Raw genomic sequence first — 85499 nt, 5'->3', positions numbered from 1 at the left:
CGCAAACCGCAAACCGCAAACCGCAAACCGCAAACCGCAAACCGCAAACCGCAAACCGCAAACCGCAAACCGCAAACGACGAGGGGCGAATGCGTTCGCCCCTCGTCGTTCATGGATTGCGCGCGGCGGTTGAATCGCGTTTTCCCAGATGGGTTTCCCACAAACCCGCGATTTCCGCGATGTGCGGCCATCCCGCAATCTGCGCGGCGCCGCGAATTCGGTGAATCGCGTAGCGCACGCCCTCGGGGTCGTCATCGCGCAACGCATGGCGAAGCCGATCCAGATCCTCATCCAGTGCCAATGCGTTGAATCGTTCGAGCGATTCGGGACGCACGTCCCGCGCCGCGCCGGCCGGCGCGGGCTCATCCTGTACGGCCGCGATCCGCAGGCCGGGGCACCATTCCGCGATCAGGCCGCGCAGCGCGCCGAGCCGTAGCGGCTTCGTCAATATGCCGTCCATCCCGCTCGTCACGCAGCGCAGCCGATGTTCGTCGTCGGTCGCGGCGGAGATGGCGATCACCGGCGTGTGCCGGCCCATCGCGGCATCCCGTTCGCGGATGCGTTCGGCGACCGTGTAACCGTCGAGGTCGGGCAGATTGCAGTCGAGCAGCACCATGTCGTAGCGCTGATGCTCGAACGCGGCCAGCGCGGCGGAGCCCGTTCCGGCGATGAACGATGCGCAGTCGAGCGCATCGAGTTGGCTGCGGATCGCCAGTTGCACGGCCTCGTGGTCGTCGACGACGAGCAAGTGCGGGCGGGGCGGACGCGCCATGTCCGACGGCGCGGGCTCCGATACCGGCAGCGGCTGAGGCGGCGGCGCGGCCGGCAGATCGGACACGCGCGGCGGTGCGACCGGCGGCGCGACGTCCTGCCCCGGCGCGTCGATCCCCTCCAACAGCGTCGGAACAGAGACCGTGAATGTCGTCAGCTCGCCCGGGGCGCTGCGGACCTCGATCCGCCCGCCCATCAATTCGCACAGTTCCTTGCAGATCGCGAGACCCAGTCCCGCGCCGCCGTTGCCGCGCGCGGTCGACTGCCTGGCCTGCCAGTACGCGTCGAACAGATGCTGCTGTTGCTCGGGCCGGATGCCGATGCCGCTGTCGAATACTTCGAGCGTCAGCATGCCCGACCATTCGGCGCGCGACGCCTGCGCATAGTGGACGCGCAAGCCCACCCAGCCGCTGTCGGTGAACTTGATCGCGTTGGTCAGCAGGTTGGACGCGATCTGGCGCAGGCGCATCGGATCGATCAGCAGATTGAGCCGGGGGTTGCAGTCGATTTCCAGCGACAGCGCGAGCCCTTTCTGCTCGGCCCGGCCGCGCACCATGTCGAGCGTGTCTTGCGCCCATGCGCCGATCGGGGTGGCGCGCCGCTCCAGCCGTACGCCGCGAGAGCCGAGCCGCGAGTATTCGAGCACCTGGTCGAGCAGCGCGAGCAGGGTTTCGGACGCGACGATCGCCGCGTTCGTGCGGTCCGCGAGGCGGACGTCCAGCGGCGCATCGCGCAGCAGATCGAGCGAAGACAGCACGGTATGCATCGGCGTGCGGACCTCGTGGCTCATGAACGCGAGGAAGGCCGTCTTGTCGCGCTCGCTGCGCATCGCGCGTGCGCGGGCTTTCAGGGAGATCGCCGCGAGCACGGCGAACGCGAGCACCGCGGCGGCCGTCGCCAGCGCCTGCTTCCAGTGGTAGCGCATGATCGAGGCGAGCGTGGGCCGGCCGTAGTCCGCCCGGTCGAGCCACGTGTCGAGGATCGCTTCCGTCTGCCGGGACGACATCGCGGCGAGCGATTTGTCGATGATCGACGCGAGCAGCGACAGATCGCTGCGCGTCACCATCGACACCGAGACCGAACGATTCGCGACCATGCCCGACAGAAACAGCTGGTTCGTGAACTGACGCCGCACGCTGGGCAGCAGTGACGCATCGACGCCGAGCGCGGCGTCGGCGCGGCCGTCGCGGACCGCTTCGAGCGCCGCCGTCTCGTCGGGAAACGGGATGATCCGGATGTCCGGGTAGGTGTTGCGCAGAAAATATTCGATGCCGCCGTCGCGCTTGAGCGCGACGCGCTGGCCGGAGAGCCGCTGCAGGTCGAGGATCATCGTGCTGTCCTGCGCGGTGACGATCGCGAGGCGGCACACCAGGTAGGGCGCGGTGCTGACGGCGTGCTCGCCGAACCGCGCGCGCGCCGTTTCGCTCCAGATGCCGGGCAGCAGATCGACGCGGCCGTCGTCGAGCATCGCCTGGGACCGCCCCCATTGCGTGTGCGGCATGGGCTCGAATCGAAGCCCCGACGCGCGCGAGATCGCGTCGAGATAGGACGGGATGATACCCACGCGCTTGCCGCCGTCGAGATATTCGAACGGCCGCCAGCCGGGGTCCGATGCGACGCGCACGACCGGATGATCGTGGATCCACGCGCGCTCCTCGTCGGTGAACGCCGGGTGCGCGTCGGCGGCGAACACGGTGGGGAGCCAGAGCGCGAGCACGCATGCCGCCGCGAACCGGCGCAGGAGCGCGCGCAGCGCGCTCGGTGCGCTCGGTGCGCGAATCGACCGCCGGGAAAGCGGCCGCCGCCATGCGGCGCCGAGAGGGCGCGGCAACGCGAGTGTCGACGGGAAACGCCGTGTTTTCAAGGTTCTGCGGCAGAGTTTTTACGAAACGGAAATGGTATCGCTTCGTTCTTGCACGACCGCAAGGATCCCCTTCGTTTAGAACAATTACTATTTATCTCTAATTTAAATTTTTACTAGTACGATTTTCGTCGACGGTTTGACGCGACAGATTTCGCGCAGGGCGTGACGCAACGGCAGTTTTTGCCGCGTGGTGCCGGCGGATGGGGCAGCCTGGCGGCCTGGGCTAACGCCCGGTCGGGTGACGCGTCCGGCGAACGGGTTCAGGATGCCTGGCCTTCCCGTTCGAGCAGCTTGCGCTTGCGCTCGACACCCCACCGGTAGCCGGACAGATTGCCGTCGCTGCGGATCACGCGATGACACGGAATCGCCACGGCCAGCCGATTGGCGCCGCACGCCTGCGCCACCGCGCGCACCGCTTTCGGCGCGCCGATCTTCGCGGCGATGTCCGAGTAGGTCGCGGTCGTGCCCACCGGAATCGTGCGCAGTGCCTGCCAGACGCGTTGCTGGAACGCGGTGCCGCGTACGTCGAGCGGCAGGTCCAGTCCGATGCCGGGCGCTTCGATGAAGCCGACGACCCGCGCGACCCGGTCTTCGTAGGCCGCATCGCTGCCGATCAGGTTCGCCCGTGGAAACTGGTCCTGCAAGTCGCGCAGCAGCGCGTCGGGATCGTCGCCGATCAGGATCGCGCACACGCCGCGTTCGCTTTGCGCGACGAGGATCGCGCCGAGCGAGCATTCGCCGATCGCGAAATGGATGTCGGTATTGACGCCGCCCGCGCGATATTCGGACGGCGTCATGCCGAGCACGCCGTCGGCCGCTTCGTAGAAGCGGCTGTTCGAATTGAAGCCCGCGTCGTAGATCGCCTCGGTGACGGAGGTCGGCCGCGCGAGCCGTTCCCGCAGCCGCTTCGCGCGGTGCGCGACCGCGTAGGCCTTGGGCGTCACGCCGGTCACGGCCTTGAAGACGCGATGGAAATGGTAGGGACTCATGTCGGCACGCTGCGCCAGCGCGGCCAGGCCGGGTTCGGCATCCGCGGTCTCGATCTGCCGGCAGGCGTCGGCGACGAGCGCGGCGTGCAGCTCGGCGATGCGTGTCTGGTCGGCGGCGACCCGCCGGGTGGGGCGGTAGCCGGCCGCCTCGGCGGCTTGCGCGGTCGCGAAGAATTCGACGTTTTCCGGGCGCGGGATGCGCGACGTGCTGCTGGGACGGCAATAGACGCCCGTGGTCCGGACCGCATACACGAACTGGTCGTCGGCGGCCGGATCGCGCGCGAGCACGGCGGCCCAGCGCGGGTCGCCGGTGACGGCGGCGGGATCCGGTTTCGGGGACGAAAGCGCTTTGACCTTCTTCATGGCGATCTCACTTCGTTCGATTCATCGATCATGACTGTACACAGATGGCGCCGGATCGGCGTTCCGGCGCTTGCAGTTCGATTCGCGGCGGCCGGGGAGGGGCAGGCGCGCCGCCGCGCGGCGGGCCACGTCCGGTGCGGGCGAGCGCTCAAATCAGCGCCCGCTGCGCGTATTGCCCGGCTTCGCGCTTCAACAGTTCCCGCTTGCGCTTGAAGCCCCATCGGTAGCCGGCCAGCGAGCCGTCCTTGCGGATTACGCGGTGGCACGGCACGGCGATCGCCAGCGGATTGGCCGCGCAGGCTTCGGCAACGTCGCGGGCCGCGCGCGGATCGCCGAGCGCGCGGGCGATGTCGCCGTACGTCGCGGTGGCGCCGGGCGCGATCGTTCGCAGCGCGTCCCACACGCGCCGCTCGAAGGCGCTGCCGTGCGGATCGAGCGGGAAGCCGGGCGCATCGCCCGGATGGTCGGCCAGATGCGCGGCGCGCGCCACGCGTTGCGACAGCGCCGCGCCGGGATCGGGCGCCGGAGCGGGAAAACGCGTTCCCAGATCGGCGATGAGTGCGCGGTCGGTGTCGCCGAGCAGGATCGCGCAGACGCCGCGCGCGGTTTCCGCCACGAGGATGCGTCCGAGCGAACAGGCCCCGGTTGCGTAGCGGATCGGCTCCGTTGGACGGCTGACTGGATCGTTCATGATCGAGTGCTCCTGGGCAGGGTGGGTCGTGTCGCGGTGTCGTGCGCTTCCGGTGCGGCGGGCGGGTAACCTCGAACGTCCGGGGTCACCCGCCTGACGCGCGGCACGCCGTTGCAAGGCAGTCTGAGGCGTCCGGCGCCGCGCCGCACTCCGGGGCTGGCGGTCGAATTGCCGCGCGAGTCGGACGCGGCCAGGCGTTGCGGGCCGACGACGGCATGGCACCGCGACCCGGAGACGGCGGAGCGGCGCCGGTGTGCGATCTGTCGGCACGCGTTCGAGTCGCGGCGCATGCAGGTCGCGGGACGGCGCGGCGCCGAACCCGCGCGGAAGTCACGCCCCGGATGCGCGGCACATCGCGCTACTGCGCATCGTGAAAGATGATGCCGACCGTGTGCCGGATGCCCGAGGTCAGGCGGCTCACGCCATGCCGCATGTTCACGCGATAGGGGCCGCGGGCGCCGTTGACGGGACGCTGATTGACCGTGAACACGACCGCGTCGCCGCGCGTGAGCGGAACGACCTCGACCCGCGATTGCATGCGCGGCCGCTGCTCAGTCATCACGAATTCGCCGCCGCCGAAATCCCGGCCGGGCGCCGACAGCAGGATCGCGACCTGCAGCGGAAAGACGTGTTCGCCGTACAGATCCTGATGCAGGCAGTTGTAGTCGCCGGCCTCGTAGCGGAGGATCAGCGGCGTGGGGCGCAGTTGCCCCGCGTCGTGGCAGCGCTTCAGGAAATCCGCGTGCTGGGCCGGATAGCGAACGTCGACGCGCATCACCTCGTTCCAGCGGTTCGCGATCGGCGCGAGCGGCGGGTAGAGCGCGGTGCGCAAGGTATCGACCAGTTCGGGAAGCGGATACGCGAAATACTTGTACTCGCCGAGGCCGAAACCGTGGCGCGCCATCACGACGCGCGAGCGATACGGCTTGTCGAGCGGATAGTCGCGCGCGAGCGCCGCGCATTCGTCGGGCGTGACGAGTTGCGGCAGTATCGCGCAGCCGTGTTGGTCGAGGTCCAGCGCGACGCGGGGCCAGTCCTGCGCGTCGACGCGCCGGGCGGCCGAGGCGGTGGCGAGGACGGTGCTCATGCCGATGCGTCCGTCCGGCGCGGCGCCGGCCGGTGCGCGATGCTTGCGCGGGCGTGCGGCGGGGTACGGTCGTCGCGCCTCTCTCGGGGGCGCGGAATCGCGGCGGCCGGTTGGCCGGTGGAGGCGCAGGCTGCCCAACGCACCGTGCGAGGGCGGCGGCTGCGTGTGCCGGCCGGAACGGCTGAAATGGCGATCATGACGGGCTCCTTCGGAGGGATCGATGGAGCCAGTGTAGGGGCGGCCGGCGTGGCGGACACTCCGGGTCTTGCGGTCAAATTCCCGGGAACGGTGGCCGGGTGCCGGGGCGGCGAGCGCGCGGGGGGCGGCGCGGCAAGGAGGAGGTGGGCGGAGGCGATCCCGGGGCGCCGTGCGAGCGCGCCGCCGTCGGTTACATCACCGGAAACAGCGAGTCTTGCCGGGCCTCCAGCGAGAGCAGCAGGTGCTTGGCCTTCAGGCCGCCGCCGAATCCCGTCAGATCCCCGGATGCGCCGATCACGCGATGGCACGGCGTGATGATCGAGATCGGATTCTTGCCGTTCGCCGCGCCGACGGCGCGCACGGCCTTCGCATTGCCGATCTGCTCGGCGATCTGCAGGTAGCTGCGCGTTTCGCCGAACGGGATCGTCAGCAAGGCCGCCCAGACCTTTTTCTGGAATTCGGTGCCCGCGAATTCCAGCTCGATGTCGAAACGGGTCCGCTTTCCCGCGAAATATTCGTCGAGCTGACGCGCCGTTTCGTCGAGCACCGGATGCGCGTCCACTTCGGCCATCTCGCCGAGCGGCACGCGGCCCAGCCGCTCGTGCTCCCACAGCACGGCGGCCAGGCGTGTGTCGTTCGCGACGAGCTTCAGCTTGCCGACCGGGGAATCGATCGTCTTGTACACGTACATTCGGTTGCTCCGCTGATGGGTCGTCCGCGGTGCGTGGCCCGATGCCCGAGGGGGCCGGGTGCGCGGACCGGGGTGTGCGACCCGGGTCCGCGGACAGTCATGGCGGAATTATGCAGACAACGGCACCGGTCCGTCCATTCGCCGGCGGACAGGACGATGGATTCGAGCGGGCGCGCCCGCGCGCGCGTCAGGCCGCCTTGCGCAGGCCGATCCAGCGTCCCAGCTTCGCGAACAGGCCGTGCCGGGCGATCCATTCCGCGTAGGCGCGGTAGTCGGGATCGCGCATCAGGTGCCGCTCCTCGGTCTTCGCGCGCATGAAGTACAGCAGATTCACGGCGATCAGCGCGGCCGTGTGCGCGATCGCGATCTGCCAGCCGAGCGGCTCGATGAACGGAATCGACACCATCCAGTACGACAGGTTCTTGGTGATGTAGGCGGGATGCTTCGTGAACCGGTAAGGCCCGGACGTGATGATTCCGCGATTGGTCAGGTTCGAGAACCGCAGGCCGAACGAGATCGTCGAGAGCGCGTAAGTGATCAGCAGCGCGATGATCACCGTGCCCCACAGCACCCGGAGCACGGGCACCGAGATCAGCCAGTTGTCCCAGAACATCGAGCCTTCGTAATGGATGTACTGATTCGCGATCAGCGACCAGAACGGCTGGTAGCAGACCAGCGCGACGAGCCAGCCGAGCGTCGTTGGTTCGACGCTGCGCACGTGGCTGTCGAGAATCCGGAACGTGCACAGATAGCCGACCGTGCCGAACATCAGGTCCATCGTGAACGACAGGTCGTACAGGAACCGGAAGGTGGCGAGCGACATCGGCGCGCCGAGCGCGGTGTTGAGCGATGCGCCGAGATGGTCGGCGTCCGTCGACAGGTAGACCACCATCAGCGGCAGGAAGAACGCCTTCACCATCCAGCCCGCGAGCATCTCGCGGATCGGCCGCCAGTTCGCCGGCCGTTCGCCGCGCAGCAGCAGCCGGCCCCATGACAGGTACGCATCGTCGACGTCGCGCTGGCGCGTGTCCATCCACATGAAATAGAACGGCGCGCCGATCGCGATGTAGGGAGCGAGCGCGCGGGTCAGTGCCCAGAACGGCGTGTAGAACGCGCCGTGGTACTCGGGCAGCAGCCAGTACAGCAGCGCGATGGCCGCATAGATCGACGCGAGCGCGGCGAGCCGCACCGCGACTCGCGCGATGCCGAGCGCGCGCACCGCGCCGCTCGCCAGGCCGGCGCTCGGACGCAGGTAGACGCGCGCGACGAACAGCTCGTACGCGCCGATCGTCGCGATGATCGCGAGGCAGGCGGCCGTGCCGCGGAATGCGCTGTTCAGCGCGGGGATGTCGCGCAGGATCCAGAGCGTGATGAGGCCCGCGACGATTCCCGCCAGGCCGACGGAGAACGGAGTCGCGGAACGCGGTGGCCGGTCTTGCATGCCCGCAACGCTTTCGTAGGTGGAGTTCATGTCATCCTCGTTTTATGACATTGGAGGCGGCCGGGACGTTTTGATTTTTGGGCCCGGCCGCATGCGCGTCGGGACGCGCTATTTACCGGGGGTGCCGCCGAGCAGCCCTCCCAGCAGGTTCGTCAGCGGGCTCAGCAGCGTTGCGCCGCCCGCTGCGCCGGCACCCGCGCCGGCGCCGACTGCCGCGCCGCCGGTCAGGCCGGGGACGAGGCCGGTCACCGGCGCGCCCGTGCCGGGTGCGACCGGAAGCAGCGGTCCGAGCAGGGTCGTCACGGGCGCCAGCAGGCCGCCTGCACCGCCCGCGCCGCCCGGCGCGGCGGGTTTGCCGAGCAGATTCGTCAGCGGCGCCAGCAGGCCGCCGACGACAGGCACGCTGCCGGGCGAACCGAGGTTGCCGATGATGCCGGTCAGCGGCGGCAGCGTGCCCGAGGTGCCGCCGGCGCCGCCGCCGATACCGCCGCCGATGCCGCCGACGCCACCGATACCGCCGCCGATGCCGCCGACGCCACCGATACCGCCGCCGAAGCCGACGCCGCCGACGATACCGCCGCCGCCGCCGCCCCCGATCCCGCCGCCGAGGCCGCCGCCGCCACCGATACCGCCGCCGAAGCCGACGCCGCCGACGATACCGCCGCCGCCGCCGCCCCCGATCCCGCCGCCGAGGCCGCCGCCGCCACCGATACCGCCGCCGATGCCGCCGACGCCACCGATACCGCCGCCGATGCCGCCGACGCCACCGATACCGCCGACGATGCCGCCGACGCCACCGATACCGCCGATGCCACCGATGCCACCGATGCCACCGATGCCACCGATGCCACCGATGCCACCGATGCCACCGGCACCGCCGCCGATGCCGACGCCTGCCCCGAGACCCAGGCCGAGGCCGAGATCGCCGCCCAGCGTGACCGGCAGGCCGGTGATCGGTCCGAGCGGATTGCCGGTGCCGCCGGTGAACAGTCCGCCTGTCGACGTGACGGTCTTGCCGAGCTGGGTGACGACGCCGCCGATATCCTTGCCGACCTGATCGCTAGTCGAGCCCGTTACCTTCGCGCCGAGCGCGCTGATGCCGTTGCCGATCGTGCTGAGCAGGTTGTTGAGCGGCGCGCCGAGGCCGGTGGCGTTGCCGATGGTCTGGGTCGTGCCCGACACGGCCAGCGTGATCGGATTGATCACCGAGCTGATCTGCGTTTCCACCTGCTGCACGGGGGGGCTGGTCAGGACGTGATTCAGTCCGCCCGCAACCTGGCCGACCACGCCGCCGACACCGCCGACGACCGTGGTGCCCACCAGTGCCGTCACGGGTGCGAGCGGGGCGAGGGGACCGCTGCCGAGGCTCGTTACGACGCCGCCGACCTTGGTGACCGCCGAGCCGACGTTCGAGACGACGCCGCTCGTGGAGGTCAGCGTCGGTCCGAGCGGATTGACCGAGGTGCCGAGCGTGCCGAGGCCGGCGGCGGTACCGTTGCCCAGTACCTTGACGCCGTTGCCGAGATCGGTGATCGCGTTGCCGAGATCGGTGGTGGTGGCGCCGTTGACGCCCGGGACAGCCGAGCTGGAAACCTTGGTGCCCGTATCCGCGACGACCGTGCCGACGTCGGTGATCAGGTTGCCGCCTTGGGTGACGATTGCGCCGAGGGGGGCGGACGAGGTGCCCGAAGTGCCTGAGGTGCCCGAAGTACCGGAAGTACCCGACGTACCGGAGGTGCCCGACGTACCGGAAGTGCCCGAGGTACCGGAAGTGCCCGAGGTACCGGAGGTGCCGGAGGTGCCGGAAGTGCCGGAAGTGCCGGAAGTGCCGGAAGTGCCGGAAGTGCCGGAAGTGCCGGAAGTGCCGGAAGTGCCGGAAGTGCCGGAAGTGCCCGACGTACCGGAGGTGCCCGACGTACCGGAGGTGCCCGACGTACCGGAGGTGCCCGACGTACCGGAGGTGCCCGACGTACCGGAAGTTCCCGAGGTACCGGAAGTGCCCGAGGTACCGGAAGTTCCCGAGGTACCGGAAGTGCCCGAGGTACCGGAAGTGCCCGAGGTACCGGAGGTGCCCGAGGTGCCGGAGGTGCCCGAGGTGCCGGAAGTGCCCGACGTACCGGAGGTGCCCGAGGTACCGGAAGTGCCCGACGTACCGGAGGTGCCCGAGGTACCGGAGGTGCCCGAGGTGCCGGAGGTGCCCGAGGTGCCGGAGGTGCCCGAGGTGCCGGAGGTGCCCGAGGTGCCGGAGGTGCCCGAGGTGCCGGAGGTGCCCGAGGTGCCGGAGGTGCCCGAGGTGCCGGAGGTGCCCGAGGTGCCGGAAGTGCCCGACGTACCGGAGGTGCCCGAGGTACCGGAAGTGCCCGACGTACCGGAGGTGCCCGAGGTACCGGAGGTACCCGAGGTACCGGAAGTGCCCGAGGTACCGGAGGTACCCGAGGTACCGGACGTGCCTGAGGTGCCGGAGGTGCCTGAGGTACCGGAGGTGCCCGAGGTGCCGGAGGTGCCCGAGGTACCGGACGTGCCCGAGGTACCGGACGTGCCCGAGGTACCGGACGTGCCCGAGGTACCGGACGTGCCCGAGGTACCGGAGGTGCCGGAGGTACCGGACGTGCCCGAGGTGCCCGAGGTACCGGAAGTCCCCGAGGTACCGGAGGTACCTGACGTACCGTGAGTGCCCGAAGTCCCCGACGACCCTGAGCTCCCCGACGAGCCCGAGCTCCCCGAGCTACCGGAACTCCCCGAACTGCCGGAGGTGCCCGAACTGCCGGAGGTCCCGGAGACGCCCGACGTGCCGGAAGTCCCGGAGGTCGTCGGCTTGATCGTGCCCGTGATCGGTGGGGTATTGATCGATCCGCAACCATGGAGGGCGAGCAGGGTTGAAACGCCGATCGCGATGGTTGTTTTGTTGAACAAGGTTCGCATGTGAGCCCCCAGAAGTCATTCTGTGCGACCTTATCCAGCAAAATCCGGACCATTAAATAAATATCGAATCGAATCGGGATAAGCATGTGAAAAAAACGAACCCGGCACCCAGGACACAAATAAAATTCGCGGAACCGGGATAAGGGACGAGCAGCCTGTCGCGATGTTCCGGCCGTGCTACGTAACGTTCCACGTGACGTAACGGCCTGTGCCGCGCGGGTACTTTCAGCCGGTGTGCGAACCGGGCGGCGCGATAGGCGCCTAGGGAATCTTTGCACCGCACCATCGGCTCTTTACGCGATCTTTTTACCGCGCTCGCTACCATCGATGCGTGTTCAACAGACGGGCTCCCACCGCATGCCGGGCGGCAGCCTTCCGCATATGACACTGCGCAAAACCGAAGGCGGCGCGAACGCCGGCCGTCGTGGGCGGACCGCCGACCGGCGCGAATCGCGCGACCGTCGCGACGTCGCGGACGAGACCCTGCTGATTTCCCTGCTGATCGACACCCGGCATCTGAAGACGGCGCGGCAGGTTCTGCATCGCGCGCTCGGCGACGACATGGCGATCTATGTCGCGACCATCGACAATCGCGGCGGCCGCGCATCGCTGCAGATCGAACTGGCGGCCGAACGCGTGCCCCGCATCATGTCGCTCGTGATGAGCGCGCTGCCCGAAGCGGAATTCGGTGCGATCCGGCCCTCGCGACGCAGCCGGCCGCACTGAGCATCCATGCTCGCCGCCGTCCCTGCTTGCCGCGGGAATGCCGGCGGCGAGGCCGCCGGGATCGGATCCGGCGGCGCCCGCCGCCGCGTCACGGCCGCCGCATCATGCGGAAACCGGCTTCGCGGCATGCGCCCGTTCCGGCGCCGCCTCCTCGAGCGCACCGAGGAAACTGGCGCTCCACCAGTGCACGTCCTGCGCGCGGATGCGCGCGAGCAACGCCGCGTTCCGGCGGATGCGTTCGTCGAGCGACATCGTCAGCGCGCGCTGGATCGCCCGCGCGGTGCCCTGCACGTCGTACGGATTGACGAGGAGCGCATCGGTCAGCTGTTCGGCCGCGCCGGCGAAACGCGATAGCACGAGCACGCCCGGATCCGCCGGATCCTGCGCGGCGACGAACTCCTTGGCGACCAGATTCATGCCGTCGCGCAGCGGCGTGACGAGCGCCACCCGGCTCGCACGGTACAGGCCCGGCAGATCCGTGCGCTCGACATTGCGGTGGATGTAGCGGACCGGCATCCAGTCGAACTCGCCGTAATCGCCGTTGAGCGCGCCGCACAGGCCGTCCATCTGCTGGCGCAGGTCGTCGTATGCGTCGACGTCCTCGCGGCTCGGCGCCGCGATCTGGATCAGGGTCGCGCTCTTGCGGCTTTCCGGATGCTGCGCGAGCCATTCTCGAAACGCCTGCACGCGCTGCGGCAGCCCCTTCGAATAGTCGAGCCGGTCGACGCCGACGAGCAGCTTGCGCCGTGCGTATTCGTCGCGCATCTGCGTGAACATGTCGAGTCCGTCCGGCGCGCGCGCGAGACTCGCGAATTCGTCCGCGTCGATCCCGATCGGAAACGCGCCGACCCGCAAGGTGCGATCGAAGGCGCGCAGCCGTTCCGGATCCAGCTGCTGCGCGCCGGCCTCGGCTTCGACGTAGCGGACGAAATGCGTGACGTCCGAGTGCGTCTGGAGGCCGACGAGATCGTAGTCGAACAGCGCGCGCATCAGCGATTCGTGCTCGGGGATCGCCGCCATCATCAGCGGCGGCGGCATCGGAATGTGCAGGAAGAAGCCGATCCGGTTGCGGCAGCCGAGCGCGCGCAATTCGGTGGCGAGCGGGATCAGGTGATAGTCGTGCACCCAGATCAGATCGTCCGGCCGCAACAACGGCAGCAATTGCTGCGCGAACAGCCGGTTGACGCGCAGGTAGCCGGCGGCGAAGCGCGCATCGAAATTCGCGAGATCGAGCCGGTAGTGGAACACGGGCCACAGCACGTTGTTCGAGTAGCCGAGGTAGTACGCGTCGTAATCGTCCTGGCTCAGGTCGATCGTGGCGAGCTGGACGGAGCCGATCTGCTGGGTCTGCACCTCCGGCGCGTAGCGCGTGCCGGGCGGTGCGTCGATCAGCTTGCCGCTCCAGCCGAACCACAGGCCGCCGCGCCGCTGCAGGCTGTCCCTGACCGCGACGGCGAGGCCGCCGGCGGTGGCGCTGGACGGATCGGCGGTGCGATTGGAAACGACGACTAGACGGCTCATGGCGGGCTCCGTGTGAAGGCGGGCCGGTACGGCGCGGCCTGCGCCGCGCGGCATCGGGGTGATTGCATCAGGAAGGGCCGCTCGCGGCGCCGCGATCCTTGCGAGTGGCCCTTCCTGATGCAATCCGGGTGACGCGAATGGATGCCAGGCGGCAAGGACGGGTCGCCGGCGCCGAAGCGCCGGCGACGCGGCGAAAGCGGTCGATCAGTGTACGGTGCGGACGAATTCCGCGCGCACGTCCTGCAGGTGTTCGCGCGCCTTGCGCAACCGTTCGATCAGCTCGGGCGAAGCGGCGCCGATCGGCATGCGCGTCTCGCAGGAAACCGGATGATCGAGCGACAGCATGGCCTTGATCGCGGACGGATTCGGTGCCGAAAACAGTAACCTCAGCAGCGGGATCAGGCAAGCAAACAATTTACGCGCGTCCGCCCGGGCGCCCGTTTCGACCAGATGCCGCGCGTCGGCGAGCAGATCCGCGCAGACATGCGCGCTCGCCAGGATGCCGCCCGATCCGCCCGCGCTCAGGCAGTCGACGAAGGCTTCGTCGGTGCCGCACAGCAGGCTGAGCGGCAGGGTGCCGAGCCGCGCGAAGTGTTCCTTCACGCATTCCTTGATCGCGACCACGTTGCCGTGCTCGACGATCCGGGCGACCGTATCGGGCTCGATCGTCACGCCGGTGCGGTGCGGAACGTTGTAGAGCACGATCGCGCGTTCGGTTGCGCGCGCAACTTGTTCGAAATGCCAGCGCACGCCGGCCTGGTCGGGGCAGATATACGACGGCGGCGAAACGAGATAGCCCGCGCACGCCCAGCGCTCGTAGCGCCCGATCTCGCGCAGCACCTCGCGCGTGTCGGGGCCGCCGACGCCGATCACGATCGGCGCACGGCCGCCGACGACGCTGACGAGCGCTTGCACGACCGCCGCGCGCTCGACGTCGGACAGCAGCGCCGCTTCGGCCGTCGTGCCCAGCGCGACGAAGCCGTCGACGCCTTGCCGCAGGTAGTGATCCGCGAGGTACTGCAGCGCGTCGATGTCGACGCTGCCGCGCCGGAACGGCGTGACGAGCGGAATCCAGATGCCTGAGATCATGAGCGGCGCGCCTCCTCGCGGGTTTGTCCGTGCCCGATGCGCCCGACAGTCGCGGCGGGCAGTGTCGCGATCAGCGTGTGCAGCGCGAAGCCCAGATCGCCGCGTGCCAGATCGAACTGGACGCGAAGCGTGTCGTCGCGGGGTTCGATGCCGACGACATACGCGCCGAGCGGCGAGTGCAGCAGTGTCTGCAGCGTCGCGCGGAGCCGATCGGGCGAAGGATCGGCGATCGTGACCGGCAGCAGCAGCCGTCGGGCGGGAAGCGGAATGACGTTGTCGCGGGTCAGCGGCCGTCGGTTGACCGGCCGGGGGTCGTGATGAAGCAGCAGAGCTTGCGTGAGTGCCATGATGAGCGGGCGAGCCGCGATGCCTGGACGAGATGACTCAACGGTACAGGGTCCGGCGTAAACACTTTGAAAAAATACGGTGGTCGCGCGATAAAAAGTGCCGATACGCGAGGGCGGCGCGAGCCGTCGGGGACCGATCACGCACGCGATGCCGAAAAAAAGCCCCTCCGGAGAGGGGCATGCAATTGAGAGGAGATCCCTGGTGCTACGCCGCGCATGCCCGCGAACGGGCATGCGCGTGACGACATCGTGCTTATTTCGCGGAGCTGGCGCTGACCTTCGCGAAATCGAGGCTGCCGAAGCCCGTGTCGTAGTCCCAGCCGGCGGCGGCGGTGTAGCCGTGGTTGCTGTAGCCGTTGTTGCCGGACGTCACGTCGTGCACGAGCGCTGTATTGCTCGGGATCGACTGATAGAAGTTCTGCGTCGGCAGACCGAGGCTGTTGCTGTTGGCCGATTCGACGCGCGCCCAGCCGCCGACGAAGATCGGCGACGCGAGACTCGTGCCGCCCACCAACTGGTTCGTCTGGCCGTTGATGACGATGTACGCGCCCGTCGACTGCGCCGCGTCGAAGGCGACGTCCGGCAGCACGCGCTTGGTCACGCTGCTGCCGAGCGCGGCCGTCTGCCAGCTCGGCGCGGTTTCGTACTTGCTGACGCCGCCGCCCGTTGCCCAGATCCGCACGGCGTTGTCGACCGGGTTGCCGTTGCTGTCGACGTCCGCATACGCCACGCCTTCGTTCCACACCGTTTCGCCGGCCCACGTCGTCGTACCGGTGGTCGACAGGGTCGTGCCGCCGACGGCGACGACATACGGCGAGCTGGCCGGCGTCGATACGCTGTACTTCGTGAGGCTGATCGTCGTCTTGACGCTGCTGCCATTGTAGGTGCCGATGTAGCCGGGCGCACCCTGCGGCGAGGTGGACCACTGGTACACGCCCGCATCGCCGGCGGATACCGAGAAGACCTGCCCTTGCGCGGCGGCCTGCTTGAACACCGCGTCGTCGGCCGACAGCGAGCCGTCCGAATTGGCGGCGGTCTCGTCCTCGCCGAGCGACACGTTGATGACCGTCGCCTTGTTGTCGGTGACCGCCTTGTTGTAGGCGGCGGTCAACGTCGCGTCGGTGAGGCCGTCGTCGTTGCTGTCGCCGTTGATGGCCGCGTAGAAGATCAGCTGCTTCACGCCGCCCGAGGTACCGATGATGTCCTGGCTGTCCAGGTCCCACTCGCTCGGATCGCCGTCGTTGGCAAGCGTGCCCGAGCCGCCCGCGACGACCGCGGTATTGACGGTCGCGAGGCCGGCGTTCGACGTGAACGTGTTCAGGTCGGCGATCGTCTGGGTCATGTCGCCCCAGGTGATGATGCCGACCGTCGTGTTGGTCGCCGCGGGCAGGCCGCTCGCGTCGTAGATTTTCGCGAAGTCGGTCGGCTGGTGGCCGACCTGCGAGCCGGCGGCGGCGTTCTTCGTGGTCGAGTTCGGTTCGATGACGGCGTTGGGCGACACGCGATGGATCAGGCGATGCGGCACGACGGCATTCTGGAGGCCGAGCACCGATTCGACGACGGTGCCGAGCGACGACGGCACCAGCGCGGCCGAATCGTTCGCGTAGACAGTCTTGCCGCGATAGTTGAAGCGCTTGATGCTGGCATGGAAGCCGTTCTGCGCGTTGGTCGCGTTGCCGTCGGCCGAGATCAGCTTGTTGTTGTCCGTCACGTGGATGTTGCTGAAGCCGTTGGCCTTCAGGTGCGCGACCACGGCCTGGACCTGTGCGTCGGTCGGCGCGAAGCGCGCCTTGAACTGCTCGGGCGTCAGGTACTTGTGATAACTCGCGTTGCCCGGCTGGTTGACGGCTTGCAGGAATGCGTCGAGCTGATCGTCGTTGCGGCTTTTCAGAACGACCGTCACGTGCAGCGGCTGGCTCAGTTCGAGCGGCGTGACCACCGTGTCGGTGAGCGCCGGCGTCCCGATGCTGTTGAGCGAGTAGCTGGGCGTGGCGGCGGCGGCCGTTGCGCCTTGCGCCTGCGATTGCGCGGCGGGCGCGGCAGCGGGCGTGCTGGACAGGAGGAAGGCGTCGGTGCGCGTGCCGACCCAACTGGTGGCCGCATGGGCGGACAGCGGGGCGAGCGTGGCGGCTACCGCGAGCGGCAGCAGGGACAGCGCGAAGCGTTTGGACGACAGGCGATTGACTTGCCGAGTTCTCTGCATTGTGAGCTCCAGGATGATAACGAAGAACTGTTGCAGCATCCGCCGCCGCGGGTAGCGGCGCGGCCGGATGCAAACTGACGCATAGCCAAAGCAACGGATCCGATTTACGGCGACATGGATTTCCCTCCTCCTTCCAGCACGTTGATCGGGCCGGTTGGAGGGGCGACGCCCGTCTCCGACGGGCGTCGCTCCGACGCACGGCCCCCCCTGTTGCTCCCATCCTGCAACCCGCTCGCGACAACGCGGCCGGCTGCTAGTTGTGTGGCCGGATCCCGTTTCGCCGGTCCGGCTTTTTTCTGCGTTAAGAACTTAGGATTCCAATCTATCAAGCGTGAACCGGTCGATCCTCGAGGGGATTGTGACGCGATAGCCGCGGAATCGAATCGCCGGCAGCACGACGCCCTCGCGCGGCTGACCGGAATCGTCAGGCACGATGCGCTGCAGGTGGTTCAGTCAATCCGCCGGCGTCCCGTGAACCGGTCCGGCCGTGAAACGGGTTGCGCCGCCGGCCTCGGCCCGGCCGGACAGATGTCGTCCGGCTCGTGTGCCGTTGCCGTCCACCGCCGTTCCCGGCCGGATCGCACGCTGCCGCGCGAACCGGCGCGTCGATCGCCGTCGGGCCGAATCAATCCATCACGGAAATCCATCTTTATGCAGATCGATTTCAATGATTCCGATTCAAACTCAATGGGATTCGATTGCCGGTTAATCGAGAATTAATCGATGACCGGGAATATTTCGCGGTTTTGCGAACCGGATGCCGCCCTCGCAATAACGTAATTAAAATGGAAGAATTTTGTCAGCTTGTTGATTTTTTGGTACTTGTTCCCAATGTTTCCGCTGCGTTATGTGCGAGAAACAATATCAAGGAAAAAAATCGGACGTCAAACTTTTTTTGATTAAGGTTAAAACTTTTAGAGATATACGGATTTGATTTTGTAAGTAAAAATAATGAATTCGTAATTGGTGCAATGCGTAATAAAAACGGTTTTATTTGCAATGCGTCAGGGGAAAAAAGGCGGTGCGGCGGTGCGCTGCGCTAAGCGTGCTCGCCGCCGGTTTTGCGGGAGAGGAACGCGCCGATCAGATCGATCGCCTGGCGGCATTGCTGCGCGTCGAAGGTATGGAGCGTGCTGGATGCCACGTCCGCGCCGACTTGCGCGGCAAGCCAGCGAATGCCCTTGGCGCGCGCTTCGAATGCGTTGCAGCCGTCGCGGCGCATCTTCGCCGCGACCAGCGGCTCGAGTGCCGCATGGAGGTCGGACTTCGCCTGCCGCAGTTCGGCGTTCGCGAGCCGGCCGAGCGGCACGTTGCGCTTGCTGCGCGGATAGATGCCGATCCACGCCTCGCACGGCGGGCAGATCCACAGCGCGCCATGTTCGTCGCGGTAGGGATAGGCCGCATCGCCGTGACGGACGAGCATCGCCCTGGCGCCGCAATACTCGCAGACGGGTTGGGGCAACGCAGCAACGGGACGACCGACTCGCATGATTCAGGATGGCAAACTGACAAAAAATGGGCGGACGGACACCCGGGCGGGGACGCGCCGTGTCGTCGACGACACGGTACGGCAACGCACGGATGCCAGGGCGGCACCGTGTGCGACTAACGGCTACCAACTCGTAGTTTACCTCGTCGCGTTTTCCGGACGCGGCGCGAGGTGTTCCGAACGAATGTGCACGAATCGGTCGATACGGCACCGTTTCATCGCATATGTGCTGCCGAACGCACCGACGCCATGGAGGAAAGTGTCAACAATTATCACTTCGTGCAATCTTTTTATCGAGCTAGGAGGATATTCTCTACGCCATATTGGCTCAGTTTCTCATTATTTATGCGAGAAATCGCATTTTGCGAGAATATGAAGATGACGATTTGCATTTAAAGCATGCTTGTCATATGAATAATTTCGCTGAATGAGAGAATTTGAAGCAGGTACAAGGAGCACGTGCGCAAGACGGTACTGTGCGCGCCGCGGGCGGCCCTCTAGAATCCCTGCGTGCGCCGCGCTGAGAAGCTGTCAGCCCGGCGCGCGCCGCCCCCCGCGGCGCGGCGCCGCCGGCATGCCGGTTGCCGTTGCGTCGTGCAAGACGTCCGCTTCCCAGGATCACGAGGACATTGGCTGAATATGCAGAACATGCAGGACAACGCGCTGATCGCCAGTCGCGTCGCGCAGTTGATGGAGCGGCACGGTGTGCCGAAACAGAAGCAGACGCGCGCGCTTTCCGACATTTTGCTGCTGAGTTTCGCGCAGGCGCACCGGAAGATGCGCGGGCAAAGCACCTGGACCTTCAGCGAGATACGCGGGGTGGCCGACGCGTTCGGCGAACCGGTGTTCGCGCTCGTCGATCCGCGCGAGGAAACCCGCGGTGAGCCGACCGTTGCGCTGCTCGATGCCGGCACCCGGCTCCTCACCTGCCTCGCGTGGATCGGCGACGAACTGAAGGGCGGCAAGCCGCCCGAGTACGTCGCGCTGAGGATGGGCGATCTCTGGCGCATCTACCCGCACGACGAGGCGCCGCTCGGCCAGCGTTTCGCCGTCGACCTGATCGAGATCCGGCCGAAGCAGGCCGAGAGCGGCAAGCCGACGGTTGCGATCGTCGACGACGATCTCGGCGACGGCGACGGCGATCTGAAAACCGCCGACACGATCTGCCTGTATCTGAACGAGCGCGGCTTCAACGCGATGCCGTTCTACGACGCGGCCAGCTTCCGCCACGCGATGCAGCACACGGCGTTCGACGCGTACGTGGTCGACTGGCTGCTGGGCAACGAGACGGCGGAGGCCGCGATCAAGGATATCCGCGCGTCCGACAAGCCGCGCGCGCCGATCTTTCTGCTCACGGGCCAGCTCGATACGGGCAATGTCGACGAATCCGACATCGCGCGGGTGATGACGGTGTTCGACGTGAACGTGTTGGAGAAGCCCGCCCGGCTACCGCTGCTCGCGGCCGAACTGAACAAGCGGCTCAACGCGCTCTGACGCGGCGTGCGCGGCGGTCAGCGGCCGCCGCGCGCGAACAGCGCTTCCAGGCCGCGCTTCAGGTCGTCGCTGCGGATCGGTTTCATCAGGTATTGCTCGAACAGGTCGCGCTGCGGGCAGGACAACGCCTCCGGCCCGATCGCGCTTAGCGCGACGATCGGAATGTGCCGGTTCGGGCCGTCCGTCGCCGTGAGCGTCTGCGCGACCGCGATCCCGTCCTTGTCCGGCATGTTGATGTCGAGCAGCAGCGCGTCGAAGCGGCCGTAGGCGAGGCGCAGCAGCGCTTCGTCGGCGCTCGCCGCCAGCTCGAAGCGCACGCCGATCGCGGCCAGCATCGTCCGCAACGACTCCCGCACGGTTTCCTGATCGTCGACGACCAGCACCGTCTTGTCGTCGAGCCGGCGCGGCCGGTCCGGCTCGTCGTCCGCGGCGGCCGTGCTCGGCGCCGCGCGCTCGAGCGGCAGCACGACGTTGAAGGTGGCGCCGGCGCCCACCGTGCTCGCGACCGTGATCGATCCGCCCAGCAGGTTCAGCAGGCCGCGCACGATCGCGAGCCCCATGCCGACCCCGTCGTGGCGCCGCGTGCTCGACGAATCCAACTGCGTGAACGGCTGGAAGATCCTGGCCGCCTGCTCCTGCGGAAAGCCGGGTCCGGTGTCCTCGATCTCGACCGCCAACTGGTCGCGCTGGTCGCCGCGCAGCAGCGTCGCGCGCAGCGACACGCTGCCGCGCTCCGTGTATTTGATCGCGTTGGTCAGCAGGTTGGTGACGATCTGCTGGATCCGGTAGGGATCGGACACGTACACCGCTTCGTCGTCCGGAACGGTGTGGACGAAACTCAGCCCCTTGCGCTTCGCGCGGTCGGCGACGCTCTCGATCGCCGCCAGCAGCACGTCGCGCGGCGTGAACGGCTGGCGGCGCAGCGCGAGCTTGCCGGCGTCCAGCCGCGAGAGGTCGGTCAGGTCCTTCATCTGCGCATCGAGCTGGTCCGCCGCGCGCGAGAGGCGGTTGATGATCAACTGGTCCTGCGGCTCGAAGGTGCGTTCGGCAAGCACGTCGATGGCCGCCGTGATGCTTTGCAGCGGCGTGCGCAACTCGTGACCGACCATGCCGAGGAAGGCGTTGCGCGCGTTGACCGCCTCGGTCGCCGCATGCGCGGCCTCCTGTTCGCGGACCAGCGCGGCGCGCTGCTGCAGCATCAGCGCGCGCAGCCGCCGTGCGTTGAGCACCAGGCCGCTGACGAGCCCGATGAATACCAGCAGCACGCCGATACTGACGCTCATCAGCGCCCGGCGGCGATGCGAGTAATCGCTGTACATCCGGTCGCGCAGCAAGCCCTCCGCGTTGCCGACATTCATCTCGAGATCGCTGAGCGGCTCGCTCATCCTGCGGAACTGCCCGGCGAGCGCGTACGCGGCGGCGGGGTCGCGCCGCGCGGCGGCGAGGCCGTTTTCCAGCGTGGCGGTGATGTCGCCGAGCCGCGTGACGGTCGACGCATAGCCGCGCGTCTGCAGCAGCAGAAAGGTGGAATCGGACGGCACGCTCAGCCGCGCGAGCTTGGCCTTCAGGATCTGGAACTTGATGTCGACGTCGTCGAAGCCGCCGCGGCCGACGCTGTACAGCAGCATCGCGGTCTCGGCCTTGAGCGCGGCCTGTTCGAACTGCGAGACCGGGATGTAGTAGTTCTCCTGCTGCTCCATCCGTCCGGTCAGGCTCGGCGGCGCGAGGCTGACGAGCGCGTAGCCGAAGTAGAGCCACAGCACGGTGATGGCCGCGAGCACGATGCCGACGAACGCCAGCATCCTGTCGTCGGCGGGTTGTCCGAAGATCTTCATGGCTTGACGTCGATCCTGCGCACGTGGAACACGAAGCGCCGCTGGCTGGTCACGCCGCTCAGCTCGCCCGGATACTGGTCGCGCGGAAAGACGATGAACAGCGGGCCGAAGTTGGTCAGATCGAGCCGCTTGCCGTCGCCGCTGTACGCGAGGATCGGGTGGTAGCGCTGGATCAGCGCCATCGGGATTTCCTCGCGATAGTCGTCGTACGCATAGACCTTGATCGCGCTGCCGTGCGCGCCGGCCCGGGCGAGCACGTCCTCGAGCCGGGCGCCCCGCCAGGTTTTCCTGGGTGTCCAGTTGGTCGACGTCGTGATCGTTTGCGGCGGCAGCGCGAGCAGCTCCGCCTCGTCGAAGCGGTAGACGTGCTGCTGCGGATCGTTGGCGTGGTCGATGCTGCCGCCGATCTCGAGCGTCAGCGTGCCGGCCAGCGCGCGGGTGCCCGCGAGCAGCAGCACGGCGCATGTCAGGCGGCGCGAGAGGTCCGCCAGCCGCGCGGCGCGGCGGATCGGGAGAGCGGAGGCGGGCGGAGCGTCGAGCGGCGGATTCATCGTCATCCTGGGCAGGGTGGGCGGCCTCGGGCCGCCGGATGACGCCTATTGTGCCTCGCCCGGCGCGCGGGATGGCGGGAACGCGCGGGCAGGCGCCGCTCAGCTGTCCTGCGCTTCCCACACCCGGTTGCGGCCGGCCGACTTGGCCTGATAGAGCGCGGCATCCGCCATTCTCACGAGCGCGGCGTCGGTGTGCGTGACGTTTTCCTGCGACGTCACGAGCCCGATGCTGGCCGTGATCCGCCCGTAAGGGCTCTTGACGTGCTTGATGTCGAGTTCGTAGATCGCGCGGCGGATGTTTTCCGCGATCACCGACGCGCCGTGCGCATCGGTGTCCGGCAGCGTGACGACGAACTCCTCGCCGCCGTAGCGGGCGACGTCGTCGGCGGGACGGTGCACGCACAGCGCGAGGCATCGCCCGACCGCCTTGAGCACGTCGTCGCCCGCCTGATGCCCGTAGTAGTCGTTGTACGGCTTGAACTGGTCGATGTCGACGAACAGCAGCGACAGCGGTTGGCCGGTGCGATGCGCGCGCGCCCATTCCGCGCGCAGCGTTTCGTCGAAGGCGCCGCGGTTGCTGAGGCCCGTCAGCGCATCGGTGCGCGCGAGCCGCCGCAGCCGCGCCTCGGCCTGCTGGCGCCACTGCAGCTCGCGCGACAGGATCATCGAGCCGGCCACGATGACGATGCTGAAGAATCCCATCAGCAGCGCGAGCCGTTCGAGCCGCCGGCGCCATTCCGCGTAGATGTAGCTTTCGGCCGGCGCGACGTCGACGATGATCGGCAGCCCGGCCAGATGCTTGTAGACGTACAGGCGGCGGGTGCCGTCGATCGATGCGGTGCCGGTGAACGAACCTTCGGTGCGCGCCATCGCCTGCGCGAACAGCGGCGAATCGGCGACGCTGCGCCCGACCATCGCGGCGTCGTACGGCAGGCGGGTGATCAGCAGGCCGTTGGTTTCGATCACGGCCGCCGTGCCCTGCGCGCCGACCGTCAGGCCGTCGAGCAGCGCGCGGAAATAGTCGATGCTGAGCGTGCCGATCACGACGCCGCCGAACGAACCGTCGGGCCGCGAGATGCGCCGGCTGAGCGCGATCGTCAGCGCGCCGTTGCGCATCCGGGACGCATAGGGCGCGCTGATGAACAGCCCGCCGCCGGGGTGGTCGCGATGGTAGGCGAAATAGTCGCGGTCGGCGAAATTGCCGGTGCGCGCGGGGATGAAGCGGGAGTCGAGCACGATGTCGCCTTGCTCGCTCATCACGTAGATCGTGCCGAGATACTTGCCCGAGGCGGCGCGGTCGAACAGCACCTGGCTGCGCATCCGCGCGGACAGCGACATCACGTTCGGATCGGCGACGCCGTCGACCACCGCCTGCAGCGACAAGTCGTACAACTCGATGCTGCGGGCGATGTCGCGCTCGAGCAGCAGCACCAGATTGCGCGCGTTCTCCTGCGCGCGCTGGTAGGCATCGATGCGCGATTCGTACAGCACGCGCGCGCACAGCGCCCAGACGAACACGAGCAGCAGGATGCCGCCGACGACGACACCCGTCGGGGTCAGCAAGCGGGTCGCGGAATATCGCAGATAGCGATTCGCGGCGGAGAGCGATGGCGTGCGCATGAAACCGGCAAGTATCAAATTGACCGTGCGAGTAACGGCCGGGTATTTATCGCCCGACTGACGGGCCACTATAACGCGAAAAGGGGAGTTAATCGTATCGATGATTTTCCGATAACCCGGCCGGATATCCGGGAGTCGTCGGAATGTGAAACGGGGGAGGGCTTTCCGAGCGGCAAAGCCAATCCGGTAAAGGGTGAGCGGGTTTTAAAGCTGTCCGGAAAGGTGCGATCTCACTGCATGCTGCCGAACCGGAGAATGTTAATTTATTACCAAGTTTTACAGAATGAGTTCGTGCCGGCGGGAAAATCCGAATCAACATACTTTCAATCGGAATTAAACCTTGAATAAATGTTGAGCGGAATAGCGCCGCCGCCGCGGCGGCGCGGCAGGCGAAATGTCAGCTTGGGTGGGGACGCGGCCGCGCGTCAGACGCGCAGCTCCGACAGGATCTGATCGGCCAGGAAATCGCACGGCGGGCGGTTCGAACGCGCGCTGCGGGCCAGCACGATATCGAGGTCCGGCAGCGGCGGCAGGCCGTGCGCCGGGCCTTGCTGCGAGAAATGCGCGGGCACCGCGCAGCGCGCGAGCGGCGCGATCGCGAGGCCCGCCTCGACCATGCTGAACAGCCCCATCAGGCTCGGGCTTTCATACGATGTGCGGTAGGCGATCTCGGCGCGTTCCAGCGCGCGGATCGCATTCGCGCGCGCGACGCTGCCGGTGCTGAACAGCGCGACGGGCAGCGGCCGCTCGGTCCAGATCTCCCTGCCGCCCGCGGGCGGTCCCGCCCAGACCATCGGCTCGGCGCGGATGAACGTGCCGCTCAGGCCACGCATGCGGGTGGCGCAGGCGAGGTCGATCTTGTTGTCCTTGAGCAGCGGGGCGAGCGTGCTGCTCGGCAGGCCGACCACCTGGATCTCGACCTTCGGATAGCTGGCCGAGAACTTGCGCAGCACCGGCGGCAGCAGCGACGACGCGTAATCGTCCGGCACGCCGATCGTCACGCGCCCCTTCACTTCCGGATGGACGAGCGACGCCCATGCCTCGTCGCGCAGCGCCAGCATCCGGCGCGCGTAGGCGAGCAGCGTCTGGCCGTCGGGCGTCGGGGTGACGCTGCGCGGTCCGCGCACGAACAGCGGCTTGCCGAGCGCGGTTTCGAGCGTCTTGATCTGCATGCTCAGTGCGGATTGCGAGCGATGCACGAGTGTCGCGCCGCGCACGAAACTCCCCGCATCGGCAACCGCGACGACCATGGCCAGCACATCGAGATCGAGTGTTTTCATGGCAATCAGAAAATCTGATGGAGGCGATCAATATAACGCGTTTGTCTGAACGGAGCGCGGTGGGCATACTGGCCCGCATCCCAGTACAACGCCGCGCCGGCGGCCGGAGATCCCTTGCAATGCCGATGACTTACGACACCTTCAAGCAGCGGGGCATGCGCCTCGACATGTCGCGCGGCAAGCCCGCGGCCGAGCAGCTCGACCTCGCGACCGCGCTTTTCGACGCAGCGGGCCCGGTCGGCCATCTGTCGCGCGGCGGCGTCGACTGCCGCAACTACGGGCACGTGCTCGGCCTGCCGGAGGCGCGCGAGTTCGGCGCGGCGCTGCTCGACGTCGAGCCGTCGCAGATCGCGGCGATGGGCAATTCGAGTCTCGAACTGATGCACGATGCGCTTGCCTTCGCGGTATTGTTCGGCGTGCCCGACGGCGCCGCGTGGCGCACGCAGCGCGACGTCGCGTTCCTGTGCCCGGTGCCGGGCTATGACCGGCATTTCGCGATCTGCGAAGCGCTCGGCATCCGGATGATCAGCGTGCCGATGCGCGACGACGGACCGGACATGGATTTCGTCGAGGCGCAGGTGCGCGACGATGCGTCGATCAAGGGCATCTGGTGCGTGCCGCTGTACAGCAATCCGAGCGGTGCGATCTATTCGGCCGACACGGTCCGGCGGCTCGCGTCGATGCCGGCCGCCGCCGCGGATTTCCGGCTGTTCTGGGACGATGCCTATCGCTTCCATCACCTCACCGAGACCCGGCACGGCACGCCGAACGTCATCGACGCGTGCGCGGCGGCCGGTCATTCGGATCGCGCGCTGGTGTTCGCGTCGCTGTCGAAGGCGACGTTCGGCGGCGGCGCCGTGGCGTTTCTCGCGTCGTCGACACGCAATCTCGACTGGTGGCAGCGGCACGTGTCGATCCGCACCATCGGTCCCGACAAGCTGAACCAGCTGCGGCACGTGCGCGTGCTGCGCGATCGCGCCGGGCTCGATGCATTGATGGCAGGACATCGCGCGCTGTTGCGGCCGAAGTTCGAGGCCGTGGACGCGGCATTCGCCGAGTATCTGGCCGGGGTGCCGGACGTCGCCTGGAACCGGCCCGAGGGCGGCTATTTCATCAGCCTGTACGCGCCGCGCGGCTTCGCGAAGCGTACGGTCGCCTTGGCGGCCGAAGCGGGCCTCGTGCTGACGCCGGCGGGCGCCGCCTATCCGTACCGGCGCGATCCCGACGACCGGCACTTGCGTATCGCGCCGTCGTTCCCGAGCCTCGACGAAGTGCGGTTGGCGGCGCAGGGTATTGCGCTGTCGCTGCGGCGCGCGCTCGAGGCGGGCTGAGCGCGGCGCTGTCCGCGCGTGCGGCGGTTCATGCGAAACGGGCCGCGTTGCGGCCCGTTTCCTCATCCGGTCGGTCGCGGCGCGGCGTGCGCGCCGGTCCCGCTCAGCCGGGTTCGCCGGCCGGTGCCGGCTCCTTCGCGAGCGTCGCCGCGGCGATCCCGCGCAGCCAGTCGGTCGTCGCGTTCGGCTGCGTGACCGGCAGCATGTGTCCGCCCTCGACCACGTTCAGGTTGACGCTGCCGAGTTTCTGCTTGAGCGCCTCGCCGTGGCGCTGCCAGTTGAGGATCACGTCGCCGCGTCCGTACAGCACATCCACCGGCACGCCGAGCGACGCATAGCGGCGCTCCATGTCCGGCAGGTCTTCCGGCGCCGCCACCAGATCGGACGATGCCGCGTAGAACGCGGCCGGGCGCAGGCCCATCAGGCCGCCGCCCTTCACCGCGAAATCCTTCGGCACCGCTTCCGGCGCGAAGATCATGTCGATCGCCTTGCGCGCCTGCAGGATCGAGACCGGGATGCCGAGCGTGTACGACACCACGCGGCGCACCAGCGCGGACTGGAGCGCGAGCCCGCGGAACGGGCCGGGCGGCTCGGTTTCCGTATGCGTGAGCGGCGCGATCAGCGCGAGCCGGCTGACCTGCTGCGGATGGTTCAGGCCGATCGCCAGCGCGATCGCGCCGCCGAGCGAATGGCCGACGACGATCGGCCGCTGCAGGCCGAGCGCATCGATGAACATCGCGATCGTGCGGGCCTGCGCGTAGACGTTGGCCGTCGAGCGCGCGCCGCGCGTCGAGCGTCCCGAGCCGGGCCGGTCGACGACGATCACGCGATGCGACTGCGCGAGCCGCTGCAGATCCAGATAGGCGAAATTGCGCAGCTGACCGCACAGGCCGTGCACGAGCACGATCGGCGGACCGCTGCCGTAGTCGACGTAATGCAGGCGGTCCGCGCCGATGTCGATGAACTTGCCTTCGGGCGGGAACAGCCGCGTGATGCGCCGGGCGGTATGGAACGTGAACGCGACGAGCGCCGCGAACACGATGACGACAGCATAGAGCAGGGTTGTTATCACGAGATCACCTTCCGTCGTAGGCGGGTTGCGGCGCGCTGTCGTTGGCGGCGAGCGGGGGCCGGCGCCGCTCGAACTGCATCGCGCGGTCGGCGAGGCCGCCGAAGCGCAGCGCGGCGAGGTCGCGCGCGTAGTTCTGGTAGGACTTCCACGGCTGCTTCGCGCCTTGTCTGGGCAGCACGCCGGCCGCGCGCTGGATGTAGCCGGAGGTCAGGTCGACCGCGGGTTCGAGCGCCATGTCGGCGGCGTCGAGGCGCGGCACGCAGCTGTCGTAGCCGTGCGCTTGCATGTGGTTCAGCAGCCGGCACACGTATTGCGCGATCAGTTCCGCCTTGAGCGTCCACGACGCGTTCGTGTAGCCGAACGACGACGCGAGATTCGGCACCCCGCTGTACATCATGCCCTTGTACGAGACCGTGTCGGACAGCTCGACCGGCCGGCCGTCGATGCTGATCGTCGCGCCGCCGAGCAGTTGCACCTTGAGGCCGGTGGCGGTCACGATCACGTCGGCGTCGAGGCGCTGGCCGCTCTTGAGCCGCAGCCCGGTGGGCGTGAAGCGCTCGATTTCGTCGGTGACGATCGACGCGTTGCCCGCGCGGATCGCCTTGAACAGGTCGCCGTTCGGCACCAGGCACAGGCGCTGGTCCCACGGCTTGTAGCGCGGCGTCAGGTGCTTGTTGACGTCGAACTGCGGGCCGAGCTGCTTGCCCGCCGCGCGGATGATGTACTTCTTCGTCGCGTCCGGCTTGCGGCGCGCGAGGTTGTAGAAGTACATCGTCAGCAGCACGTTCTTGGTGCGTACGAGCCGGTGCGCGAGCCCCGAAGGCAGCCAGCGGCGCAGCGCGTTCGCGATCTTGTCGCGCGCGGGCAGCGACACGATGTAGGTGGGCGAACGCTGCAGCATCGTCACGTGGCGCGCGGTGCCGGCCATCGACGGCACCAGCGTCACGGCGGTCGCGCCGCTGCCGATCACCACGACGCGCTTGTCCGTGTAGTCGAGATCCGCGGGCCAGTGCTGCGGATGCACGACGCGCCCCGCGTACTGCTCCATCTCGGGCCACGTCGGCGCGTGGCCGGCCGCGTAGTCGTAGTAGCCGCTGCACATGTACAGGAAGCGGCACGTGTATTGCAGTTCCTCGTGCTGCGCGCCGTCGCTGCGCACCACCCGGACGGTCCAGCGCGCCGTCGTCGAATCCCAGTTCGCGCCCGCCACCTTGTGGCTGAAGCGGATCGTCCGATCGATGCCGAAGCGGCGTGCGGTGTCCTTGATGTAGTCGAGGATCGTTTCGCCGTCGGAGATCGCCTTGTCGCTGTGCCACGGATGGAAGCTGTAGCCGAGCGTGAACATGTCGGAGTCCGAACGCACGCCCGGGTAGCGGAACAGATCCCAGGTGCCGCCCATCGTCGCGCGGCTTTCGAGAATCGTGAAGGTCGCGGACGGGCAGCGCTCGCGCAGGTGATAGGCCGCGCCGACGCCGGACAGACCGGCGCCGACGATCAGCACATCGTAATCCGTCGCCGTGCGGGTCGTGCCGCCGGCCGCCGGTTGCCGGTCGGTCGGTGCGCGGGTGCGCCAGTCGGTCGTCGTGCTCATGCGTGATCCTTGCTGATGGAGGCGGCGACGTCACGCGGCTGGCCGGCCGTGCCACGCTGGAAGTTGCGCGCGCGGGACTTGCGCACGAAGCGCAGGACGAACACCTGGTAGGCGGAGCCCAGCAGACGCGAGAGCTTGTCGAGACGGCGCGCATCCGCGCCGACCAGCACGCGCCGCGCGTTGCGCTCGACGCCGGCGAGTATCTGCAGCGCCGCCGAATCGGCCGTGGTCGCGTTGATCAGCCGGTTGGCCGCGCGGCGATGCGCGTCGACATCCTGACCGGTCAGTTCATGGATGCTCGCGTCGATGCGGGACGCGCTCGCGATGTTGGTCGCGACGCCGCCCGGATGCACGCAGGTGGCGCTGACCGGCGCGCCTTCGAGTTCCAGTTCCATCCGCAGCGCTTCGGTGAAGCCGCGCACCGCGAACTTGCTGGCGTTGTAGGTGCTCTGGGTGGGCATCGCGATCAGGCCGAACAGACTCGACGTGTTGATCACGTGGCCTTCGCCGGATTCGCGCAGATAGGGCAGGAAGGCCTGCGTGCCGTGCACGACGCCCCAGAAGTTGATCCCCATGATCCACTCGAAATCCTCGATCCGCGCATGCTCGGCGGGCACCGCGAGCGACACGCCCGCGTTGTTGAAGACCAGGTTGATCCGGCCGTGCGCGGCATGCGTGGCGCGCGCCCACTCGAACACCGCGTCGCGCGACGCGACGTCGAGCCGTTGCGACGTGACGCGCACGCCGTGCGCCGCGCAGGCGGCGACCGTCTGCGCGAGGCTGCTCTCATTGATGTCGCTGAGCGCGAGATGACAGCCGCGGCGCGCCAGCTCGACGGCGAGGCTGCGCCCCATGCCCGATCCGGCGCCGGTAATCGCGGCGACCTTGCCTGAGAAACGTCTCATCCGACTTCCCTCCCTGGGGGCTTGTCTTGTTGGCTGTGAAGGTCTTAAATGTGGTGTGAGCCGTCACCACTTTAATTTTGAGGATTCCTGTTGTCAAATAGCGGAATGGAGAAAACACTCGAAATGGACAAGAAGGGCCGGCCGTACGGCGGCGTGGCTCCCGAGGCGCGGGCCGCCGAGCGGCGCGAGGCGCTGATCCGCGCCGGTACGCGGCTGTTCGGCTCGGTCGGCTTTCGCAAGACCACCGTGCGCGCGATTTGCCAGGAAGCGAAACTGAACGACCGTTATTTCTACGCGGCGTTCGACAGCACCGAGGATTTGCTGCGCTGCACCTACCAGCATCATGCGGAGCAGCTGCGCGCGTCGGTGTGGCGGGCGATCGAAGGGCTGGACGGCGGCCTCGACGCGCGCGTCGACGCCGGGTTGCATGCATTCTTCGCATTCCTGCGCGATACCTGCGCGGCGCGCGTGCTGCTGCTGGAGGTGATGGGCGTGAGCCCGGACACGGACCTCACCTATCAGCGCAACCTGCTCGATTTCGGCAAGATGGTGGTGTCGATCGCGCAGCCGCTGAACACCGAGGACGCCGATGCGCGCGCGGACCAGCGGATCATCGGCCTCGCGCTCGTCGGCGCGATGACCAATGTCGGCGCGGCGTGGCTGCTCACGGACTACCGCGATCCCGAAGAGAAGATGGTGCGCAATTGCCGGCATGTGCTGCTGGGCACGCTCCATCACATGATCATGCGATAGCGGGGCGCGCCGCGCGTTACGCAGACGCGCCGGTCCGCGCAAGGCGGCCGTCCGCGCGATGCTGCGGGCGTTGAGCGACTCGCGCGGCGTGCCGGCGGGTGAGGCGAGTGGCGAGTGGCGAGTGGCGCGATCCGAGCGCCTCGCGATGGCGTCAGGTCGCCAGCCGCGTCTTCAACGTGTCGATCAGCGCGTGGACCTTCGCCGAAGGATGGCTCGTCGACGGAAACACCGCGTGGATTTCGCCGGGCGGAAACGACCAGTCCGGCAGCAGATGCACGAGCCGCCCGGCGGCGATGTCGTCGGCCGTCGAGAAGCTGGTCGCGACCGTGAATCCGCCGCCCGCCAGCACCGCCGCGCGGCACGCGGTGGCCGTGTTCGACGCGAACGCGCGCTTGCAGCGCACGCTGACCCGCTCGCTCTGCGCGTTGCCGAGTTCGAGCGTCATGCGCTGCGCCGTCGACAGCATCACGTAGGGCAGCGCGGCGAGCGCCGCCGGATGAGCGGGCCGGCCCCAGCGTTCGACGAACGCGGGGCTGGCGACCAGCCAGCGCTCGAAGCCGCCGATCCTCACGGCCCGGTAATTCGAATCGGCCAGCCGGCCCAGCCGGATCGCGACGTCGATGTTGCCGGCGACCAGATCGACCTGCCGGTCGTCGCACTGCAGGTCGATGTCGAGCGCCGGATGCGCGTCGCGCAGCGCGACCAGCGCGGGCGCGACGACGAGCGACCCGTAGTCGACGGCGGCGCTGACGCGCAGCGCGCCGCGCAACGCTCCGGTGTCGCCCGACACGGCGGCGAGGGCGTCCTCGGCCGCGCGCAGGATGTCGCGGCTCGCCTCGTAGAACGCGCGGCCGGCTTCCGTCACGTTGAGCCGCCGCGTGGTCCGCACCAGCAGGTTCGCGCGGACCTCCGCCTCGAGCCGCTGCATGTGGGTGCTCACCATCGTCTTCGCCAGCCCGAGCCGGGCCGCCGCCGCGGTCAGCGAGCCGGATTCCACCACCGCCACGAAAATCGCCAGCCGGTTCAGGTTCACGTCGCGTACGTCCGTCATCTGGATTGTCCATTCATGAAGGATTGTGTTTCGCCGATTATCCATCTTCTGCGGAAGATGGGCACACGCTACGCTGCGGATGTCCGCTGCCCGAGGGCGGCGGCCCGAGCATCTTCCGCCGTTTCCTTCCCTGCTGGAGCCGTCATGTCCGCCCATACCCCGTCCGCGCCGATCCGCCTGCATACGAGCCCGCTGTCCGGGCACGGGCATCGGGTCCGGTTGTTCCTGTCGCTGCTCGGCCTGCCGGTCGAGGTGGTTGATGTCGATCTGCGAGCCGGCGAGAATCGGCGTCCGCCGTTCCTGGCGCTGAACCCGTTCGGCCAGGTGCCGGTGATCGAGGACGGCGACACTGTGCTGTCCGATTCGAACGCGATCCTGGTCTACCTCGCGAAGCGCTACGGCGATGCCGCGTGGCTCCCCGACGATCCGGCGGGCGCGGCGGCCGTGCAGCGCTGGCTCTCGCTCGCGGCGGGGCCGATCAAGTCCGGTCCGTGCGATGCGAGGCTCGCCTTGCTGTTCGGTTTGCCGATCGATCACGCGGCGGCGCATGCGATTGCCGTCCGGCTTTTCGACCTGCTCGAGCCCGAGTTCGCGGACAAGCCGTTCGCGACGGGCGCGCGACCGACCGTGGCGGATGTCGCCGCGTACAGCTACATCGCGCATGCGCCGGAGGGCGGGGTGTCGCTCGATCCGTATCCGAACGTGCGCGCATGGCTCGCGCGCGTCGAAGCGCTGCCGGGCTTCGTGCCGATGCAGCGCTCGGGCGCGAAGCAGGCTGCCGCGTAGCGCATCGCGCTTGCCGCGACGCGAGGCGATTTCCCGAGGTGCCACATGACGCCGACTGCTCCGATTGCCCCCACCGCTGCGACCGATACCACGACGCCGTTTCACGAAGGCGAACGGGCCGCGCAGCATCGCGCGGGCGTGGCCGATCTGGCCGACGCGAGCGCCCGGGGCATCCGTACCTACATGACGGACCAGCATCGCGAATTCTTCGCGCAACTGCCGTTCGTGATAGTGGGCGGCGTCGACGCGGCGGGGCAGCCGTGGGCGACGTTGCGGGTCGGCGCGCCGGGCTTCGCCCGGTCGCCCGAGCCGCGCACGCTGGTGCTCGCGGGCGGCGAGTTGCGCGACGATCCGCTCGCCGGAACCTGGCGCGCGGGCAGCGCGCTGGGCATGCTCGGGCTGGAGCCGCACACGCGACGGCGCAATCGGATGAACGGCGTGATCGCGTCGCTCGACGGCGATGCGATGGCGGTGACGGTCGGCCAGAGCTTCGGCAACTGCCCGAAGTACATCCAGAGCCGCACGCCCGAGCGGATCGCGCCCGACTCCGCGATGCCGGCGCCGCAGCGGCGCGCGGCGCGGCTCGATGCCGCCGATCGCGCACTGCTCGCGCGGGCCGATACGTTCTTCATCGCGAGCGCGAACACCGCGGCCGATGCGGGCGGCGCGCGCGGCGTCGACGTGTCGCATCGGGGCGGCATGCCGGGCTTCGTGCGGGTCGACGATGCCGTGACGCTGACGACGCCCGATTTCAGCGGCAACAACTTCTTCAACACGATCGGCAATCTGCTGCGCGATCCGCGCGCGGGACTGCTGTTCGTCGACTTCGACAGCGGCGATCTGCTGTACGTCGCGGCCGATGCGGAGATCGTGTGGGACGGGCCGGAGCTGGCCGCGTTCGACGGCGCGAAGCGGCTGGTGCGCTTTCACGTGCGCGAAGTGCGGCGTAGTCCGGCCGTGCTGCCGCTGCGCTGGTCGCCGGTGCGGTTCGCGCCGCAGTTCGGCGCGCCGGCGAGCGGCTGGCGCGCGTTCGACGTGGCGGCCGTGCATGACGAAGCGGCGGCGATCCGGTCGTTCTACCTGGAGGCGGCGGACGGGCTGCCGCTCGCGCCGTGCGCGCCCGGCCAGCACTTGACGCTCAGGTTGCCGGTGCCGGGCGGCGCGCCGCTCGTGCGCAGCTATACGGTGTCCGACGCCGCCGACGGGCGCCGCTACCGGATCACCGTCAAGCGCGGCGGCGCGGCGTCGGCGTGGCTGCACGACGCGGCGCGGCCCGGCGCGCGGATCGAGGCGATGGCGCCGCGCGGCGCGTTCACGTTCGACGCGTCGAGCCCGCGTCCCGCCGTGCTGGTGTCGGCGGGCATCGGCATCACGCCGATGATCGCGATGCTGAACAGCGAACTGGCGCGCGAGGCGGACGGCGCCGATGCGCGGCGGATCGTGTTCGTTCACGGCGCGCGGCGGGGCCGCGACCGGCCGTTCGCCGCGATGCTCGCTCGTGCGGCGCGCATGCATTCGCGCTTGACGGTGCATCTGTTCGACAGCAGCCGGCCCGACGGCGCGGCGGACGGCGCACAGCCGGGACGCGTCGAGATCGACGCGCTCAAGCGCCTGCTGCCGTTCGACGATTACGACTTCTATCTTTGCGGGCCGGCGCCCTTCATGACCTCGCTGTATGACGGTCTGCGCGCGCTGAACGTGCCGGACGAGCGGATCCGGTTCGAAGCATTCGGGCCGTCCAGCGTCCGGCGCACGGGCACTCCCGCGCGGGCCGCGGCGAGCAATGCGCCGCCGGCCGCGACCGTCGTGTTCGGCCGCTCGCGGCAGAGCGCCGGCTGGTCGCCGCGCGACGGCAGCCTGCTCGAACTGGCGGAAGCGAACGGCGTGACGGCGGCGTCCGACTGCCGCTCCGGCACATGCGGCACCTGCTCGACACGGGTGCTCGACGGGCGCGTGGCCTACTCCGGGCCGGTCGACGCCGAGGTCGCGCCGGGATGCGCGCTGATCTGCATGGCGTCGCCCGCCGAGGGTGCCGGGAGGGTCGTGCTCGATCTGTGACGCGCCGGCGCCGACGATGAGCGGCGGCGGAATCTGCAAGCGTTGACGGCGGGTCAAGCGGTCTGCGATGCGCGCCGCCGACAGGCGCGAGCATGCACTCGGGATGCAATGCGCGGCGCGCGGTCGCGCATGCCGCGCGAAGATCGCGGCCCCGGTTTGACATCCCGGTCTCGCCAGCGCGGCGCGTAACGTCTATGATGGCGCCCCGGCGGGATTCCTCTGCGGAATCCCTTCGATCCACGCGACGCCGAGACAAGCCAGACAATACCTATCATTTTCAGCCACGCCATGGCGCGCGGATCCGTCGCGTCGCCGCGACAATGCTTCGCGATCCTGATCGGCATCGCTCCAAGCCATTCGTAAGCATCGTGAGCGTGCGTCGCGCGCCGTCTCTCGATGCCGCCGGCCGGGAAGCTGACCGGATGGTCAATATCGGCGCATGCATTCCCGTCCTTGTTGCACGCAGGCACAGGCATCGTGCGAATCGACCGCGCGACATGGTTGTTTTCCCTGGGTTTCGGGATGGCACCACTTTTGCTAATGTTATTAAAATAACGCGATGTGTGACTCAATGCGCACGATAACGGGGCGTCACGAACAGCCGGCATGACCGGCGGGCGAGGGCCGATGCGCCGTCCCGTACGACGGCGCGAGCCGGAGCCGCATCGCTTTATGCCCGCAGGTCCGGCAGCCGCCATGCCCGTTTCGGGCCGGGGCGGCATTGATCGTCACCCACCATGAAGGAAACAAAAGAACGTGGATCAACCCTGGAGATCGCGTCGCGCCGCCGCGCGCGCCAACCCGTCGCCCCGACCCTTCCACACGGCCGCCGCGGGCATGGCGGCCGTCCTTGCGCTGAATCTCGCGCCGGCGCGCGCGGACACCGTCGTCGAGAGCGGCGGGGGGGCGCCGATGCCGCCGCCCGCCGGCACGACGACGCCGGCGGCGACCCCGCCGTCGCCGTATCTGTCGGACTGGCTGCACCAGAGCATCGGCGTGATCGGCTCGAAGAACATCCGCTTCGGGCCGTACCGGACCAACGACGTCTACATCGAATACGAATACTTCGGCCGCAAGGGGCCGTTCGACCTCTACGGCTACGTCGACATGCCGCGCGCGTTCGGCGTCGGCAACGGCTACGACACCGGCATCTCGAACAAGGGGTCGCCGGTGTTCAGCGAGCAGGAGCCGCGCGTATCGATCGACGACCTGCTGGGCCGCAAGCTCGGCTTCGGGCCGTTCAAGGAATGGTACGTGGCGTTCGACTGGATCTACGACCAGGGGCATAACGTGTCCGGCCGGCAGAACACGCTGTACGCCGGGTTCGGCACCGACATCAAGACGCCGCTGCCGATCTTCCTCTCGGCGAACCTGTACGTGCGCCGTCAGTGGGAGAACTACGGCGCGGCGAACCAGAATTCGTGGGACGGCTATCGCGCGCAGATGAAGTACGTGTATCCGATCGGCGTGTTCGGCGGCGGCCATCTGACCTACGTCGGGTTCTTCAACTACGACTTCGGCTCGCGCCTCGCCGAGCAGACGGGCGGCAATACCCGTACCGATACCGCGTTCGTGTCGACCAACGTGCTGATCTACGAGTTCCAGCACTGGCGCTTCTGGACCGCCGCTCGCTATTTCCACAACGGCGGCCAGTGGGGCGGCACCGAACTGAATTTCGGCGACGGCCCGTTCCAAAACCGCTCGACCGGCTGGGGCTATTACGCCAGCGTCGGCTACAAGTTCTGATTCTTCTTCAAGGATTCACAGTGGATATCCTGCGCAGCTTGTGTGGCATTCTGGTGTTGCTCGCCGTCGGCTACTGTCTGTCGATGAACCGGGGCGCGGTGAAGCCCCGGACCGTCGTCGCGGCGCTTGGGCTGCAGCTCGCGATCGGCGCGCTGGTGCTGTTCGTGCCGCTCGGCCGCGCGGTGCTCGCGTCGGTCGCGCACGGCGTGAACAGCGTGCTCGAAATGGGCCAGCACGGGCTGGCTTTCCTGTTCGGCGGGCTGGTCGGCGACAAGATGTTCGAGCTGTTCGGCTCGGGCGGATTCGCGTTCGGCCTGCGCGTGCTGCCGATGATCATCTTCGTGACGTCGCTGATCGCGGTGCTGTACTACATCGGCGTGATGAAATGGCTGATCCAGATCGTCGGCAGCGGGCTCGCGAAGCTGCTCGGGGTGAGCCGGATCGAGGCGTGCTCGGCGGTCGCGACGATCTTTCTCGGGCAAAGCGAGATGCCCGCGTTCGTCAAGCCGTTCGTCCGCCGACTGAACGGGCCGGAGATCTTCGCGGTGATGTCGAGCGGGATGGCGTCGGTCGCCGGATCGGTGCTCGCCGGCTACGCCGGGCTCGGCGTCAAAATGGAATACCTGCTCGCCGCGTCGTTCATGGCGATTCCGGGCGGGCTGCTGTTCGGCAAGATGCTGTGCCCGTCGGTCGAGCAGAGCCAGGTCGTGATCGATACGCTGGAGTTCGACGAGAAGCGCGCGGCCAACGTGATCGAGGCGGCGGCGTCGGGCGCGAGCGTCGGCATGAAGATCGCGGTCAACGTCGGCACGATGCTGGTCGCGTTCATCGGCCTGATCGCGCTGCTCAATGCGGGCGTGGGCGTGATCGCGGGCTGGCTCGGCTACGCGAACGTGACGCTGCAGTCGCTGCTCGGCACGCTGTTCTCGCCGCTCGCGTGGCTGATCGGCGTGCCGTGGCAGGACGCGTCGGTGGCCGGCAACTTCATCGGGCAGAAGCTGATCCTCAACGAATTCGTCGCGTACAGCGGGCTGTCGCCGTATCTGCAGAACAGCGCGCAGGTTGCCGCCGCCGGGCTGCAGGTGCTGACGCCGAAGACGATCGCGATCGTGTCGTTCGCGCTGTGCGGCTTCGCCAATTTCTCGTCGATCGCGATCCTGACGGGCGGCTTCACGGCCGTCGCGCCCGAGCTGCGCTCGGACGTCGCGCGCTACGGGATGCGCGCGCTCGCGGCGGCCACGCTGTCCAACCTGATGAGCGCGACCATCGCCGGGCTGTTCTTCTCTCTGACCTGACAGGGCGCTTTTTCATGAACCGGTTGCCCACTCGCAATCAGATCATCGAGGCCGCGCTGAAGGCGCTGCACCTGATCGATCTCACGTCGCTCAACGACGACGATACCGATGCGTCGATTGCGGCGCTGGCCGCGTCGGCCGATACGCCGGTCGGCACGCCGGCCGCGCTGTGCGTGTATCCCCGCTTCGTCGGCGCGGCGCGCGCGGCGCTGGCGGCGCGCGGCCTCGCGCTGCCGATCGCGACCGTCACGAATTTTCCGGACGGCGCGGCGGACCCGGACGCGGCGGCGCGCGAAACCGCCGATGCGATCGCGCTGGGCGCGGACGAAGTCGACGTGGTGTTTCCGTACCGCGCGCTGCTGGCCGGCGATGCCCGGGTGGGCCGCACGCTGGTCGAGCAGGCGCGCGCGGCTTCGGCCGGCCGGTGCCTGAAGGTGATCCTCGAAACCGGCGAACTGCGCGATGCCGCGCTGATCCGGCGCGCGAGCGAGATCGCGATCGAGGCCGGCGCGGACTTCATCAAGACGTCGACCGGCAAGGTGCCGGTCAATGCGACGCTCGACGCCGCGGCCGCGATGCTCGCGGCGATTCGCGACGCCGGCCGCCCGGTCGGCTTCAAGGCGGCGGGCGGCGTGCGTTCCGCCGAGGAAGCCGCCGCGTATCTGTCGCTCGCGGAGCACGAACTGGGCGCGGGCTACACGGTGCCGGCGACGTTCCGGTTCGGCGCGTCGAGCCTGCTCGCCAGCCTGCTGGAGACGCTCGGCCATGGTCACGGCCGGGCGCGCGGCGGCGCTTACTGAACTGAACGGAGGGGACATGTTCTTGCCACAGGAAGTCATACGCCGGGTGCGCGACCGCCTGCCGATCGATCCCGCGGAGGTCGCGCGGTTCATCGGCGGCGTGACGGCGGGACGCGTGACGGAAGGGCAGGTCGCGGCGTTCGCGATGGCCGTGTATTTCAACGAACTGCCGGTCGATGCGCGGGTCGCGATGACGCTCGCGCAGCGCGATTCCGGCGATGTGCTCGACTGGCGCGCGCTGAACCTGCCCGGACCGGTGGTCGACAAGCATTCGACGGGCGGCGTCGGCGACCTGACGTCGCTGCTGCTCGGGCCGATGGTGGCCGCGTGCGGCGGCTATGTGCCGATGATCTCGGGGCGCGGCCTGGGGCACACCGGCGGCACGCTCGACAAGCTGGAGTCGATCCCCGGCTACGACGTCGCGCCGGATACCGACGTGTTCCGCCGCGTCGTGAAGGAGGCGGGCGTCGCGATCATCGGGCAGACCGGGCGGCTCGCGCCGGCCGACAAGCGGATCTATGCGATCCGCGACGTGACCGCGACGGTCGAATCGGTATCGATGATCACTGCGTCGATCCTGTCGAAGAAGCTCGCGGCCGGCCTCGGCGCGCTCGCGATGGACGTGAAGGTGGGCTCGGGCGCGTTCATGCCGACCTACGAGAAATCGGTCGAGCTGGCGCGCAGCATCGTCGACGTCGGCAACGGCGCCGGCATGAAGACCACCGCGACGCTCACCGACATGAGTCAGGCTCTTGCGCCGTGCGCGGGCAATGCGCTCGAGATTCGCTGCGCGATCGACTATCTGAAGGGGACGGCGCGCCCCGCGCGGCTGCATGAAGTGACGCTCGCACTGGCGGCGCAGATGCTGGTGCTCGGCGGGCTCGCCGCCGATGTCGCGCAAGCGCGGGGCAAGCTGGAGGCGGCGCTCGCATCGGGCGCGGCGGCCGACCGTTTCGCGCGGATGGTCGCGGCGCTCGGCGGCCCCGCCGATCTGCTCGATGCGCCGGATCGTCATCTGGCGGCGGCGCCGGTGCGCATCGACGTGCCCGCGCCGCGCGCAGGCTGGATCGATGCGGTCGATGCGCGGACGCTCGGTCTCGCCGTCGTCGGTCTGGGCGGCGGCCGGAGCCGGCCCGACGAGGTGCTCGACTATGCGGTCGGCCTGTCCGGCCTCGCGGAACTCGGCGCGCGCGTCGACGAAGGCCAGCCGCTCGGCGTCGTGCATGCGCGCGATCGCGACGCGGCGCTGCGGGCGCTTGCCGATGTGCAGCGGGCGTACCGGATCGGCGCGGCGGCGGGATCGCTGCCGCCCGTGATTCACGCGTTGATCGACTGAGACAGGAGGACACGCCATGCGCGCCATCGTTCTGGTTCTCGATTCGCTCGGCATCGGCGCGGCGCCGGATGCGGACCGCTTCGGCGATGCCGGCGCCAACACGCTCGGCAGCATCGCCGCGCAATGCGCGCGGGGTGCGTGCGACGGCGATGCGCGGCGCGGCCCGCTGCGCGTGCCGCAGCTCGAACGCCTCGGGCTCGGGCTTGCCAGCCGGCTCGCGACCGGCACGCTGCCGGCCGGGATGTCGGCGGCGCCGGCGCTGATCGGCGCATACGGTGCCGCGGCCGAGGTGTCGTCGGGGAAGGACACGCCGTCCGGGCATTGGGAGCTGGCCGGCGTGCCGGTGCGGTTCGACTGGGGATACTTTCCGAAGCCGGTCGATTCGTTTCCGCCGGACCTGCTGGAGGCGCTGGTGACGCGCGCGGGGCTGCCGGGGTATCTCGGCAACTGCCATGCATCCGGGACCGAGATCCTCGCCGTTCACGGCGGCGCGCACATCGCGACCGGCAAGCCGATCTTCTACACGTCGGCGGATTCGGTGTTCCAGATCGCCTGCCACGAAACCGCGTTCGGGCTCGACCGGCTGTACCGGTTGTGCGAGATCGCGCGCGAGGAAGTCGACCGCTACAACATCTGCCGGGTGATCGCGCGGCCGTTCGACGGCGCGACGCCGGCGGATTTCCGGCGAACCGGCAACCGCCGCGATCTGGCGGTGCCGCCTCCCGCGCCGACGGTGCTGGAGAAGCTGGCGTCGGCGGGCGGCAGCGTGGTGGCGATCGGCAAGATCTCGGATATCTACGCGGGCGTCGGCGTGACGCGCAAGATCAAGGCGGACGGGCTCGACGCGCTGTGGGATGCCACCCTCGACGCGGTGCGCGACACGCCCGATTTCAGCCTCGTGATGACGAATTTCGTCGACTTCGACCAGCTTTACGGCCATCGCCGCAACGTGGCCGGCTATGCGGCGGAGATGGAGCGCTTCGATGCGCGGCTGCCGGCCCTCTATTCACTGCTGCGCGACGACGACGTCCTCATTCTGACGGCCGATCATGGCTGCGATCCGACGTGGCCGGGCTCCGATCACACGCGCGAGCACGTGCCGCTGCTGGCGTACGGGCCGCGCGTCGCGGCGGGCAGCCTCGGCGTGCGTGCATCGTTCGCGGATCTCGGGCAGAGTCTTGCCTGCTGGTTCGGGCTCGACGGATTTCCGGACGGCAGCGCGTTTCTCGGCGCGGCGGCCAAGGCGCCGCCTGCGTGAACGGTCCGCGCGAATGGCCGATTCCGACTGACAAGACGACAAGGTGATATGACATGGAACACTCGACACTGATCGAAGCCGCGAAGGCGGCGCGCGAAAAAGCCTATGCGCCGTACTCCCGCTTCAAGGTCGGCGCGGCGCTGCTGACCCGGGATGGGAAGGTTTTTCATGGCTGCAACGTGGAGAACGCGTCGTACGGGCTGTGCAACTGCGCGGAGCGGACCGCGTTGTTCGCGGCGCTCGCGGCGGGCTATCGGCCCGGGGATTTTTCCACGCTGGCGGTGGTGGGGGAGACCGATGGACCGATCGCGCCGTGCGGGGCGTGCCGTCAGGTGATGATCGAACTGGGGAAGCCGGCGCTCGAGGTCGTGCTGGCCAATATGAAAGGCGATGTCAGTGTGACGAGCGCCGATGCGTTGCTGCCGGGCGCGTTCTATCTGGCGTGACGGGATAGGGCTTGGGGGCCGCCTCGTGGTGTGTGGCGGCCGCATCGCATGGAAACGGCCGGCATGTTTGCCGGCCGTTTTGCGTGATGCCGGTGAGCGCATCGCATCCCGCACGTATCGCGCAGGCGGGACGCTTGCCGCATGCATGGAGGTCGATATCGCGTATCGCGCAGGCTCCCGAAAAACCTCACCTTTGTGCGATGCGGGCCGTGTCGATGAGCCGAATCGGCGAGTCCGGGATCGAGACGGCAGAGGGTGTGGCGCGATCTCGCTGATGCGTTGCGTCGTTCGCGTGCGCGCCGACGGCCTGCGACGAACGACGCGTGCATCCGCGTTTCGCTATTGGCTATTCGCTGCCCGCTGCCCGCTGCCGGCGATCGGCGCACCCTCCGCAAGCGTGCCCGGGCGCGTTGAGCAGCCGCCCCAGCACGGCGGGCGTGCAGGCTTCCACCATCAGATAACGCGGCAGCGTCAGCGCGTGCGCATCGCGCCGCACCTTGCGCGCGTCGAGCGTGAAGCCGGCCGTGTAGCCCGCTTCGCCCGCGAGCGACACCAGTGCGTCGTCGTGCGAGCCGAACGGCCACGCGAGCAGGTCGACCGTGTTGCCGAGCTGGCGTTCGATGCGCAGGCGCGCGGCCGCGAACAGGTCGAGCGCGGCCGAGCGAAAGGTGTCGGCCGCATGCTGCCGGTTCGCGACGTTGAAGTCCGGATGCCACCACGTATGCGACTGCACGTCGAACCGGCCGGCCTCGTGCAGTCGGTCCAGTTGATCCCAGGTCAGTGTGTCGACCGCGTGCGAGACGGCGGACGGATAGACGAACAGCGTGACGGGCAACTGCTCGCGGCTTGCAATCGGCCGCAACAGATCGTAGATCGAGCGATGCCCTTCGTCGACCGTCAGCGCGACGGCTTTCGGCGGCAGCGGCGCGGCGGCGTCGTGTCGCCACGCGACGATATCGCGCAGCGGCACGAACTGGTAGCCGCTATCGCGCAGGTGTTGCAGTTGCGCTTCGAGGGTTGCGAGGCTGACCGCCATCGGGTCGGCGGCGGCGGTGGCGGAGAAGCGGTGATAGACCAGTATCGCGATGTCGGGCGACGGCGCGTGACGCGTGTCGTCGGCGACGCGCGGGGCGGGAAGATGGCCGCGTATGCATGCGGGGGAGCGTTGGCTCGAACGGTATTGAGGTGACATGGCGAATGGTGGTCGGATGGGCAGGCGCTTGTCGCGTCTGTCGCCAGCATGCGGTGGCCACATATCAGCGCGTTGCGCCACGTCAATCCGGATGCATCGATGGCCTGGAAGCTGAGGCGGATGTCGAATCGCGCAGTGTGCGACGGGTGTGCGTCGCGCAGTTCGGCGCATGCGCTCGGGTACGAGAGGCGCCGCGTGCATCGGTTCCATGCTTGATGCAGATCAAGCGCCGCGCCTGAAACGTCCCGAAGATAACGGAGCGACCGCCGCGACGGCGGCCGCCTGTCGTACTGCCCCAGCGAAGCGACTGGTGTCGGCGAACGGTCGATCAACGGGAGAGGGCATGGGAATCGGAATGCAGATCGTCTATCTCGGGTTTGCCGGCTCGGCGCAGCTGGAGGCGGAAGCCGGGGTGCAGTTGATTCGGCTCGAGCGGTTCGGCGCGTGGCTGGACGGATGCCGGTTGACCGTCGGGGCGCTGGATCGAGGCGCTCGCTTCGAGGCGCGTCTCGATCTGATGCTGACCCGGCGCGCATCGGTGCCGATGCCTTGCAGGGTGGACGTCAATCCGCACGTGGCGATCAGATTGGCGTTCGATACGGCCGAGCGGGAGCTGCACGCGACCGTGAACGAACGCGCCTGAGCGGCGCGCTCTCGTGCTGCACGCCATCCCCGACAGCCTCGATCATCACAATCCGTCAGCATTTCACGGAAATCAAATCACTATTCATTTTCGGACCGGACGCCTATCTTGATGACGTCGCAGCGCAGCGTCGAGGTGCATGCAGAGACGTTGTCGCCCCATGCGGCCTATCTTTGCGATTCCCCCAGGAGCATCCGAGCATGACGAAATCTCTGCTTTCCCTCTTGGCTTCGGTGGCGTTTCTCGCTGCCGTCACGCCGCCTTCCGCCAACGCGGCCACGCCGTCGAACGGTATCACCGCCAAGCGCGACATCGTGCTGCAGACCCGGCAATCGTGGGACGGAAACCGATATACGCTCTATCCCAAGGGGCGGCCGGAAATCACGATGCTCCGGCTGACGATTCCGCCGAATTCGGTGTTGCCGTGGCATACGCACCCGGTCATCTCGATCGGTTACGTGCTGTCGGGGACGCTGACGCTGCGCGATCGCGAGAATGGCAAGACGCACGTGTATCAGCAGGGCGAGGGGTTCGCCGAGACCGTCGATATCGAGCATCGCGGCGAATCCGGCGATACGCCGACCGTACTTCTGCTGACCTACGTCGGTACGCCGGGCGTGCCGACCAGCGTTCCGGCAGCGGGGGAGAAGCCGGAGTATTGAGTCGCGGGTCGATCCGCGGGCGACTGTCTTGTGCGCGTTGCCGGGACATGACGATGCCCGCAAAACGATGATCCGAAGGCGCGGCGTATCGTTGAGCACCGCACCGCGTGTTGCATGCGCCGCCCGCTCAAACCCGCGCCAGCCCCTGCGGATCCACGATCCGGATCTGCTTGCCGCGCGGATCGATCAGCTTCTCCCGCTGGAATTTCGACAGCATCCGGCTGACGGTTTCGAGCTTCATTCCGAGGTAGCAGCCGATCTCCGCCCGCGTCATCCTGAGATTGAACTCCGCCGCCGAATATCCCCGCGCCTTGAACCGCGCGGATAAATTCAACAGAAACGCCGCTACCCGCTGCTCGGCCGACATCGTGCCGAGCAGCATCATCAGGCTCGACTCCCGCACGATCTCGCCGCTCATCATCTGATGCAGATGATGTTGCATCGGCCGCACTTCCCGGCACAAAGCCTCGAGCTGCGAGAACGGAATGATGCACACCGTACTGTCCTCGAGCGCGATCGCATCGCTGTTGTGCCGCCCGCTGCACACCCCGTCGAGCCCGAGCGTTTCCCCGGCGATCTGAAACCCCGTCACGTGCTCGCGGCCGTCGCGATGCATGACGATCGTCTTGAACGACCCGGTCCGCACCGCGTAGATGCTCTGAAACGTGTCGCCGTTGCGGAACAGCGCCTCGCCGCGCTTCACATGCCGGGTCGTGCCGATCATCGCGTCGAGACGCGCGATCTCGTGCGGTGTCAGATCGGCGGGCAGGCAGACCGAACGCATCGCGCAGGTCGAGCAGCGCGCGGCGGGCGCTTTTTCCGCGTCGGCGCGCGCGAGAACGGGGGGCGATACGAGAGGCGGTACGGTAGTGCTGGAGAACGGAACGACGGTTAGGGCGATCGACATGTTCGACTCCTGTTTATTGGGCGACGGGCACATCGCGCATGCGGGCCATCGCGGCGATGGCGTTGCACGCAGTGCCGAATTCGGCGGTTTTGTCGAAGAAGAAATCCGCGCCGGCCAGATCGCTTGCCGCGCGACATTCCGGCCCGGAAAGATTGCTCAGCACGACGACGGTCAGTTGCGGTGTCACGCGCGCGAGCGTCGCGATCAGTTCGAGGCCGTTGTTGTCCGCGAGCCGCAGCTCGATCACGGCAACCTCGGCGTCGCACGCGAGAATGCCCGCCAGCGCTGCCTGAGCCTCTTCCGCCTCGCCGACGACGGCGACGCCCGGCATCGCGTCGAGCAGCGCCGCGAGGCGCCGCCGGATGGCGGCGGCCGGATCGACCAGGAAGACCTTCAGTGCGGCGGTGGCGCGATTCGCATTCATGCGGGCCAGTATGAAGCGGGCGCTTCACCGGCGAAATCGGCGCGAGTGGAAGATGGCGTAGGGAATGGCGCGGCCCGTGTAGGGAATTTCCTACACGGGCCGCGATCGGCGCCGAATTATTGCGGCCCCCGGTTCGACCCCGGGGAATCTTTCATTGTCGCGGAAGGATTGCAGTGTAAGGGTGCGCGCACCGTCGCGCGATTGACACAGATCAGCCAACAGAATGCCCGCACGCATATAGAGTGCATCGGACAGGCGCGTGTTTCGTCCGGCGCGGACCGGGCCTTCCGTCCGTGCTTCGCGGCCGCATCGCGGGCTGCCGCGCAGCGCGCGCCCGGACGTCGCAGGCGGTTTCTCAAACGAAGCCCGCCGCGCATCGGTCGACCCGTCCGGGCCGGGCGCCGCGTCGGGTTCATCATCTGGAGAGCGTGATGCAAACGAAACGCGTGGCATTGGTGACGGGCGGCATGGGCGGGCTGGGCGAGGCGATCAGCCGGCGGCTGCACGATGCGGGGCTGGCGGTGGCGGTGACGCACTCGGAGCGCAACGATCACGTATCGACATGGCTGATGCACGAGCGCGATGCGGGTCGTCATTTCCACGCCTACGAGGTGGACGTCGCCGATTTCACCGCATGCGAACACTGCGCGCAGCGGGTTCTCGGCGATTTCGACCGGGTCGACGTGCTCGTCAACAACGCGGGCATCGCGCGCGACGCTACCTTCGTCAAGATGACGAAGGGCGACTGGGACGCGGTGTTGCGCACCGATCTCGATGCGCTGTTCAACATGACGAAGCCGTTCATCGCGGGCATGATCGAGCGCAAGTTCGGCCGGGTCGTCAATATCGGCTCGGTCAACGGCTCGCGCGGCGCGTTCGGCCAGACCAACTACGCGGCGGCGAAGGCGGGCATCCACGGCTTCACGAAGGCGCTCGCGCTCGAAACGGCGAAGCACGGCGTCACCGTCAACACCGTGTCGCCCGGCTACCTGGCGACGGCGATGGTCGAAGCGGTGCCGGAGCAGGTCATGGAAGGGAAAATCCTGCCGCAGATCCCGGTCGGGCGGCTCGGCCGGCCGGACGAGGTCGCGGCGCTGATCGCGCATCTCTGTTCGGACGATGCGGGCTTCATCACGGGCGCGGATCTGGCGATCAACGGCGGCATGCACATGCACTGACGCGCGGGCCGGCGCGTTGCGCGCCGGGCCGTGCCAACTTCGCGGCAGCGCAGCGGACCCGCGCGCGACGGGGGACCGCTTCCATGCGGGTGCCGCCGCGACGCGGCTTCCGCCCGTCGTATCAAGCGGCAGCTTGTTTGACGGCGATCGCGGGACCGCCCGCCCGGCCTCATGCGAATCACGACGAAGCGCTTTCGACCGCACGGCGCAAGCCGGGAACCGGATCGCCGGAAAGGCGGGGCGAGCGGATGGAACCGGTATCGCCGCACCCCGCACCCCGCACCCCGCACCCCGCACCCCGCACCCCGCACCCCGCACCCCGCACCCCGCACCCCGCACCCCGCACCCCGCACCCCGCACCCCTCCCAACCCCGCTCATGCGCCGCGCACCCCCTATCCTGCTTGCCGTGGTCTCCGTCGCCGCCGGCGCGGCCGATCTGCCGAAGGCGGTGTTGGTGCAACTCCCGTCGGGCTATCAGGTCATGGTCGCGCAGAACGGTCCCGACATGGAAGCCGGCCGCAAAAGCTACCTGGCCGTGCTCCATCGCGCAGGCGATTCGAGGGACGCGCCTTCGCCGCGCCCGCTCGTCATCTTCGAACAGCAGGCGGACGGCAGGTACCGGCTCTCGGCGCGCAACGACGACGTGGTGCTGCGCGCGGACGAGGGCGGCCAATGCGACCCGTTCGATCCCGACGAGGCGGCCGATAGCGGGCTCGCCGTCAAAGGGCGCTACTTCACGGTGCAGAATGCCGTCGCGTGCGGTCGGCACTGGCGCGATGACGTGACGTTTCGCCGCGATCCGCACACGCATCGGTGGGTATTCGCGAACGAGATCGCCACCGAATCGTTCCCGCTGGAAGGCAAGCCCGACAGCGTACGGGTGATCCGAGCCGACGTGCACCGGCCGGTCGCGTTCGACGCGTGGCGCCGCAAGGACTGACGATCGACGCCGCGCCGCTCGATTCGTCGCGCGCTGTCGGACATGCGTTTCCCGCTGATTCCCCGCCCGGCCTTTCGCGCGCGATCCGGATCCTTCGCGTCGCGCCTCGTCACGTCGCCGTAAATATTGAAAAAACCCATTCGTAAAGATTCTTTGTAAATTCACAAGCCGTAAAGAAATTGAAAATCAAATGATCGGTAAATTAATCTGATATCCGGTTATATAGGCAACTACTTAGCACTCGCTGCGGTGCGGAAAAGGAATGTGCTTACCCTTTTTATTTACGTGTTATATGCTAGTTCGACAAGATCGAGCAGATCCTGCAATACTTGTTTTCGTTGCTGGAAAATGATGATTCGCCAATGAAAACAAATTAAAAATAGATTGGAGACCGTATTCAATGAAACATGATCATGGCGTAAGTCAATTGCAATAAAACGTAATCCCACCTATTCGGCGACGAGCGAATGAGCGCAACGGCGTGTGCCGGCATGCGCGGGGGCGGTGTTTGCCCGCGCATGGCCGCACCGGACGTTGCGTCGCGCACGGAGGCGGCGTTCGCGCCAGCCCCGCGCGACGATCGTGCGCGCCCGGGGTACATGGAAGGAGCGGCGCGCCCGTATCGGGCGCCGATTGCCGCGCAGGCGGCGTCATGATGTAACGGGGAACACCATGAGCATTTCAGCGCGCGACGAACAGAATCAACCGGTCGATCTGTGGTTTGCCTACAAGGTGCCGAAACTCGTGGGCGACGCGAACAGCGCGGGCGCCACCGGCTACGAATACGCGTATTACGACCGCACGGTCGGCGCGCTCGCGAAATCGCCGAACCTGATGAACGACAAGCAGGGCGCGCTGTTCTACACGCTCGACGCGGTATTCGGCAATCCGGCCGGCACGTTCGGATGGATTCTCTACAACGACGAGATGCCGGCCGACGCGGATCGCGGCAACAACGACACGCTCGGCCACACGAAGGGCGTCATCGCGTTCGATACCGCATCGGACTCGGCCTTCTGGCTGCTGCATTCGTGGCCGAAGTACGCAAGCCCGGCCGAACCCGGCGTGCCGACGCCGATATACGGGCAGACCTTCATGTGCCTGAGCCTCGATCTCGCGACGGCCGGCAAGCTGGCCGCGCAGATGGCGCTGAACCAGCAGCCTCAGGTGTACCTGCCGCGCACGGCGAACCTGCCGGCCGACAATCCGCTGTACGTGCTCACGCAGCCGCTCAACGCGTCGACGCCCGGCGATTCGAGCGTGGTGCCGCTGAGCACGCGCGGCGGGGTGCCGTTCAAGGTGATCGCGAAGAACCGCAAGTGGGGCAAGGATTTCTGGAACGATCTCGTCGGCCCCACGCTGGGCGCCGACATGGACGTCGAGACCTGGATTCGCGGCAAGATCCCGCCGATCCTCGACAGCGACGGCGTGCACAAGACCTTCGACATCAAGTACATCGACCTGCGCAAGCTCGGCGCGCCGTGGGCGTGGCCGGAAACCCAGGATCACGCGAAGTGGGGCATCACGACGACCGACAACTGGGTGTGCGTCGGCGACATCAACCGGATGGTGTCGCAGGAGAAGCGCGGCGGCGGCACGATCGCGCTTCAGGATCCGGTGCTGTGGAAAGCGCTGTCGCAGACGGACCTGATCATTCCGCCGCCCGGCAGGACCAGCGCGCAGGCGCTCGCGATGATCCAGGCGACGCATGCCGCGCCGGCGTCGTAGCCGCGCCCTTCGCTCCCGACCCTCGACCGTATCGCGCCGATCAACCCGCTTTCCTCCTTCTCCCGGAGCCTCGCCATGAATGCGAATCCCGTGCCGGACACGCTCGCGTCGATCCTGACCCGACACACCGACATCGTGCCCGAGGTGGTGCCGCGCACGAGCCCGAGCCTGCCGCCCGTCGACTGGGGGAAGATCGGCCAGTCGGCGCCGGTGCGCATCGCGCCGGGCGCGCGTACGCCGTACGATCCGCTGCCGCGCGCCGACATCGTGATCCTGACGTGGACGAGCGCCGAATGGTTCGCGCTCGATCACGTGTTCGTGAACAGCGGCACCGTCGGCGATTCCTCGCAGTACGGCTGGCGCGACGGCTGGCTGCCGTACTGCCGGGGCGCGTCCGGGTATGCGGCCGACACGCAGTCGGGCACGCTGTGGGGCCTGTTCCAGATGGTGCGGATCGTCGACCGGTCGGGCCGGCCGTGGAACGTGCTGCTGTTCAAGTCGAATGCGCACCTGGCGCATTCGCCGTGGCTGGACGGCCTCGCGGCGATGGTCCGCTGCATCGTGGAGGATGCGCGACCGGATCGCATCTACACGATCGGCACGGCAGGCGGCGCGCGCACCGATCAGCGGCTCGGCGATACGGTCGTCGCGAACGCCGCGCTGCTCGAACTGCAGCGGCCCCAGAACACGGCGAGCCCCGGCGACGGCAACATGGCGCGCTGCCCGACCTGGTATCCGACGACGGCGCTGGTCGGCGACGTCGAGCGCGAACTGCTGTTCCGGATGAACGAGGTCGTGACGCAGCAGTCGCTGCAGAGCTTGTTCGATCAGCTGAAAGCGCAGCATCCGAACGATCCCGGGCTGAGCGAGCTGACGCTCGCCGATCTGCTCAACGATGCGTTGCGGCCGGAGTGCCTGAATGCGCCGGCGATCCGGCCGCTCAAGGACACGCCGCTCCTCACGACGGATTTCTACTACATCGCGGAGGGCCGCCGCGCCGACGCGTATGCGTGCCTGGAGATGGACGACGCGATCATCGCGCAGGAAGCGAACCGGCTCGGCGTGCGCTTTGCCTGCGTGCGCAACATCTCCGACCCGGTCGTCCCGAAGCGCACCCGGCACGGCACGACGATCGCCGACGCCACCCGCGCCGACTGGTCGGGGCTGATCTACACGACGTTCGGCACGCATACCAGCTACAACGGCGCGCTGGCCACATGGGCGACGATCGCGGGCGAAGGATCGGCGGTCTACAACCCGAGCCGCGGCCACGCGCGGCACGGCGCGCCGCACGATGCGCAGGATCCCCTCGAAGTCCAGCTGGCGTTCCAGGTGCGCGCGTGCGGCACGTGCTCGTTCTTCTGGCCCGAGGATCTGAAGAAGCGCACCTACGGCCCCTATACGGCGTTCGATTTCGACGTCGACGTGCCGTACCCGGCGAGCGCCGGCTACAACGGCGCATCGCGCTGGGTGCAGGGCCGCACGCGGCCGCCCGCGTTTCCGAACGGCGAGGTGATCGACGGCTGCCGCAAGGCGCCGATCATGACGATCGGCATCAATCCGAACCTGACCGCGTTCCTGCCGGGCCAGACAGGCGCGGCGTGGTGCTATCCGGACTTCTCGTCCGACGACGACACCAGCGCGTGGGCGAAGTACGCGTGGTACTACCGCTACCGGAGCGTCTACCAGGAGAAGCTGGATCTCGATTTCGTGCGGCGCTTCATGCTGCCGGAAGGGCAGGTCGCCGCGCCGCGCGGCGGGGTGGTGACGGCGGCGACCCGCGTCGACGCCAGCGCGGCCTGGACCATCACGGTGCGCTATGACGGCGACGCCGCCGATACGGTGGTCGCGGTGCCCGGCAAGCCGGGCGAGTTTCCGTACGTCCTGCTGTTCGATCCGTATCCGCCGCGCAACCGCTTCGAAAAAGGCGACGTGCTCGTCGCGCAGGTCTCGGTGCCCGAGGGCATCCAGGTCGAAGTGCTGCAGCAGCCACAGGGCTACTACATGCAGTTCGTTCCGGTGCTCGACCAGTTCGAGGGCGTGCTGCGGCATGGCGGGCATCCGGATGCGTCGCTGCGCGTCGGCGAGGATGTCTGCCAGCTGGACATGGTCGCGTGCGCGTCGCCGCACTGGAACGCGGGTTTTCTCGGCGGCAGCCCCGCGAGCATCGCGACCATCGTCGACAACTGCGTGAGCCGCAACGCATGGGCGATCAAGCAGATGGTGCAGACCCGGCCGACGGTGCTGTACGTGGTCAGCCAGTCGAGCTGGAACATGTTTTACTCGGCGTTCGGCGCGCACGTGAAGCGCGATCCGCCGATCTCGACGCAGCCGGCCGACAAGGATTTCACGCTGCTGCGCGAAACCACCGATCCGCAGCACCCGGCCTATATCGACTTCGACGTGACGATCGACGGCCAGCGCTACCAGAGCCGCACGCGGCTCGTCATCACGCCGCACTTTTCGTACAACAGCAATTTCCTGTCGCAGTACCGGCTGAGCCCGGGCGACTGGGCCGCGTTCGCGCAGGCGCAGCCGGCCTGCGTCGCCGCGCTGGTGCCGGCCAACGGCTTCACCGTCACGCCGCCCGATCCGCGCTACCCGAACGACTACCTCGCGATCCAGCTGCCGGCCGATGCCGACGCGGCGGCCGCCGCGCGGGCCTGGCTCGCGCATCAGTACCCGGACGGCTATCGCGCGCTCGCGCCGTACTACGTCGAACCGCATGCGCTGATGGCGTCGGTGCTGGCGGATCTGTACGCGCGCGGCCACCTGACCTGGCAGGACACCGCCGCCGGCGGTTATCTGGGCCGCACGCAGGGATCGTGTCAGTTCTGCGTGAACCGGCACTGGCAGTTCCCGAACGAATGCCGCTACGGCAAGACCAGCGAGACGCCGCCGCCGGCCGGCTGGCTCGCGAAAGTCGCCGAGCGGGTTGTCGAGACCGGCAAGCCGGCGGTGCCCTTCGCCGCCGCCGCGCTGCGCCCGGACGGGCCGGCCATCGTTTCAGGATCGGGAGAACCGCAATGAGCGAACAGAATCTTGCCGCACCCCGGGTGGTCGCGCCCGACGCGGTGCGGGTATGGCGCGGCTTCCGGCTGCCGTCGCTGGCACTCGACGCATTCATGAACAAGCTCGGCACGGTGTTCGTGCCGGCCACCGTCAAGATGCAGATCGACGCGGGCCTGTGTTCGTATGCGCCGACGGTGCCGGCCGGCCTGCCGGGCAAGCCCGACTCGGTGCCCGACGAGACCGCGATCCTGTTCTGGGAATCGCAGGCGACGTACTGGAACGGCTTCACCCGGCTCGCGGTGCGCACCTACACGCTCACGCACGGCGGCGTGTATCTGACGCAAGACAACCAGAGCCGCGCCGACTTTCCGGTGCGCTTCGCCGGCTCGCTCGCGGCCGATCAGCCCGTGTATCTGTTCGACCAGCCCGCCGACTGGATGCACGGCGCGGTCCGGCACGTGGCGGCGGCGCGTCCGGCCGCCGTCGATCCGGCGTCGTTCCGCGCATCGATCGCGAAGGCGCTGACCGAGATCCGCACGAGCGTGCCGCTCGACGGCGCGATCGCCTGCGCCGGCGACGACTACCTCGTCTACTGGGAACTCGGGCCGGTCGCGGTAGGCGCCGCGCAGGGCGCCACCGGCGTGCCGCTGCTGCAGCCGCTGCTGACCGGCTGGAACGCGGCGTTCGCGCCGGCACCGACTTTCCTGCCGATCGGGCTGTGGGACGAATGGGCGGGGATGGACGTGTGCTCCGGCAGCAGTTTCAACCTTCAGTTCGAGCGGGAGGCACGCGGATGAACACGCCACAGGAATCCTTTCCGGTCGCGCCGGACGCGGTGTACGTGTGGCGCGGCTTCCGGTCCCCCGCGCTCGGCTACGAGCAGTTCGCGCAATTTCTCGGCAGCGTGTTCGTGCCGGCCTGCGCGCTGCTGCAGCCGCCCGTCGGCCTGCGCGCCTATCTGCCGACGATGGTGCCGCAGGACGCCAAGCCGCCCGCCGTGCCCGACCAGACCGCGCTGATGTTCTGGGCTACCCCGCAATCGCACGATCGCGCCGCGAAGGCGATCGCGGTGCGGATCTATCAGAACCTGCACGGCGACGTGTACGACATGGCGCGCAGCAAGCTGCCGGAGGTGCCGGTCGCATTGAGCGGCACCTCCGGCACGCTGCAGGCCGAGCAGCCTTACTTCCTGCTCGACCGGCCGGCCGACTGGATGTTCGGCAGCGTCCGGCACGTGGTGGGCGCGCGCCGCGCGGATCTGAGCGCGGCGGATTTCCTGGCCGCCGCGTATGCGTGGGCGGCGGCGCTGCACGCGCATCCGCCCGAGGGGATCGACGGCGCGCTGATGTGCTGCGGCAACGATTACGCGGTCGCCTGGGTGCATAGCCCGAGCGCGCACGCGCAGCCAGGCGCGGCGCTCGACGGGCTCGCCGCGCTGACGACGCCGGTGCTGCGTGCGCCTGCGCGGCCGCTCGCGCTGCCGGCGGGGCTGTGGGACGACTGGCCGGGGCTCGACCTGACGCAGGACACCTGCCTCAACCTGCAGTTTTCGCGGCCGCGCGCATCGCGCGCCGCGCCGCGCGAGCCGGAGGCGTGATGAAGCCGATCGAACATTTCGAGGCGCCGCATCTCGCGCTGTGGAAATCGTGCGTGGCCGAGGTGCTGGCGCGCTCGCTGGACGCGGAGCGCGATCCCGCCGCGGCGATCGATTGCGGGCATCCGCTCATCGATGCCACCGACCGCTATTGCCGCGCGCTGCACGACAACCTGCCGCTCGATCCGCCGGCGGCGGACAGCGACGACGAAGCGGCGGTGCAAACCTATCTGTCGTACCTGCATCACCGGCGCGCGCATGCGCGCATCGCCGGCGCGGCCGATATCGAGCGCGATCTCGAACAGCAGACGCAGCAGTACAAGTTCGGCAATCCGCTGTGGCAGCAGATGTACGTGCAGTACTACAAGTATTACTGGCAGTACCCGTTCCACAAGGGCGGCGAGCCGCAGTACCGGTCGTGGCAGGCGCCCGGTCCCGGCAACGGCGATCCGGGCTACGGCGTGATCGACTGGAGACTGCCGCCGCGCGCGCGGATCGCGATCGTCGGCGACATCGGCACCGGCACGGATGTCGCCGCCGCCGTGCTGGTCGCCGCGTTGAAGTTCGAGCCCGATGCGATCCTGCACCTCGGCGACGTCTATTTCTCCGGCACGCACTTCGAGACCGAGCACCGGCTGGTCGGCCTGGTGCGCTCGGTGATGCGCAGCGAGAAACGGCGCGTGCCGTTCTTCACGGTGCCGGGCAATCACGAGTACTTCACCGGCGCGGTCGCGTATCTGCAGGCGCTCGATTCGGGCGCGCTGATCGACCAGCCGTCGCAGCGGCAGGCCGCCAGCTACTTTTGCCTGCGCAGCGCCGACGACGGCTGGCAGTTCCTCGGGCTCGACACCGGCTATCACGGGCATTACATGAACGTCGCGGCCTCGGCGCAGCAGGCGACGCTCGAGCGGCTGCACATCGGCCCGGTCGAGACGGCGGGCGCGGCGGCGAGCCCGCACTGGCCCGCCGACGTCAACCCGTACTTCCGCCACGCGTCGCTTGCCGACCTGCCGCGCCGCGATACCACCGCGCCGGACGATCAGGTATTCGTGCGTCCCGACGAGGCGGCGTGGCATCTCGACAAGCTCGCGCGGTTTCCCGGCCGGTCGATCCTGCTGTCGCATCACCCGCTGTATTCGGCGCTCGACGTGTGCGGCATCGCGCAGCGGCCGCTCGCCGGATCGAACGCGCCGGACCCGGCCGACTTCAACCGCGCGTGGGTGGACACCGCGCTCTGGCGGCAGTTCGGCGCGGCGTTCGGCAACCGGGTGGCGGCATGGATCTGGGGCCACGAACACAATCTCGGCATCTTCGCGGACGGCTACCGGCCGGCCGACTGGCCGACGGGCGCGGGCGACGCCACGGAGATCTTCAAGACCCTGCCCAAGGGGCGTTGCGCCGGACACAGCGCGATTCCCGTGCAGGCGAGCGAAGCGCCTTACGCGCAGAAATTCCCGGTCCCGCTGCAGCGGCCCGAGCTGACGCTCGGCCTGACGGACGGCTGGTACAACCGGGGCTTCCAGCTGCTCGAACTGGCGGGCGCCGGGCAGCCCGCCCGGCTCAGCTATTTCCAGATCGAAGGCGCGGACCCCGCGCCCTTGCCGATTTACGTCGAATCGATCGCTTGAGCCGGCACGGCGCCGTTCGTCCGATCGTTCAATGCCAGAGGAGCGCATGCATATGAGCAGCATCTATTCGATCAGTCCGGTGAAGGGATCGGACCAGGTGGCGCTGGAACAGGTGTGGAGCGGCGCGCAGCTGCCCGCCGGCTACAGCGGCTTCACGGTGCTGCGCACCGGCGAGCGAACCCATCTGATCGCCTACGACAAGGCGACGCAGAAGACGGACGCGTATGCGCTGACCGGGCGGGCGCCGTGGGTGAGCGCCGTCGACGCGAAGCTCGATCTGGCGGGCGGCCCGTGGGACAGCATCGATACCTTCGTGCTGGGCAACGTCCCCTACCTGCTCGCGTACCGCTCGGACAACGGCACCTTCGGCTTCTTCACGGTCAAGGACGGCCTGGCGACGTCGCCGCCCTATACGTTCGCGCTGCCGCGCAACACCCCCACGCTCCACTTCACCAACGTCGCGCCGTACACGTCGCTCGGCCAGCAATACCTGCTCGGCTACGACTTCAACACCGGGCAGGTCGCCAACTTCAGCGTCGCCGTGACGCCGGTCTCGACGGGCGGCGCGCCGCCGCTGCTCGCGCTCAACGTCTGGTATCACCAGTGGGCGAAGGGCTGGACGCAGTTCTCGTTCTTCCAGCTCGGCGGCGCCAACTTCTTCTTCAAGATCAACACGGCGAAGCTCAACGTCAATATCGATCACATCCAGGACAATCCCGCGCTCGGCACCGTCGAGGTCGGCAGCTATCTGCAGGACCAGCTACCCGACGCGCTGCGCATCAGCAGCGCGGCGTGCGTGCCGTGGGCGCACGGCGAGCCGTATCTGATCACCTACATCGCGCAGGACGGCACGACGGCGGTCTACCGGATTCACGCGGACTGCCTCGGCTGGACTCCGGCGGGCTCGGCCGCGGCGCCGGCGAACGCGACCCGCGTCGTGCCGTACCGGCTCGGCGACACGTCCTACGCACTGTTCTATTGACGCCGACCGACAGGGGAAACGCCATGAACCCGAGCACCGTATCGCCGGCCGATCGCGATCTGGCCTGGATCAAGGCCGCGCTGCAGACCGCCATCGAACTCGAATACTCGACCTTGCCGCTCTATCTGTCCGCGATGTTCTCGCTCGAAGTGCAGAACTATTCCGCGTACAACGCGATCCGCAGCATCGCGATGGAAGAGATGGTGCACATGGCCATCGTGTCCAACCTGCTCGCCGCGCTGGGCGGCACGCCGCAGTTTCGCGGCATCCGCATCGACTATCCGGTGCAGGGTCTGCCCGGCGGCGCGGAACCCGATCTCAAGGTCGGCCTCGCGCGGTACTCGAAACCGCAGCTGCAGAATTTCCTGCGAATCGAGATGCCCGCGTTCCTGCTGAAGCAGCTCGGGCGCGCCGAGACCTATCCGACGATCGCGGCGTTCTACGCGGGCATCCGCGACGCGGTCGGGCGCAACGCCGACGCGGTGCGGGCCGCGGTGAAGGCGGGCGGAACGTCCAACCAGGTGGGCGACGACATCGGCTTCGCGACGGTGACGTACTCGCCGGATACCGATCCCGTCGACGCGTTCTACGCGGGCATCGACGAAATCCTCCAGCAGGGCGAAGGGGCGGCCAAAGGCGACGTGCTGACGACCGGCGCATTCGAAGGAGAAAAGTCGCACTACGCCCGCTTCGCCGAGCTGTACTACGGCGCGTGCTATCAGGTGCCGGTGCCGCCCGCGACGTTCGACCGGCATACGGAGCCGCGCTTCTTTGCCGGCACCGCGCTCGACGCGCCGGTGGTCGTCAACACGCTCGCGGTGCCGCGCGACGGCTACGCGGCGCTGCTCGCGCTCGATCCGAACCAGGCGGCGGTGAGCGCCGATCTCGATGCGTTCGATACGGGGTTCTCGACGATACTCGCGACGCTCGACGTCGTGTGGAACGGCCCCGCCGGCGGCTCGTGGAAATCGCTCGGCGCGGCGGTGCACGGGATGGTGGATCTGCGGGTGCTGTCGTGCTTCAACATCCTGCGCCATCCGGTGCCGGCGGCGGCGCTGGCACGGCTGGACACACTGTATCCGGACGAGATCGCGTTCCTGCGGGCCTATACCGACCTGTCGAAACCGGTGTTCTACGGCCCGCGTTTTCGCAACGTGAACGCGCCCGCGTAGGCGCGGCGCCGCGCGTCAGCCGCGCGCGGCGTCGAGCACCCGCAGGGCCAGCGGATGATGCTGGCCGCGCCGCGAGCGGATCGCGTAGATCTCTTCCGTCACCCCCTGCGCGCGGCCGAGCGGCCGCAGCCCGCGCAGCAGCGTCGCGTCGCCCGCGCCCAGCTCGCTCAGCGGAAAGACGCCGAGCCCGCGCGCGGCGAACACGGCCATCAGCGCGCTGTCCTCGAACTCGCCGACGATGCGGGGCCGCACCTCGACGGCTTCCAGCCAGCGGTCGAGCCGCGCCCGCAGCGCCGAATGCCCGGTCGGCAGCAGGACCGGCAGCGCCGCGAGGCAGCCGGGAAACCCGCCGCGCGCGGCCCGCGTGACCAGCGCGGCGGGCCCGTACCAGTCGACCGGCGATTCGGCGAGCCGCTCGCTCGCGACGCGCAGCGTCGAGTTGTACGGCGCGGGCTGGCCCGCCAGCACCAGATCGAGGTGATGCAGCGCCAGCTCGCCGAGCAGCTCTTCGTATTCGCCTTCGTGGCACAGCAGCCGCAGCGCGGGCGTGTCGAGCACCGGCGCGAGGATCGCGTGTGCGGCGAGCTTCGAGATGCCGTCCGACAGGCCGACGGACAGCCGCGCGACCGCGCCGTTCGCCGCCGCGCGGATCTCGTCGGGAATCAGACGGCCGAGCTGGAAGATTTCCTCCGCCCGCGCGAACGCCGCCTGGCCGGCGTCGGTCATCGTCACGCCGCGCCCCGCCGGCTTCAGCAACTGGTGGCCGAGCGCCTTTTCCAATTCGCGGACCTGGGCGCTGATCGTCTGCACCGCCATCTCCAGCCGCTCCGCTGCCCGGGCGAAGCCGCCTTCCTTCACGACCACCCAGAAATAATACAGATGGCGAAAATTCAGCATCGCGTACTCACTTCGGAAAAACCGAACTAAAGCTCAGATTATCGTTGATTTTTTCGAAGTCAAGAATCGCGGATCATCCCGCCATCGAACTGCAACCTCCTGGAGCCCCATGGACTATCTTCTCGCGCTCGCCGCCGACCCCGCTGTCTGGGCCGCGCTCCTGACCCTCATCGTCATGGAAGTCGTGCTGGGCATCGACAACCTGATCTTCATCTCGATCCTGAGCAACAAGCTGCCCGAGGCGCACCGTGCCCGCACGCAGCGCATCGGCATCGCGCTTGCGCTGGTGATGCGGCTCGGCCTCCTGGGAACGGTCGCGTGGATCGCGCGCCTGACCGAGCCGGTGTTCTCGCTGTTCGACCATGCGTTCTCGTGGCGCGACCTGATCCTGATCTCGGGCGGCCTGTTCCTGGTCTGGAAGGCGACCAAGGAAATGCACCACCACGTGTCGGGCGACGCGGACGAACCGGGCTCGGCGGGCGGCGCGGCCGGCCTGACGATGCTGGCCGCGATCGGCCAGATCCTGATGCTCGACCTGGTGTTCTCGATCGACAGCATCGTGACCGCGATCGGCATGACCGATCACGTGCCGATCATGTTCGTCGCGGTGATCGTGGCGGTGCTGGTGATGTTGTTCGCCGCGCAGCCGCTCGCCCGCTTCATCGACCGCAATCCGACCGTCGTGATGCTGGCGCTGAGCTTCCTCGTCGTGATCGGCATGACGCTGATCGCGGAAGGCTTCGGGTCGCATGTGCCGAAGGGCTATATCTACGCGGCCATGGCGTTCTCCGCGTTCGTCGAGGGCATGAACATGCTGACGCGTCGCGCCAGGACGCGCCGCCGCGAGCGCGCGGCCGGCGACCGCCCCGAGTGAGCGCATCTCACCGCCGCCCGGCGACGGGCGGCTTCTTCCTCCACCGTGCGATCGAACGCAACCTCGCGTTGCAAGGAGTGCCGATATGAAGTGTCCCGTCTGCAAGACCCCCGACCTGCTGATGACCGAACGCCAGTCGATCGAGATCGACTACTGCCCGACTTGCCGGGGTGTCTGGCTGGATCGCGGCGAACTCGACAAGCTGATCGAGCGCGCGGACGACGAACCGGCCGCGCCCCGCGAAGCGCCCGCCGCGCGTCACGACGACCGGCGCGACGACCGGCGCGACGACGGCTGGGGGCAGCGCCCGGGCGCGCGCCCCGACGAGCCGCGCTATCCGCAGGGCACCTACCGGAAGAAGAAGTCGCTGTTCGACATGTTCGACTTCGATTGAACGGCGCCCGCCGTCAGCCCAGCGCGTCGACGGCGACGCGGGTGGCGGCCGCGATGATGGCGTCGTTGGCCTTCGCGTCCGCGATTTCCCGCGTGTAGTAGACCGCGAGCACGATCGGCGCGCGGGCGGGAGGCCACAGCACGCCGGTGTCGTTGGCGGTGCCGTAGCTGCCGGTGCCGGTCTTGTCGCCGACCTGCCAGCCGGCCGGTACGCCGGCCCGGATCCGCTGGTCGCCGGTGGTGTTGCCGCGCAGCCAGTCCTGCAGCTGCGCGCGCGGCGCGGGCTGCAGCGCGGCGTCGATCGCCAGCGCCCGCACGCTGCGCGCCATCGCCTCCGGCGTCGTCGTGTCGCGCTGGTCGCCGGGAATCGCCGAATTCAGTTCCGGTTCCCAGCGGTCGAGCCGGAACAGGCGATCGTCGATCGAACGCGCGAACGCCGTGACGGCCGCCGGGCCGCCGAGTACCTTCAGCAGCAGGTTGGCCGCGGTGTTGTCGCTGTACTGCAGCGTGGCGGCGCACAGCGCCGCGACCGGCATGCCGTCGCCGACGTGCTGCGAGGTGACGGGCGAATACGGAACGAGATCGCGCGCGGTGTAGCGGACGCGCCGCGCGAGCAGATCCGCGTCATGCTGGCTGCGGGCGAGCACGGCGGCGGACAGCATCAGCTTGAAGGTGCTGCAGAACGGGAAACGCTCGCCGAGGCGGTGGCCGATCATGGCGCCGTTCGCGGTGTCGAGCGCGCAGACGCCGAGGCGGCCGCCCGCCGCGCGTTCGAGTTCGGCGAAGCGCGCGTCGGCTGCCGGCGGCGGGCGGTGCGTATCGGCGGCGCGGGCGCGCAGGGCGAGCGCGAGCGGGGCGGCGGAGCCGGCGAGCAGGAGGGTGCGGCGTAGCGGGGAGTGGGACATGGGCAGGAGCTCGTGGTAAGGAGGGCAGGCAACGGATCCCCGTCGGGGCAGACGTGACTATCGATCGTTTGCAGCGCGAGCGCAAACGACGATAATGACGGGCAGGTACAAGAAATTCTTATGGATGGCCATGCGCCCACATCTTCCGTTGAATGCGCTGCGAGCGTTCGAATCGTCGGCGCGGCACCTCAGCTTCACGCGCGCCGCGCTGGAACTGCACGTGACCCAGGCGGCCGTCAGCCAGCAGGTGCGGATGCTGGAGGAACGTCTCGGATGCACGCTGTTCAAGCGCTTGCCGCGCGGCCTCGGCATCACCGACGAGGGACGCGCGCTGCTGCCGGTGTTGAGCGACGCGTTCAGCCGGATCGAGACCGTGCTCAAGCAGTTCGACGGCGGGCATTTCCACGAGGTGCTGACGATCGGCGTGGTGGGGACGTTCGCGATAGGCTGGTTAATGCCTCGGCTGAAACGCTTCAGGCAAACCCATCCGTTCATCGAGTTGCGGCTGCTCACGAACAACAATCTGGTCGACCTCGCGGCCGAAGGGCTGGATTTCGCGGTGCGCTTCGGCGAGGGGACGTGGCACGGCACGCGCAGTGCGTTCCTGCTCGAGGCGCCGCTCACCGCGCTGTGCGCGCCGGAGATCGCCGCGCGGCTCGATACCCCGGCCGCGCTGGAACGGGAAGCGCTGCTGCGTTCGTATCGTGCAGACGAATGGCTCAACTGGTTCGCGGCGGCCGGGCTCACGCCGTGGCCGTTGAACGGTCCGGTGTTCGATTCGTCGCGGCTGATGGTGGAGGCGGCGATCCAGGGCGCGGGCGTCGCGCTGGCGCCGCCGGACATGTTCGTGCGCGAGCTGGGGACGGGCGTGCTGGTCCAGCCGTTCGACATCGCGGTCACGACGGGCGCCTACTGGCTGATCTGGCTGAGGTCGCGGTCGATGTCGCCCGCGATGGAGCTGTTTCGCGACTGGATCGTCGAGGAGGCGGGGGCTGCGTCGCGCGCGGCGCCGTGAGGCGTGCGATGCGTGCGCCGGCGCCACGCGCTGTTTCAACACGCGATTCATCGCCCGGCATGGCTGCTGCGTCTGCGCGCCGACCGTGTGCGTCAAGCGGCCGGCCAGGATGTCCGGGAATCGCGCGGATGGCTCGACGCGCGTGCCGCTTGCCGCCGCCGACAGGCGAATGCAGCGTTCGCCGTCGAAGGTCCCCGCGTCCCCAGGCTACCGCGCCGGCAAAGCGCGTGCTCCGGGCGAACCAGCGGGACCGTCGGGTCGTGAAGGTCATGGAATCCGTCCCGCTGTCGAGCACGATCCGTATCGACGAGCGTCCGGCGAAGCGGCCGTCGACCCGCGTGATGAACGGATTCCACGCCGGGTACGCGACGCCGTCCGCGATCACTGAGCAGAGCAGGCCGAGCTTTCTTTGAGACGGCGCATCGCCTTTCGTCCGGAGAGGCCGCGTGGGTTCGCGGTTTCCGCCCGAGCGCGCGAGGCGGGGCGCGATGCCCTTTGCGCATGGCGAGCGGTGATCATGACGCGGTTCGGCACGGTTCCGAATACGATGAAGTCGCGCTTCATTCGACTCCTCTCGCGATGAGACGGCGGCGTATCGGCTCGACGCGAGTGCGGGTGGGAAACGTCGGACGCGTCGTGTTTCGGCGGCTTGAAAATTCCGCGGCTGAGGCGACGGGCGGACCCATCGGGCAGGGTCGTTCTTGCCTGCCGCGTGTCAAATTCCTCGCGTTTCATGAACTGCCACACTCGCCCGGATTGACCGCAATTGCTAGCGTGTCGGACCTGCTGCTAAGATCCGCTCCAGCTCATCCAATCGGCATCGACCTCGATGAACATGAAATTACGTGTGCGGATCGCTCTGATCATCTCGGTGTTTGCGGCTTACCGCGCATACGAACACGTCCAGCGTATTCTGGCCGGCTGCATCGATTATGGCGAGCATCAGCGCTGCAGCTTCGAGAACGCGGATAATTTCGAGGGCTGGCTGAACCTCGATCTGCTCTTCACGTGCGGCTGGATCGCGGCCGCGGTGCTGTGCTGGATCGGCATCATGCAACAACCGGGAAAGAACCCGCGCTGATTCGGCGGGCGGCATCGACACCGCGCGCCCCGCTTTCACACCGACCCACCGGGCCTCGCTTGCCCACGGCATCGGTCTCGCCGACGAATCCCTCACTCTCGCTACCTGCCCCGGCTGAACGACGGAGCCGCACGTCTTCGACCGAACGCGGGATGCGCGCTCGATCGCCGATATGACGCATCGCGCTCGACGCGCACGCCGAACGCGCGTGCCGCCGCCGCTTCCCGCGTCCGGACGGCTTCGGCGCGTTGCCATTACAATCCAGCACTTCAATCCGACAACCGTGAATTTCGCCATGAAACACCTTCTCGCATCGACATGCGCGGTGCTCGTCGCAGCCGCGAGCACCGCCGCGACAGCCCAGACATCCGCGGGCGGCGATACGCCCGAACGGCAGTGCGCGATCGGTTATGTCTCCGGGATCGGCGGATCGGCGCGAAGCATGAACGAGTACCTTGCGCTGTCCGACCGGGACAAGTACCGCTACTTTGCGGACCACTCGCTCCAGTGCCAGGTGTCCGACGAAGGCCGCGCGTCCAATTGCACCGGCCTGACGAACCTTCGGCGCGAAAGAGTGAGCGTGTACGAGGACATCGACAGCACGACGATGTCCGTGGTTGCGCGCGTGGAACTCGACCGGGGGACTTATCCGGCGATCATCGTCGTGCGCAAGCAGGATGTGAAGTGCGAGGAATGAACGCCCTCGCGAGCGGTGGGCGGTAGCGAGCGGGTCGAAGTCGCGCTCGATTGCGGATTTTCCGTTTGATGCGCGGCCGTTGCGCGATGCGTGAGCGATCGGCATCGATCGAGGCGACGCGGCAGGGCGACCGGCATTCACCCGCGTTGCGAAAGAAGATTCCGGCCTTCGTCATCCCGTCGACGCGATGCCCTTCAGCTGAAGTCGACGCGGATTTCGCACCGGTAATCGCCGCGGACCTCCGGCGCATTCCGGCGCGCGAAACGACTGCGCGCCGCAAGGGCGCCAACGCACTGACAAGCGGCCCCCGATGCGTGCCCGTCCCTCCCCGCAAACGTCACCACGCGTGACGTCGGCGTCGCGGTGACCTGCGTGCCGCACGCTTTCCTGCGCGAGAGCGCCGCGATTCTTTCTCCGCGCATGAACGGGACGTTCCCATCGAACGTCCGTTCGGGTTTAGGCCTTGGATTGCTCGTCTTCGCCGTGCAGCAGCTTCTTCTTGAATTTTCCGACCGTGCTGTGGTCGTGGCCGTAGCTGACGACTCGATAGACCGAGCGGGCGATATTGCCGTGCCCGACGTTGCAGATGATCGTTCCGTTCGCGCTCTTGAAATCCTTGGCTTCCACGCCCAGCCAGTCATGATTCTCGATCGTCGTTTCGATCCGGCAATCGCCCGGAATGTCGACGCCGATCTTGGCGAGGAACGCGCGGGGCTGGCCGAGGTATTCGAGGTATTCCGCCGGCGTGCATTCCCAGAAGTGCACGTGAAACGGCTCGTCATGAATGATTTTGGAACGCGCTGAGAGATCCACGATCTTGGTCGGCATGTTTCATCTCCACGTTGCTTTGAATCATGAAGGATGTCGTAGCGCCGGCGCGCGCATTCGCTCGCGCTGCGGGGGAAGCGCCGGCCGGCCCTCATCATTGAAGGACGCGCTAGAGGCGAAATCAAGTTTTACGCTCGCGTGGGCGGTGCGGCGCCGGTCGGCGCGAGAGACCTGCTCGGCGTTTCCATCAGCGAGCATTCGTGAGACGCGGGCGCCCCCTTCCCGTCGATGCGATGCATGAGCGTGTCGCTTGCGGGAACATGGGAGGCGCGTGCATGCCGATGGTGGCGGCGGCGGTTTTTTTCGTCGTCGCGAGGTGGCGGCGACGACGCATGCCGCTCCATGGCAAAACATCGAATGTGAGCGCCGGCGCGGTGCCGGGCGGGCACCCGAACTGTCGCTGACGGCGTGCGAAGAAGATCAGCGGGAACGCGCACCGAGGCCGGCCCGATGCGTTGAGCGGGACGCGGCTCGAACCCGAACGGCAAAGCGTTCGATCGGGTGCCGCGCACCCTGGCGCCGATATTTCCGGCGTCGGGGCTCGCAACGTGTGACACACGCGTGTTTGCCGGGAACGGCCAGGCCCGCCCTGGGCTTCACCCCGCACGCGAGGGACGGGGACTTCACTGACCCGCCGGCCCCGCATAGGCGGCTTGCAGCGCGGCAACCTCGAACTTCGTCATTTTCATCATGGTGTCGGCCACCCGCTTGGCCTTGACCGGATCGGTGTCGGCCATCATCGCGATGAGATCGTCCGGCACGATCTGCCACGAGACGCCGAAGCGGTCCCTGATCCAGCCGCAGCCGTCGGGCGTGCCGCCGCTGTCGAGCAGGGCGCTCCAGTAGCGGTCGAGTTCCGCCTGATCGCGGCAATTGATCATGAAGGAGATCGCATGATTGAACGACTCCTGCCGCTCGTGGCTCATGGCGATGAAGGGCTGCCCGAAGAGCACGAACTCGACTATCTTCGTGGCGCCCGCGCTCGGCACCGACGTGATCCGAGTGACGCGCGAGTCGGGAAAGATCTCCGCATAGAAAGCCGCGGCTTCCTCGGCTTGCGTGGAGTACCAGAGAAAAGGCGTGATCTTCTGAATCGTCATGGCATATCTCCTTGTGTTGGCTATATGAGCGGCAAGCTGTGTGCCGCCATTGAGACGACGAAGAAATACCATTGAGATCGACATGCCGAGAAGCAAAGTTTCACTTTTTATCGACGTTGGCCAAGCGGATGCGACCCCAGTTGGGTTGCGGTCCGCGTGTTCATCGGGACGCGGAAAAAGCGGTTTCGCGCGCATGGCGAATCATGGCCGCCGCCGGGCTTTGCGGACAGCCATCGATGCGTCCCGTCTGTTAGGGATCGGATCGCGCGGAGGTTCACCGACAGCGGTGAAGCGGACGTATCCCTGCCATGGGGCGGCAACCCGAGGTTCGGAAGGTGGCAGGCGGGGTCAGCCTGCCGGCTGCTGCTGCGCGAGGTTGTGTGCCAGACGCCGATCCGCCGGCCGTCGGCATTTCTTAAGAAAGTATCGCCGCTGCGGTCGGCGCGACGCGACATGCCGCTCCGATCACCACGGCACCACTCGGCCGAGATAGTCGAGGTAATGCAGGCCCGTGCGTCCTTCGCAAGCATCGATCGTGTTCAGCAGGTTCGGAATGCTTTCCTCGATGCTCAAACGCGCTTCCGGTCCGCCCATGTCCGTGCGCACCCAGCCGGGCGCCATCAGCAGCAGGGTGCGCGGATCGTCGGCGTGGCGAGCCGCGAAGCTGCGCATGAACATGTTCAGCGCCGCTTTGCTGCCGCGGTAAACCTCGTAGTTTCCGTTGACGTTGTTCGTGACGCTGCCCTGCCCGGAAGACATCACGCCGATCGTTCCGGTGGGACGCACGAGATCCTGGAAGGTCTCGATCACCCTCATGGGGCTCAATGCGTTGGTCACCATCACGCGGACGAACTCCTCGGTCGAGACGTCGGCGATGGTTTCCCGGTCGTCGTTCTTGACGCCCGCATTCACGAACAGCACGTCGATCCGCCGGTCCGCGAGCCGCGCGCGCAAGGCCGCGACTTGCTCCGGGATCGTGATGTCGACCGTTTCGACTTCGAGCGCGCCGGCGAGACGGCGGAGCCGGTCCGTCGAGTTGGCCCGCCCGGTGGCGATCACGCGCCAGCCGCGCCGGAGGTATTCCTCGGCCATCGCGAGCCCGAGACCACGGGATGCGCCGACAAGGAGGAGGGTTTTCTGCGTTGCCAAGGTTTGCATAGGATCGGTTCCTGTCGATGACGCCCGGGCGGGCACGTCGGGATGAAGTTCGGCGGTAGCGGGCCGGTCCAGGCAATATATCGGCGCATGCGAGAGGGCGGAAGGCGCGGCGGCTGCATTCATCACTTGCGCCGGACGCCTTGTCCCGATCGGCGGTGTTACGATCCGGCCATGTCCGAACCCGATCTGAACCTGCTGATTGCGCTCGATATGCTGCTGGCCGATGGGAGCGTGGCGGGCGCGGCGCGCCGATTGGGACTGAGCGCCTCCGCGATGAGCCGGACGCTGACCCGGCTGCGCGCGGCGACCGGCGATCCGCTGCTGGTCCGCGCGGGCCGCCAGATGGTATTGACGCCGTACGCCGAGAGCATCCGCGAACGCACGCGTCATGCGGTGCACGAAGCGCGTGCCGTCCTGCGCCCGTCCCCGACGGCGCCCGATTTTTCGACGCTCAGGCGCACGTTCACCATTCGGAGCAACGAGGGTTTCGTCGAGGTGTTCGGCTCGCCGCTGATCGCCGCCGCGACGGCGGCCGCGCCGCACGTCTGTTTGCGCTTCGCGCCGAAACTCGCCAAGACCCCCGCGCATTTGCGGGACGGCTCCGCCGACCTCGAAATTGGCGTGCTGGGCGACATGGGTCCGGAAGTGCGCGTGCAGGCGCTGTTCCGCGATCGTTTCCTGGGGGTCGTCAGAAAAGGGCATCCGCTCGAACGCGACGGCCCGGTCAGTGCCGAGCGGTACGTCGCGTTCGGTCATGTCGTGGCTTCGCGGCGAGGCAAGACAAGCGGTCCCGTCGATGAAGCGCTGGCCGCGCTGGGTCTCGAGCGCACGATCGTCGCCGTGGTGCCGAGTTTCCCCGCTGCGCTGACCGTCGCCCGCACCTCGGACCTGGTCGCGCTCGTGCCCGCCTCCTTCATGGACAATCAAACGGCCGCGCAGGGAACGGAGGCGGGCGGCGCCACCTACGCCTTCGAGCTGCCCGTCACGACGGAGCGGATCACCGTGTCGCAGATGTGGCATCCCCGTCTGGAGGTCGACCCCGTGCATCGCTGGCTTCGGCAACTGGTGCTGTCGGTCTGTCGGCGGCAGGCGCCGCTCTGAGCGGGGGGATGGGCGGCGTCGCTTCGGCCGCGCGTGTCGGCATCGGACGCCCCTGTCGCCGGGGCGCGCGGAAATACGGCGTCCGGCGCCGATCCCTCCCCTCATCGACCTGCGCGGGACGCGAATCCCGGTTGATGGGCGACCGAACGCATGCCGCCCGGCGCGCCCTGCCGGGGTCCGCCGCCGCGCCGGATGACCGCGACGGCCGTTGCGCCTAGACTGTCGTTCGTCATCGGGACACCGGGAACCCCAGGCGGCCCCCGCGCAACACGCGAAGCGCGCTGGCCGTCTCCATCTCGAACCAGGGAGCGCACGATGCACTACGAGCTTTACTACTGGCCCGGCATTCAGGGCCGCGGCGAATTCGTGCGGCTGGCGCTCGAAGCGGCCGAAGCCGAATACGTGGACGTGGCGCGGCAATCCGCGCGGAAAGGCCAGGGCGTGCGCGCCATGATGCGTCTGCTGGACAGCGAGCCGACAGCGTACCCGCCGTACGCGCCGCCCTTTCTCAAGGCCGGCGACCGGATCATCGGGCAAACCGCCAACATCCTGCTGTTTCTCGGCGCGCGGCATCGTCTGGCGCCCCGGGACGAAGCCGGGCGGCTGTGGGTGCATCAGCTGCAACTGACGGTGGCCGATTTCATCGTCGAGATCCACGACACCCACCACCCCATTTCCATGAACCTCTACTACGAGGATCAGCGGGAGGAAGCCGCGGCGCGGACGGCGGATTTCATCGCGCACCGCCTGCCGAAGTTCCTCGGCTATTTCGGCAAGGTGCTGGCCGGCAATCCGCATCGGAGCGGCTATCTGGCCGGCCGTCGCCTGAGCTATGCGGATCTGTCGATGTTCCAGCTGATCGAGGGGCTGCGCTACGCGTTCCCGAATGCGATGGCCCGTATCGAGCCGGAGCATGGCGGGTTGATCGAGCTGCACGACAGGGTGGCGCGGCATCCGCCCGTCGCGCGCTATCTGGCATCGGCGCGGCGGATTCCGTTCAACGAGGAGGGGATCTTCCGGCATTACGCCGAACTGGATCGATAGCGGCGGCGCGCGGCGTTCGACCACGCGAGCGATCGACCGCCCCCGGCCGCCCCGCAGCGGCTCGCGGCACCCGATCGATCCGTTACCATTCGCCACGTCAAGACATCTCCTCTTTCGCCTCACATGCGCATCCTCCACACGTCCGATTGGCACCTGGGCCAGAATTTCATGGGCAAGAGCCGTCAAGCCGAGCATCAGGCGCTCATCGACTGGCTCATGGTTCAGGTCGACGCTCATGCCGTCGACGCCGTTCTCATCGCCGGCGATATCTTCGATACGGGCACGCCGCCCAGTTATGCACGCGAGCTTTACAGCCAGCTCGTCGTGCGGCTCCACGAGGCCGGTGTCGCGCTGCTGCTGCTGGGCGGCAACCATGACTCGGTGGCCACGCTGCGCGAAAGCAGCGCGTTGCTCGAGCGCCTGTCGGCGCATGTCGTGCCCTCGGCGGATGCGCCGCACGGTCAGGTCCGGGTGCTTCCGCTGCGCCGCGCCGATGCCGGACGCGCGCCGGGCTGCGTCGTCTGCGCGATCCCGTTCATTCGCGCGCGCGACGTGATGCAAAGCGAATCCGGGCAAAGCGCCGAGGACAAGCAGCAACAGCTTCTGCGTTCCATTCAGGCCTACTATCACGCGGTATTCGACGCCGCCCGCGCGCGTCGGGACACCCTGTCGCGAGAAGCCGGGCGGCAGTTGCCGCTGATCGCGACAGGCCATCTCACGACCGTGGGCGCCAGCACGACCGAATCGGTGCGCGAAATCTACGTCGGCGCGCTCGACGCCTTTCCGACTTCGGCATTTCCTCCCGTCGACTATCTCGCGCTCGGGCATATCCATCGGCCGCAAAAGGTGGGCGGGATCGAGCACATCCGCTATAGCGGCTCGCCGATCGCGCTCAGCTTCGACGAGGCCGCCCAGCAGAAGGAGGTGCTGCTGGTCGATCTCGACGAAACGGGTTTCCGGTCCGCCACGCCGCTGCCGGTGCCCGCGTTCCAGCGGCTCGTCGCGCTGCGCGGCAATCTGAAATCGCTCGCCGGCGACTTCCCGCGCATCGCGCAGGAGGCCGCGTCCGAACCGCCCGCGTGGCTCGAAGTCACCGTGGCCGAGGACGATTACCTGTCGGATCTGCCCGCCCGGATCCAGGCGCTGGCCGAAGGGCTTCCGCTGGAGGTGCTGCGTATCCGCCGCGAGCGGGGCAAGGCGGGCGCGCACCTGAGCGGGGACGCGGGCGTGACGCTCGACGAGCTTGACCCGCACGACGTATTCGCGCGCCGGCTCGCGCAGGAGGCACTGCCGGACGCGCTGCGCGATTCGCTGATCGAGCGCTACCGGCGCGTGGTGGCATCCACCGGGGAGGACGCGGCATGAAGATTCGCAGCCTGCGTCTCAAGAATCTCAATTCGCTGAAAGGCGAGTGGCAGATCGATTTCACCCGGCCGCCGTTTTCCGAAAACGGGCTGTTCGCGATCACGGGGCCGACCGGCGCCGGCAAATCGACGCTGCTCGACGCGATCTGCCTCGCGCTCTACCACGAGACGCCGCGACTCAAGACCGTTTCGGCGTCGGCGAACGACATCATGACGCGGCACACCGCCGACTGTCTCGCGGAAGTCGTGTTCGAGGTCAAGGGCGAGATCTATCGGGCGTTCTGGAGCCAGCGCCGCGCCCGCGACAAGGTCGACGGCGCGCTTCAGGCGCCCAAGGTGGAACTCGCGAAAGGCGACGGCACCATCCTGACGACCCATGTCAACGAGAAGCTCAAGGCCGTGACGGAGATCACGCGCCTCGACTTTCCACGCTTCACCCGCTCCATGCTGCTCGCGCAGGGCGGGTTCGCTGCATTCCTGAATGCGAACGCCAACGACCGCGCGGAGCTGCTGGAGGAGTTGACGGGAACCGAGATCTACGGCGAGATTTCCCGCCGCGTGTTCGAGCGGGCCGGTGCGGCCCGCGATACGCTGAAAGCCCTGCGCGCGCAGGCGGACGGCATGGACCTGCTGACGGCGGAGCAGCGCGGCGTCATGCAGCGGGACATCGCGGCGTTGACGGAACGGATCGGCGTGGCGGCCGGCCGGCTCGGGACGCTTCGCGATCACCGGCAATGGCGTCTCGATCTGGCGGCGGCCGAAGCGGCGGCGCAAGCGGCGCAGGCACGCTTGGCGAAGACGAACGACGCGCTCGGCGCGGCAGCCGTCGAACTGGCGAGACTGGCCGCCGGCGAGCCGGCCGAGGCATTGCGCGCGCTTCACGAGGCCGCGGGGAGCACGGAGGCAGCATGCCGCGCGACCGAGGCGGAACGCGCTGCGCGCCGCGGTGAACGCGTCGAGCGGACCGTGACGCAGTATCGCGAACATGCGATCGCGGCGAAGCTGGCCGAACGCGTGAGCGACGACGCACAAGCGCGGCTGCGGGTGCTCGATGCGGAGCAACGCAAGCTCGAGGCGCAAGGCGAATCGAATCGGCATCATGCGGCGCTGGGCGAGCAGACGGGAACCTGGCGGCAGCAGTTCGCGCATCGCCGCCAGGCGGCGGGCGAGATCGACGCGCGCGAGAAAAGCCGGCGCGAGTTGAACGCCACGCTTGAACTCGAACGGGAAAAACTCGTCAAGCAGCGCGACGCGGTCAAGGCGGCCGAACTCGGCAAGCGCGAATCGGAAGCGCAGCTCAACCGCCTGCAAACCGCGCAGGACGAGCGGCTGGCGGGCCGTACGCTCGCCGGCTTGCGGCAGCGCTGGCAAGCGGCGCAGGACGATCTCGGCACGTGGCTGAAGCTGGAGGCGATCGCGGACCGGCATCGCGACCTCGCGACCGAGCGCGACGCGCTCGCCGCCAATCTGAAGCGCATCGAGGCGGAGATCGTCGAACGCGAGGCCGCGTTGCAGATGTGCCGGCGCGCCGATGAAACATTGCGGGCACAGGAAGCGGACAAGCAGAAGCTGCTTGAACAGGAGCAGGTGATTCGCAGTCTGGCGGATCACCGGGACCGGCTCCAACCGGGCGACGCGTGTCCGCTGTGCGGTTCGCCGGAGCATCCGGCGATCTCCGCTTACCGCGCGCTCGATGTGTCCGCGACCGATCACGCATTGCGCGCCCTCAAGGCGGAGATCCTGGCGTCCGACAAGCAGATCCAGGGCATTTCCGGGGCGCTGTCCGAGCGTCGCGCTATCCGGACAGAGTATCGGACGCGGGATGAACGCCTGTCGCGGGATATCGCGCAGAGTCAGCGGAACGGGGACGACCTCGCTGCTTCGATCGTCGCGGTGCGGCCGATCGGCGCGGCCGGGTGGTCGCAAGCCGAGTGGGTGACGGAGAACCGGGCGTCCGCCGATCGCGCGGCCGAGGAGGTGAAGCGCACCCTGGATGCCGCCGAGAACGCGGAAGGGGAGCTGATCGGCAAACGCACTGTCGATGCGGAATGCGCGCAAGCGCTGCTGATGACGCGCGCTGCCGGCGAGCGGCTGACGCAGACGATCCGGACTGGCGGGGATCGTCACGCCGAGATCGGGCGCGAGATCGGCGATCTGCGCGCGGCGCTGACGCGCGACGAGGAAAACCTGCTGGCGTCGATCGGCGCGGCGGGATTCGCGAACGCGGCGCTGCCCGCGGACGCCGAAGCCTGGCTGGGAGAACGGGACAACGAATGGCGCGAATGGCAGCGCGCGCAGCAGCGGTTGCAGACGCTGTCGCACGAGCGCGTCCGGGAGCAGGCGCACGACGAAGCGGCGCGCGCGCAGCGTGAAGCGTGGCGCGCGCGTCTCCAGGCCCTCGAGGCAAGCCCGGGCGCGGAAGGGGCGACGGGGGGCGATATCGATCTCGCGACGATCGAGGCACCCGGTCGACGGCTATCGGAATGCGCGGCGGGAATCGAGGCGCTCGCCCAGGCGCTGGCATCGCTCGACGGGCGCATCGTCGAACTCGACGGGCTGCAGGCGCGGCAACGCGCGGCGTCGGCGGACGCGAACGCCAATTGGGGGACCGCGCTGGCCGCGAGCCCGTTCCCCGATCAGGCCGCCTTTCTCGCCGCGTTGCTGCCCGCCGACGAACGCAAGCGCCTGGGGGACATGAAGCTTCGGCTCGAACAGGACCGGCAGACCGCCGACACCCTGCATCAGTCCGAGCGCGAGAAGCTGACGAAGCTGCAATCGCCGGTTCGGACCGAGGCAACGCTCGACGCGCTGACCGCGCAGATCGAATCGCTCGACACCCAGAGCGCCTCGATGAACGGCCAGATCGGCGGCAAGCGCGAACTGCTGGCGCGGGACGACGCCTTGCGCGGGAGCCAGCAAACCCTCTTGGCGCAGATCGACGCGCAATCCGGCGAGAACGACATCTGGCAGCGGCTCGATTCGCTGATCGGTTCGGCGAAGGGCGACAAGTTCAGAAAATTTGCCCAGGGCCTGACGCTCGACCATCTGCTGCTGCTCGCGAACCGGCATCTCGATCGCCTGCATGCGCGCTATCTGTTGAGGCGCAAGTCGACGGGCGAACTCGAACTGGAGATACTGGACCGCTGGCAGGCCGACGCGACGCGCGATACGCGCACGCTCTCGGGCGGCGAGAGTTTTCTCGTCAGCCTTGCGCTGGCGTTGGCGCTTTCCGATCTGGTGAGCCACAAGACCTCCATCGATTCGCTGTTTCTCGACGAAGGGTTCGGCACGCTCGATGGCGATACGCTGGAGATCGCCCTCGACGCGCTCGACGCGCTCAATGCGAGCGGCAAGATGATCGGCGTCATCAGCCATGTCGAGGGGATGAAGGAGCGCATCGCGACGCAGATCAGGGTCGAGAAGGGCGGCGGCATCGGGCATTCGCGCCTCGTCATTTGACGGGCGGCCGAGTGCCTTGGCCGAAGGGCGCGGTCATGCGGAGACGCGCCGCTCGACGGTGGCTCATGCGGGCTTCGACCGCTCACGACGGCCGCATCGCCGCCGCGCCCGGTCGGCGAGATCCGCCATCGTCGACGCGCGCTCATCCGGCAGGCTGCGCGGCTGGCCGTCGTTCGCCGCCTGGCCGCTCCCATGCGGACAGGCTCACGTCACCGGGGCAGCAGCTTCCCGCTGATGTTGATCGAAACCGGCTCGGCCGGTAGCGGGTAGAGCCGCTCCCCGGGCGTGGCGAGATCGATCTCGGCGAGGACGACTTCCATCAGCGTCGTGTTGTCGTAAGTCCGGACGCCGAAGCTCGGCGCGCTGAGCGTCTTGACCACGGCCCATTGCGTGTAATCGTCATCCACCTTGCCGAGCGTCGACGGCAGCGATGCGCTGGTGCCGAGCGGGATATCCACGATGTTCAGCAGATGCAGCGCGAGGTTGCGCGCGGCCGCCGCGTTCGCGGGTTGCTTCGCGAAGCGCTTCTCGAAGACGGTGCGGATGAAGCGGGACGGCGGCGTCGAATCCCCGGGCAAGCCCCTCATGCCGCTGCCGTGACCGGCGGGGCTGAAGAGCGTGCCGCCTATCTCGATCGGCTCGGCGTCCCGGGCCTGCAGGCCGACGAAGTTGCCGATGTTCGAGAGATGCCACGGAAAGGCCGGCGCGTTCGTCAGCACGGCAACGGGATTGTCGTAAATCACGGGCTGGCCGGACGGGTCGGTGAATTCGATCACGATGCTGTTGCCGTCCCTGTCGTGAACGGACAGGTGAAGCGGGAGCTGCTTGTCGATTTCATGCCCGCCCCAGATCTCCACGCTGGCGAGGTTGTCCCCGACTTCTCCGGTCGTCGCGAAACTCGCGAGCAGCCAGTTCGCGAGTTGGGCGATCAGGAGCGCGCGGGAGGCGTCGCGTACCGTCGACGCGTAATGCGTGATGCCGGGCAGCCAAAGGCAGCCGACCGACAGGCCGGCTTCGTTGATGCCGTCCGTCACGATGTGGCTGCCGAATGCATTCATGCCGACCAGCCCGTACCGGCTGATCCAGTTCAGGCCGGGTGCCAGATGCGGGGAGGCGCTGTGCATCTTCGTGCCTCTGCCGACGACGAAGATCTCCGAGTGCAGCGCCGTGCCGAATTCCATGCTGCGGCCGTTCACGACGCTGCCGTCCGCGGCCTTGAGCAGAAAGTCCGTGCACATGGCGGTCTCCCGATATTTGTTGATCGTATCGTAGGACAAACTTCGCGAAAGTCGACCCATGTCGTGGCCGGCGCGGTACGCGTTACGTTACATCTCCGGACGATTCGGCGGGAATGCCGGTCTTCCCGCCGCGATGAAGGCACGTGGAACGGGCCGTAACGGTGTCGACCGGCGTCGTCCGGACCGCCTGCCGACAAGCCTGAGCGGCACGCGGCGGGGTCCGGCAGCGTGCCGCGCGCCCGCTTTGGGCGAGGCTGGTACGAATTCTGCAATGCATTGGGCATGAGAACCGCGCCGCCGGCCGGCGCGGGTTCGTGACAACCGCCGGCCGTGTCCACCGGACACGGCCGCCCAACCGCAGAGCGGGGCAAAACATGGACGCGCTCCCGAATCAATCAGATGCGCAATTCCAGGCTTTTCTGGCCAAGCTGCTCGAACGGCCCGAACCGGGCTGGAGCGAGAAGCAGCAGATCGAACTCGACATGGCGCGCATCCTGTCGACCGAGATGGTGCAGATCGCCGAGCGCCTGCGCGCCGATGCCACCGATATCGACAGCGGCATCGCGCTGCTCAAGCGCGCCAAGGTGCTCGATTTCATCCTGACGTCGCTCGCCGCGCGCCGGGACATCAATCCGCAGACGCTGCGCATCATCTTCCGGCTTGCCAGCCTCAAGGTCAGCGACGCCTATCCGGAGTGAGTTTTCCCCGACGCAGGCCGGCAGTCGCGGCGGGACGGGGCGGCAGGCGGCGCGCGCGGCTCGGCCCGACGCATGTCGTCGGCATGCGCCGCGGCGCGGCAACGCGCGCCCCGCGCGCGGTCCCATCAATCCAGCGGCGGCACGATGCCTTCGGCCAGCGTCTTCAGCAGCCGCGCGCGGCGGCGTTCGAGATCCGCTATCTGGCGCTCGATGGAGGCCAGCCGCTTGCGCTGCGCGTCGGTGGTGACCGTGCACGCGTTCGCGCCTTCGATCATCCGCATGCAGTCGGGGAACGCGCGGATGTCCGCCAGACTGAAACCCGTCGCGATCATCCGCTGGATCTGCCTGACCTGGACGACAGCCGCATCCGGGAACGTGCGGTAGCCGTTGTCGGCGCGCATGGACGTGAGAAGGCCCTGTTCGTCGTAGTGACGAATCGAGCGGACGCTCGCACCGGTCGCGCGTGCCAGTTCGCCGATGGTCAACGGGTGTTGCGTGGTGGATGGGCGCATGAAAAAAAGCATAGCATTTCCGCTTGACCCTCACATCAGTGTGAGCGTCGAGACTCGGGACATCTCAACCACCCGGAGTCCGGTTCATGTCCCGTCTCATGTTTCGTCGCATCCTGTGCGCGCTGGCCGCGCTGCTGGCCATGTCGTCGTCCGCGCTTGCGGAGATGACGCGTTACACGGTCACCGCGCCGGACGGCGTCGCGCTGTCGGTCCAGGCGTCCGGCAACCCCGACGGCCCCGCGATCGTGTTCATTCACGGACTGCTCGGCAGCCATCTCGACTGGGAGGCGCAGCGGCAGGCCCCCGCGCTGCAGCGCTACCGCATCATCAGCTACGACCTGCGCGGCCACGGTCTGTCCGGCAAGCCGGCGGACGCCGGCGCCTATCGCGACGGGCGGCGCTGGGCGGACGACCTCGCCGCGGTGATCGCGGCGTCGCACGCGCGCAATCCGGTATTGGTCGGGTGGTCGCTGGGCGGCGCCGTGATGTCGAACTACCTGGCGGCGTATGGCGATAACGGGATCGCCGGGGCCGTGTATGTCGACGGCGTGATCGAACTGAAGCCGGAGCAGATCGTGCCGCATCCGGCGGTGTATCGCGACATGGTCTCCCCCGATCTGAAAACCCACCTCGATGCGGTGCGCACGTTCCTCGGCCTGTGCTTCCGCACGCCGCCCGAGCGGGCGACGTTCGAGCGCCTGCTCGCGAATGCCGCGATGGCGTCGTGGGACATGCAGCGCGCGGTTCAGTCGATGACGGTCGCGGCGCCCGAAGGCCTCGGCAACGCGCGGGTTCCGATCCTGCTGATCTACGGCGAGCGCGATGCGCTCGTTCAGGCCGGGCCTGCGATGGCGCGCGCGGTCGCGCTGAACCCGCGCATCACGAGCAAGCTTTACGCGGAGTCGGGCCACGCGCCGTTCATCGAGGAGCCGGACCGGTTCAATCGCGATCTGGCCGCGTTCGTCGAGGCCGCCGCGCCGCGCTAGGCCGGCAGCGAACCGGGGCGCCGACGGGAGGAGATGCGCGGCCGGGCGGCGATGCCGGGCCGGATGGGGCGCGCCGCGCATCGCGATCACGGCAGCGACGGCAATGCGCGCGATGCGGCGCGCGGCGCACGGGCATCGTTCAGTGCGCGCACGATCGCGTCCCGCACGGCGGCCGGGCGCAGCATCAGGTAGAAATGGCCGCCGTCGAAGTCGTGGAACGTCACCGGCTGCCGCGATGCGCGGGCCCAGTCCTGCAGCCCCGCCGGGCTCGCCACCGGATCGTCGCGGCCGCTGAATACCGTGACGGGCAGCGGCAGGGCCGTGGCCGCCGGCAGCGGGAAGCAGGCCTCGACCAGATGGAAATCGGCGCGGGCCATGTCGAGCAGCATGGCCTTCAGTTCCGCGTGCTCGGCTACTTCGCGCGGCGTGCCGCCGAGCGACACCATGTAGTCGATGATGCCCTCGTCCGATCGCAGATGGACCGGCGCACCGGTGCGCCGGGCATGCCGATGCGGATAGAAGGGCGCTTCGGCGGCGGACGCGCCGAGCCAGACCGGCGGGTGTCCGAGCTGCGTCATGTCGCACGCGAAACAGTAGCCGACGAGCGCGCCCATGCTGTGCCCGAACACCGCATAATCACGCGGCAGCAGAGGCTGCAGTTCGCGAAGGTGCGTCAGTACCTCGGGCAGCGTGGCGAGTGCGGGTGTCTGGAGGTTGCGGCCCCGGCCCGGCAATTCGATGAGCCATACCTCGATGTCGGCGGGAAAGCCCAATGCCCAGCGGTGATAGCTGGTCGCGGCGCCGCACGCGTGATGGAAGACCAGCAGGTGGTGCCGTGCCGCATCGCGCTTGACGGGAATGGTGATCGTGCTGGGTAGCGAGGCCATGCAGGGCGGCTCCGGGTTGGAAGAGACGGTCGGCTTCAGGTGTGTCGAGCCGGGGCGGGACAGCCGGCGGCGACGCGTATCGCGTGTCGGCCGCGCACAACGCATGCGGCCGCGGAAAGCGTCATGGTAGCGTTCGGGGCGCGTGTCTTGCGAGCATAACTTGCGGCGGCGCGGCATCGGAGCGAGGGCAACCGATCGCGGCGCGGCGCGAATGCGCTCGACGGCCGGCTCGCGCGGAGGGCCCGGACGCTTCGGCGATGGCCGGTTTGAATCGGCCGCACGGCGAGGAGCGGGTTCGCGGCCGCGATCGGCCGACCCGGCCGGGCGGATCCTATCGGGAGGAGAGAAGAACATGACGATCAGCGTGCGTCGCGCGCGGGCCGGAGACATCCCGGCACTGCGCGCGCTGTATCTGAGCGCGCGCCGCGAAACCTTCGTCTGGCAGCCGGCCGCCGCGTTCCAGCTGGCGGACTTCGATATGCAGACGCGGGACGAATGGCAATGGATCGCCGAACACGACGGCGAACTGGCTGGCTTCATTTCGCTCTGGGAGCCGGACCGCTTCATTCACCATCTCTATGTGGACCGGTCGCGGCATCGCCGTGGCGTCGGCGGGGCCTTGCTGCGCGCATTGCCGGACTGGCCCGCGACGCGCTACCGCCTCAAATGCCTGTGCGCCAACGGCGCGGCGCTGGCGTTCTACCGCGCATGCGGGTTCGCGGAGATCGGCGCCGGCACGGCGGACGACGGCGATTACCTGCTGCTGGAATCGGGCGGCGACGGCCGTCCGCCGTTCGCGTAGCGTCTCGCCGGGGCGAGCCTGCCCCGGCGCTGTCCGCCAGGCTGGACCCACGGCTCCGCCCCCTCTCTGTTCCGCCCGGCGCCACCGGCGCCTTGCACAGTCCGCCCCCATCCTCTATGATTACATCACTCAATGTAACTGTTTATGATGGTTTGATTTAACTGGGCGACCGCTCCCCAATTTCCGGGTCGATTCGGGAAGGGTGTCGAGGTGGGTCGCACGGATCGTCCGGACCGGACGACAGGGAGACATATCGTGACATCTATCGTTCGCCGCGACATCCGCTTTGCCCTGCCCCCCGATCGCGCCTGCGACTGGCACGGCGAGGGCGTCGCCACCACCCACCTCTACAACGCGCTATCGCTGCTGTTTCCGGCCGGCGAACGCTTCTTCATGGATTCGGTGCGCAACTACCGGGACCGGATCGAGGATCCGGAGCTGAAGCGGGAAATCGTCGGCTTCATCGGCCAGGAGGCGATGCACACCCGCGAGCACGTCGAGTACAACGACCTGCTGCAGGCGGCCGGGATGCCCGCGCACAAGATCGACGCGCGGCTCTGGGCCGTGCTGGGCTGGATGAAGAAGGTGCTGCCGCATTCGATGCAGCTTGCGATCACGATCGCGCTTGAGCATTACACCGCGATGTTCGCCGACCTGCTGCTCGCGAAGCGCGTGCCGCTCGCCGAGGGCTCGGTCGACGGCTACGTGCAGATGTGGCAATGGCACGCGATGGAGGAGACCGAGCACAAGTCGGTCGCCTACGACGTGTGGCTCACGGTGATGAAGCCCGGCCCGAAGCGCTATCTGATCCGCACCGGGGCGATGCTGTTCACCAGCGTGCTGTTCTGGGGCACGGTGTTCGAGTTCCACGTGCATCTGTTGAACGCGCATCGTCGCCGGGTCGGCGAGGTCACGGGATTCGGCAAGCTCGTCAAGTTTCTGTTCGGGCCGCGCAAGGGTGTCTTCGCGCAGATCGCGCTTGAATGGCTGAGCTACTTCCGGCCCGGCTTCCACCCGTGGGACCAGGACAATCGTGCTCACCTGCAGCGCCTGGACGGCCTGCTGGCCGCGATCGACGCGACCAACGCGCGGTACGCGGCCGAAGCGGCGCCGCGTCGCGTGCCGCTGCATCCGCTGCCGCACGCGGGCGCTTGAGCGGCGCCGCGAGACGCCCGCGCCGGCCTCCGGGCTGCCCGCGCCGGTTGCCCGCCGGCGGCCGTTCGAGCCGCGACGTCGCGGCGGCCGGACGGCCGTTCGCGCATCCGGTGCCGGAGCGCCGCCGCCGGCTCGTGCGCCGTGTCCCGGCGCGCGCGTGCGGTTCCGGCTGATTCCGGCGACCTGGCCGCACGCCATTTCCCCTGCGGAGCAACGCATGTCCTCAATCCATTCGGGCACGCCGGTCGGCCGCCGCGATGTCTCTCCGTGGCTGCCGCTCGCCATCCGGCTGCTCGCCGCCGGCTTCGTCGTGTTCTTCGGCGCGGCGATCGTGGTGGTCCTGACCGGCCTCGACCGCACGCTTGTCACCCGGCCGGCGGGACGGCTCGTGCTGCGCCTCATCCGCTGGGGCGGCCTCGACGGCACGGGCGCGCACTACGAACTGATGATCTCGGTGGTCTATGTCGTCTGGGGCGTCTACCTGTGGCGCGCCGCGGCGAATCCGCTCGCGCACCGGCTGTTTCTCGATTTCACGGTGGTGGCCAACGCCGCGCATTTCGGCCTGATGTTCTTCCAGGGGATGCGGATGCCCGACGAGCGCATCCACCTGATCGGCGACGTGCCGCTCGGCTGGGCCGGGCTGGTCTTGATGGCGGTGTTCTGGCTGCGCGAGCGGGGCAAGGCGCGGCAATGACGGCCCGCCCGCGCCGGCGCGCCGCGCGGGTTCCGGGCCCGCCGGCGGCACCGCGCCGCAAGCAGCGCGGGCGAATCGGGTAGAATCCGCGCTGCGCAAAAAAGCGTCCGGCGCGGCTGCCCGAATCATTCCCGGCTGACGCGCCGCCATCCGTTCCGGGGACGCATCGCGTCCCGGAGCGTATCCGAAGCGGGGCGGAACGCATCGCCCGCCTGCTCCTTGCACGCCCGTTATGTCAGCCCATCCGAATTCCGACAATTCCACCTCCTCCTCGAATCCTCCCCAGCTTCATCGCAGCCTGAAAGCCCGCCATCTGACGATGATCGCGATCGGCGGCTCGATCGGCACAGGCCTGTTCGTCGCGTCCGGCGCGTCGATCTCGCAGGCCGGGCCGGGCGGCGCGATGCTCGCCTACCTGCTGATCGGGCTGATGGTCTACTGCCTGATGACGAGCCTCGGCGAGATGGCCGCGTTCATGCCGGTGTCCGGGTCGTTCGCGACCTACGGCGCGAAATACGTCGAGGAAGGCTTCGGCTTCGCGCTCGGCTGGAACTACTGGTACAACTGGGCGGTGACGATCGCGGTCGAACTGGTGGCCGCGCAGTTGGTGATGCACTACTGGTTTCCCGACATACCCGGGGTGTGGTGGAGCGCGCTGTTCCTCGGCGTGATGTTCCTGCTCAACGTGCTGACGGTGCGCGGCTTCGGGGAAGCCGAATACTGGTTCGCGCTGATCAAGGTGGTCACGGTGATCGCGTTCATCGGCGTGGGGCTGTTGATGATCGTCGGCATCATGAAGGGCGGCCCGCAGACGGGCTGGAGCAATCTCACGATCGGCGACGCGCCGTTCGCGGGCGGCCTGCCCGCGATGATGGGCGTCGCGATGATCGCCGGCTTCTCGTTCCAGGGCACCGAGCTGATCGGCATCGCGGCGGGCGAATCGGAGAACCCGCGCACGACGATTCCGCGCGCGGTGCGTCAGGTGTTCTGGCGGATCCTGCTGTTTTACGTGCTGGCGATCTTCGTGATCGGCATGCTGATTCCCTACACCGATCCGAGCCTGCTCAAGAGCGACGTGACCGACGTCGGCGTGAGTCCGTTCACGCTGGTGTTCCGTCACGCGGGTCTGGCGTTCGCGGCGGGCGTGATGAACGCGGTGATTCTCACCGCCGTGCTGTCGGCCGGCAATTCGGGCATGTATGCGTCGACGCGGATGCTGTACAACCTCGCGACCGAGGGCCGCGCGCCGAGGCTGTTCGCGAAGCTGTCGCCGGGCGGCGTGCCGCGCAACGCGCTTTATGCGACGACGGCGGTCGGCGCGCTGTGCTTCCTGTCGTCGCTGTACGGCGACAAGACCGTGTACCTGTGGCTCCTTAACACGTCGGGGATGACGGGCTTCATCGCGTGGCTCGGGATCGCGGTCAGCCACTACCGGTTCCGCAAGGGCTTCATCCGGCAGGGCTACAGCGTCGACCAGTTGCCGTACCAGTCGAAGCTGTTCCCGTACGGGCCGATCTTCGCGTTCGTGCTGTGCCTCGTGATCGCGCTCGGCCAGGACTATCAGGCGTTCCTGTCGAACCGCATCGACTGGATCGGCGTGCTCGCAACCTACATCGGCATCCCGTTGTTCCTCGTGGTGTGGCTCGGCTATCGCGTCGTGAACAAGAGCCGCTTCATCCGCTACGAGGACATGGAGATCGCGCCGTGGATGACGGGCGGCGCGGCGTCGCCGAATGCGCGCCGCGCGGCGCTGCCCGTGAACCCCGAAACCACCGCGTGACGGGAGCCGAGCGAGCGATCGACGGGGAGCCGGACGGCTCCCCGTTTTGTTTTGGGCGGCGAGGGCGTGTCGGGCGCCGATCCACGAGCATGGGCATCGGCGCGACGGCGATCGAACCGCCTGTCGGCTGCCCGTTCCGTGCGTTCGCGTATTCAACCGTCAAACATCATCAAGGCTGCCGCCGCTGGACGGCGTGCGTCAACTGAGCGTCCGCATCGAACGTTATTCAAGCGTCGGACACAACACTCGACACCCCCAAACAAGAGGAGATTCACCATGAAACGCGCAGCCGTGATTGCCGCACTTGCGGGCCTGGTCTCGTTGAACGCATTCGCGCAGACGCCGGCCGCGCCGATGGTGCCGGAGCAGCACGCCGGACCGGCGATGTCCGCGCCGCATCACGCGGCACCGAAGCACAAGCATCATCGTCATCATCACAAGGCGAAGGCGCACAAGTCGATGGCCGACAAGCATTGACATTGACCGCCCGACGCCGTCGCCGCGCGACGCGCCCGGGCGGCGGCGACTGTTCCGTCGGCCGCCGTTTTACCTCATCGATGCCTCACCGTGAATTTGAATTCCCTCTCGCGTTTTTTGTCTTGCGTCATCCTGCTCGGCGTGACGATCGCCACCACCGCGCAGGCGGCCTACAAGGAAGAATGGCTCGGCGGCAAGCCGTCCAGGCCGGTTGCGGCGGCGCCCGCCAAGCCGGCAAAGCGGGCCGCTCAGCACCCGCAGGCGAAAGTCGCGACGCCGCGCAAGCAGGCAGTGCGCAAAGTCGCGCATCCCGCCGCGGCCTCCGATCCGATTGCGGAGATCGCTGCGCGCCACACCGAACAGAAGAAGCGCGTTGCGCCGCCGAAGCGGGCGGCCAGTCGAGCTTCCTGATGCGGTGAATGATCGCCCATCGATGAACGGCATCCTGCGGGATGCTTTTTTTATGGTTGTCGAATGCCCAGCGCCGACCGTCGACTGTCGGCGTCGAGATGCGCACGCATTTGCCCGCGCGAATGCCCCGCTTCGACTTGAGCAAACGCCTCGGCAAAACGATGCGCGATCTCCTCGACGCAGCACGCGAATCCTCGCAAGAGACCGGATTGCCCGCGCATGCCGTGCGCCGCATCGACGCCACGCGCGCGGCGATCAGTCGATCCGCACGCCATCCCAGCGCCGTGCAAGTGCGATACACGCGGGCAGCAGCAACGCCCAGCCGACCGCGAGCGTGACGAGTGCCGCTCCGCTATCCGTGAAATGCACCGCGCCGAGTGCGGCGCCCGCGCGAAACGACAGCGGACCGGCCGCCGCACCCAGGCAGGCGCTCGAGATGGGGCGGACCCGCAACCAGCGGAACAGGACGTTGAGCTGGATCGCGAAGAGCGCCCACAGCGCGGCCATCCAGTAAGGCGCGGTGCCGGCGATCAGCACGCCGTTCGGATAGACCAGCAGGCCGGACTTCGCGACGGCGCTGTCCCAGAGCCAGCCCGCGAGCATCACGGTCGCCACGAGGCGTGCCTCGCGTGCCGGCCGCGCACTGACGGCGAGGTGCAAGGCGACCATCGCCGCCGCGAACACGACGCCCAGCCAGCCGTGCCCGCGCGCCGCGCTCATCACGCAGACGAACCAGCCCGCCTGGCATGCCACGGCATATCCGCCAATACGCGCGTCGCGATGAGGCGGCGGCGCGGCGGCAGCGGATGAACGGGTCGGCGGCGGCATGAACGGCGTGTCCCGAATGTATGCTGGGGGCTAATGCCCGCCGACCGGCGGCCGCGATGCCGGCGCTGCCGAACGTGCCGAACGTGCCGAACGTGCCGAACGTGCCGAACGTGCCGATTCGGCAGCGGTCGCGCGGAACGACGAAGCACGGGAGTCTGCTTGCGCCGAGTCGTCGTGACGGCTGCCCGCCGCGATGCCATGACGGGCGCCGAGGTGGATGCCGGGACCCCCGTCGGAATCGCTGCCGCAGCTGCCCCGTCGCGCGTTCCCGACGTCGCTCACGATTTCCCTCCGCCGTTCATCCGCCTGTCACCGCGCATCGCCCAGCAACTGCCGGCGCAAGGTTTTCGCGCGCGTGCGCGGATCGAGCCAGATGCCGAAGAACGCTCGCGCGAAAGCGGGATCGTCCACCTCCGCCGTCGGCCGGCCGTTCGCGTAAAAGCGCGCGCCCTTGCCGGGCAGGTACACGCCGCACAGCGTATCGCCGGGGGCGACGTCGCCGAATGCGCGCGCCATGTCCGCGCGCCACGCGGCCTGCGTGGCGGCGGACAGCGGCGCGGCGGCGAGCCGTTCGATCTCCCCGAGCCCGGTGTCGACCAGACGTTCGCTTTTGATCGCGCGCCGGTAGGTCAGCAGCAGCGCGAACGGCATATCGAATCCCGCGTCGCCGTTCCGCGCCCACAGTTCGGCGTCGTACAGGCAGAAGCCCAGTACGCAGAACGCGCCCGAGCCGACCCGTTGCGCGGGGGCGATGTCGTCGCGCCAGCCGCCGTGCGCCGCCGACGCGCACAGCAGCGCCAGCGCCGCGAGCCATCGCGATGCGCGCCGCACGTCAGCCCTCGCGACCGACGACAAAGTGCCGGACATCGGTGCGCCCCTCGGTGAACCCCGCTTCGCAGTACGCGAGATAGAGCCGCCAGGTCCGGATGAACGTGTCGTCGAAACCCAGCGCGCGCACCGCGTCGAGCCGGCTTTCGAACGCGCCGAGCCAGTGCTGGAGCGTGCGCGCGTAGTCGATGCCGAAGCTCAGCGAAGACGTCGCGTGCAGGCCGGCGTCGCGCGCCGCGCGGATGAAGCGCTCGGGGCTCGGCAGCATGCCGCCCGGGAAAATGTACTCGCGGATGAAGTCGCTCGATGCGCGGTACGCGGCGAACAGCCGGTCGTCGATCGTGATCGACTGCACGAGCGCACGCGCGCCCGGCGCGAGCCGCGCTTTCAGCACGCCGAAGTAGGTCGGCCAGAACGCTTCGCCGACCGCCTCGAACATTTCGATCGACACGATCGCGTCGTACTGCCCGTCGAGGTCGCGGTAGTCGCGCAGTTCAACGGCGGCGAGATCGCCGGCGCCCGCTGCGCGCAGCCGCGCCGTCGCAACCGCGTGCTGGTTCGGCGAGATCGTCACGCCATGCACGCGGATGCCCAGGCGCGCGGCATGCAGCGCGAAGCCGCCCC

74 protein-coding genes and 1 pseudogene (1 of these 75 only partly in view) are annotated in these 85499 nt (G+C 68.1%); 41 read left to right on the top strand and 34 right to left on the bottom strand.

The annotated features are described in order from the left end of the window. Positions 1 to 109 precede the first annotated feature (109 nt). The 7 genes and pseudogenes from RZR99_RS24455 to RZR99_RS33370 form a co-directional block, all read right to left on the bottom strand. Positions 110 to 2488: an ATP-binding protein gene (locus tag RZR99_RS24455; protein ID WP_323122354.1), complete on the bottom strand. Its 2379-nt coding sequence runs from the start codon at positions 2486 to 2488 to the stop codon at positions 110 to 112. Between the two features lie 407 nt (positions 2489 to 2895). Beyond that, the gene (ada, locus tag RZR99_RS24450) at positions 2896 to 3987 is read right to left on the bottom strand and encodes a bifunctional DNA-binding transcriptional regulator/O6-methylguanine-DNA methyltransferase Ada (protein WP_323122353.1); all 1092 of its coding nucleotides are present in this window, start codon (positions 3985 to 3987) and stop codon (positions 2896 to 2898) included. A gap of 148 nt (positions 3988 to 4135) precedes the next feature. Further along, positions 4136 to 4678 (bottom strand): methylated-DNA--[protein]-cysteine S-methyltransferase, encoded by a 543-nt coding sequence (locus tag RZR99_RS24445; RefSeq protein WP_323122352.1) that lies wholly within the window; start codon positions 4676 to 4678, stop codon positions 4136 to 4138. Between the two features lie 358 nt (positions 4679 to 5036). Further along, positions 5037 to 5765 carry a 2OG-Fe(II) oxygenase gene (locus RZR99_RS24440; protein ID WP_323122351.1) on the bottom strand — a complete coding sequence of 243 codons (729 nt, stop codon included), beginning with the start codon at positions 5763 to 5765 and terminating at the stop codon, positions 5037 to 5039. 403 nt (positions 5766 to 6168) lie between these two features. Further along, positions 6169 to 6654: pseudogene (locus RZR99_RS24435) on the bottom strand (methylated-DNA--[protein]-cysteine S-methyltransferase); the annotation flags it as partial. 187 nt (positions 6655 to 6841) lie between these two features. Next, positions 6842 to 8125 (bottom strand): isoprenylcysteine carboxylmethyltransferase family protein, encoded by a 1284-nt coding sequence (locus RZR99_RS24430; protein ID WP_323122350.1) that lies wholly within the window; start codon positions 8123 to 8125, stop codon positions 6842 to 6844. Positions 8126 to 8203: 78 nt separating this feature from the next. Continuing rightward, positions 8204 to 11017, bottom strand: a complete 2814-nt coding sequence (locus RZR99_RS33370; RefSeq protein WP_407655496.1) for a collagen-like triple helix repeat-containing protein — start codon at positions 11015 to 11017, stop codon at positions 8204 to 8206. A 381-nt stretch (positions 11018 to 11398) separates the two neighbouring features. Here RZR99_RS33370 and RZR99_RS24410 point away from each other — a divergent pair, with 381 nt between their 5' ends. Continuing rightward, positions 11399 to 11743, top strand: a complete 345-nt coding sequence (locus RZR99_RS24410) for a hypothetical protein (protein WP_323122348.1) — start codon at positions 11399 to 11401, stop codon at positions 11741 to 11743. A 102-nt stretch (positions 11744 to 11845) separates the two neighbouring features. On the opposite strand, the gene otsA is transcribed toward RZR99_RS24410, so the two are convergent. The 5 genes from otsA to RZR99_RS24385 all read right to left on the bottom strand — a co-directional run bounded on the left by otsA (position 11846) and on the right by RZR99_RS24385 (position 18392). Beyond that, on the bottom strand, positions 11846 to 13264 hold the full coding sequence (gene otsA, locus RZR99_RS24405; protein ID WP_323122347.1) for an alpha,alpha-trehalose-phosphate synthase (UDP-forming): 1419 nt from the start codon (positions 13262 to 13264) through the stop codon (positions 11846 to 11848). Positions 13265 to 13468: 204 nt separating this feature from the next. Beyond that, on the bottom strand, positions 13469 to 14353 hold the full coding sequence (locus RZR99_RS24400; protein ID WP_323122346.1) for a 4-hydroxy-tetrahydrodipicolinate synthase family protein: 885 nt from the start codon (positions 14351 to 14353) through the stop codon (positions 13469 to 13471). After that, a complete protein-coding gene (locus RZR99_RS24395; RefSeq protein WP_323122345.1) occupies positions 14350 to 14841 on the bottom strand; it encodes a hypothetical protein in 492 nt (163 codons plus the stop codon). The genes RZR99_RS24400 and RZR99_RS24395 overlap by 4 nt, the downstream gene beginning before the upstream one ends. Before the next feature lie 112 nt (positions 14842 to 14953). Next, positions 14954 to 16903, bottom strand: coding sequence for a S53 family peptidase (locus RZR99_RS24390; protein WP_323122344.1), 1950 nt, complete (start codon positions 16901 to 16903; stop codon positions 14954 to 14956). 1039 nt (positions 16904 to 17942) lie between these two features. Further along, positions 17943 to 18392: a zinc-finger-containing protein gene (locus RZR99_RS24385; RefSeq protein WP_323122343.1), complete on the bottom strand. Its 450-nt coding sequence runs from the start codon at positions 18390 to 18392 to the stop codon at positions 17943 to 17945. Positions 18393 to 19031: 639 nt separating this feature from the next. Between RZR99_RS24385 and RZR99_RS24380 the strand changes: the two genes are divergently transcribed. Beyond that, on the top strand, positions 19032 to 19886 hold the full coding sequence (locus tag RZR99_RS24380) for a helix-turn-helix domain-containing protein (protein WP_323122342.1): 855 nt from the start codon (positions 19032 to 19034) through the stop codon (positions 19884 to 19886). Positions 19887 to 19903: 17 nt separating this feature from the next. Here the strand turns inward: RZR99_RS24380 and RZR99_RS24375 are convergent, their stop codons facing one another. The 4 genes from RZR99_RS24375 to RZR99_RS24360 form a co-directional block, all read right to left on the bottom strand. Continuing rightward, positions 19904 to 21721: a hybrid sensor histidine kinase/response regulator gene (locus tag RZR99_RS24375; RefSeq protein ID WP_323122341.1), complete on the bottom strand. Its 1818-nt coding sequence runs from the start codon at positions 21719 to 21721 to the stop codon at positions 19904 to 19906. Continuing rightward, positions 21718 to 22272 (bottom strand): molybdopterin-dependent oxidoreductase, encoded by a 555-nt coding sequence (locus tag RZR99_RS24370; protein ID WP_323122340.1) that lies wholly within the window; start codon positions 22270 to 22272, stop codon positions 21718 to 21720. Before RZR99_RS24370 ends, RZR99_RS24375 begins: the two co-directional genes overlap by 4 nt. Before the next feature lie 99 nt (positions 22273 to 22371). Next, entirely contained in the window at positions 22372 to 23892 is a 1521-nt protein-coding gene (locus RZR99_RS24365) for a sensor domain-containing diguanylate cyclase (protein WP_323122339.1), read from the bottom strand. 425 nt (positions 23893 to 24317) lie between these two features. After that, positions 24318 to 25172, bottom strand: coding sequence for a LysR substrate-binding domain-containing protein (locus RZR99_RS24360; RefSeq protein ID WP_323122338.1), 855 nt, complete (start codon positions 25170 to 25172; stop codon positions 24318 to 24320). A 119-nt stretch (positions 25173 to 25291) separates the two neighbouring features. Here RZR99_RS24360 and RZR99_RS24355 point away from each other — a divergent pair, with 119 nt between their 5' ends. Beyond that, the gene (locus tag RZR99_RS24355; RefSeq protein ID WP_323122337.1) at positions 25292 to 26503 is read left to right on the top strand and encodes an aminotransferase class I/II-fold pyridoxal phosphate-dependent enzyme; all 1212 of its coding nucleotides are present in this window, start codon (positions 25292 to 25294) and stop codon (positions 26501 to 26503) included. 103 nt (positions 26504 to 26606) lie between these two features. Here the strand turns inward: RZR99_RS24355 and RZR99_RS24350 are convergent, their stop codons facing one another. Genes RZR99_RS24350 through RZR99_RS24340 form a run of 3 tightly spaced genes read right to left on the bottom strand, consistent with a single transcriptional unit; the run spans position 26607 to position 30071 of the window. Then, on the bottom strand, positions 26607 to 27575 hold the full coding sequence (locus RZR99_RS24350) for an alpha/beta fold hydrolase (protein WP_323122336.1): 969 nt from the start codon (positions 27573 to 27575) through the stop codon (positions 26607 to 26609). Positions 27576 to 27579: 4 nt separating this feature from the next. After that, on the bottom strand, positions 27580 to 29166 hold the full coding sequence (locus RZR99_RS24345; RefSeq protein ID WP_323122335.1) for a flavin-containing monooxygenase: 1587 nt from the start codon (positions 29164 to 29166) through the stop codon (positions 27580 to 27582). After that, entirely contained in the window at positions 29163 to 30071 is a 909-nt protein-coding gene (locus tag RZR99_RS24340) for an SDR family NAD(P)-dependent oxidoreductase (RefSeq protein ID WP_323122334.1), read from the bottom strand. The genes RZR99_RS24345 and RZR99_RS24340 overlap by 4 nt, the downstream gene beginning before the upstream one ends. A 105-nt stretch (positions 30072 to 30176) precedes the next feature. On the opposite strand from RZR99_RS24340, the gene RZR99_RS24335 reads away from it, so the two are divergent. Continuing rightward, positions 30177 to 30824 (top strand): TetR/AcrR family transcriptional regulator, encoded by a 648-nt coding sequence (locus RZR99_RS24335; RefSeq protein ID WP_323122333.1) that lies wholly within the window; start codon positions 30177 to 30179, stop codon positions 30822 to 30824. Between the two features lie 151 nt (positions 30825 to 30975). Here RZR99_RS24335 and RZR99_RS24330 read toward each other — a convergent pair whose 3' ends face one another. Continuing rightward, a complete protein-coding gene (locus tag RZR99_RS24330; RefSeq protein WP_323122332.1) occupies positions 30976 to 31875 on the bottom strand; it encodes a LysR family transcriptional regulator in 900 nt (299 codons plus the stop codon). 144 nt (positions 31876 to 32019) lie between these two features. Here RZR99_RS24330 and RZR99_RS24325 point away from each other — a divergent pair, with 144 nt between their 5' ends. The 8 genes from RZR99_RS24325 (at position 32020) to RZR99_RS24290 (ending at position 41600) form a co-directional block, all read left to right on the top strand. Then, positions 32020 to 32661, top strand: a complete 642-nt coding sequence (locus RZR99_RS24325) for a glutathione S-transferase family protein (protein ID WP_323122331.1) — start codon at positions 32020 to 32022, stop codon at positions 32659 to 32661. Positions 32662 to 32706: 45 nt separating this feature from the next. Beyond that, complete coding sequence (locus RZR99_RS24320) at positions 32707 to 34719, top strand: 2Fe-2S iron-sulfur cluster-binding protein (RefSeq protein ID WP_323122330.1); 2013 nt, start codon at positions 32707 to 32709, stop codon at positions 34717 to 34719. A gap of 756 nt (positions 34720 to 35475) precedes the next feature. Beyond that, the gene (locus tag RZR99_RS24315) at positions 35476 to 36465 is read left to right on the top strand and encodes a nucleoside-specific channel-forming protein Tsx (protein ID WP_323122329.1); all 990 of its coding nucleotides are present in this window, start codon (positions 35476 to 35478) and stop codon (positions 36463 to 36465) included. Positions 36466 to 36485: 20 nt separating this feature from the next. Continuing rightward, the gene (locus RZR99_RS24310) at positions 36486 to 37760 is read left to right on the top strand and encodes a NupC/NupG family nucleoside CNT transporter (protein ID WP_323122328.1); all 1275 of its coding nucleotides are present in this window, start codon (positions 36486 to 36488) and stop codon (positions 37758 to 37760) included. 14 nt (positions 37761 to 37774) lie between these two features. Continuing rightward, positions 37775 to 38560, top strand: a complete 786-nt coding sequence (gene deoC / locus RZR99_RS24305) for a deoxyribose-phosphate aldolase (RefSeq protein ID WP_323122327.1) — start codon at positions 37775 to 37777, stop codon at positions 38558 to 38560. Positions 38561 to 38576: 16 nt separating this feature from the next. Further along, positions 38577 to 39896, top strand: a complete 1320-nt coding sequence (gene deoA / locus RZR99_RS24300; protein ID WP_323122326.1) for a thymidine phosphorylase — start codon at positions 38577 to 38579, stop codon at positions 39894 to 39896. Positions 39897 to 39912: 16 nt separating this feature from the next. Beyond that, positions 39913 to 41154, top strand: coding sequence for a phosphopentomutase (locus tag RZR99_RS24295; protein WP_323122325.1), 1242 nt, complete (start codon positions 39913 to 39915; stop codon positions 41152 to 41154). A gap of 53 nt (positions 41155 to 41207) precedes the next feature. Further along, positions 41208 to 41600 (top strand): cytidine deaminase, encoded by a 393-nt coding sequence (locus tag RZR99_RS24290; protein ID WP_323122324.1) that lies wholly within the window; start codon positions 41208 to 41210, stop codon positions 41598 to 41600. Positions 41601 to 41946: 346 nt separating this feature from the next. Here RZR99_RS24290 and RZR99_RS24285 read toward each other — a convergent pair whose 3' ends face one another. Beyond that, positions 41947 to 42792: a polysaccharide deacetylase family protein gene (locus RZR99_RS24285; RefSeq protein ID WP_323122323.1), complete on the bottom strand. Its 846-nt coding sequence runs from the start codon at positions 42790 to 42792 to the stop codon at positions 41947 to 41949. Between the two features lie 355 nt (positions 42793 to 43147). Between RZR99_RS24285 and RZR99_RS24280 the strand changes: the two genes are divergently transcribed. Next, on the top strand, positions 43148 to 43435 hold the full coding sequence (locus RZR99_RS24280; protein WP_323122358.1) for a hypothetical protein: 288 nt from the start codon (positions 43148 to 43150) through the stop codon (positions 43433 to 43435). Positions 43436 to 43635: 200 nt separating this feature from the next. Continuing rightward, positions 43636 to 44097, top strand: coding sequence for a cupin domain-containing protein (locus RZR99_RS24275; protein ID WP_323122322.1), 462 nt, complete (start codon positions 43636 to 43638; stop codon positions 44095 to 44097). Between the two features lie 127 nt (positions 44098 to 44224). On the opposite strand, the gene fnr is transcribed toward RZR99_RS24275, so the two are convergent. After that, positions 44225 to 45004: a fumarate/nitrate reduction transcriptional regulator Fnr gene (gene fnr / locus RZR99_RS24270; RefSeq protein ID WP_323122321.1), complete on the bottom strand. Its 780-nt coding sequence runs from the start codon at positions 45002 to 45004 to the stop codon at positions 44225 to 44227. 13 nt (positions 45005 to 45017) lie between these two features. Then, positions 45018 to 45428 (bottom strand): response regulator, encoded by a 411-nt coding sequence (locus RZR99_RS24265; protein WP_323122320.1) that lies wholly within the window; start codon positions 45426 to 45428, stop codon positions 45018 to 45020. A gap of 431 nt (positions 45429 to 45859) precedes the next feature. Here RZR99_RS24265 and RZR99_RS24260 point away from each other — a divergent pair, with 431 nt between their 5' ends. The 9 genes from RZR99_RS24260 (at position 45860) to RZR99_RS24220 (ending at position 57663) form a co-directional block, all read left to right on the top strand. Then, positions 45860 to 46606, top strand: a complete 747-nt coding sequence (locus tag RZR99_RS24260; protein ID WP_323122319.1) for a beta-ketoacyl-ACP reductase — start codon at positions 45860 to 45862, stop codon at positions 46604 to 46606. Positions 46607 to 46983: 377 nt separating this feature from the next. After that, positions 46984 to 47547: a hypothetical protein gene (locus RZR99_RS24255; protein WP_323122318.1), complete on the top strand. Its 564-nt coding sequence runs from the start codon at positions 46984 to 46986 to the stop codon at positions 47545 to 47547. Between the two features lie 672 nt (positions 47548 to 48219). Beyond that, entirely contained in the window at positions 48220 to 49275 is a 1056-nt protein-coding gene (locus RZR99_RS24250; RefSeq protein WP_323122317.1) for a deoxyribonuclease II family protein, read from the top strand. A 75-nt stretch (positions 49276 to 49350) separates the two neighbouring features. Further along, positions 49351 to 52305, top strand: coding sequence for a phosphorylase family protein (locus RZR99_RS24245; protein WP_323122316.1), 2955 nt, complete (start codon positions 49351 to 49353; stop codon positions 52303 to 52305). Then, positions 52302 to 53084: a hypothetical protein gene (locus RZR99_RS24240; protein WP_323122315.1), complete on the top strand. Its 783-nt coding sequence runs from the start codon at positions 52302 to 52304 to the stop codon at positions 53082 to 53084. Before RZR99_RS24245 ends, RZR99_RS24240 begins: the two co-directional genes overlap by 4 nt. Further along, positions 53081 to 53884, top strand: a complete 804-nt coding sequence (locus RZR99_RS24235) for a hypothetical protein (RefSeq protein WP_323122314.1) — start codon at positions 53081 to 53083, stop codon at positions 53882 to 53884. The genes RZR99_RS24240 and RZR99_RS24235 overlap by 4 nt, the downstream gene beginning before the upstream one ends. Then, complete coding sequence (locus RZR99_RS24230) at positions 53884 to 55509, top strand: metallophosphoesterase family protein (RefSeq protein ID WP_323122313.1); 1626 nt, start codon at positions 53884 to 53886, stop codon at positions 55507 to 55509. Before RZR99_RS24235 ends, RZR99_RS24230 begins: the two co-directional genes overlap by 1 nt. Before the next feature lie 52 nt (positions 55510 to 55561). Further along, on the top strand, positions 55562 to 56491 hold the full coding sequence (locus tag RZR99_RS24225) for a hypothetical protein (protein ID WP_323122312.1): 930 nt from the start codon (positions 55562 to 55564) through the stop codon (positions 56489 to 56491). Positions 56492 to 56514: 23 nt separating this feature from the next. Further along, complete coding sequence (locus RZR99_RS24220; protein ID WP_323122311.1) at positions 56515 to 57663, top strand: ferritin-like domain-containing protein; 1149 nt, start codon at positions 56515 to 56517, stop codon at positions 57661 to 57663. 15 nt (positions 57664 to 57678) lie between these two features. On the opposite strand, the gene RZR99_RS24215 is transcribed toward RZR99_RS24220, so the two are convergent. Then, positions 57679 to 58560, bottom strand: coding sequence for a LysR family transcriptional regulator (locus tag RZR99_RS24215; RefSeq protein WP_323122310.1), 882 nt, complete (start codon positions 58558 to 58560; stop codon positions 57679 to 57681). Between the two features lie 109 nt (positions 58561 to 58669). Between RZR99_RS24215 and RZR99_RS24210 the strand changes: the two genes are divergently transcribed. Next, entirely contained in the window at positions 58670 to 59434 is a 765-nt protein-coding gene (locus tag RZR99_RS24210) for a TerC family protein (RefSeq protein WP_323122309.1), read from the top strand. Positions 59435 to 59519: 85 nt separating this feature from the next. After that, positions 59520 to 59828: a TFIIB-type zinc ribbon-containing protein gene (locus tag RZR99_RS24205; protein WP_323122308.1), complete on the top strand. Its 309-nt coding sequence runs from the start codon at positions 59520 to 59522 to the stop codon at positions 59826 to 59828. A gap of 13 nt (positions 59829 to 59841) precedes the next feature. On the opposite strand, the gene bla is transcribed toward RZR99_RS24205, so the two are convergent. Continuing rightward, positions 59842 to 60732, bottom strand: a complete 891-nt coding sequence (bla, locus tag RZR99_RS24200) for a class A beta-lactamase (RefSeq protein WP_323122307.1) — start codon at positions 60730 to 60732, stop codon at positions 59842 to 59844. 130 nt (positions 60733 to 60862) lie between these two features. Between bla and RZR99_RS24195 the strand changes: the two genes are divergently transcribed. From RZR99_RS24195 to RZR99_RS24180, 4 genes are all read left to right on the top strand, one after another. Next, a complete protein-coding gene (locus tag RZR99_RS24195) occupies positions 60863 to 61747 on the top strand; it encodes a LysR family transcriptional regulator (protein WP_323122306.1) in 885 nt (294 codons plus the stop codon). Between the two features lie 269 nt (positions 61748 to 62016). Beyond that, positions 62017 to 62160, top strand: a complete 144-nt coding sequence (locus tag RZR99_RS24190; protein WP_323122305.1) for a hypothetical protein — start codon at positions 62017 to 62019, stop codon at positions 62158 to 62160. A 416-nt stretch (positions 62161 to 62576) separates the two neighbouring features. Further along, positions 62577 to 62828, top strand: coding sequence for a hypothetical protein (locus tag RZR99_RS24185; RefSeq protein ID WP_323122304.1), 252 nt, complete (start codon positions 62577 to 62579; stop codon positions 62826 to 62828). Positions 62829 to 63123: 295 nt separating this feature from the next. Continuing rightward, on the top strand, positions 63124 to 63525 hold the full coding sequence (locus RZR99_RS24180; RefSeq protein ID WP_323122357.1) for a hypothetical protein: 402 nt from the start codon (positions 63124 to 63126) through the stop codon (positions 63523 to 63525). Positions 63526 to 63981: 456 nt separating this feature from the next. Here RZR99_RS24180 and RZR99_RS24175 read toward each other — a convergent pair whose 3' ends face one another. The 3 genes from RZR99_RS24175 to RZR99_RS24165 form a co-directional block, all read right to left on the bottom strand. Beyond that, entirely contained in the window at positions 63982 to 64353 is a 372-nt protein-coding gene (locus RZR99_RS24175) for a hypothetical protein (RefSeq protein ID WP_323122303.1), read from the bottom strand. Between the two features lie 623 nt (positions 64354 to 64976). Further along, positions 64977 to 65453, bottom strand: a complete 477-nt coding sequence (locus RZR99_RS24170; RefSeq protein ID WP_323122302.1) for a VOC family protein — start codon at positions 65451 to 65453, stop codon at positions 64977 to 64979. A 465-nt stretch (positions 65454 to 65918) separates the two neighbouring features. Then, positions 65919 to 66611, bottom strand: coding sequence for an SDR family NAD(P)-dependent oxidoreductase (locus RZR99_RS24165; RefSeq protein WP_323122301.1), 693 nt, complete (start codon positions 66609 to 66611; stop codon positions 65919 to 65921). A gap of 171 nt (positions 66612 to 66782) precedes the next feature. On the opposite strand from RZR99_RS24165, the gene RZR99_RS24160 reads away from it, so the two are divergent. From RZR99_RS24160 to RZR99_RS24145, 4 genes are all read left to right on the top strand, one after another. Next, positions 66783 to 67712, top strand: a complete 930-nt coding sequence (locus RZR99_RS24160; protein WP_323122300.1) for a LysR family transcriptional regulator — start codon at positions 66783 to 66785, stop codon at positions 67710 to 67712. Between the two features lie 315 nt (positions 67713 to 68027). Further along, positions 68028 to 68756, top strand: coding sequence for a glutathione S-transferase (locus RZR99_RS24155; protein ID WP_323122299.1), 729 nt, complete (start codon positions 68028 to 68030; stop codon positions 68754 to 68756). Between the two features lie 123 nt (positions 68757 to 68879). Further along, positions 68880 to 70121 (top strand): exonuclease subunit SbcD, encoded by a 1242-nt coding sequence (gene sbcD, locus RZR99_RS24150; protein WP_323122298.1) that lies wholly within the window; start codon positions 68880 to 68882, stop codon positions 70119 to 70121. After that, a complete protein-coding gene (locus RZR99_RS24145) occupies positions 70118 to 73579 on the top strand; it encodes an AAA family ATPase (protein WP_323122297.1) in 3462 nt (1153 codons plus the stop codon). The genes sbcD and RZR99_RS24145 overlap by 4 nt, the downstream gene beginning before the upstream one ends. A gap of 209 nt (positions 73580 to 73788) precedes the next feature. Here the strand turns inward: RZR99_RS24145 and RZR99_RS24140 are convergent, their stop codons facing one another. Continuing rightward, entirely contained in the window at positions 73789 to 74817 is a 1029-nt protein-coding gene (locus tag RZR99_RS24140) for a linear amide C-N hydrolase (protein WP_323122296.1), read from the bottom strand. A 374-nt stretch (positions 74818 to 75191) separates the two neighbouring features. Between RZR99_RS24140 and RZR99_RS24135 the strand changes: the two genes are divergently transcribed. Further along, positions 75192 to 75515, top strand: coding sequence for a DNA-binding protein (locus tag RZR99_RS24135; RefSeq protein ID WP_323122356.1), 324 nt, complete (start codon positions 75192 to 75194; stop codon positions 75513 to 75515). Positions 75516 to 75640: 125 nt separating this feature from the next. Here RZR99_RS24135 and RZR99_RS24130 read toward each other — a convergent pair whose 3' ends face one another. Next, on the bottom strand, positions 75641 to 76039 hold the full coding sequence (locus RZR99_RS24130) for a MerR family transcriptional regulator (RefSeq protein ID WP_407655495.1): 399 nt from the start codon (positions 76037 to 76039) through the stop codon (positions 75641 to 75643). A 74-nt stretch (positions 76040 to 76113) separates the two neighbouring features. Between RZR99_RS24130 and RZR99_RS24125 the strand changes: the two genes are divergently transcribed. Then, positions 76114 to 77013, top strand: coding sequence for an alpha/beta fold hydrolase (locus tag RZR99_RS24125; RefSeq protein WP_323122295.1), 900 nt, complete (start codon positions 76114 to 76116; stop codon positions 77011 to 77013). A gap of 86 nt (positions 77014 to 77099) precedes the next feature. Here the strand turns inward: RZR99_RS24125 and RZR99_RS24120 are convergent, their stop codons facing one another. Beyond that, complete coding sequence (locus RZR99_RS24120; RefSeq protein WP_323122294.1) at positions 77100 to 77900, bottom strand: thioesterase II family protein; 801 nt, start codon at positions 77898 to 77900, stop codon at positions 77100 to 77102. A gap of 352 nt (positions 77901 to 78252) precedes the next feature. Between RZR99_RS24120 and RZR99_RS24115 the strand changes: the two genes are divergently transcribed. The 6 genes from RZR99_RS24115 (at position 78253) to RZR99_RS24090 (ending at position 83219) form a co-directional block, all read left to right on the top strand. Then, positions 78253 to 78702 (top strand): GNAT family N-acetyltransferase, encoded by a 450-nt coding sequence (locus tag RZR99_RS24115; protein ID WP_323122293.1) that lies wholly within the window; start codon positions 78253 to 78255, stop codon positions 78700 to 78702. Between the two features lie 255 nt (positions 78703 to 78957). Beyond that, a complete protein-coding gene (locus RZR99_RS24110; protein WP_323122292.1) occupies positions 78958 to 79857 on the top strand; it encodes a metal-dependent hydrolase in 900 nt (299 codons plus the stop codon). A 217-nt stretch (positions 79858 to 80074) separates the two neighbouring features. Then, positions 80075 to 80551, top strand: coding sequence for a DUF6632 domain-containing protein (locus tag RZR99_RS24105; protein WP_323122291.1), 477 nt, complete (start codon positions 80075 to 80077; stop codon positions 80549 to 80551). Positions 80552 to 80783: 232 nt separating this feature from the next. Continuing rightward, positions 80784 to 82331 carry an amino acid permease gene (locus tag RZR99_RS24100; protein WP_323122290.1) on the top strand — a complete coding sequence of 516 codons (1548 nt, stop codon included), beginning with the start codon at positions 80784 to 80786 and terminating at the stop codon, positions 82329 to 82331. Positions 82332 to 82607: 276 nt separating this feature from the next. Further along, positions 82608 to 82808, top strand: a complete 201-nt coding sequence (locus RZR99_RS24095) for a hypothetical protein (protein WP_323122289.1) — start codon at positions 82608 to 82610, stop codon at positions 82806 to 82808. 141 nt (positions 82809 to 82949) lie between these two features. Then, positions 82950 to 83219 carry a hypothetical protein gene (locus RZR99_RS24090; protein WP_323122288.1) on the top strand — a complete coding sequence of 90 codons (270 nt, stop codon included), beginning with the start codon at positions 82950 to 82952 and terminating at the stop codon, positions 83217 to 83219. A 255-nt stretch (positions 83220 to 83474) separates the two neighbouring features. Here the strand turns inward: RZR99_RS24090 and RZR99_RS24085 are convergent, their stop codons facing one another. From RZR99_RS24085 to RZR99_RS24075, 3 genes are all read right to left on the bottom strand, one after another. Next, positions 83475 to 83972, bottom strand: coding sequence for a DUF2878 domain-containing protein (locus tag RZR99_RS24085; RefSeq protein ID WP_323122287.1), 498 nt, complete (start codon positions 83970 to 83972; stop codon positions 83475 to 83477). 384 nt (positions 83973 to 84356) lie between these two features. Continuing rightward, the gene (locus RZR99_RS24080) at positions 84357 to 84914 is read right to left on the bottom strand and encodes a chalcone isomerase family protein (RefSeq protein ID WP_323122286.1); all 558 of its coding nucleotides are present in this window, start codon (positions 84912 to 84914) and stop codon (positions 84357 to 84359) included. Next, positions 84880 to 85499 carry the 3' portion of a cyclopropane-fatty-acyl-phospholipid synthase family protein gene (locus RZR99_RS24075; RefSeq protein ID WP_323122285.1) on the bottom strand. It continues 592 nt past the right edge of the window, so only the last 620 of its 1212 coding nucleotides appear in the window; its start codon lies off the right edge, out of view — the gene reads right to left on this strand; it ends in the stop codon at positions 84880 to 84882. Before RZR99_RS24075 ends, RZR99_RS24080 begins: the two co-directional genes overlap by 35 nt.

The sequence above is a fragment of the Burkholderia alba genome, from assembly GCF_034721475.1.
Taxonomy (GTDB): Bacteria; Pseudomonadota; Gammaproteobacteria; order Burkholderiales; family Burkholderiaceae; genus Burkholderia; species Burkholderia alba.
This window is presented reverse-complemented; position numbering and strand designations above follow the sequence as displayed.

What these genes read in the sequence shown, in the direction of transcription:
- RZR99_RS24335 (WP_323122333.1), top strand. Translation starts at nt 30,177, where the DNA reads ATGGAGAAAACACTCGAAATGGACAAGAAGGGCCGGCCGTACGGCGGC.
- RZR99_RS24180 (WP_323122357.1), top strand. Translation starts at nt 63,124, where the DNA reads ATGAAACACCTTCTCGCATCGACATGCGCGGTGCTCGTCGCAGCCGCG.
- RZR99_RS24240 (WP_323122315.1), top strand. Translation starts at nt 52,302, where the DNA reads ATGAGCGAACAGAATCTTGCCGCACCCCGGGTGGTCGCGCCCGACGCG.
- RZR99_RS24330 (WP_323122332.1), bottom strand. Translation starts at nt 31,875, where the DNA reads ATGACGGACGTACGCGACGTGAACCTGAACCGGCTGGCGATTTTCGTG.
- otsA (WP_323122347.1), bottom strand. Translation starts at nt 13,264, where the DNA reads ATGAGCCGTCTAGTCGTCGTTTCCAATCGCACCGCCGATCCGTCCAGC.
- RZR99_RS24340 (WP_323122334.1), bottom strand. Translation starts at nt 30,071, where the DNA reads ATGAGACGTTTCTCAGGCAAGGTCGCCGCGATTACCGGCGCCGGATCG.
- RZR99_RS24290 (WP_323122324.1), top strand. Translation starts at nt 41,208, where the DNA reads ATGGAACACTCGACACTGATCGAAGCCGCGAAGGCGGCGCGCGAAAAA.
- RZR99_RS24185 (WP_323122304.1), top strand. Translation starts at nt 62,577, where the DNA reads ATGAACATGAAATTACGTGTGCGGATCGCTCTGATCATCTCGGTGTTT.
- RZR99_RS24365 (WP_323122339.1), bottom strand. Translation starts at nt 23,892, where the DNA reads ATGCGCACGCCATCGCTCTCCGCCGCGAATCGCTATCTGCGATATTCC.
- RZR99_RS24360 (WP_323122338.1), bottom strand. Translation starts at nt 25,172, where the DNA reads ATGAAAACACTCGATCTCGATGTGCTGGCCATGGTCGTCGCGGTTGCC.
- RZR99_RS24265 (WP_323122320.1), bottom strand. Translation starts at nt 45,428, where the DNA reads ATGAATGCGAATCGCGCCACCGCCGCACTGAAGGTCTTCCTGGTCGAT.
- RZR99_RS24160 (WP_323122300.1), top strand. Translation starts at nt 66,783, where the DNA reads ATGTCCGAACCCGATCTGAACCTGCTGATTGCGCTCGATATGCTGCTG.
- RZR99_RS24400 (WP_323122346.1), bottom strand. Translation starts at nt 14,353, where the DNA reads ATGATCTCAGGCATCTGGATTCCGCTCGTCACGCCGTTCCGGCGCGGC.
- RZR99_RS24210 (WP_323122309.1), top strand. Translation starts at nt 58,670, where the DNA reads ATGGACTATCTTCTCGCGCTCGCCGCCGACCCCGCTGTCTGGGCCGCG.
- RZR99_RS24230 (WP_323122313.1), top strand. Translation starts at nt 53,884, where the DNA reads ATGAAGCCGATCGAACATTTCGAGGCGCCGCATCTCGCGCTGTGGAAA.
- RZR99_RS24440 (WP_323122351.1), bottom strand. Translation starts at nt 5,765, where the DNA reads ATGAGCACCGTCCTCGCCACCGCCTCGGCCGCCCGGCGCGTCGACGCG.
- RZR99_RS24235 (WP_323122314.1), top strand. Translation starts at nt 53,081, where the DNA reads ATGAACACGCCACAGGAATCCTTTCCGGTCGCGCCGGACGCGGTGTAC.
- RZR99_RS24385 (WP_323122343.1), bottom strand. Translation starts at nt 18,392, where the DNA reads ATGCGAGTCGGTCGTCCCGTTGCTGCGTTGCCCCAACCCGTCTGCGAG.
- RZR99_RS24375 (WP_323122341.1), bottom strand. Translation starts at nt 21,721, where the DNA reads ATGAAGATCTTCGGACAACCCGCCGACGACAGGATGCTGGCGTTCGTC.
- ada (WP_323122353.1), bottom strand. Translation starts at nt 3,987, where the DNA reads ATGAAGAAGGTCAAAGCGCTTTCGTCCCCGAAACCGGATCCCGCCGCC.
- RZR99_RS24245 (WP_323122316.1), top strand. Translation starts at nt 49,351, where the DNA reads ATGAATGCGAATCCCGTGCCGGACACGCTCGCGTCGATCCTGACCCGA.
- RZR99_RS24125 (WP_323122295.1), top strand. Translation starts at nt 76,114, where the DNA reads ATGTCCCGTCTCATGTTTCGTCGCATCCTGTGCGCGCTGGCCGCGCTG.
- RZR99_RS24275 (WP_323122322.1), top strand. Translation starts at nt 43,636, where the DNA reads ATGACGAAATCTCTGCTTTCCCTCTTGGCTTCGGTGGCGTTTCTCGCT.
- RZR99_RS24165 (WP_323122301.1), bottom strand. Translation starts at nt 66,611, where the DNA reads ATGCAAACCTTGGCAACGCAGAAAACCCTCCTCCTTGTCGGCGCATCC.
- RZR99_RS24215 (WP_323122310.1), bottom strand. Translation starts at nt 58,560, where the DNA reads ATGCTGAATTTTCGCCATCTGTATTATTTCTGGGTGGTCGTGAAGGAA.
- RZR99_RS24225 (WP_323122312.1), top strand. Translation starts at nt 55,562, where the DNA reads ATGAGCAGCATCTATTCGATCAGTCCGGTGAAGGGATCGGACCAGGTG.
- RZR99_RS24105 (WP_323122291.1), top strand. Translation starts at nt 80,075, where the DNA reads ATGTCCTCAATCCATTCGGGCACGCCGGTCGGCCGCCGCGATGTCTCT.
- RZR99_RS24260 (WP_323122319.1), top strand. Translation starts at nt 45,860, where the DNA reads ATGCAAACGAAACGCGTGGCATTGGTGACGGGCGGCATGGGCGGGCTG.
- RZR99_RS24355 (WP_323122337.1), top strand. Translation starts at nt 25,292, where the DNA reads ATGCCGATGACTTACGACACCTTCAAGCAGCGGGGCATGCGCCTCGAC.
- RZR99_RS24280 (WP_323122358.1), top strand. Translation starts at nt 43,148, where the DNA reads ATGCAGATCGTCTATCTCGGGTTTGCCGGCTCGGCGCAGCTGGAGGCG.
- RZR99_RS24410 (WP_323122348.1), top strand. Translation starts at nt 11,399, where the DNA reads ATGACACTGCGCAAAACCGAAGGCGGCGCGAACGCCGGCCGTCGTGGG.
- RZR99_RS24205 (WP_323122308.1), top strand. Translation starts at nt 59,520, where the DNA reads ATGAAGTGTCCCGTCTGCAAGACCCCCGACCTGCTGATGACCGAACGC.
- sbcD (WP_323122298.1), top strand. Translation starts at nt 68,880, where the DNA reads ATGCGCATCCTCCACACGTCCGATTGGCACCTGGGCCAGAATTTCATG.
- RZR99_RS24170 (WP_323122302.1), bottom strand. Translation starts at nt 65,453, where the DNA reads ATGACGATTCAGAAGATCACGCCTTTTCTCTGGTACTCCACGCAAGCC.
- fnr (WP_323122321.1), bottom strand. Translation starts at nt 45,004, where the DNA reads ATGTCGATCGCCCTAACCGTCGTTCCGTTCTCCAGCACTACCGTACCG.
- RZR99_RS24195 (WP_323122306.1), top strand. Translation starts at nt 60,863, where the DNA reads ATGCGCCCACATCTTCCGTTGAATGCGCTGCGAGCGTTCGAATCGTCG.
- RZR99_RS24120 (WP_323122294.1), bottom strand. Translation starts at nt 77,900, where the DNA reads ATGGCCTCGCTACCCAGCACGATCACCATTCCCGTCAAGCGCGATGCG.
- RZR99_RS24080 (WP_323122286.1), bottom strand. Translation starts at nt 84,914, where the DNA reads ATGTCCGGCACTTTGTCGTCGGTCGCGAGGGCTGACGTGCGGCGCGCA.
- bla (WP_323122307.1), bottom strand. Translation starts at nt 60,732, where the DNA reads ATGTCCCACTCCCCGCTACGCCGCACCCTCCTGCTCGCCGGCTCCGCC.
- deoC (WP_323122327.1), top strand. Translation starts at nt 37,775, where the DNA reads ATGAACCGGTTGCCCACTCGCAATCAGATCATCGAGGCCGCGCTGAAG.
- RZR99_RS24100 (WP_323122290.1), top strand. Translation starts at nt 80,784, where the DNA reads ATGTCAGCCCATCCGAATTCCGACAATTCCACCTCCTCCTCGAATCCT.
- RZR99_RS24145 (WP_323122297.1), top strand. Translation starts at nt 70,118, where the DNA reads ATGAAGATTCGCAGCCTGCGTCTCAAGAATCTCAATTCGCTGAAAGGC.
- RZR99_RS24250 (WP_323122317.1), top strand. Translation starts at nt 48,220, where the DNA reads ATGAGCATTTCAGCGCGCGACGAACAGAATCAACCGGTCGATCTGTGG.
- RZR99_RS24115 (WP_323122293.1), top strand. Translation starts at nt 78,253, where the DNA reads ATGACGATCAGCGTGCGTCGCGCGCGGGCCGGAGACATCCCGGCACTG.
- RZR99_RS24135 (WP_323122356.1), top strand. Translation starts at nt 75,192, where the DNA reads ATGGACGCGCTCCCGAATCAATCAGATGCGCAATTCCAGGCTTTTCTG.
- RZR99_RS24155 (WP_323122299.1), top strand. Translation starts at nt 68,028, where the DNA reads ATGCACTACGAGCTTTACTACTGGCCCGGCATTCAGGGCCGCGGCGAA.
- RZR99_RS24380 (WP_323122342.1), top strand. Translation starts at nt 19,032, where the DNA reads ATGCAGAACATGCAGGACAACGCGCTGATCGCCAGTCGCGTCGCGCAG.
- RZR99_RS24190 (WP_323122305.1), top strand. Translation starts at nt 62,017, where the DNA reads ATGGAATCCGTCCCGCTGTCGAGCACGATCCGTATCGACGAGCGTCCG.
- RZR99_RS24325 (WP_323122331.1), top strand. Translation starts at nt 32,020, where the DNA reads ATGTCCGCCCATACCCCGTCCGCGCCGATCCGCCTGCATACGAGCCCG.
- RZR99_RS24255 (WP_323122318.1), top strand. Translation starts at nt 46,984, where the DNA reads ATGCGCCGCGCACCCCCTATCCTGCTTGCCGTGGTCTCCGTCGCCGCC.
- RZR99_RS33370 (WP_407655496.1), bottom strand. Translation starts at nt 11,017, where the DNA reads ATGCGAACCTTGTTCAACAAAACAACCATCGCGATCGGCGTTTCAACC.
- RZR99_RS24220 (WP_323122311.1), top strand. Translation starts at nt 56,515, where the DNA reads ATGAACCCGAGCACCGTATCGCCGGCCGATCGCGATCTGGCCTGGATC.
- RZR99_RS24320 (WP_323122330.1), top strand. Translation starts at nt 32,707, where the DNA reads ATGACGCCGACTGCTCCGATTGCCCCCACCGCTGCGACCGATACCACG.
- RZR99_RS24295 (WP_323122325.1), top strand. Translation starts at nt 39,913, where the DNA reads ATGCGCGCCATCGTTCTGGTTCTCGATTCGCTCGGCATCGGCGCGGCG.
- RZR99_RS24345 (WP_323122335.1), bottom strand. Translation starts at nt 29,166, where the DNA reads ATGAGCACGACGACCGACTGGCGCACCCGCGCACCGACCGACCGGCAA.
- RZR99_RS24095 (WP_323122289.1), top strand. Translation starts at nt 82,608, where the DNA reads ATGAAACGCGCAGCCGTGATTGCCGCACTTGCGGGCCTGGTCTCGTTG.
- deoA (WP_323122326.1), top strand. Translation starts at nt 38,577, where the DNA reads ATGTTCTTGCCACAGGAAGTCATACGCCGGGTGCGCGACCGCCTGCCG.
- RZR99_RS24175 (WP_323122303.1), bottom strand. Translation starts at nt 64,353, where the DNA reads ATGCCGACCAAGATCGTGGATCTCTCAGCGCGTTCCAAAATCATTCAT.
- RZR99_RS24285 (WP_323122323.1), bottom strand. Translation starts at nt 42,792, where the DNA reads ATGTCACCTCAATACCGTTCGAGCCAACGCTCCCCCGCATGCATACGC.
- RZR99_RS24445 (WP_323122352.1), bottom strand. Translation starts at nt 4,678, where the DNA reads ATGAACGATCCAGTCAGCCGTCCAACGGAGCCGATCCGCTACGCAACC.
- RZR99_RS24390 (WP_323122344.1), bottom strand. Translation starts at nt 16,903, where the DNA reads ATGCAGAGAACTCGGCAAGTCAATCGCCTGTCGTCCAAACGCTTCGCG.
- RZR99_RS24370 (WP_323122340.1), bottom strand. Translation starts at nt 22,272, where the DNA reads ATGAATCCGCCGCTCGACGCTCCGCCCGCCTCCGCTCTCCCGATCCGC.
- RZR99_RS24130 (WP_407655495.1), bottom strand. Translation starts at nt 76,039, where the DNA reads ATGCTTTTTTTCATGCGCCCATCCACCACGCAACACCCGTTGACCATC.
- RZR99_RS24430 (WP_323122350.1), bottom strand. Translation starts at nt 8,125, where the DNA reads ATGAACTCCACCTACGAAAGCGTTGCGGGCATGCAAGACCGGCCACCG.
- RZR99_RS24140 (WP_323122296.1), bottom strand. Translation starts at nt 74,817, where the DNA reads ATGTGCACGGACTTTCTGCTCAAGGCCGCGGACGGCAGCGTCGTGAAC.